The sequence below is a fragment of the Criibacterium bergeronii genome (genome assembly GCF_001693775.2).
Classification (GTDB): domain Bacteria; phylum Bacillota; class Clostridia; order Peptostreptococcales; family Filifactoraceae; genus Peptoanaerobacter; species Peptoanaerobacter bergeronii.
The window spans coordinates 1-115,343 of the sequence record NZ_MBEW02000006.1 but is presented as its reverse complement, the minus strand read 5'-3'; the positions used below and the strand labels follow the sequence as shown (position 1 = coordinate 115,343).

The 115,343-nt window shown below is 38.2% G+C and carries 112 protein-coding genes, 1 other RNA gene and 1 other annotated feature (1 of these 114 running past the window's edge); of the genes, 60 read left to right on the top strand and 53 right to left on the bottom strand.

The window, feature by feature from the left end; genetic code table 11:
- The 12 genes from BBG48_RS04435 to BBG48_RS04380 all read right to left on the bottom strand — a co-directional run.
- Nucleotides 1-783: the 5' portion of an Ig-like domain-containing protein gene (locus BBG48_RS04435; RefSeq protein ID WP_068912253.1), read on the bottom strand. The gene continues 4,599 nt to the left of window position 1, outside the view; the window shows 783 of its 5,382 coding nt (coding positions 1-783); the start codon lies at nt 781-783; its stop codon lies off the left edge, out of view.
- Nucleotides 756-1,397: a hypothetical protein gene (locus BBG48_RS04430; RefSeq protein WP_068912255.1), complete on the bottom strand. Its 642-nt coding sequence runs from the start codon at nt 1,395-1,397 to the stop codon at nt 756-758. Before BBG48_RS04430 ends, BBG48_RS04435 begins: the two co-directional genes overlap by 28 nt.
- A gap of 278 nt (nt 1,398-1,675) precedes the next feature.
- Nucleotides 1,676-2,332 carry a V-type ATP synthase subunit D gene (locus BBG48_RS04425; RefSeq protein WP_068912256.1) on the bottom strand — a complete coding sequence of 219 codons (657 nt, stop codon included), beginning with the start codon at nt 2,330-2,332 and terminating at the stop codon, nt 1,676-1,678.
- Nucleotides 2,333-2,396: 64 nt separating this feature from the next.
- Nucleotides 2,397-3,287 (bottom strand): DMT family transporter, encoded by an 891-nt coding sequence (locus tag BBG48_RS04420; protein ID WP_068912258.1) that lies wholly within the window; start codon nt 3,285-3,287, stop codon nt 2,397-2,399.
- 64 nt (nt 3,288-3,351) lie between these two features.
- Nucleotides 3,352-4,731 carry a V-type ATP synthase subunit B gene (locus BBG48_RS04415; RefSeq protein ID WP_068912259.1) on the bottom strand — a complete coding sequence of 460 codons (1,380 nt, stop codon included), beginning with the start codon at nt 4,729-4,731 and terminating at the stop codon, nt 3,352-3,354.
- Nucleotides 4,731-6,500 (bottom strand): V-type ATP synthase subunit A, encoded by a 1,770-nt coding sequence (locus BBG48_RS04410; protein ID WP_068912261.1) that lies wholly within the window; start codon nt 6,498-6,500, stop codon nt 4,731-4,733. Before BBG48_RS04410 ends, BBG48_RS04415 begins: the two co-directional genes overlap by 1 nt.
- 17 nt (nt 6,501-6,517) lie before the next feature.
- Nucleotides 6,518-6,838, bottom strand: coding sequence for a V-type ATP synthase subunit F (locus tag BBG48_RS04405; protein ID WP_068912262.1), 321 nt, complete (start codon nt 6,836-6,838; stop codon nt 6,518-6,520).
- Nucleotides 6,831-7,796: a V-type ATPase subunit gene (locus BBG48_RS04400; protein WP_068912264.1), complete on the bottom strand. Its 966-nt coding sequence runs from the start codon at nt 7,794-7,796 to the stop codon at nt 6,831-6,833. The genes BBG48_RS04405 and BBG48_RS04400 overlap by 8 nt, the downstream gene beginning before the upstream one ends.
- A gap of 9 nt (nt 7,797-7,805) precedes the next feature.
- A complete protein-coding gene (locus tag BBG48_RS04395; protein ID WP_068912266.1) occupies nt 7,806-8,402 on the bottom strand; it encodes a V-type ATP synthase subunit E in 597 nt (198 codons plus the stop codon).
- A gap of 42 nt (nt 8,403-8,444) precedes the next feature.
- Complete coding sequence (locus BBG48_RS04390) at nt 8,445-8,927, bottom strand: V-type ATP synthase subunit K (protein ID WP_068912268.1); 483 nt, start codon at nt 8,925-8,927, stop codon at nt 8,445-8,447.
- 3 nt (nt 8,928-8,930) lie between these two features.
- Nucleotides 8,931-10,973, bottom strand: coding sequence for a V-type ATP synthase subunit I (locus BBG48_RS04385; protein ID WP_068912270.1), 2,043 nt, complete (start codon nt 10,971-10,973; stop codon nt 8,931-8,933).
- Between the two features lie 34 nt (nt 10,974-11,007).
- Nucleotides 11,008-11,316: a hypothetical protein gene (locus BBG48_RS04380; RefSeq protein WP_068912271.1), complete on the bottom strand. Its 309-nt coding sequence runs from the start codon at nt 11,314-11,316 to the stop codon at nt 11,008-11,010.
- Nucleotides 11,317-11,687: 371 nt separating this feature from the next.
- Here BBG48_RS04380 and BBG48_RS04375 point away from each other — a divergent pair, with 371 nt between their 5' ends.
- The 5 genes from BBG48_RS04375 to BBG48_RS04355 all read left to right on the top strand — a co-directional run bounded on the left by BBG48_RS04375 (nt 11,688) and on the right by BBG48_RS04355 (nt 15,613).
- Entirely contained in the window at nt 11,688-12,713 is a 1,026-nt protein-coding gene (locus tag BBG48_RS04375) for a threonine aldolase family protein (protein ID WP_068912273.1), read from the top strand.
- A 422-nt stretch (nt 12,714-13,135) separates the two neighbouring features.
- Nucleotides 13,136-13,507 carry a GntR family transcriptional regulator gene (locus BBG48_RS04370; RefSeq protein WP_068912819.1) on the top strand — a complete coding sequence of 124 codons (372 nt, stop codon included), beginning with the start codon at nt 13,136-13,138 and terminating at the stop codon, nt 13,505-13,507.
- Between the two features lie 24 nt (nt 13,508-13,531).
- Nucleotides 13,532-14,392: an ABC transporter ATP-binding protein gene (locus tag BBG48_RS04365; RefSeq protein WP_068912275.1), complete on the top strand. Its 861-nt coding sequence runs from the start codon at nt 13,532-13,534 to the stop codon at nt 14,390-14,392.
- Nucleotides 14,389-14,979 carry an ABC-2 transporter permease gene (locus BBG48_RS04360; protein ID WP_068912276.1) on the top strand — a complete coding sequence of 197 codons (591 nt, stop codon included), beginning with the start codon at nt 14,389-14,391 and terminating at the stop codon, nt 14,977-14,979. Before BBG48_RS04365 ends, BBG48_RS04360 begins: the two co-directional genes overlap by 4 nt.
- Nucleotide 14,980: 1 nt before the next feature.
- Complete coding sequence (locus BBG48_RS04355) at nt 14,981-15,613, top strand: ABC-2 transporter permease (RefSeq protein ID WP_068912278.1); 633 nt, start codon at nt 14,981-14,983, stop codon at nt 15,611-15,613.
- A gap of 130 nt (nt 15,614-15,743) precedes the next feature.
- Here BBG48_RS04355 and BBG48_RS04350 read toward each other — a convergent pair whose 3' ends face one another.
- The 5 genes from BBG48_RS04350 to BBG48_RS04330 all read right to left on the bottom strand — a co-directional run bounded on the left by BBG48_RS04350 (nt 15,744) and on the right by BBG48_RS04330 (nt 20,278).
- Nucleotides 15,744-16,217, bottom strand: coding sequence for a GNAT family N-acetyltransferase (locus BBG48_RS04350; RefSeq protein ID WP_158527900.1), 474 nt, complete (start codon nt 16,215-16,217; stop codon nt 15,744-15,746).
- A gap of 268 nt (nt 16,218-16,485) precedes the next feature.
- The gene (locus BBG48_RS04345; RefSeq protein WP_068912282.1) at nt 16,486-17,622 is read right to left on the bottom strand and encodes an aminotransferase class V-fold PLP-dependent enzyme; all 1,137 of its coding nucleotides are present in this window, start codon (nt 17,620-17,622) and stop codon (nt 16,486-16,488) included.
- A 78-nt stretch (nt 17,623-17,700) separates the two neighbouring features.
- Nucleotides 17,701-18,465 carry a ParB/RepB/Spo0J family partition protein gene (locus tag BBG48_RS04340; protein ID WP_068912284.1) on the bottom strand — a complete coding sequence of 255 codons (765 nt, stop codon included), beginning with the start codon at nt 18,463-18,465 and terminating at the stop codon, nt 17,701-17,703.
- Nucleotides 18,466-18,479: 14 nt separating this feature from the next.
- Nucleotides 18,480-19,676, bottom strand: a complete 1,197-nt coding sequence (locus tag BBG48_RS04335) for an FprA family A-type flavoprotein (RefSeq protein WP_068912285.1) — start codon at nt 19,674-19,676, stop codon at nt 18,480-18,482.
- 74 nt (nt 19,677-19,750) lie between these two features.
- Nucleotides 19,751-20,278, bottom strand: a complete 528-nt coding sequence (locus tag BBG48_RS04330; RefSeq protein ID WP_068912287.1) for a hypothetical protein — start codon at nt 20,276-20,278, stop codon at nt 19,751-19,753.
- 234 nt (nt 20,279-20,512) lie between these two features.
- Between BBG48_RS04330 and BBG48_RS04325 the strand changes: the two genes are divergently transcribed.
- The 12 genes from BBG48_RS04325 to BBG48_RS11365 all read left to right on the top strand — a co-directional run bounded on the left by BBG48_RS04325 (nt 20,513) and on the right by BBG48_RS11365 (nt 32,096).
- Entirely contained in the window at nt 20,513-21,877 is a 1,365-nt protein-coding gene (locus BBG48_RS04325; RefSeq protein WP_068912288.1) for a DUF4825 domain-containing protein, read from the top strand.
- A gap of 61 nt (nt 21,878-21,938) precedes the next feature.
- On the top strand, nt 21,939-22,214 hold the full coding sequence (locus BBG48_RS04320; protein ID WP_068912290.1) for an Ig-like domain-containing protein: 276 nt from the start codon (nt 21,939-21,941) through the stop codon (nt 22,212-22,214).
- A 216-nt stretch (nt 22,215-22,430) separates the two neighbouring features.
- On the top strand, nt 22,431-23,540 hold the full coding sequence (locus tag BBG48_RS04315; RefSeq protein WP_068912292.1) for a TolC family protein: 1,110 nt from the start codon (nt 22,431-22,433) through the stop codon (nt 23,538-23,540).
- The gene (locus BBG48_RS04310) at nt 23,537-24,616 is read left to right on the top strand and encodes a hypothetical protein (RefSeq protein ID WP_068912293.1); all 1,080 of its coding nucleotides are present in this window, start codon (nt 23,537-23,539) and stop codon (nt 24,614-24,616) included. Before BBG48_RS04315 ends, BBG48_RS04310 begins: the two co-directional genes overlap by 4 nt.
- Nucleotides 24,617-24,626: 10 nt before the next feature.
- Nucleotides 24,627-24,818 (top strand): hypothetical protein, encoded by a 192-nt coding sequence (locus tag BBG48_RS04305; RefSeq protein ID WP_068912295.1) that lies wholly within the window; start codon nt 24,627-24,629, stop codon nt 24,816-24,818.
- A gap of 7 nt (nt 24,819-24,825) precedes the next feature.
- The gene (locus BBG48_RS04300; protein ID WP_068912297.1) at nt 24,826-25,026 is read left to right on the top strand and encodes a hypothetical protein; all 201 of its coding nucleotides are present in this window, start codon (nt 24,826-24,828) and stop codon (nt 25,024-25,026) included.
- Between the two features lie 61 nt (nt 25,027-25,087).
- Nucleotides 25,088-27,169 (top strand): beta-propeller domain-containing protein, encoded by a 2,082-nt coding sequence (locus BBG48_RS04295; protein WP_068912299.1) that lies wholly within the window; start codon nt 25,088-25,090, stop codon nt 27,167-27,169.
- Between the two features lie 356 nt (nt 27,170-27,525).
- The gene (locus BBG48_RS04290; RefSeq protein WP_068912301.1) at nt 27,526-28,320 is read left to right on the top strand and encodes an acyl-CoA dehydratase activase; all 795 of its coding nucleotides are present in this window, start codon (nt 27,526-27,528) and stop codon (nt 28,318-28,320) included.
- 189 nt (nt 28,321-28,509) lie between these two features.
- Nucleotides 28,510-29,835, top strand: coding sequence for a 2-hydroxyacyl-CoA dehydratase subunit D (locus BBG48_RS04285; protein ID WP_068912302.1), 1,326 nt, complete (start codon nt 28,510-28,512; stop codon nt 29,833-29,835).
- Between the two features lie 12 nt (nt 29,836-29,847).
- Nucleotides 29,848-30,996: a 2-hydroxyacyl-CoA dehydratase subunit D gene (locus tag BBG48_RS04280; protein WP_068912304.1), complete on the top strand. Its 1,149-nt coding sequence runs from the start codon at nt 29,848-29,850 to the stop codon at nt 30,994-30,996.
- A gap of 9 nt (nt 30,997-31,005) precedes the next feature.
- Nucleotides 31,006-31,593 carry a leucine-rich repeat domain-containing protein gene (locus BBG48_RS04275; RefSeq protein ID WP_243123023.1) on the top strand — a complete coding sequence of 196 codons (588 nt, stop codon included), beginning with the start codon at nt 31,006-31,008 and terminating at the stop codon, nt 31,591-31,593.
- A gap of 368 nt (nt 31,594-31,961) precedes the next feature.
- Complete coding sequence (locus tag BBG48_RS11365; protein ID WP_274541824.1) at nt 31,962-32,096, top strand: hypothetical protein; 135 nt, start codon at nt 31,962-31,964, stop codon at nt 32,094-32,096.
- Between the two features lie 442 nt (nt 32,097-32,538).
- Here the strand turns inward: BBG48_RS11365 and BBG48_RS04270 are convergent, their stop codons facing one another.
- From BBG48_RS04270 to BBG48_RS04230, 9 genes are all read right to left on the bottom strand, one after another.
- Nucleotides 32,539-33,786 carry an erythromycin esterase family protein gene (locus BBG48_RS04270; protein ID WP_068912307.1) on the bottom strand — a complete coding sequence of 416 codons (1,248 nt, stop codon included), beginning with the start codon at nt 33,784-33,786 and terminating at the stop codon, nt 32,539-32,541.
- A 189-nt stretch (nt 33,787-33,975) separates the two neighbouring features.
- A complete protein-coding gene (locus BBG48_RS04265; protein ID WP_068912308.1) occupies nt 33,976-34,176 on the bottom strand; it encodes a Txe/YoeB family addiction module toxin in 201 nt (66 codons plus the stop codon).
- A gap of 51 nt (nt 34,177-34,227) precedes the next feature.
- Nucleotides 34,228-34,491 carry a type II toxin-antitoxin system RelB/DinJ family antitoxin gene (locus tag BBG48_RS04260; protein WP_068912310.1) on the bottom strand — a complete coding sequence of 88 codons (264 nt, stop codon included), beginning with the start codon at nt 34,489-34,491 and terminating at the stop codon, nt 34,228-34,230.
- Between the two features lie 210 nt (nt 34,492-34,701).
- Nucleotides 34,702-35,058: a M20/M25/M40 family metallo-hydrolase gene (locus BBG48_RS04255; RefSeq protein ID WP_068912312.1), complete on the bottom strand. Its 357-nt coding sequence runs from the start codon at nt 35,056-35,058 to the stop codon at nt 34,702-34,704.
- A gap of 71 nt (nt 35,059-35,129) precedes the next feature.
- The gene (locus BBG48_RS04250) at nt 35,130-35,966 is read right to left on the bottom strand and encodes a MetQ/NlpA family ABC transporter substrate-binding protein (protein WP_068912314.1); all 837 of its coding nucleotides are present in this window, start codon (nt 35,964-35,966) and stop codon (nt 35,130-35,132) included.
- 20 nt (nt 35,967-35,986) lie between these two features.
- Nucleotides 35,987-36,646 (bottom strand): methionine ABC transporter permease, encoded by a 660-nt coding sequence (locus BBG48_RS04245; RefSeq protein ID WP_068912315.1) that lies wholly within the window; start codon nt 36,644-36,646, stop codon nt 35,987-35,989.
- Nucleotides 36,647-37,648 (bottom strand): methionine ABC transporter ATP-binding protein, encoded by a 1,002-nt coding sequence (locus tag BBG48_RS04240; protein ID WP_068912316.1) that lies wholly within the window; start codon nt 37,646-37,648, stop codon nt 36,647-36,649.
- A 109-nt stretch (nt 37,649-37,757) separates the two neighbouring features.
- Nucleotides 37,758-38,005, bottom strand: a binding site (T-box leader).
- Nucleotides 38,006-38,291: 286 nt separating this feature from the next.
- Nucleotides 38,292-38,756: a hypothetical protein gene (locus BBG48_RS04235; protein ID WP_068912317.1), complete on the bottom strand. Its 465-nt coding sequence runs from the start codon at nt 38,754-38,756 to the stop codon at nt 38,292-38,294.
- 48 nt (nt 38,757-38,804) lie between these two features.
- Nucleotides 38,805-39,191: a hypothetical protein gene (locus BBG48_RS04230; protein WP_068912318.1), complete on the bottom strand. Its 387-nt coding sequence runs from the start codon at nt 39,189-39,191 to the stop codon at nt 38,805-38,807.
- 639 nt (nt 39,192-39,830) lie between these two features.
- On the opposite strand from BBG48_RS04230, the gene BBG48_RS10890 reads away from it, so the two are divergent.
- Nucleotides 39,831-40,022 carry a hypothetical protein gene (locus BBG48_RS10890; RefSeq protein ID WP_144398537.1) on the top strand — a complete coding sequence of 64 codons (192 nt, stop codon included), beginning with the start codon at nt 39,831-39,833 and terminating at the stop codon, nt 40,020-40,022.
- Nucleotides 40,023-40,463: 441 nt separating this feature from the next.
- On the opposite strand, the gene jag is transcribed toward BBG48_RS10890, so the two are convergent.
- The 11 genes from jag to dnaA form a co-directional block, all read right to left on the bottom strand.
- Nucleotides 40,464-41,294 carry an RNA-binding cell elongation regulator Jag/EloR gene (gene jag / locus BBG48_RS04225; protein ID WP_068912319.1) on the bottom strand — a complete coding sequence of 277 codons (831 nt, stop codon included), beginning with the start codon at nt 41,292-41,294 and terminating at the stop codon, nt 40,464-40,466.
- Between the two features lie 10 nt (nt 41,295-41,304).
- Entirely contained in the window at nt 41,305-42,051 is a 747-nt protein-coding gene (locus BBG48_RS04220; protein ID WP_068912320.1) for a YidC/Oxa1 family membrane protein insertase, read from the bottom strand.
- A 21-nt stretch (nt 42,052-42,072) separates the two neighbouring features.
- Entirely contained in the window at nt 42,073-42,309 is a 237-nt protein-coding gene (gene yidD / locus BBG48_RS04215; RefSeq protein WP_094754375.1) for a membrane protein insertion efficiency factor YidD, read from the bottom strand.
- Nucleotides 42,302-42,649 carry a ribonuclease P protein component gene (rnpA, locus tag BBG48_RS04210; RefSeq protein ID WP_068912321.1) on the bottom strand — a complete coding sequence of 116 codons (348 nt, stop codon included), beginning with the start codon at nt 42,647-42,649 and terminating at the stop codon, nt 42,302-42,304. The genes yidD and rnpA overlap by 8 nt, the downstream gene beginning before the upstream one ends.
- Before the next feature lie 93 nt (nt 42,650-42,742).
- On the bottom strand, nt 42,743-42,880 hold the full coding sequence (rpmH, locus tag BBG48_RS04205) for a 50S ribosomal protein L34 (RefSeq protein ID WP_068912322.1): 138 nt from the start codon (nt 42,878-42,880) through the stop codon (nt 42,743-42,745).
- Nucleotides 42,881-43,032: 152 nt separating this feature from the next.
- Nucleotides 43,033-43,872 (bottom strand): bifunctional 5,10-methylenetetrahydrofolate dehydrogenase/5,10-methenyltetrahydrofolate cyclohydrolase, encoded by an 840-nt coding sequence (locus tag BBG48_RS04200; RefSeq protein ID WP_068912324.1) that lies wholly within the window; start codon nt 43,870-43,872, stop codon nt 43,033-43,035.
- 62 nt (nt 43,873-43,934) lie between these two features.
- Nucleotides 43,935-45,821, bottom strand: a complete 1,887-nt coding sequence (mnmG, locus tag BBG48_RS04195) for a tRNA uridine-5-carboxymethylaminomethyl(34) synthesis enzyme MnmG (RefSeq protein ID WP_068912326.1) — start codon at nt 45,819-45,821, stop codon at nt 43,935-43,937.
- 18 nt (nt 45,822-45,839) lie between these two features.
- Nucleotides 45,840-46,508 carry a DUF2225 domain-containing protein gene (locus BBG48_RS04190; RefSeq protein ID WP_068912328.1) on the bottom strand — a complete coding sequence of 223 codons (669 nt, stop codon included), beginning with the start codon at nt 46,506-46,508 and terminating at the stop codon, nt 45,840-45,842.
- A gap of 18 nt (nt 46,509-46,526) precedes the next feature.
- Nucleotides 46,527-47,054, bottom strand: a complete 528-nt coding sequence (locus BBG48_RS04185) for a YfcE family phosphodiesterase (protein WP_068912330.1) — start codon at nt 47,052-47,054, stop codon at nt 46,527-46,529.
- Nucleotides 47,055-48,161, bottom strand: coding sequence for a DNA polymerase III subunit beta (gene dnaN / locus BBG48_RS04180; RefSeq protein ID WP_068912332.1), 1,107 nt, complete (start codon nt 48,159-48,161; stop codon nt 47,055-47,057).
- A 163-nt stretch (nt 48,162-48,324) separates the two neighbouring features.
- On the bottom strand, nt 48,325-49,662 hold the full coding sequence (gene dnaA, locus BBG48_RS04175; protein ID WP_068912333.1) for a chromosomal replication initiator protein DnaA: 1,338 nt from the start codon (nt 49,660-49,662) through the stop codon (nt 48,325-48,327).
- Nucleotides 49,663-50,297: 635 nt separating this feature from the next.
- Between dnaA and gyrB the strand changes: the two genes are divergently transcribed.
- The 28 genes from gyrB (at nt 50,298) to BBG48_RS04035 (ending at nt 78,635) form a co-directional block, all read left to right on the top strand.
- Nucleotides 50,298-52,217 (top strand): DNA topoisomerase (ATP-hydrolyzing) subunit B, encoded by a 1,920-nt coding sequence (gene gyrB / locus BBG48_RS04170; protein ID WP_068912335.1) that lies wholly within the window; start codon nt 50,298-50,300, stop codon nt 52,215-52,217.
- Between the two features lie 58 nt (nt 52,218-52,275).
- Complete coding sequence (gene gyrA, locus BBG48_RS04165; RefSeq protein WP_068912336.1) at nt 52,276-54,717, top strand: DNA gyrase subunit A; 2,442 nt, start codon at nt 52,276-52,278, stop codon at nt 54,715-54,717.
- Nucleotides 54,718-54,783: 66 nt separating this feature from the next.
- Nucleotides 54,784-55,053, top strand: a complete 270-nt coding sequence (locus BBG48_RS04160; protein ID WP_068912338.1) for a YtxH domain-containing protein — start codon at nt 54,784-54,786, stop codon at nt 55,051-55,053.
- A gap of 30 nt (nt 55,054-55,083) precedes the next feature.
- Complete coding sequence (locus BBG48_RS04155; protein ID WP_094754377.1) at nt 55,084-55,374, top strand: hypothetical protein; 291 nt, start codon at nt 55,084-55,086, stop codon at nt 55,372-55,374.
- A 5-nt stretch (nt 55,375-55,379) separates the two neighbouring features.
- Nucleotides 55,380-55,697 (top strand): STAS domain-containing protein, encoded by a 318-nt coding sequence (locus BBG48_RS04150; RefSeq protein ID WP_068912340.1) that lies wholly within the window; start codon nt 55,380-55,382, stop codon nt 55,695-55,697.
- 49 nt (nt 55,698-55,746) lie between these two features.
- Nucleotides 55,747-56,130 (top strand): ATP-binding protein, encoded by a 384-nt coding sequence (locus BBG48_RS04145; protein ID WP_068912822.1) that lies wholly within the window; start codon nt 55,747-55,749, stop codon nt 56,128-56,130.
- A 24-nt stretch (nt 56,131-56,154) separates the two neighbouring features.
- Nucleotides 56,155-56,922, top strand: coding sequence for a SigB/SigF/SigG family RNA polymerase sigma factor (locus tag BBG48_RS04140; protein WP_068912341.1), 768 nt, complete (start codon nt 56,155-56,157; stop codon nt 56,920-56,922).
- 144 nt (nt 56,923-57,066) lie between these two features.
- A complete protein-coding gene (gene aroE / locus BBG48_RS04135; protein ID WP_094754378.1) occupies nt 57,067-57,933 on the top strand; it encodes a shikimate dehydrogenase in 867 nt (288 codons plus the stop codon).
- A 255-nt stretch (nt 57,934-58,188) separates the two neighbouring features.
- The gene (locus BBG48_RS04130) at nt 58,189-58,551 is read left to right on the top strand and encodes a hypothetical protein (protein ID WP_002584990.1); all 363 of its coding nucleotides are present in this window, start codon (nt 58,189-58,191) and stop codon (nt 58,549-58,551) included.
- A 210-nt stretch (nt 58,552-58,761) separates the two neighbouring features.
- The gene (locus tag BBG48_RS11635) at nt 58,762-59,739 is read left to right on the top strand and encodes a DUF6017 domain-containing protein (protein ID WP_068912345.1); all 978 of its coding nucleotides are present in this window, start codon (nt 58,762-58,764) and stop codon (nt 59,737-59,739) included.
- A gap of 20 nt (nt 59,740-59,759) precedes the next feature.
- On the top strand, nt 59,760-59,972 hold the full coding sequence (locus tag BBG48_RS04120; RefSeq protein WP_068912347.1) for a DUF5348 domain-containing protein: 213 nt from the start codon (nt 59,760-59,762) through the stop codon (nt 59,970-59,972).
- A gap of 82 nt (nt 59,973-60,054) precedes the next feature.
- Nucleotides 60,055-60,540 carry a PcfB family protein gene (locus BBG48_RS04115; protein ID WP_068912348.1) on the top strand — a complete coding sequence of 162 codons (486 nt, stop codon included), beginning with the start codon at nt 60,055-60,057 and terminating at the stop codon, nt 60,538-60,540.
- Complete coding sequence (locus BBG48_RS04110) at nt 60,537-62,384, top strand: VirD4-like conjugal transfer protein, CD1115 family (RefSeq protein ID WP_068912350.1); 1,848 nt, start codon at nt 60,537-60,539, stop codon at nt 62,382-62,384. Before BBG48_RS04115 ends, BBG48_RS04110 begins: the two co-directional genes overlap by 4 nt.
- A 170-nt stretch (nt 62,385-62,554) precedes the next feature.
- Nucleotides 62,555-62,767, top strand: coding sequence for a Maff2 family mobile element protein (locus BBG48_RS10960; protein WP_158527899.1), 213 nt, complete (start codon nt 62,555-62,557; stop codon nt 62,765-62,767).
- A 160-nt stretch (nt 62,768-62,927) separates the two neighbouring features.
- Nucleotides 62,928-63,143, top strand: a complete 216-nt coding sequence (locus BBG48_RS04100; protein WP_068912354.1) for a Maff2 family mobile element protein — start codon at nt 62,928-62,930, stop codon at nt 63,141-63,143.
- A 16-nt stretch (nt 63,144-63,159) separates the two neighbouring features.
- Entirely contained in the window at nt 63,160-64,029 is an 870-nt protein-coding gene (locus BBG48_RS04095; RefSeq protein ID WP_068912356.1) for a VirB6/TrbL-like conjugal transfer protein, CD1112 family, read from the top strand.
- 73 nt (nt 64,030-64,102) lie between these two features.
- A complete protein-coding gene (locus BBG48_RS04090) occupies nt 64,103-64,579 on the top strand; it encodes an MT-A70 family methyltransferase (RefSeq protein ID WP_456297787.1) in 477 nt (158 codons plus the stop codon).
- A gap of 17 nt (nt 64,580-64,596) precedes the next feature.
- On the top strand, nt 64,597-64,989 hold the full coding sequence (locus tag BBG48_RS04085) for a PrgI family protein (RefSeq protein ID WP_068912360.1): 393 nt from the start codon (nt 64,597-64,599) through the stop codon (nt 64,987-64,989).
- A complete protein-coding gene (locus tag BBG48_RS04080; protein WP_272159890.1) occupies nt 64,901-67,348 on the top strand; it encodes a VirB4-like conjugal transfer ATPase, CD1110 family in 2,448 nt (815 codons plus the stop codon). The genes BBG48_RS04085 and BBG48_RS04080 overlap by 89 nt, the downstream gene beginning before the upstream one ends.
- On the top strand, nt 67,345-68,295 hold the full coding sequence (locus tag BBG48_RS04075; RefSeq protein WP_068912363.1) for a DNA-methyltransferase: 951 nt from the start codon (nt 67,345-67,347) through the stop codon (nt 68,293-68,295). Before BBG48_RS04080 ends, BBG48_RS04075 begins: the two co-directional genes overlap by 4 nt.
- Nucleotides 68,292-70,409 carry a CD1108 family mobile element protein gene (locus tag BBG48_RS04070; RefSeq protein WP_456297786.1) on the top strand — a complete coding sequence of 706 codons (2,118 nt, stop codon included), beginning with the start codon at nt 68,292-68,294 and terminating at the stop codon, nt 70,407-70,409. Before BBG48_RS04075 ends, BBG48_RS04070 begins: the two co-directional genes overlap by 4 nt.
- A 23-nt stretch (nt 70,410-70,432) precedes the next feature.
- Complete coding sequence (locus tag BBG48_RS04065; protein ID WP_068912365.1) at nt 70,433-70,690, top strand: DUF4315 family protein; 258 nt, start codon at nt 70,433-70,435, stop codon at nt 70,688-70,690.
- The gene (locus tag BBG48_RS04060; RefSeq protein ID WP_068912367.1) at nt 70,680-71,378 is read left to right on the top strand and encodes a DUF4366 domain-containing protein; all 699 of its coding nucleotides are present in this window, start codon (nt 70,680-70,682) and stop codon (nt 71,376-71,378) included. Before BBG48_RS04065 ends, BBG48_RS04060 begins: the two co-directional genes overlap by 11 nt.
- Complete coding sequence (locus BBG48_RS04055; protein WP_068912369.1) at nt 71,375-73,486, top strand: DNA topoisomerase 3; 2,112 nt, start codon at nt 71,375-71,377, stop codon at nt 73,484-73,486. Before BBG48_RS04060 ends, BBG48_RS04055 begins: the two co-directional genes overlap by 4 nt.
- A 113-nt stretch (nt 73,487-73,599) precedes the next feature.
- Nucleotides 73,600-77,118, top strand: coding sequence for a YodL domain-containing protein (locus BBG48_RS04050; protein WP_243446737.1), 3,519 nt, complete (start codon nt 73,600-73,602; stop codon nt 77,116-77,118).
- 4 nt (nt 77,119-77,122) lie between these two features.
- A complete protein-coding gene (locus BBG48_RS04045) occupies nt 77,123-78,064 on the top strand; it encodes a hypothetical protein (RefSeq protein ID WP_068912370.1) in 942 nt (313 codons plus the stop codon).
- A gap of 2 nt (nt 78,065-78,066) precedes the next feature.
- Nucleotides 78,067-78,273, top strand: a complete 207-nt coding sequence (locus BBG48_RS04040) for a transposon-transfer assisting family protein (RefSeq protein ID WP_068912372.1) — start codon at nt 78,067-78,069, stop codon at nt 78,271-78,273.
- Entirely contained in the window at nt 78,270-78,635 is a 366-nt protein-coding gene (locus BBG48_RS04035; RefSeq protein ID WP_094754381.1) for a cysteine-rich VLP domain-containing protein, read from the top strand. Before BBG48_RS04040 ends, BBG48_RS04035 begins: the two co-directional genes overlap by 4 nt.
- 178 nt (nt 78,636-78,813) lie before the next feature.
- Here the strand turns inward: BBG48_RS04035 and BBG48_RS04030 are convergent, their stop codons facing one another.
- The 5 genes from BBG48_RS04030 to BBG48_RS04010 all read right to left on the bottom strand — a co-directional run bounded on the left by BBG48_RS04030 (nt 78,814) and on the right by BBG48_RS04010 (nt 82,568).
- Nucleotides 78,814-79,179 (bottom strand): DUF6050 family protein, encoded by a 366-nt coding sequence (locus tag BBG48_RS04030; protein ID WP_068912374.1) that lies wholly within the window; start codon nt 79,177-79,179, stop codon nt 78,814-78,816.
- 104 nt (nt 79,180-79,283) lie between these two features.
- Nucleotides 79,284-80,636 (bottom strand): relaxase/mobilization nuclease domain-containing protein, encoded by a 1,353-nt coding sequence (locus BBG48_RS04025; RefSeq protein WP_068912376.1) that lies wholly within the window; start codon nt 80,634-80,636, stop codon nt 79,284-79,286.
- The gene (locus BBG48_RS04020; RefSeq protein ID WP_068912378.1) at nt 80,597-80,926 is read right to left on the bottom strand and encodes a plasmid mobilization protein; all 330 of its coding nucleotides are present in this window, start codon (nt 80,924-80,926) and stop codon (nt 80,597-80,599) included. The genes BBG48_RS04025 and BBG48_RS04020 overlap by 40 nt, the downstream gene beginning before the upstream one ends.
- 232 nt (nt 80,927-81,158) lie before the next feature.
- Nucleotides 81,159-81,518, bottom strand: coding sequence for a helix-turn-helix transcriptional regulator (locus BBG48_RS04015; RefSeq protein WP_207747776.1), 360 nt, complete (start codon nt 81,516-81,518; stop codon nt 81,159-81,161).
- 102 nt (nt 81,519-81,620) lie between these two features.
- Nucleotides 81,621-82,568, bottom strand: a complete 948-nt coding sequence (locus tag BBG48_RS04010; RefSeq protein ID WP_068912379.1) for a helix-turn-helix transcriptional regulator — start codon at nt 82,566-82,568, stop codon at nt 81,621-81,623.
- Nucleotides 82,569-82,722: 154 nt separating this feature from the next.
- Here BBG48_RS04010 and BBG48_RS04005 point away from each other — a divergent pair, with 154 nt between their 5' ends.
- The 10 genes from BBG48_RS04005 to BBG48_RS03960 all read left to right on the top strand — a co-directional run bounded on the left by BBG48_RS04005 (nt 82,723) and on the right by BBG48_RS03960 (nt 92,658).
- Nucleotides 82,723-83,445: an energy-coupling factor transporter transmembrane component T gene (locus tag BBG48_RS04005; protein ID WP_094754383.1), complete on the top strand. Its 723-nt coding sequence runs from the start codon at nt 82,723-82,725 to the stop codon at nt 83,443-83,445.
- Nucleotides 83,446-83,460: 15 nt separating this feature from the next.
- The gene (locus tag BBG48_RS04000; RefSeq protein ID WP_068912381.1) at nt 83,461-84,927 is read left to right on the top strand and encodes an ABC transporter ATP-binding protein; all 1,467 of its coding nucleotides are present in this window, start codon (nt 83,461-83,463) and stop codon (nt 84,925-84,927) included.
- Nucleotides 84,928-84,939: 12 nt separating this feature from the next.
- Nucleotides 84,940-85,524: an MptD family putative ECF transporter S component gene (locus tag BBG48_RS03995; RefSeq protein ID WP_068912383.1), complete on the top strand. Its 585-nt coding sequence runs from the start codon at nt 84,940-84,942 to the stop codon at nt 85,522-85,524.
- Between the two features lie 28 nt (nt 85,525-85,552).
- Entirely contained in the window at nt 85,553-87,322 is a 1,770-nt protein-coding gene (locus BBG48_RS03990; RefSeq protein WP_243446736.1) for an ABC transporter ATP-binding protein, read from the top strand.
- Entirely contained in the window at nt 87,316-89,064 is a 1,749-nt protein-coding gene (locus tag BBG48_RS03985) for an ABC transporter ATP-binding protein (protein WP_068912387.1), read from the top strand. Before BBG48_RS03990 ends, BBG48_RS03985 begins: the two co-directional genes overlap by 7 nt.
- Nucleotides 89,065-89,094: 30 nt before the next feature.
- Nucleotides 89,095-89,523 (top strand): metal-dependent transcriptional regulator, encoded by a 429-nt coding sequence (locus BBG48_RS03980; RefSeq protein WP_006773701.1) that lies wholly within the window; start codon nt 89,095-89,097, stop codon nt 89,521-89,523.
- 495 nt (nt 89,524-90,018) lie between these two features.
- Nucleotides 90,019-90,465 (top strand): RNA polymerase sigma factor, encoded by a 447-nt coding sequence (locus BBG48_RS03975; protein ID WP_068912389.1) that lies wholly within the window; start codon nt 90,019-90,021, stop codon nt 90,463-90,465.
- The gene (locus tag BBG48_RS03970; RefSeq protein WP_068912391.1) at nt 90,446-90,700 is read left to right on the top strand and encodes a helix-turn-helix domain-containing protein; all 255 of its coding nucleotides are present in this window, start codon (nt 90,446-90,448) and stop codon (nt 90,698-90,700) included. The genes BBG48_RS03975 and BBG48_RS03970 overlap by 20 nt, the downstream gene beginning before the upstream one ends.
- Before the next feature lie 425 nt (nt 90,701-91,125).
- Nucleotides 91,126-91,362 (top strand): MerR family transcriptional regulator, encoded by a 237-nt coding sequence (locus BBG48_RS03965; protein WP_033120015.1) that lies wholly within the window; start codon nt 91,126-91,128, stop codon nt 91,360-91,362.
- Between the two features lie 3 nt (nt 91,363-91,365).
- A complete protein-coding gene (locus BBG48_RS03960) occupies nt 91,366-92,658 on the top strand; it encodes a tyrosine-type recombinase/integrase (RefSeq protein WP_068912393.1) in 1,293 nt (430 codons plus the stop codon).
- Between the two features lie 278 nt (nt 92,659-92,936).
- Here the strand turns inward: BBG48_RS03960 and BBG48_RS03955 are convergent, their stop codons facing one another.
- The 5 genes from BBG48_RS03955 to ffs form a co-directional block, all read right to left on the bottom strand.
- Entirely contained in the window at nt 92,937-94,886 is a 1,950-nt protein-coding gene (locus BBG48_RS03955) for an ABC transporter permease (RefSeq protein WP_068912395.1), read from the bottom strand.
- Nucleotide 94,887: 1 nt separating this feature from the next.
- Nucleotides 94,888-95,634: an ABC transporter ATP-binding protein gene (locus BBG48_RS03950; RefSeq protein ID WP_068912397.1), complete on the bottom strand. Its 747-nt coding sequence runs from the start codon at nt 95,632-95,634 to the stop codon at nt 94,888-94,890.
- Nucleotides 95,635-95,765: 131 nt separating this feature from the next.
- Nucleotides 95,766-96,656: a sensor histidine kinase gene (locus BBG48_RS03945; protein WP_068912399.1), complete on the bottom strand. Its 891-nt coding sequence runs from the start codon at nt 96,654-96,656 to the stop codon at nt 95,766-95,768.
- The gene (locus tag BBG48_RS03940) at nt 96,643-97,350 is read right to left on the bottom strand and encodes a response regulator transcription factor (protein ID WP_068912401.1); all 708 of its coding nucleotides are present in this window, start codon (nt 97,348-97,350) and stop codon (nt 96,643-96,645) included. Before BBG48_RS03940 ends, BBG48_RS03945 begins: the two co-directional genes overlap by 14 nt.
- A 31-nt stretch (nt 97,351-97,381) precedes the next feature.
- Nucleotides 97,382-97,647, bottom strand: an RNA gene (gene ffs / locus BBG48_RS03935) — signal recognition particle sRNA large type.
- 389 nt (nt 97,648-98,036) lie between these two features.
- On the opposite strand from ffs, the gene BBG48_RS03930 reads away from it, so the two are divergent.
- Both BBG48_RS03930 and BBG48_RS03925 read left to right on the top strand, forming a co-directional pair.
- Nucleotides 98,037-98,234 carry a cold shock domain-containing protein gene (locus BBG48_RS03930; RefSeq protein ID WP_068912403.1) on the top strand — a complete coding sequence of 66 codons (198 nt, stop codon included), beginning with the start codon at nt 98,037-98,039 and terminating at the stop codon, nt 98,232-98,234.
- A gap of 62 nt (nt 98,235-98,296) precedes the next feature.
- A complete protein-coding gene (locus BBG48_RS03925) occupies nt 98,297-99,811 on the top strand; it encodes a DEAD/DEAH box helicase (protein ID WP_068912405.1) in 1,515 nt (504 codons plus the stop codon).
- Nucleotides 99,812-99,878: 67 nt separating this feature from the next.
- Here the strand turns inward: BBG48_RS03925 and BBG48_RS03920 are convergent, their stop codons facing one another.
- The 6 genes from BBG48_RS03920 to BBG48_RS03895 form a co-directional block, all read right to left on the bottom strand.
- Nucleotides 99,879-101,471 (bottom strand): potassium/proton antiporter, encoded by a 1,593-nt coding sequence (locus BBG48_RS03920; RefSeq protein WP_068912407.1) that lies wholly within the window; start codon nt 101,469-101,471, stop codon nt 99,879-99,881.
- A 43-nt stretch (nt 101,472-101,514) separates the two neighbouring features.
- Complete coding sequence (locus BBG48_RS03915) at nt 101,515-105,678, bottom strand: PolC-type DNA polymerase III (protein WP_068912409.1); 4,164 nt, start codon at nt 105,676-105,678, stop codon at nt 101,515-101,517.
- Between the two features lie 26 nt (nt 105,679-105,704).
- Nucleotides 105,705-107,012: an MATE family efflux transporter gene (locus BBG48_RS03910; protein WP_068912411.1), complete on the bottom strand. Its 1,308-nt coding sequence runs from the start codon at nt 107,010-107,012 to the stop codon at nt 105,705-105,707.
- Nucleotides 107,013-107,015: 3 nt separating this feature from the next.
- The gene (locus BBG48_RS03905; RefSeq protein ID WP_068912413.1) at nt 107,016-109,337 is read right to left on the bottom strand and encodes a diguanylate cyclase domain-containing protein; all 2,322 of its coding nucleotides are present in this window, start codon (nt 109,335-109,337) and stop codon (nt 107,016-107,018) included.
- Between the two features lie 8 nt (nt 109,338-109,345).
- Nucleotides 109,346-111,673 (bottom strand): putative bifunctional diguanylate cyclase/phosphodiesterase, encoded by a 2,328-nt coding sequence (locus BBG48_RS03900; protein WP_158527898.1) that lies wholly within the window; start codon nt 111,671-111,673, stop codon nt 109,346-109,348.
- A 227-nt stretch (nt 111,674-111,900) separates the two neighbouring features.
- The gene (locus BBG48_RS03895) at nt 111,901-113,088 is read right to left on the bottom strand and encodes a pyridoxal phosphate-dependent aminotransferase (RefSeq protein ID WP_068912416.1); all 1,188 of its coding nucleotides are present in this window, start codon (nt 113,086-113,088) and stop codon (nt 111,901-111,903) included.
- Between the two features lie 529 nt (nt 113,089-113,617).
- Here BBG48_RS03895 and BBG48_RS03890 point away from each other — a divergent pair.
- On the top strand, nt 113,618-114,805 hold the full coding sequence (locus tag BBG48_RS03890) for an MBOAT family O-acyltransferase (protein WP_243446735.1): 1,188 nt from the start codon (nt 113,618-113,620) through the stop codon (nt 114,803-114,805).
- A 9-nt stretch (nt 114,806-114,814) separates the two neighbouring features.
- Nucleotides 114,815-115,343, top strand: a 529-nt coding sequence (locus BBG48_RS03885; protein ID WP_243446734.1) for a DHHW family protein, incomplete at its 3' end; no start/stop codon positions are given.

Sequence of the window (115,343 nt, the reverse complement as noted above, 5' to 3'; positions counted from 1 at the left end):
TACTACTTTTTCCTGTGGAGCATCTTTTTTTGCTAGGAATGAGTCAAGCTGCATTACTTTTCCTGTAGGTGATACCAGCTCTGCTCTATATATTGTGTCTTGTTCAAGCGTTGCAGGTACATACATAGGGAAGTCAGGTAATTCTCTGTTGTTATCAGGATATAATGGTTCGCTGGTAGAGATTATTTGTGTACCGGTTATTTCCCCTTTAGCATTTAAAACCGGTTTTACCCATCTAATAGTGTATGGTCCTGATTGCTCTGCTACCTTAGTTGTTGATGTTGAGACTTGATAGCCGGGATATGCTGTGGTATCAGCAGAGCCTGTGGTGTCATATTTTACTATGTTAAACTCAGGGTTTGCTTTGTATGCAAAGTCCAGTGAATATAATTTTTGTGTGATAAGTGAGCCTATAGCTCCCCCTACTTCAGGTGCACTGTAGTATTGTTGGGTTGCAAATGGAGTATAAAAGGTTGCATCTTGTATGCCTTCTACTGAAACATAAATTTGCTTGATATCTACTTTTTTATCCTTTAGGTCAATATCAAATATACCCTCTGCATTTGTAGTAGTAGTAAATGTCTGATATCCTCCGCCACTCTTGTTACCAACTGTGACGGTTACTTTTTTGCCTTTTATCGGTCTGTCGCCTTCTGTGTATGCCGGACTATAGGTGCAAAGCTCTGTGTATCCCCAATCGTAAAATACAATCCCTCTTACTCTGTTAAGCTCTGCAAAAGATTTGTAGTTAGTGCCTAATGGTGCTGTAGGTTGTGTTTGCACTGGTGTGCCAGAGTGTAATGTAAGATTTGGTTTTTTTGCACTAAAATATTAAAGTTTTTAACCTGTTGTTGCACCGACTCCCATGTAGTATAGCCTGACATGATGGAGTTTATACCGCCAAAATTTCCATACAAGGAGTTAAATGCTGACTGGTAATTTGCACCCACTCCACTTTTAAACCATTCAGGGTCTATAAACATTTGTATCTGCTGATAATTAGCAATTATCCCTGCAACAAAGTTGTGGGTTACTTCTTTGCCATTTATATTTGTCGTAAATAATGGCATCTTAATGAAATATGAGCCGTCACTGCCTGAGCTAGTCTTGTAATATGGACTGATTGAGCCGTCCTTATCCATCCATCTGTATATGATTGGTACATCTGGTAAAGGAATATCCGCCGGAGGGGCAGCATCGCAGGAAACAGGTGAGGCATTCATGGATACATATACTTTACCCCAAACTGTACCTTTTTGTGCTGCATTTAATCCGGCGACAGGTATAGCATCTGACGGACTGCCCCCAGGCTCTGCAAATGACTGTCTTAGCTGGAATACCGGTGTAGCGGCTAATATAGACGCTAATAAAACTGCACTAATTTTTTTTCGTTTCATACGCACCTCACGCTTTCATTTATAAAATACTTTTTAATTATACATCATTTTAAGATAAGTTTACAGATATCTATATAAAAAAATATACATAGGACTAGATTTTATACTAAAGCTACATTAAAATGTGGAATTAGGTTTATTATGTTCATCTTGGAGCTTTTTCGCCTTAGTAGGACGCCTACAATCTACTGCTCTTTCAATTAGGTTTTTATATATTTTAAATGCAAAAAATCCTGATACAAGCCATTTTTACTAATGGTATTATATCAGGATTTTTATTATTTTTCTTTGTAGTGGTGGGCGTCTTCTAAGACCATGTCTTTTACTTTCATCAGTCTTATTTGGGTACTTCTTTCATTTTCGTCCAGTTTCATTTGGATATATTTTATTTTTGTCTGCATATCAGGTATCAGAACATATTCCAGTGCGTTTACTCTTCTTCTGGTCTTTTCTATTTCACTTGCCATTAATTGAGTGGCTTTTTCCGCCTCTGCCAGCTCTAATAGAGCCGGTAATACTTCGGACAATTCTTTCACTGAGTCATCAAGCTGCATAGATGTGAAGGCATACCCATAGGCATAGATGTCATCAGTGTTTACACTTTTTGTTGTTGTGTTGAATTTTGGGATATCTACACTCATAACGTTTCTACTATCTACTTTTAGGTATACTTCTTGTTTTGGTGCCATTATTGCCGTTTTTAGTGCTTTATCTGACATGGTTGCCGCACTCACTGCAAATTTGGCGTTGGATTTTTTTATTTTTTCTTCTACGTTTTCTCTTAGTTCTTTATTTCTTCTAACCAAATCTAAAAATTCTTTCATAAGTCCGTCTCTTTTGTCCTTGAGCAGCTTATGTCCTCTTGTTGCGGTTTTCAGCTTGCCTTTTAGCTTGGTTAGCTCCATTCTGGTAGGATTGACTGTTTTACTCGCCATTATATCCCTCCCTTATTAAATAGTTAAAGAGTGATACTAAAATTTTAGAACTCTTTTTTAAATCTTATATTAGCAATGTAATCCCACTTAAAGCTAATATTGCTCCTATAATTTCTACAGGATATATCTTTTGTCTTGTGGTAATCCATGACGCCGGTAGGACTAATACCGGTGTAGTTGACATAAGTGCAGATGCTACTGCTGCCGGTGCAAATTTTATAGCTATCATGGATAATAGTCCAGCTAAAAATGTTGCAAACACACCAACGTATGCAATAGCTATGCAAGATGCTCTATCACCTCGAATTACATTTAGTTTATTCCATTTGTTTTGTATAGCAAATATTGCTGTTATGCCAAATAATCCGCCTATAAGGCGTATTTGCGTACCCGCCATTGTTGTCAAGGTTTCCAGTGCATATTTACTCGTCACTAAGCCCAGTGATTGCCCTAAAATAGCTATAGAAACAGGTAACAGTGTCTTTAGTGTGATTTTATAAGCAGAGTAATCGCCACTATCTTTCGGCTTTTTATTTACAACTAAAAGAATACCACTTATTACCAGCACTATTGCCAATATATTAAAGCTTGTCAGGGTTTCACCAAAAAGAAAAAAACTAATTAGTGCAACTACTACTGGATAAAAGTTATATATCAGCGTAGATAATCGTGCTCCTATGGTTTGAAATGACTTGAAAAGAAAGGTATCCCCCATAGTAAAGCCTAACACCCCTGACAGCAGCATCCAAAACCACTGTCTTGCTGTGATGTTTGGCTCTATTATAGAACCGTTATCAAATAGTGTTATTATAGTCACTAAAATTAATGCTATAGATAATCTTATAAAATTTAAGACTAGCGGAGGGATATTTTTCGTTTTCCGCTCAACTATTAAGCCGTTAAACGCCCAAATAAAAGCTGCACTTAATGCTGCAATTTCACCTGTATGGTTCAAAAAATACCCCTTACTGTCTAATATTTAAAAATATATTTATTATCATTTTGTCAACAATTTATATCTAGTTTTGTCTTGGTTTATAAAATTCTTCGATGTATTCGTCTTTTATTCTCTTTAGCTCACTCTTTGGTAATATTCCAAGTAAATCCCAGCCTAAGTCCAATGTTTCTTCTATGGTTCTATTGGTTTCGTAGCCTTGTGAAACGTATCTTTGTTCAAATTCGTCTGAGAATTTTGCATAAAGTAAGTCTATTTCTGTAAGGGCAGCCTCACCTAATACTACCATTAATTCTTTTGCCTCTTTTCCTCTAGCATAAGCTGCAAATAATTGGTTCATTGTATCTGCGTGGTCTTTTCTAGTTTTTCCCTTGCCTATGCCTTTATCTTTAAGTCTTGATAAGGATGGAAGTACATCTACCGGTGGTGTAATGCCTTGTCTATACAAATCATTAGACAGTATTATCTGTCCTTCTGTGATGTATCCGGTAAGGTCAGGGATTGGGTGAGTTTTATCATTTTCAGGCATTGTTAGGATTGGTATCATTGTGATGCTTCCTGTATGTCCTTTTTTTCTACCTGCTCTTTCATACATTGTAGCAAGGTCGGTATACATATATCCCGGATATCCTCTACGTCCAGGTACTTCTTTTCTTGCTGCTGATATTTCACGAAGTGAGTCTGCGTAGTTTGTGATATCTGTAAGTATTACAAGGACGTGCATATTTAGGTCAAATGCTAGGTATTCGGCAGCTGTCAGTGCCATACGCGGTGTAGATATTCTTTCTACTGCAGGGTCATTTGCAAGGTTGACAAACATTACTGTTCTGTCTATTGCTCCTGTTTGAGTAAAGCTTTCTGTGAAGAAATGTGCCTCTTCAAAAGTTATACCCATAGCTGCAAATACTACGGCGAACTGCTCGTTTGTACCTCTAACCTGTGCTTGTCTAGCGATTTGCGCGGCTAAGTTAGCGTGTGGAAGTCCACTGGCTGAAAATATTGGTAACTTTTGTCCTCTAACTAGTGTGTTTAGCCCATCTATGGCAGATACACCTGTCTGAATGAATTCTTGAGGATAGTCTCTTGCTGCCGGGTTCATAGGTACGCCGTTTATATCTAATCTTTTTTCAGGTAATATTTCAGGTCCGCCATCTTTTGGTCTGCCTAGTCCATCGAATACTCTACCTAGCATATCCTTTGATACGCCCAGCTCCATACTTCTACCTAAAAATCTTACTTTAGACTCAGCTAGATTTATGCCTGTGGAGCTTTCAAATAATTGTACTACTGCATTTGTACCATTTATTTCCAGTACCTTGCAACGCTTTTTGTCTCCGTTGGCAAGCTCTATTTCTCCAAGCTCATCATAGGCTACGTCTTCAACATCTTTTACAAACATTAGAGGTCCTGCTACTTCTTGTATGGTTCTATATTCTTTTGGCATTATTTATCCTCCTTGTTCGTAATTTCTTGCATTTCTTTTTTAAGCTTATCCATTATGTTGTCGTAAGCCTGCTGAATGTCTTTTTCTTCTGTGTATTTATATCTACCTATGTCCTCTCTAATAGGCATTTTTTCAATTTCAGATATTTTTGTACCTGATTTTAATGCTTTTAAGGACTCATCATAAAAGGCAAATATAAGTCTCATCAGTTTTGCCTGTTTCTTACCGGATGTAAAGGTGTCTATGTCATGGAAGGCATTTTGGTGTAGATAGTCTTCTCTGATTGAACGTGCTACCTCCATCTTTAGTCTATCTTCTGAAGAAAGTGCATCCATACCGACTAATTGAACTATTTCTTGTAGTCTTGATTCGTCATCAAGTAGTCCCATCATTTTGGCTCTAAGTTTCATCCAATCTTCGTCAACTTCTGTTTCAAACCATTTTCCTAATGTATCTGCATACAATGAATAGCTTGTTAGCCAGTTAATGGCTGGGAAATGTCTCCTATATGCTAGGTTTGCGTCTAGTCCCCAGAAAACTTTTACTATACGCAGTGTTGCCTGAGAAACCGGCTCAGAAATATCTCCTCCCGGAGGAGAAACTGCACCTATAACTGAAAGTGCACCACGTCTTGGCTCTTGACCAAGTGTGTCAACTAGTCCTGCTCTTTCATAGAATTGAGCAAGTCTTGAGCCTAGGTATGCTGGATAACCTTCTTCGCCCGGCATTTCTTCAAGACGACCTGACATTTCACGAAGTGCCTCTGCCCAACGTGAAGTGGAGTCTGCCATAAGTGCTACTGAATATCCCATATCTCTGAAATATTCTGCTATAGTGATACCTACATATATAGACGCCTCACGTGCAGCAACCGGCATATCTGAAGTGTTTGCTATTAAAACAGTTCTTTTCATCAAGGACTCTCCGGTCTTAGGGTCAACTAGTTCCGGAAATTCATTTAGAACGTCAGTCATTTCGTTACCACGTTCTCCGCAGCCTATGTAGACTACTATTTCTGCATCTGCCCATTTTGCTAATTGGTGCTGTACAACTGTCTTACCGCTACCAAATGGTCCAGGTACTGCTGCAACCCCACCTTTTGCAACTGGGAATAATGTATCTATAACTCTTTGTCCTGTGATAAGTGGTATGTTTGGTGAGAATTTTTGCTTGTATGGTCTTTGCACACGCACTGGCCATTTTTGTAGCATAGTAATTTCTTTTTCTTCGCCATTTTCTGTTCTTACTTTAGCGATTACTTCGTCTACTGAAAATTCTCCTGATTTTATATCAATAAGTTCACCACTAATGCCAACAGGTACCATTATTCTTTGTGTAACAACTTCTGTTTCTTCTACTGTACCAAGTACATCGCCTTGCTCTACATGATTGCCGACAGACTGTGTTGGTTCAAAATTCCATTTCTTTTCTCTGTCTAGTGATGGTACTTCTACACCTCTTTGCAGGTTTGTACCTACTTTTTCCATGATTTTTTCTAGCGGTCTTTGTATACCATCATATATACCACCAATAAGTCCAGGTCCTAGCTCTACACTAAGTGGCATTTGGGTTGATACTACTTCTTCTCCCGGTTTTAGACCTGAGGTTTCTTCGTAAACCTGTATGGACGCTTCATCACCGTGCATTTCTATAATTTCACCGATGAGGCGTCTTTCACTAACACGCACAACGTCGAACATATTTGCGTGTTTCATATTAGATGCAATTACGAGTGGTCCCGCAATTTTCTTGATAACACCTTTTTCCATATGTTAACCACCTTTTTTTAATCGTTGCCGAAAATAATATCTGAGCCTACTGCACGTTCTACAGATTTTTTAACATTTAGCATTCCTTTGCCGGTGTTGCCCTTTACTCCGGGTATTGGGATTATTGCCGGTAAATATGAGTCTGCATATTCATCAATTTCTTTTTGTAACATTTCTTGAAACTCTTCTGTTATATAGATTATACCATATTCTTGCTCAACAAGGTCATGCAGTATATCTTTAGCTTCCTCGTATCCGTTTGGAGAAAATACTGAAAGACCTATTGCCAAAAAGCCTTGTATGCTGTTTTTGTCACCTAAAACCGCTATTTTATACATAAGACTTTGTCACCATCTTTCTTATATCTTCTTCATTTATACCATTTTTCTTTGATGCTATTATAATGTTTACGTTCTTAATTTCATTTTGTCTTGCTAATATATAGGCAATTATTGGAGATATAGTGGTAAATACATATTTTTGTTTTTCTATGTCCTCCATAATTTTGTTGTCTGCCCATGTTTCAAAACGCAAAAAGTCATCCTTTAATAAATCCACTGTTTCTGTATAGCCTGAATTTTCTAAGAAGGAATATAGGCTATCTTCTCCCTGAGAGGCTATATTAGATAGCTGATTTAAATTAAATTCTGATACTCCGCTAAGAGCGTTATCAAAAAAACTTTGGTCTTTTTTTGTTTTCGCTCCCCTGACAGCAATTTTTATGTCTGCTATGGTAGCTTGAGTTTTTGCATAGTCGATAAGTACATCACTGCCATTATTTTGTGCAAACTCGTTCATAGCAAATAGCTGTCCTTTGTCTAAAATACTGTCAGAAAGCTGTGGGTCATTTGTTTTGAATATTATTTCATAAGCTTTTTCTACATAAGGTGCTATAAAAGCAGGCAAATTTGAAAAAGTTTTTGTTTTTACAGCAGTTTCTATCTCCTTATACGAGATTATACTATCTTGCTCGTATAAGTTTTCGTTGTCCTGTCCCATATATTCCGATTTAATGGCTACTTTTGCATTGTGAAAATCATTTTTTAATTTTATTGTTACAAATACACCCTTGTCCTGTGTCAACTCTGATATAAAGCTCCAAAGCTTATTATTTTGCACTTCCACAAAATTATTCATTTCTGTTTCGTTTTGTATCAAGCCTTTGTCAACAAGTATTCTTTGGACTGCATCCATGTTTGTAGCACTAATAAGCGAGTCGATATCTTGTTTTTTTAGTAGCTCATTTTCCATAGCTTTTACCCTTGCTACCGCGAATATATATTCGTCTTTTGCCATGGCATCCTCCTATCCGAACAAGTACTCGTTCAACTTATCTTGTAAAAGCTCCTGATTGTTATCCATTACAGCATCAAGAGTACAATTTTCTTCTACGTCTCCATATATCATTACAAAACCGGTATCCGACTTGATTGTATCATCAGATAGAGTAAGTTTTCCCTTGGAATTTTGCTCTAAAGCCTTGTTCAAGCTATCTACAAACGCCGCTTTATCCTGGTCTTGTATTTTGCTATTTAATTTTATTATTCCGTCCTCTTTGTGAGCGTATTTAGCAGCTATTTTGCCCCAAAACTCATTTGATTTATCCTTGTCCAAATTTGAGATATATTTTTTCGCATCTTCAATAACTTCAACTATAAGTTCCTGTTTGCTCTTTAATATCTCCTTATTTTTTTGAGATAAGGCACTGGATAATCCTTTTTCCAGCTCAAGCTTTTCAAATTTTTCGTTTTGTTTAGCAAATTCTTCCTTTTGCTGAGCAAGAGCAAGCTCTGCTTTTTGCAATATTTCAGAAGATAATTTTTGAGCCTCTTCGTCAATTTTCTTAGCTTTTTGCTGCCCTTTTAGCTTTATTTCATCGAGGATTTTATCAAGTCCCGTCATATCTATCCCCCTATTATTAATTTTATCGGTTTTATAGACTAACTATATTTGTAATCCGCCAACCGCATTAACTGAAAGTATAGATACTAGTAATGCTAAAACGGCATATGTTTCAACCATCGCTGGGAATATCATAGCTTTACCAAATTGGTCAGGCTGTTTTGCTACTAACATGATAGATGCTATTGAACATTCACCCTGATATTTACCTGACATAAGCCCTACAAATGCTATTGGTAAACAAGCAGCAAGATATAACGCACCCTTAGCAACAGATATGTTAGGGTCTCCGCCTAGGATACCTATCTGAGTTAGTGTGATAAATGCAACAAGTAGACCATATATACCCTGTGTACCTGGAAGTAACTGTAGCACTAAAACTTTACCAAACATGGTTTGGTCTTGAGCTACAACGCCTGCTGCCGCCTGACCTGCCTTACCAACACCAATTGATGAACCTATACCTGCAAATAACGCTGCAAATGCAGCACCAAATAATGCTAAAACAACACCCAAATTTTCCATATCTTACCTCTCCTTAAATTTGTAATATTTAGTATTCATTTTTAGAGGGGAGAATTTTCTGCCTCCGCCATCATAAAACTTGCCAAATAACTCTACATATTGTAGACGGTTTGTATGAACATACGCTCCTAATGCGTTTATAGCAAAATTAGCCAAATGTCCGAATATCATTATCGCAATGAAAACTATAGCACCAATAAAGCCGCCTATGCCTGTCGCAACCATAGAACCCATCATATTTATAACAGATGCTATAACTCCAGTAGCTAGACCTAATGCCAATAGTCTTGAGTAAGAAAGTACATCACTTAAATAGCTTGAAATGCCATACAACGCATATAAGCCCTGCCCAATTTTAGCACCTATATTTGGTGATGAACCATTGGTAAGGACGATTGATATAGCTGATGCTATTGCTAGGTATTTACCAAAAGTCAATATCCCAGCAGGCATTGACGGTGTGTAACCGAAAATATTTCCTAACATCTCAGTAGAAAGTAATACTATAAGCGAACCTATAAGTATTCCAAACCATGAAATTACATCAGCAAATAAAGCTTTGTAGTCTTTTTGCTGTACTAATTGGATACCTTTTATAAATAAGCCTGTGAACAGATGTACTACACCTATTATCAGTGCAAATGTCAAAAGTCTCATCGGCTGACTTACCGGGTCAAACCACATCGGTCCAAATTTAAAATCTGAGCCAAAGAAGGTTTTTGATACTACGCCTATCAGGTCGCCAAAGAATGAACCGAACATTATACCCCAAAAAATGGTGAATACTCCGCAAAACCAGTACATAGCAAGCATATTTTTCATGCGTGTCTCTAGCTTGTCTTTATATGCAACCAAGCCTATAGACGTTGCTAAAAACATCAGCAAGCCATAACCTGCATCAGATAACATCATGCCAAACATGAAATAATAAAATATAGATATTATCCCTGTAGGGTCTATATCTGTTGCACCCGGCAAGCTATAAGCCTCTACCACGCCTTCCAGCGGTGCTGAATAACCGTTGTTTTTTAGTAATACCGGTACTTCCTCGTCATTAGGGTCGGTATCTTGTAGCTCAACATATGCGTTGAAATTTTGCTCAACTAAATTTTTTAATTCTTCTGATTTAACCTTTGGCACATATCCGGCTAATACGAAAGCCTCTTTAGAGACATATAAGTTGGATAGCTCGTCCACTTGGTCATTTCTCATTTTTTCATAATCATTTAATAGTCTTAATCTGTCTATTTCTGATGATTTAGAAATTATCTGAGAGTTTATAATGTCATCGTTTTGCTGTTTTAATTGCTGTATGCTTGCTAGAGAATTCTCGATTAATTTGGAGGAGGTCACGTCCTCTGTAAATATTACTCTGACAAAGCCGGACGCCCTTAAAGCCGATAAAAACTTTTCCTCATCTTGTTTTAAACAGGTAGCTGTAATGTAAGTAAGTACATCTAAGCTGGATACTACTGTGGTTTCAAAGTAGATTGTTTCATTTTCTTCGTCTAATTTAGCTTGTATAATCTTATCTACTTCTTGCTTAGTTTTTTGTCCTTGTATGTTTGCCAAGTAAAAAGATGTGGTCTGTGTGCCTGAAAAATCTAGTGGCACATTTAATTTTTCCCAAGGCTTAACAGCTTCTACTTTCGCATACAGTTGAGAGATTTTGTTGATATTTTCTTTTACTTTTTTTTCTGCCTCAATTAGCTCGACGGCTAATGACAAATCCTGCTGCAAATTTTCTTTTTCGTAATTTTCATAGCTCTGCTTTGTCATGGTTTGCCTGCCGACAAGAACAAATGGCTCTGATATGGTAGCATGACTTTTTAATATTTCTAGGGCGTCATTGCTGATATCAAGGTCTTTTTTTATGCTCTCTTTTTCTTGAAGTATCTCAGATGATAGTTTTTTACTTTTTTCGTCTTCTTGAGAGTCAAGCTGTTTTATGTCCATTACTTCAAGCCTTTGCAAAGTTTCAATTATTTTCTTTTGATCTTGTTTCATACCTGCTATATTGACGCTTTGCATTTTTAATTTAGCCAAATATCATACACCTCCTTGCACATGATTTTTCTGTTTAACTGATTAGTGACATTACTAAGGTGATAGCTGAGTTTTTGTCGTCGGATACCTTTTGCTTTAGGTTGTTTATTTCTGATTGTGATTCTGCTAGGTACTGCTCTAAGACAGCCTTATTTTTTTGACTGGTGGATTCGTCCAATCTTTCTTTTAAGGTTTTCTTTTCAGCTTCGAATTGTAGCCTATTTTTTTCAGCAATATCCTCAGCATCTGCTATGGTATGCTCCTTATTTTTTTTAGCCTCCTCTTCAAAATCTTTCGCTTCCCGTTCTGCCTGCACTATCTTGTCAATCATTTCATTTTCCATACACTTTAACCTCCTAACAGGGCTGTATCTTATGTGATACGAAAAATTAATATATTATTAAGATTATAACACATATTTACTAGGATTTAAACTAATTCTAACAAATTTTAAATGTATTTCTTAGAATTCTTTCATACCCCCGCTTTCATTATTATATTACTTTTCATTTGAAATGGTTCTATTTTTTATTAAAAATTTATTTTTTGATTTTAAAGGTGTTTTATAAATGAAATTTTATAAAATTAATCCATCACTATTTAATAACGATTTTTATGGAATTTTTGTATATAATATGTCATAATATGTTTAGATAAATTCTAGTAAAGCTATCAAAATTTAGTTACATACTTATATATTTTTTAGGGGGAATAATGTATTATTTTATCAATGATTACAATGAAATTATGCACGAAAAAATTTTAGACGCTATTACAAAAAATAACATGGTGCAGACAAAAGGCTATGGTGATGATAAATTTTGCGATGAGGCAAAGGAACTGATAAAAAAGAGTTTTTACTGCCCAAATTCTGATGTATATTTTTTCATGGCAGGCACTCAAACAAATTTGACTATAATAGACGCAATGTTAACTAGGAGTTTTGAGGCTGTAATAGCTGTTGATACCGCTCATATAAACGTGCACGAAGGTGGAGCAATAGAGGCGTCCGGTCATAAAATAATGAATTGCCCAAATGAAAACGGCAAGCTCAACCCAAAATATATAGAAAAAATTATGGAAGTAAATTTAAAAGACGACCACATGAGCCTGCCAAAAGCTGTGTATATATCCAACTCAACTGAGCTTGGCTCAATATACAAGCTGGACGAACTAAAGGCTATATGGGAAATGTGCAAGAAATACGATTTGTATTTATTTTTAGATGGTGCAAGGCTAGGCTCTGCCCTTTGCTCTGACAAAAATGACATAAAAAAAGAAGTGCTAGCCAAATACACTGACGTATTTTACATCGGTGGCACAAAAAATGGTGCTCCTATGGGTGAGGCAGTAGTCATAAATAATGACGCTCTAAAAAAAGAATTTACCCGTCAAATGAAATGTCGTGGCTCAATATCTGCTAAATCAAAGATAATTGGCATAAGCTTTGCAGAGCTGTTCAGAGATAATTTATATTTTGAGTTGGCAAAATATGCTAACGATTTAGCAATAAAAATCTATGACAAATTAAAATCTAAATACAAATTTTACAGCGAGGTGGAAAGCAACCAAATATTTATGCAAATATCTAATGCACAAATAGAAAAGCTAAAACAAAGTTTTGCTGTGGAAGTGCCTTATGTGTTAGACGAAAAAACATCCGTTATAAGAATAGTTACCTCTTGGGCAACGGACGCTAAAAAAGTTGATGAATTGATAGAATTATTATTAAATATGTAATTCAAATTTAGAAACCTAAATTTTTTACCTTAGGAGAATTCCATGATATAAAAAAAGAAATCCCAAACGAAGAAACCCTAGAGGCAATGAGAGAAACAGAAGATATAATAGCACCCCCTGAAAAATATAAAAGCTATAATAGTTTCCAAGAGTGAGTTGACGATATAGAAAAAGAGCTGGAAGAAGATGAATAGACAGATAGAAAATAAATCAAAATATACATTGTGCCAAGACAATAAATTTATAAAAGATTTTAAAAGTGATTTATTTTGATAACTAATATATTTTAAAAACCTCCTTATGCAATAAAAGTGCTGGGAGGTTTTTTGTTTGAATTAAAAATTTTAAAATTTCTATTGACATCAAAGTCTATTTTGTATATATTGTGTATAGTATATATATACATTTTATTAGGTGATACTATGAAAATTATTTTAACAAATACTGATAAGACATCTATTTATGAGCAGATTGCCACTCAGATAAAAGATGCAATCATATCAGGAGAATTGCCAGCAGGTTATATGCTCCCATCAATCAGGACGCTTGCAAAAGATTTGGGAGTCTCAGTCATCACTACCAAAAGAGCCTATGAAGAGCTTGAAAATGAAAATTTTATCGAAAGCTTTCAAGGTAGAGGCTCATTCGTAAGTGCTCAAGACACCAACCTTATGAGAGAAAAAAGAATAAGCGTTGTTGAACAAAAATTTTCAGACGCACTAAATGACGCAAAGGCAATCGGAATGTCAAAAAAAGAAATTAAAAACATGATAAATTTGCTAATGGAAGAATAAATTAATTTTTCCCTAGGAGGAAATATGGATAAGACATTGGAGCTAATTAATGTCAAAAAAAGCTATGAAAAATTTGATTTGGACGTGTCATTTGATATAGAGCCCGGATATATAATGGGTTTTATCGGTCCAAATGGTGCAGGCAAAACTACAACCATCAAATTGATAATGAACTTGGCAAAAAAGAATTCCGGTAAAATAAATATTTTTGGTAAGGATAATGTCGACTTTGAGGAAGAAGTCAAGCAAGACATAGGCTTTGTCTATGATGAGCCTGTATTTTACGATAGACTTCCAATCAAAAAAATGACTAAAATTTACAAACCCTTTTATAAAAATTGGGACGAAGAAAAGTATCAAAAATTTTTGCAAATATTTGAATTAGACGAAGAAAAAAAGATAAGCACCTTATCAAAAGGCACAAAAATGAAATATGCCCTAGCTCTTGCTCTAGCTCATAATCCAAAGTTAGTAATAATGGATGAGCCAACCGCCGGGCTTGACCCAGTAATTAGAAGAGAAATCCTCCAAATACTGCAAGAAATTGTGGCAAAATATGAGACTACTATATTTTTTTCCACACATCTTACCTCTGATTTGGATAAAATCGCTGACTATATCACCTTTATAAATGATGGTAGCATTGTCTTTTCCAAAGAAAAAGATATGATTTTAGACGAATACCATCTTGTAAAAGGTGGAAATGACTATCTTAATGACGAAGTGATAAAAAGCTTTATCGGCTACAAAAAAACGGATTTCGGATTTGAGGCTCTAAGTAAAAATACCGGCTATGGCAAAAGTGTAATAATTGAACGACCAACCCTAGAGGATATAATGTACTATCATAATAAAAAAGCCTTAATGGGAGGAGAATTGTTATGATACCTTTAATTAGAAAAAATCTGATTTTATCCTCAGATTTATCTACAATATTATCTCTTTTATCATTGCTAATATTTTTCTATTTTATTATAGATAATTCATTGGCAATCATGCCTGACATTGCAACCTTCATAATATTGCAGGCTTTCTTACATTCCGATGTGGACACACAAAATAATAAAAACAGCACTTTTTACAATTTGCCTATCAGTAGAGACACCTTTGTAAATGCACAAATGATATATGATTTAATCTCCATAGGCATTTCAATTGTAACCGGTTTGGTATTTGCACTAGGTATGAGCTTTGTTGGATATGACTACAAATTATACTATCTTCTTGTACCTATATTTTTCAACTTCCTTTTTGCAGGTATTTTTAATTTCGCCTGCACCTTTAGTCCAAAAACCGCCTCAATAATAACAACCTTAGCCTTCGTTATAATGATACAGGCTGTTTTTAATAAATTTTTAAGACCTGAAGAGGGCTTTAATTTAAACGTAAGTATTTTTGGTATTTTAGCAATCTTACTTTTTATTTTATCAAAATTTATCATGATAGATTTATTGAATTCTAAGGAGTTTTGATATGTTTACCATAAAAAAGAACCTTGAGCTTAGAAAAATTGACGAAATTATTTTTACGATTGTACTTTTATTATTTTGTTTTGTATCTGTTGATGCTCACGAATTTTTATTTACAGTGTCTTGTGCTTTTATGGTAAGCTATATTTTTTCAAGATTTAAGCTACACTTATATTACAACACACAAGAAAATATACTGCTCTCGTCTTTAGGAATGTCTAGAAAAAAAATAATAGACGACCGATATACCGCCTATCTTAGCTATGCTATTTTTATTACATTTACAGCATTTTTAGGTAATTTATTTTTTAGCAAGGTTTCAAATTATTCCTTTGAATTTTCACTATTTAATTATTCCTTTGTATTTTTTGTCAGTAGCACGATGTTTGCCATAAATTTGGTGCTGGAGATGTTTGACCAAAAGTGTTCCAGTTATATAAGCCTAGCCATATACTTAGCCATTTTTACAGCACCTGCTATATTGAATAAACTTAATATCGGCAGATATGTAATCGATTTTATTAGATTTTTATCAAAAAATGCAGGTGCAGGATTAACTTTACTTGCTTTATCATTGATAATATATTTTATTTCTTATATGACTTCACGCATAATATTTGAAAGAAAAGATTTTTAAAAAAAGAGTATCAAAGAAAGCTTGTCTTTGATACTCTTTTTTATACTAAAAGCTAATAAAATCCTTTAAAATGTTAAATCTTCAAAAGTTATAGGCGAACAGCTAGCCCCTGCTATTATTACAAAATAGATTAGACGTATTTTACAATATTATAGCAAAGACCTACTTCATCAAAGGTTTTTGTACCATCTTTATAGCCATAGCCCATTTTTTCATAAAAATCGACTGCTGTAATTGAAGATGTTCCTGTAATTTTTTTAGAGTTTAAAGCGTATTCATCTTTTTCTAATACACAAAGTATATTTTTCCCAATGCCTCTGCCTTGGTATTCAGGGTCAATAAACAGCTTGTGTAACTCGCTTACTTCAGTATTTTGTGTATTAAGACCAATCCCTGCGCAACCTACTATCTTACCATCTTCTACTGCCACATAAAAATGCGTGTCCCTATCACATTCCAAAACTTTTTCCACTGTCATGTTTTCACAATACTCTTGCATGTATTCTCTGCCATAATCCACTGCATTTGTAATCAGTAATGTTTTCATAATCAAGTCTGATACCGCTTTGGCATCTTCCTTTTTAAAGCGCCTAATACTAAGCATTTCCCCTCCGTTCATATGAAAATATATTTTTATTTCTTATATGGTACTATATTTTCTTATGTAAGCCAGTATGAATAAACTTAGCAGCTAATGCGGGCGAACAAAGTTCGCCCCTACTTTTTATCTGTGCTAATACTAAACTACTTTGAAAATTGTAGCATACATATTAAAAAGAAATTTATGCTACTTCCTTATGCAAAAAATTTTATAATGAAAAATAATACTACATTTTCTTATGTAAGTTAGTATTATTTTTAAAATATTTTATTTAATTTGCTATTTCATAAACAGCTTTTATAAAATTATCCGCATCGTCTAAGGTATTAAAGTACGATAACGATGCTCTTACCGCTCCTCTATCAATAGTACCTAGATACTTATGTCCGTATGGATTGCAGTGCAGTCCACTTCTGACTGCTATATCGTATTTTTCATTTAAAATTGCTGCTACCTCTGAGCAGTCCTTATTTGCAATATTAAATAAAACTATCCCCGCAAGTGAGGTATTTTTTGGAGTGTATAATTTTACATTTTCAATTTTAGCAAATTCTTCTAAAATATATTTAGTCAAATTATTTTCTCTATTTTCGATTTTTTCTATAGTGGTCTCATTTATAAAGTCTATGCCCTCTTTTACACTTTTTATCCCGACAAAGTTCACTGTACCTGACTCTATCATATCAGGCATAAGGGTTGGCTGAATTGTTTCGTTTGAAAAGCTTCCAGTACCGCCTCTAAACATCGGCTCTTTGTTGGCGTTTTTTGAATAGTAGATAAAGCCTGTACCGCTCAGTCCAAACAAGCTTTTATGCCCGGGTGCACATAGTAAATCTATGTGCATTTTTTGCACATCAATTTGTTTTTTGCCTATGCTTTGGGCAGCATCCACTAAAAAAAGTATCCCTTTTTCACTTGCTAATTTGCCAATGGACTGTATATCGTTGTATGTGCCGATTAAATTATTTGCATGATTTAGAGCTATTAGGCTTGTGTCTTTTTTTATAAACGGTAATACATCGTCTGCATTCAACACGCCATCATTTTCGGGTTCTAAATAAGTAACTGTAATGTTTCTTGTCTTTTTATAATGCTCCAGCACTCTTATAATTGAATTGTGTTCAAAAACAGAAGAAATTACATGAAAACCTTCTTTTACATTGGCAAATAACCCAAGGTTTAAAGCCTCTGTGCAATTTTTTGTAAAGGCGATATCCATTTCATCCTTTGCATTTATAAGTCCTGCTATATTTTCTCTTGCTCCATAGACCTCTTTTGCTGTAGCAACTGACATTTTGTGAGCAGCTCTGCCCGGATTTGCTCCAAGATTTTTTGCAAAATCAAAGGTGTTATTTATCACCTGCTCAGGCTTGGGAAAAGTGGTTGCCGCATTATCTAAATAAATCATAATTACTCCTGAAATCTAATAGAACTGTTTAATCAATATGAAAGGGAGAACATGGTCCGCTCCTAACGCTACATATGCTTATATTATTGGATAATTTTCACTTCCGATTATTTTTTCAACTATACTTCTTAATTCTTCATCAGAAAAATATTCTATTGTAATTTTCCCACCATTTGAGCTGCTTTGTATGTCTACCTTGGTTGCTAGATTATCTTCCAAAATATTTTTTATTTCCTCCAAATCCGCTTTGCAGTCTGAGGGTTTTTGTTTTTTTGCTGACTTTTCTGCATCTCTTACGCTAAGATTGCCAAACAGGATTTTTTCTAATAATTTTTCTCTTTTAGCCAAATTCTTTTGGGAAAGTAGTGCTTTTGCGTGTCCCTCTGTAATTTTACCATCTAGTAGATATTTTTTTGATACATCGTCAAGATTAAGCAGTCTTAGCTTATTTGCGATATAGGTTCTAGTTTTGCCAAGTAGCTTTGCCAACTGCTCTTGGGTAAAATTATTGTTCACTTTTATATCATTTATGGCAATAGCCTCTTCAAGGGCGGATAAGTTCTCCCTTTGGATATTTTCTATCAGAGCAACTATTTGATAATTTTCTTCTTGCTTTATAATAGCTGGAATTTTTTTCATGCCTAGCTTTTTGCAAGCTCTAAGCCTTCTTTCTCCTGCAATAAGAGCAAATGAATGCCCCGTATTTTTAACAATAACGGGGCTAAGCAGTCCATGAACAGAAATAGAGCTTGCAAGTTCGTCTATCTTTTGCTCATCAAAATATTTTCTTGGTTGGTCTTTGTCTGTAATTATTTTATCTATTTCAATTTCAACAATCTGCATAGTCTAAATTACACCTATTTCATTCTTTTTACTACTTCCTTGGCAAGCTGGATACATCTGTCAATATCCTCCTCGCCCGGAGCACACCTTACATCAATTGTCTCTTCTATAAAGTCAAATCCAGGATTATTCTTTGGCAAGTTTACTAGAGTTTTTACTCCACCACCACTCCAGCCATATGTACCAAATATACCCACGACATGATTTTTCAGCTTGTTGATTTCCAATATATGATACAGCTCTTGCATCGGAGGATATAAAGCGTTGTTGTATGAACAACTACCTAAGACTAGACCTTTATATTTCCATATTTCTGCAAGTATATGTGATGGATGTGTCTTTGACACGTCAAATACTTTTACCTCTTCAACGCCTTCTTTTGCCAATGTGTTTGCTATAGTATCAGCCATTTTTTCTGTATTGCCATACATTGAACCATAGGCTATCACTACACCATTTTTCGTCTCATGGTTAGAAAGAGATTTGTAATAATTTATTATTTTTGCCGGTTCTTTTCTCCATACAATGCCATGGTCAGGGCATATAGTTTGTATATCTAGCTTAGCAAGCTTATCTATAGCTCTTAATATTTGTGTGGAAAATTTGCCAACTATATTTGTAAAATATCTTCTTGTTTCGTATTCTGCGTCTTCCCAATCTTGTTCATCATCAAATATACTTCCGTCCAGTGCGCCAAATCCGCCAAAGGCATCTTGAGAAAATAAAGTCTTAGTATTGTTGTGATAGGTCACCATAGACTCAGGCCAGTGAACCATAGGAGTAGTGTAAAATGTAAATTCATTGTCTCCTAGAGTTAGTGTCTGCCCATCCTTTACTTCTACGAATACATCAGTTGTATCTATTTTGTAAAAAGCCTCCAAAAATTCTTTTGTTTTAGCATTACCGATAAGTTTCATTTCAGGAAACTGTTTCATAAGTAATGTAACAGAGCTAGAATGGTCAGGCTCCATGTGATTTACCACTAGATAGTCAACTTTACCGTCACCTAATGTAGCTTTTATATTCGCTAGATATCCTGAGAAAAAATTTCCATGTGCAGGGTCAAGTATTACATTTTTTTCTCCTGTAACTAGGTAAGAGTTATAGCTGACACCTTTTTCAAGAGGCCACATATTTTCAAATAGACTAGTCTTTCTATCGTTGACACCAATGTAGTGTACGTTATCTTTTACTATTATTTTAGTGAACATTTAATCCTCCTATAAAAATAATTAAAATTTACTTGGACGGTTCAAAGCTGTCATATTATTTTGCTACAGTTTTTTCAGCAAATTCCTTTTTTCGTCTGTTTTGCTACCATTTTCATTCTTTTCTTTAGCTGAGAAATAAACTCCTTTTCATCAACTATTTTTCTCATATAAACTGCATCACCAAATCTTTTTTTCTTTAAAACCACTTGCACTCCGTCTTTACCAATCCTTCTCACATCTTTCATATCTGAGAAAAATGTAAATTTACCACCGAAGGATACCCCATTTTCGTAAAAATAAATATCCCTTATAGTTATAAACGCCATCATTGCTATAAAAAGTGCAAATAAAACAAAGGTAAATGTCGTGCTAAAGCTCTTTTTACTCTGCATAAAAAATATTACCATGTAAAACACGCCTATGAATATCATTACCTTTCCGAAAGTCTTACTTGATGAATTGTGCTTGTATACCTTAATTAATTTACCGCCCTTAGATTTTTCCCTATATAAATGAAATAGCACATAGCCTCCATATGCTAAGAAAAAAATCAGCATAACTGCATTTTCTTTTATTGCGTCTAATAATATAGTATTATTCAATTTAGTCCTCCTTAAAATTTCATTAAAATAGTATAACATATTTTTATAATAATTTCATTATAATAAATTATTTTATTGAAATTATAAGCAATTAAACAAAACAAACAATTTACAAAAAATTAACAGTTTAATCGTTTTCTTTGTTTTTATCTTTTTTTAATGTATAATGTTTTATATTTGTAAACCTTATAAAAAATTTTACCTTATCAATATAAGGCGACAGAGGTGTATATAATGCGATTAAATAAAAAAGGATATGCAGCTATAACAATAATAATACTTGGTATAATTACCGCATTGGTAATAATGTTTGTCAAAATAAGTACAGGCTCAAGCAATTCCCTGCCTACCACTAGCCATGACGCCCCACATAAAACGGATTTGTTCAGCTATAAAAATCCATACATCGGCGACAGCTCAAACGACGGTAACCTAGTAAATTCCTTGACATTTCCAAACGGACTTAAATACGCCGGTATAGAGCTTAAAACCGCAGAAAACGACATAAAAACTATGAAAATAATCTTCAACAAAGTGGATAATGTAAACCCGCAGGAATTTGATTACAAAAGAAGCTTCAGCTATAACGCAATGATAATATTCTCACTAATAGAAAACTGCGAACAGGTTACCTATGCCGTAAATGAAAACGGACAAACAAATGAATTGTCCTCAAGACAAAGACCATGGGCGATAGAAATCGCCAAAGGTAACCCATACAAAATAGCAGATACAAAAGAACACTTCCAAGAGTACTTAGACACAATTAAAAAAATAGACTTCGGAAAATTTAAAGTCTACACATCAAATTTGGAGCAGAGCATAGCAGACGCACTTTTAACAGAAAACGAAGGTCAGTTTTACCAAGGTGAGCTTGCCGCACAAGGACATATCACATTATTAACACAAGAAGACAGTCCATATACAATCGCCTCAGTTTATGCAAAATATGTGCAAATGCAATTCCAAAACGGAATATTTGAGCTATGTGCCACATCCAGTATGCCATATAAGCTAACTTTTTCTAAAGACAAGTATGGTAACTATACACTAACTAAAAGCGAAAAACCACAAGACGGTGCTTTATATGTGCAAGACCTATACAAATTATTCCCTGAAGAAATAGTAAATAAAATCCAGCTCATACCTAATAATACAGATACAGTGCAAAACATAGATAACCAAATAATCCAATATTCCAAAGGCTACCTTGACAGCATCAGCAGGAGCGATGCAAAAATCTCCCTTTCCTATCAAGAAAAAGCCTATCCGCCACTATCAGAGGAAAACGCCATGGAATTTGACGCCCTATATAGAGCCTACACCGACTACCCGTATTTTGTAGGTACTTTAGAAAAATTAGAGGATAATATAAGATTTATCTATGAAACAAAATACCAAAAACAAGACACCTCAGATACATTCGGCTTTACAAAAACCAGATATGACACAAATGAAGTAATAGAAAACGTAAAAGTAAAACTGGATAACGGAAATCTAAGCGTAATTGAAGGAGAGCTAAGAAAATCCTACGACGAAATAAAAGCCCAACCTCAAGAACAGCCTCCAGCTCCCGACAACCCTCAAACTGATAAATAATCTTAGAAAATTAAGCTTAACACTGATAATTACCGGGTAATATTAAGTTAACTTTAGAGTAGTGGCTAAAGAGCAAAGCTCAGCGCCTTCAATAAATCCTGTAAATACTCAAAGCAGTACCATAAATGGAACTGGTACTCCCGGCTCTACCATCACAGTAACATTCCCAAATGGCTCTAAGCTTACAACTACAGCCGACAATAACGGTAACTGGTTGGTAAATGTTCCAGCAGATACTAATCTAAAAGAAAATGACACCATTGGTGTAACCGAAAAAACAAGCGATACATTAGAAAGCAACCCAACTAATACAACAGTTACTACTAAATATAATTAAATAAACTTTTTAAAGAGCTGCTCTATAACTAGGGCAGCTCTTTTTGTAAAAAATTTTAATAATTAGCATATACAAATTTAAGCAGATTTTAATACTCACATTATAGTATTATGCTACAAGTATTATACATTTGTATTACGTTTTAATTTCAACTAGATAAAAGGTATTTCAAATATGTTATAATCAAGTAACCAAAATTTAAATTGAGGAGAAAAAATGAAAAAAAATGCAGTTTCTATAGTGCTTGCTCTAGCACTTATGTTTGGAATACAAAACAGTACCCATGCAGCAGAAAAATTAACATATGATGCAGCGTTAAAAATGGCTTACGCCAACAACCTTACTCTAGAGCGTACAAAGGATAGTGCAGATAAAATAGATGATACTTTAACTACCGGCATAAGTGGTATGTTCCCTGAGGTTGACCCGCAGATGGCATCAGAATATATGGCAGCTAGCATCGTAAACTCAAAGTCCACAGCCTACAATGACCTAATAAACAATCAACAGCTTACAAAGCAAAGCATAGATGTACAAAAAGAGGCAATAGGTTTAGGCTTAAAAAATTCATTTATAACTATAGAAAACCTTGAAAAAAATGCTACACTACTAGATAAAAAAATTGCCAACATGAGAAATACTCTTAACGTTAATATAATAAAATACAAAATCGGAATGATTAGCAAGATGGATTTTGACAAAGCCAATTTAGACTACGAAGAATTACTTTCTGAAAAAAATGAAAATGTTTTAAAACTAAAAATGGCATATAGCGACCTAGAAAACCTACTTGGTACAAAAAATGAAAAAAAAATAAGCTACATAGATTTAGCATACACTCCTGTTTCTAAATTAAACCTGTCACTAAACTCACAAATAGGACAAGCAGTAGCTGAAGCTCCAAGTATAATAGCTCAAAACAATCAAATCTACTTATTGGAACAAAAAATAAAATACAATTTGTTAGATCAACTCCAAACCTCTTTACCTTCTAAAGAGTCAAAAATAGACGTAAAGATTAAAAATACAGAGCTGCGACTTAGCAAGAATGACGTAAAGACAGCCGTTATAAGCACAGAAAACCGCCTACAAAATATGGAAGCTCAAATAGAAAATTTGGAAGTGCAAAAGAAAAATCTTGAGCAGTCTGTCAAACAACTTGACGCAACCGTAAACTTAGGCTTAAAGACTAAAATGGAATTAGATACAGTGAACCTTTCTTTAGACGAAATTACACAGACCTTAGAAAATCTTAAAGAAACTCATCAAATTTTGCTTGAAAGATATCAAAAACCATATCTATTGACACTTGGAGGACAAGCATGAAATTAAATAAAATTATAGTCCTTTCCCTCTCAGCCATATTTTTATCTACCAATCTCTCATTTGCACAAAAGCCAATGACACTAGATTTTGAGCAGGCAAGGCAAATGGCTGTAAATAACTCTGAAAAATTAAAATTGCAAGACGAAATGATAGACAGTTTAGCCAAAAAAAATGCCCTTCAACAGTCAGACCCTCACCAAAACAAACCTGACTACGAATACAACGGCATAACCAAAACTGAGGTATACAACAACACTTATAAGACCTATGATTACGAAAAAATACTAAAAAATATCACAAGAGAAAAAGAAAGCGAAATTTTTGCAAGCGAAAATAAAACCTTCAATTTTTATAAGACTATATATGATTTAGAAAAACAAATCCAAGACAAAAATCTTGCCATTACAAATCAGCAAAAAATAGTCTATCAAAATGAAGTAAAGCTTAAAAATAAGATAATAACTCAATTAACCCTAGACATGGAAAAAAATAAGCTGGATTTATTAAAGCTCCAGCTGGCTGATTTACAAAGGCAAATAGCTTTACAAAAAAGTCAGTTTAAAAAGCATCTAGGCATTGATGAAAAAACTGACATCGTCCTTACAATTACTGAGCCGGATATATCTACTGTACTAAATCCGAAAGACGCCTTAGCTCAAGCAATGCTAAAAAATAATTCCTTTGTAGATTTAAAAGACGATATGGACGAGCTTTTAAAGGATATGAAGTGGATTGACCTACTTAATCAAAAAGGCACTGTTGAGCAGCAGCAAGAGCTGATAGACAAGAAAAAAGAAGATATCAACGAAAAAACAAGGACTTCATTATATAGCTATGATAAGACAGTCAATCAGATTTTAGTTTTGACAGAAAATTTAAGAAAAGACAAAATTGAAAATGAACAGCTAAATATTGAGAAACAAAAAAATGCCCTGCTAAATAAATCAGGCTTGACCACACTCAACACCTATGACGCTACTGATTATCAAATCAGTCAAAACCTACTTTCTCAAGTAGATAAAGTGATAAAAATAAGACAGCTAATGCTGGATTACTACACTGATATCAACCTATAAGGAGGATTTTATGAGCTATCCATATTACCAGTACAAAAAAAGTAGCTTATTAAAAAATAAGCTTGCCCTAAAAATCGATGAGAGTGCAAAATACAAAAGCTTTTTTAAAAGCCAAAGAGCAGAAAAAATAAGTCAAGAAGATATGATAGACCTAGTAGAAGAGGCAAATAAAATGATATTTTCTAAAATGATGGGAATATGATTATAATATGAGCACAACAAAAGAAATTGAAATCATAGGCTGCATAAACGTGCCTGAAGAAGTTAGCTCTGATGAAGTCATAGACACATTTATAGAATATGTAGAGTCTCATGGCTGGTTTTTTGGAGGCGGATTTAGGACAATACAAGACGGATATTATATCAATGCTGACGGCACAAAAGCAGAACCAGTGCTTGGTGATTATTGATATCCTCATTAAATAAAGCATATTATTTAAAATTTAATTTTAATTAAGGAGAGCAACGACAATGAAGAAAAAAATAGCAATTTTAGCTTGTATTACTGCAATACTATTTGTGTTTACTTCCTACGCTGTAACTGAAAACAGCACTAAAAGTGGAGGATATTTTAACTTTGACAGCCCTAAAAAAATCCAGTTTGGAAATGCCGATGCAAAAAAAATGGCAAAAGAATTAGTGTTGGTAGACGAAAGCGGCAAAGAGTATTATGCAGTAACCAATGTACTTGATAGCTCCAGCTTAGCCATCTCCCCTATAAACGGCTCAAAATCAAAGCTAAAGGTTAAATGTACTGATAACTACAGTGTATCAGATTATAACGGTATAATTTACCTGCAAAATCAAACAAATTTGGATAACATAGCAAAAAGCATTCCGCTATTTTATCCTGTTTGCTATGAAAATTCCATGCTGAGAACCACTGAAACAAAAGACGAAATATCAGAAAATGCTAAGACCGCAAATGATAGCGACCATTCAAACACTAACGTACAAACCAAAGGTGTTGACGAGGCAGACATAGTAAAAACAGATGGAAAAAATATCTATTATTTAAAAAATGATGGAGTTACCATAGTATCAGCCAACCCTAGCAATATGCAGATACTATCTAAAATTCAGTTGAACTTTATCAACGATATGTATCTTGACAATGGCAAGCTTACCTTAATATATGATAACAGCTCTAGCAACAACAGCAATGCTAAGGTTAAATATGATGCTAGCTACTCCGAAAAAAGAACAATAGGAGTAAATATATATAACATTTCTGACGCTAAAAATCCAAAATTAATTTCTACTAAGACACTTGACGGATTTTATAACCAATCAAGAAAAAAAGCAAACAAATTATATATATCAAGCTATGTAGACTTTGACGTCAAATATCCTGAACCACCATATCCAAATGACGATATGCTAAGAACAAAATCTTCAAACTATATGCCAAAAGCTTCTAAAGTAACTACAACTTTACCATTAAATGAAATAATCTATCTGCCATTTACTACTTCATTTGGAGTTACTAAAATATCAGCACTTAATGAAAATACTTCCAGCAATGGCTCAGCTATAATGTATATGGGTAACTCAGATAACCTGTATATGTCCTTAGACAATATTTATATATCTTCCTACAGCAACGATAATCAGGACAATATATATTTTTCACAAAAAACTACTATAAGCAAATTCGCACTAAAAAATAACGGCAAAAAAGATTTTGAATACAAGGGTTCTGCTCTGATAGAAGGAAGTCCACTAAATCAATTCTCATTCAACGAAAAAGATGGCAAGCTTTTTGTAGCATACACAATAAATGACTTGGAGCAAGAAAATAAAACAGAAAACAGACTAGCGTCCTTTGACGAAAATATGAAAAAATTGTCTGAAGTACAAAACCTTGCCCTTGGTGAAAGAATTTATTCAGTACGTTATATGAAGGACAAGGCATATATAGTAACCTTCAAGCAGGTTGACCCACTTTTTGTAATAGATATAAAAAATCCTCAAAAAATGCAAATATTAGGATACCTTAAAGTACCCGGTTACAGTGATTACCTACACCCATTCAAGGACAATTACCTAATAGGCTTTGGCTATGACACAAATCAAAAAAATAACGGGGCAGTAGTAAATAGCGGCTACAAGGTTTCATTGTTTGATATAAGCGACTTTAAAAATCCAAAACAAATAGATACTAAAGTAATAGGAAAACAAGGCACATACAGCCCACTATCCTCAGACCATAAAGCACTTATGTTTGATTACAACAGAAATATATTTGCCTTCCCTGTACAAGTTACTGATTTAGTTAAAAAGACTTATAATGGCGATACCTATGAAGAAGAAATCCCAGTATTTAATGGAGCTTATGTATTTTCCGTATCAGAAAAAGGCTTTAACCTAAAAGGAAAAATAACTCATTTAAATGCTAAACAGCAAAAAGAAAGTCAAAACCATATATATGATTACGATGCCCAAATACAAAGAGCCGTACAAATAGGCAATACCATTTACACTATTTCCGATGGAGGCATAAAATCTACCAATATGACAAGCTTCAAGGAAGTATCATATATAAAGCTGTAAAAATGAATTTTTAAATTCTTTTTAATCTGAAATATTATAAATAAGGACTGTTGAATAAGAAGTATAAAGCTTATTCGACAGTCTTTTTTTTAAATTATTCATTATTTTCAGATATACTATTAATTTATTTTATTTAAACTTAACTTTTTTACTTTACCTTGAACTATAAAATTTAATAAGCCTTTTTTACATTTTTCATACTTAATTTAATCTAATACTAAAATAAATGTTTTTGTACTACATTTCCTTGAATTCGTTTTTCTAATGTGATATAATAAATGCAAGATTTATTGCAAATCTTTTTTGCAGTAAACCTTTTCAAGATTTTTATCTTTCCTTATCTATATGGAGGTTTTATGCAAGATACAATATTTACTATGGGAGTAGATATAGGCTCAACTGCTACAAAAGCATTGATACTTAAAGACGGCAAAGAAATCTTCGCCTCTACTATAGTCGATGTTGGAGCTGGTACTTCAGGTCCAGCTAGAGCAGTACAAGAGGTTTCAGAAAAATCAGGACTAAAAAGAGAAGATATCTCTTATATAGTAGCCACAGGCTACGGCAGAAATAGTTTTGAACAAGCAGATATGCAGATGTCTGAATTATCTTGCCATGCAAAGGGAGCATATTTCTTATTTCCAAATGTACGCTCTATCATTGATATAGGTGGTCAGGACTCCAAGGCACTTAAAATCGGCGATGGCGGTATGCTGGAGAATTTTGTCATGAATGACAAATGTGCAGCCGGTACAGGCAGATTTCTTGATGTCATAGCTAAAGTCCTTGAAATAGATGTAGGACAATTAGAAGAATATGACAAAAAAGCAACTAAAGACGTGACAATCAGCTCAACCTGTACAGTATTTGCAGAATCAGAAGTAATTTCCCAGCTAGCTAGAGGCACTAAAATAGAGGACATAATAAAAGGTATACACGAATCTATAGCAAGTCGTGTAGGCTCTCTTGCAAAAAGAATAGGTATACAAGATGACGTGGTTATGACTGGAGGCGTTGCCTTGAACAAGGGTATGGTTAGAGCCTTATCCGAAAATTTAGGTCATGAAATCAAAACAAGCCCTTATTGTCAGCTAAATGGAGCACTTGGAGCATCAATATTTGCTTATCAAAAAGCTATAGCTAAAAAATAATTTCATAAACTAAATATTTTTGCATATAAATTGAATTTTCAATTTAAATATAATTTTAAATATAAAACTTTACAAATAAGTATTTATATTTAAATTATTTTAGTTATAATATTATATAGCACAAGCTTATAAAATTATGACTAAACCTTACTTAATTTTTATTAATTATTTCTTTATTAAGGAGGAAATATGGCAGTTACAAAGATTGAAAAATTACCTAATAAGAAACCTAGACCGATTGAAGGGCATAAGCCTGCTGCTGCAGTTCTTAGAGGCGTTGTTGACATGGTATATAACAATGCTTGGGAGGCAAAAAAAAGAGGCGAACTAGTAGGTTGGAGTTCATCTAAATTTCCAATCGAACTTGCAAAAGCATTCGATTTAAATGTATGTTATCCTGAAAACCATGCAGCAACTACCGCAGCTAAAAAAGATGGTCTTAGACTTTGCCAAGCAGCAGAAGACATGGGTTATGACAATGATATCTGCGGATATGCTAGAATAAGCTTAGCTTATGCAGCAGGTGAACCAACTGATGCAAGAAGAATGCCTCAACCTGACTTTTTACTATGCTGCAACAACATCTGCAACATGATGACAAAATGGTACGAAAACATAGCAAGAATTCACAACATCCCACTAATTTATATAGACATACCTTTCTCAAATACAGTAGAAGTACCTGAGGAAAAGGTTGATTACTTAATGGGTCAGTTCAAATACGCTATTAAGCAACTAGAAGAATTGACCGGCAAAAAATTCCAAGAAGAAAAATTCAACGAAGCTTGCAAAATAGCAAACAGAACAGCAGCTGCATGGTTAAAATCATGCAATTACATGGGTAAAGAGCCATCTCCACTAAGCGGATTTGACCTATTCAACCACATGGCTGATATAGTTGCGGCAAGATGCGAAGTAAAAGCAGCTGAAGGATTTGAATTACTAGCTGAAGAATTTGAACAATCCGTAGCAGAAAACACATCTACTTGGGAATATCCGGAGGAACATAGAATATTATTCGAAGGAATCCCATGCTGGCCAGCACTTAAACCATTGTTCGAACCACTTAAAAATAATGGCGTAAACGTAACAGCAGTTGTATACGCACCTGCATTTGGATTTAGATACGAAACAGTAAGAGAAATGGCAGCTGCATACTGCAAAGCCCCATGCTCAGTATGTATAGAAACAGGCGTTGAATGGAGAGAAACAATGGCTAAGGAAAACGGAATTTCCGGTGCCCTTGTAAACTACAACAGGTCATGCAAGCCTTGGTCTGGAGCAATGCCTGAAATAGAAAGACGTTGGAAAGAAGACCTAGACATACCAGTAATACACTTTGACGGCGACCAAGCAGACGAAAGAAACTTCTCAGCAGAACAGTACAACACAAGAGTACAAGGACTTGTTGAAATCATGAACGAAAGAAAAGCAGAACGTGAAGCAAAAGGCGAAGATGTTTACACTAATTTTGAAAATACCAAGGAAACTGATTGGTCTAAGCCAACTATGTAACAAGGGGGAACAATGAGCGATATAAAATCATTACTAGGACAATTTGCAGACATTGCAGATAACCAAAGAAAATATATAGATAAAGCATTAAACGATGGTAAAAAAGTAGTAGGAATATTCCCATACTACGCACCTGAAGAAATAGTCTATGCCGGAGGAATGCTACCACTAGGCGTTTGGGGTGGACAAGGTCCTATCGAACAGGCTAAAAACTACTTCCCAACATTCTACTATTCATTAGCATTAAGATGCCTAGAAATGGCTCTTGATGGTTCATTAGATGGACTTACAGCATCAATGCTAACTACACTTGATGACACATTAAGACCACTATCACAAAACTATAAAGTAAGTGCCGGCAGAAAAATACCAATGATATTCTTAAACCATGGACAACATAGAAAAGAAGATTTTGGTAAAATTTACAACGCAAAAATATTTAAAAATGCTAAAGAAGAACTAGAAAAAATATCCGGAATTCAAATTTCAAATGAAAATCTTAAAAAAGCATTTGTTGTATACAACGAAAATAGAGCAGAAAAAAGAAAATTCATAAAATTAGCTGCAACTCATCCACAAACAATAAAAGCATCAGACAGATGCAAAGTGCTTAAAGCAGGCTACCACATCTTCAAAGACGAACACACAAAAATGCTTAAAGAATTAAATGCAATACTAGAAGCTATGCCAGAAGAAAGCTGGAACGGCATAAAAGTAGTAACAAGCGGTATTATCACTGACAACCCAGGACTACTTGAAGTATTTGACGAATACAAAGTTTGCATAGTAGCAGACGATGTAGCAAGTGAATCAAGAGGCTTAAAAATAGATATAGATACTACAATAGAAGACCCATTTATGGCTCTTGCTGACCAATTTGCTCGTATGGATGAAGACCCAATCCTATGGGACCCTGAACTTAACAAACGTCAAACATATGTAGTAAATCTAGTAAAAGAAAATAATGCAGACGGATGCCTACTATTTATGATGAACTTCAACGACACCGAAGAAATGGAATACCCTTCACTTAAAAAGGCATTTGATAAAGCTGGCATCCCACTAATTAAAATGGGTTATGACCAACAAATGGTTGACTTCGCTCAAGTTAAGACTCAGCTAGAAACCTTTAGCGATATGGTACAAATGAATAGAGCATAGGAGGATATAATGGAAAACGTGTGGGAATACGATGATTTTAATATAAAAGGTTCAGAGCTTAAAGGCATGACACAAAAAGGTAAAGACAAAGTAAAACTACAAGGGCTTACTGATATGATAATACCTGAAAAAGCTCAAGATGGTACACCTATCACAAAAATAGGGGACAATGCTTTTTACAGAAGAAAATTAACATCTGTAGTAATACCTGATACAGTAGAGTCTATAGGCTATGACGCATTTGGTGTATGTGCACTTAAAGAAGTAAAATTACCATCAGCACTAAAAGACATAGAAGGCTTTGCATTCTATAACAATAAACTTGAAAAAGTTGAATTTAATGACAAACTAGAAATAATAGAACCAAGTGCATTTGCTATGAATAACCTAGAACACATTGATTTACCTGAGTCTATGAAATTAATAGACACCTCCAGCTTCTACAACAACAAATTGACAGAAGTAAAAATCCCAGCAGGTGTTAAAAAAATCAATATGTACGCATTCAGAAAAAATAACATTAAAACTGTAGAAGTACCAGCAGGAGCAGATTTACATGAATATGCTTTCCCTGAAGATGCAAAAGTAAATAGATAAGATATAATAACCTTTATTTTATACTAAAATTTGAGTATAATATAAGTAGCTAAAAAAGATAAAAGTTTCTTGCATAGAGACACGAAAAAGCCTACCAGTTGCAGCTGGTAGGCTTTTAAACTAGGCTAATTGTCGCTACTGTTTCCATCTAACCATTTGCAAATATATTAGCTAATTACATTTGCCATGACAGAAACTAAGAATGAGATTAATATATCAGACATCAACACACACCCTTTCTGTTGCCAGATTGGGTGCGACAACTCAAGATTACATACATATAATTTAGTAAGAAAAGAAATAAAACACTTATGCATAGTTTTATTATGATTAGAATATCATCGTAAACAAAGGATGGCACTGATAAATTGATAGCTTTAGCTGATGCTAAAGTTGGTGCAATATATCTAGGTAGTGCTGACGCAGATTTTGCTTTGAGAGACAATTCTTATGATAATTTAGGACAAATTCGCAAAACTGGCATATTTTTGAAAGAAAACTGACAAGCCGGTACAATACAGCACGTTGACGTGGCTTTAGCATAAAAATCTAATATAAAAATAGTAAAAACTGCTCACAACATTCGTTTTGAAGCAGTTTTTATATTTCAGCAATTAGTTTTTATTATATAGTACCAATACTAGACTGTAATTAAATTGTTGAATAAAGGCTAGGTATCTTCATCGAATTGTATTACCGGAGCTAGTGAAACAAAAATATAATTCTTTCTTTAATAATTTTAATTTCGTAAGAGTATTTGAGCCAAAAAATTAGTCACTCTCTTAACCTAATAACCTTGGTTTAGGTATGAATTTCATTGTATACTTTTTATTTATCATAAATTTTAGTTTATCCAATTTATAAGTTAATAATAAACTATTAACCCGTAAACTTAATTAAAATTACCGGTTTTTCCAAAATATAATTAATTTTTATTTTTTATCTTTAATTATCTATAAATTTATATGGCTCGTCTTGCTCAAAAACATAAACCACATCGTAGGCTAAAACTGGATTTACAGATATATAATGCCCCATATAAAAAATCTTTTGGATTATTCCAAATGTAGCTCCAACGCTTAGCATTGCATGGTCTTGATTGTAAAAATCTAAAACTTCTTTTGGCAAGTTATCAAAGGAAATTACACTGTCTCCTTTAACTTTACCAAATGCTTTTATAAATTCTGATTTATCTTTAAGTGAAAATTGCTCGATGTTATGTGATTTCTTAGAAGTAAAATCCATTTGTGTATCTCTTGCCATAAATGAGGTCACTTTTGCCTGCGTACCTATGCTATAGTAAGCATTTCCAAGTTTTTCTTTTATAAAGCCGCCCATGGTCTTTTGCATTTTGCTTTCCCTTGATATATGAGCATTATGTCCTAAAAGTAAGATTGTCTTACCTTCCTCATTTTGGATATACATTGCGTTTTCTGCCATGGCTTTATCTCTAAAATTTGCTGAATCTGTAGTATAATTCACATTAGATGTCTGCTCTAATGTAGGCTCATAATTTATTTCTTGCTCAAGTACTTTTAGATTTAGCATTATACTTGTTTTTTCTTCTCCTAAAGCTTTTTGAGCTAATAAATTTCTTATTTCTTTTATAACATTTATGTCTTTTACATCAATTTTTTTATTTACGATTAGTTTTGCTAGTGTTTTATTTAATTCGTCCTTTGGTCTGTCCCATTGTTGTATATCTATTCCATAAAAGCTGATATTTGCTCCACTGTCATTTATCTGTTTAAGCCATAAAAATAAATCTTTCATTTCTTGAGTTTGATATAAGAAATAGGTAAAATCCTGCATAATTTCGTCTATAGTTTTATCAGATTTTCCATGTATATACTCATTGACTCTTTTTCCATCTACATATGGTATCTCCAATACTATTGAACTTAGTTCGCCTTTTTCATATAACTTTTGGGCAATTTCTTTTCTTAATTTTTGTGTCTTACTATTGCCATGTGAATACTCCCCTAAGCCTACTATTTTGTAGGTTTTTTCTATTTTAAAGTCTTTTGTTTTTTTTGCTATGCTTGCGACTTTATTTTGTATATCTTGATTAACTTCCAACTTAGTTTTTAAAATGCTCTGATTTTGCTTATTTATGTAAAACAAAGCTATGCAAATTAATGATACTATTAAAATTAACGTTACAATAAATATTCTTTTAATCCATTTTAACATTTTTTTCCCTTTTATTGCTCTATATAATTTTTAATGATTTTATTATATTTCAGATTTTTATTTTATGCCTTTATTTAACCTTACAAACATGGAAATTTAGCTTACAATTTTGTAAGTTTATGCTAATTATTTAAAAAGCCTACTAGCTAGGCTAGTAGACTTTTGAATTTATTTAGTATAGTGTCCTTTTCATGCAAATATCAATATACTATCTTTTTCTATAAGATATACCAGTCTATGCTCATCATTTATTCTTCTGCTCCATAGTCCTGCAAGATTTTCCTTTAGTGGCTCAGGTTTTCCTATTCCCTCAAACGGATGCCTAGATATATCTTTTATCAAACTATTTATTTTTTTTAAAATTTTTTTATCTTGAGCTTGCCAATACAAATAATCTTCTCACGCATCAAAATCTCATTTTATTATTTTAGCTTCCATATACTAGTCCTGTATTATATCATGAGTTGAAAAATTTAATTTCCCGGACTTATAGTCAGAATATTTCTTTTCTAGATAAGATATATTTCCTTCAGAATAAAATGGGTCTACACTAATTTCGAATGGAATTCTTTTTTCTCTACCTACTTTTTTTGCAAAGATTGTAAATGCTGCACTCATTGATAGTCCAAGTTCATCACAAGCTTGTTCCATCATTTTTTTGACATCTTCATTTAATTTAAAATTCACATTAACTGTTTTAGACATAAAATCACCCCTTTTTTTCTTATTATAAAATAAAAGTAAGAAAATGTAAAGAAATATACTTGGCATTTTCTTACTTTTAATCTTTGCTAAAAAGCTACTAATGTCTATCATATTTAATTATTTTAGATATTCCAATGCCACGTTTATGTGAAATTGGCAGGCTATTTTTAGTGCTTCTTCGTCTATGTCGAACTTTTCGCTATGTGCCGGTTAAATAGCTAATATTTTTGTGGCTCCTAGAAGTGCTGCTGTGTGTGCATCATGTCCGCAGGCATGATTTAGTCCTTGATTTTTTGACTTATAATCTGCGTCTTTGGCATCATTCATTTCAAGTGCGTCCATATCGGCTCTTAAAAATATTGTTTTTCCTGCATTTTTGCCTTTTATTTCTGCTAATACTCCCGTCTCACCGACTGTTACATAATCAATATTTATCCTATCAAGTTCTTGTTTGATAAATTTTGAGGTTTCATATTCTTTTAGTGAGCTTTCCGGATGCTCATGCAAATATTTTCTAGTCGACACTAGGAATGGATATATTTTTTCTACTTCTTCACTTATATTCAATTTTTCAGCCCCTTACTAATAAAATATCAAAATATTATCTATACGGGCGAACTTTGTCCGCCCAATTTGTCTTATTTCCAAGCAGGAATTGATGAACCTTTTGTTGTTTCATCAATAGCTTTGGCTGTTTCATCAGTCTGATATGCTTGGGCTATTTTTTTTAAAACTTCATTGTCTTTATTTTCTTCTTTTGTTGCAATGATGTTGATATATGGTTTTGAGTTGTCGTCTACCGGTTCTAAGAAAAATGAGTCTTTTGTAGGTATATAGCCTGCATCTATTGCCATTCCGTTATTTATTGCTGCTGCTGTCACGTCATCAAGACTTCTTGCTGTTTGTGATGCGTCTAAGGCAATAATTTCTAGGTTTAGTGGATTTTCTGTGATATCGTCCTTTGTAAGGTCGTCTCCTGCTTGCCCATTTACTTTTATTAGTCCTGCTGTTTGTAGTAATATTAATGCTCTTGAGCCATTTGATACGTCATCTGGTATTGCTATGCGGTCGCCATTTTTTATTTCTGATACATCTTTAATTTTTGATGAATATAATCCCAATGGTGCAAGCACTGTATCTCCTATAGAAACTATATTTGAACCTTTTTCTTTATTAAAATTATCTAAAAATCTTTGATGTTGAAATGAATTTAGCTGTAAGTCTCCTGACAATAATGCCTCATTTGGCTGATTATAATCTGTAAATGTCACTAGCTCAGCATATATGTCTTGTTCTTGAAGTCTTGCTATTACTCCATCCCAAACCTCCGTGTCTTCGCCTACTACTCCTATTTTTACCGGATTGTCTTTAGTACCAAGATTTTCCGGTAGTCCGGCAGTCTTTTTTTCTCCTGTGCAAGCTGCAAGCAGTGATATTGTCAGTACGATTGTTAATAGTTTAAATAATTTTTTCATTTTTTTCTCCTTATTTTTTATTAATGATTTACTTTCTTTATCAAAATATTTGAAACTCCTTGAATTGCATATACTATTGCCAAAATAATTAGTGTAGCAACTATAGTAATGTCGTCTTTATACCTATTATATCCTTGTGATATAGCTACCTTACCAAGTCCGCCTGCTCCTATAGCTCCAGCCATAGCAGTAAGTCCGACTAAAGATATCAATGTTATAGCTGATACCCTTATCAGTGATGGTAAACCCTCTTTTAGGTAAACTCCTGTTATAATCTCAAATGGTGAGTCGCCCATACTTTCAGATGCCTCAACTATGCCTTTGTCTACTTGTATTAGTGCATTTTCCACTTGCTTGGCAAAAAATGGAAATGTACCAAAAACCAGTGGCACTATTGCCGCCCTTTCTCCTATGCGTGTGCCGACAATTTCTTTTGTAAGTGGGGCAATAATTGCAAGTAACACTATAAATGGTATGCTCCTCATAAAATTAATCAATTTATCCAAAATTGAATTTGCAAGTTTATTTTCTAAAATGCCCCCATCAGTTGTTACTACAAGTATTATTCCTATTACAAGTCCAATTATTCCTGCTATTATTGCTGTGAAAAATGTCATATAAAGTGTGTTTACAGTTTCTACTAACCATTCATTACCTAAAGATATAGCATTTTTAAACATCTAAACCACCTCCGTTCTTATTTTATTATTATTTAGATAATCAATAGCACTGTCTATTTGTTCCCCGTCAAACCTTACAATGAGACTGCCAAGCGGTACACCTTGTATATAATTTATGTCTGCTATCAAAATATTTGTCTCTACTCCAAATTTTTTGTATATTTCTATCATAAAAGGCTTGTAAGTAACTTCTCCCACAAACTGTAATAGATAAAGCAGTTTGTCCGGCATAGCGGATTTTAGTTTTACTACACTTTCCAATTTATGAAGTGCCGCATCTATAAATTCTTTTGTAATGTCATTTTTTGGATTTGTAAAAATATCTATAGTGTCTCCTGTTTCCACTATATTTCCCTCTTGCATAAGTGAGCATTTGTTGCATATTGCCTTTACAACCTGCATTTCGTGAGTAATTATCACTATTGTTATGCCTAAACTTTCATTTACTTTTTTTAGTAGGTCTAAAATTGATTTTGTAGTTTTTGGGTCTAAAGCTGAGGTAGCCTCATCACAAAGCAGTACATCAGGTTGTGTAGCTAAGGCTCTAGCTATAGCTACTCTTTGCTTTTGTCCACCACTAAGCTCCTTTGGGTAGGCAGTTGCCTTGCTTGAAATTTCTACCATTTCTAGTAGATTGTTTACTCTTTTTATTTTTTCTTCTTTTGGTATGTCTAGCTTTCTTAAAGGGTAATAGACATTTTCAAAAACTGTCCTTGCATTCATCAGATTAAAATGCTGAAATATCATACCTATTTTTTTTCTTATAGTTCTAATTTTTTTGTCGTCCATAGCAGTTAGCTCATCTTCTCCAACAAAAACTTTTCCTGTGGTAGGTCTTTGCAGAAGGTTTATACATCTTACCAGCGTAGACTTTCCAGCTCCTGAGTAGCCAACTATGCCGTAGATATCTCCCTTTTCTACTTTTAGGCTAACCTTCTTGAGTGCCTTTGTAATTTTTTTATTTCTTTCAAATTCTACTGTTATGTTTTCTAAACTTATCATTTAATCACCTCAATTTTTTAAATTTTTCTAATAAATTGGAAATATAGATTTTTTTGCTTGTTGCGTCTTAAATTTAAGTATAAAAAAAGTCCTTATGTGTAATTAAACACATAAGGACGTATTATCATACGTGGTACCACCTTAGTTTAGGATATTATGGTGCAAATATCCCCTCATTGTAACTGCCATCACAGTCCTCTCTTGATAACGGAAAGACTCCCGATAGGAGCTAACAAACCTATGCTCACTCCTATAAACTCAAAGACCATATTCACAAAAACATCGCCTTGACCCTCTCACCTACCGGTCTTCTCTGTAAAAACTATTTTTTGCTACTCATCTTATCCTAGTATTTTATTAAGTTTTTCATCAATTTAAAAATTATTGAAACTTATTATACAGCATTAATTTATTTTGTCAAGCACCTTTTTTCAAAAAAACTTCTTAGTCGCCATAACATTTGTTATTTCGAATACAGACAACCATTTAAATATGTTTATTGGAGACAAGAATTTTTGCTAAATACCTTTTCTTAACTAATATCAAACAAGCTAAAAGCCCCCATAAAATTTGGAGGCTTTTAGCTTGTATTATTATATTTAGAGGATGTATGACAAAAATATAAATCTGCTCCTACATAAACCTAATTCAAATTTGTTGACCCTGCCATACTCAAAAGCCATTTATCGTTATCTTTTTTAAATCCCAAAAGTAGTTGTGCTGTATCATCATCAGATGCTAACCATAGGTAATTTCTACGTTCAGCCATATCATCATAAAAATAAGTATTTGCGTCTTTACCTATCTTAGCTACACAATCTTCATATGTCAAATTTCCTCCGGGTTCTTTTCCCGGCAGAAATAATGTGTTTCCTTCAAGTGTTTCATTTATAAATTTTGATAACGAAGCTTTTTCAACCTTTTCTTCTGACATTTTTTGCTCTTCTGTTGACTCATATTTAAGCTCATACTTAGGCTTATCTGCTTCACTTTTTGCTTTATCTGCTTGTGCTTTTCCTTCATCTTTTCCACCACAAGCCACTAATCCCAAGCACAAAGTAAATACAGCTACACCTGTCCCTATACTTTTTATCAAACTATTTTTCATTTCTTATCACACCCTTTTAAAACATAATACTAAAATTAAACTGAAGTGTTATTTACTTTCTTTTTGTTTTTCAAGAACAATTGACATTGTGTCCTCACTCAACGTAATCGTATTGTCTTTAAGTATGTATTTTATTTCTGTTGTTTCTCCACTTGATTTGTCAATAATCTTGCCGTCCTTCCATTCTACAGGACCTTCTTCACCACCAAAGTTCATAGTGCCTGTACCATCTTCTTTAAGCTCTAATGTAACGTCCATACCAAGTGACTCAAGAGTCTCTCCCTCTATCTTTGTTCCACCTTCTTCTACACTGATTGCCTTGTACTTGCCTACTTCAGGTGCTACTTTTTTGCCACCGCAAGCTGTGATACTGAACACTAAGAAAAATACTGTAAGCATAGCTGTGATTTTTTTGATATTGTTTGTTTTTAACATAACTGCCTCCTAAAAATAATGTTTTTAATTATTTTATTTCAACTTTTTTTCATTATACGTCAACAAAATAATAATTACATCCACCAAATGGCTGATATTTAATAAATAAATATGTAAAATAAATTCTGTTTCTGCAAATAATAAATAAAGACAAAAAAGTTATTATTACAACAACTTTTTTGTCTTTAATCTAAGATGTATGTTATTTGACAAAGTAAATGCACATAGGTTTAGGATTGATGTTGCATTTAGTTTTGAAACTTATCATTTTTTAATAAGGTAATAAAATACAAAATTTATAAGTTCTTTATTTATTGAGTAGTTTTACAGTTCCTCTAAAATTTTTTTTAGTTTTTTTATATTCATACATTATTTTGTCAGTCTCTTCCAGTAAATCCTCCGCTATTAAATCTTGTATGCCCTCTACATATTTAGTCCCAAGCGATAATAATAATTTTTATAATCTTTTTCAACCTTGTTATAGAGCAAAAAGCCAATAAAATAAAAGAGACTATTTTATTTGATGCTATTGCAAGCTATAGCCGTGACACCGGTGACACTGTAGATTTAGCAGAATATAGTGTATATGTTGATAAATTTGGATGTTATGGATTATCTCCCTATGACAAAGATAAAAATGTGGATTTTTACTATCGTGCCGACCTAAAAATATTATATCAGTCAAAGCGAATAAATGGAGTTTGGGATGAACTAGACAATGATTATATCTACGACCCTAAAGAATATATCGACAGTCATAACTTGAGAAGTTTTGTCGACTTTTACAATTATTTTAATTTCGTTGCTTATATGAAAGATGTGGATATATAATTTATTTAATAATATCCTAAAATGTATTACTAATTTTACATTGTAGACCTGACCTATGTTTAATCATTATAATTTTTATTTTTTAGCCAATATCTTAAAATAGAATAAATGGCATAAATAAACTAAATATATTATATTGCTAAATTTCAACCTTATAATTTTTTATTTTTATTATCCTTTTTAAAATTCTTAAATGTAGAATAAGTAAGAAAACAAAACGAACCTGACGCACATAATAATAGGTATTGGTCATTATTTGTAAATTTCCAAAGTGCTATAGTTATAGCTTGGAAAATTAATAGAGAAAATAAATACATAAACATATCACCTACATTTTCAAATAAAAAAACTTTATTTCATATTACTGCAAAAAAAACTGCTAAAGGCTTATCCTCCAGCAGTTTTTTTATTTATTTCGTTGGCTTTATTAAATTTTATAGTCTAAAGTTCTTCTGTTTCGTCCTTATATTCGCCGTAATCATATTTAGGACGGGGTTGCTGTTCTTCGTTTTCTACTCTTGATGGTGTTATTCTATCATATTTTTTGTAGCCTTTATATGATATTACTACATATCTATCGGGGTCTTCACCCTGAGAGTAGGTTTCTATTTTTTTATCACCTTGCAGAGCAAAATGTACTATACGTCTTTCGTATGGGTTCATCGGCTCAAGGCGTACGTTTCTTTTTTCTCTGACAGCTTTTCTTGCCATTGATTTTGCATATTGTTCAAGGCTGGCTTGTCTTTTATCTCTGTAGTTTTCTATATCTATTAATACTCTTTTGTAATCTGCATCTTTATTAGCTACTATGCCTGTTATAAACTGAAGTGCATCCAAGCCTTGTCCACGTCTACCTATTAAAGCTGAGGCTCCTTCTCCACTAATAACTACGTTGATATTTTCACCATCATAATCAGTTTTTATTTCAGGCTCTATATCAATTGAGTTATATATTTCTTTAATAAATTTTTGTATGTGGTTCATTTTTGCTTGTATATCTTCTTCACTGGAAACTGAGGCTGCAGCTGTAGTTGATATAGCGTCATTTTGATTGGCATTTTCAATTTGTTCACTGCGAAACTCATTTATATTTTTTTCTAAAGAATTAGGCAGCTGTTCAACCTTTATAACATAATCTTTAGCACCTAGTCCTAAAAATCCTTTGCTTCCTTCTGCCATTACTTTTATGTCAAGGCTGTCATCACTTGATACTTCATAATAATCTTTTGCTTTTTGCAAAGCTTCTTCATATGTCTTACCCGTGAATTCCATTATCTCTCCTCTAATTCTTTACACTCTTTGTTTTGTTTTCATTGAAGTGTTTTTCTTCATACTTTCCTATAAAGTATTGTTGTATTATCTGCACTATTGTTCCGACTACCCAATATAATACCAAGCCTGATGGCAGTGTGATACCAAAAAATAACATCATCATTGGCATCATAACCTGCATTGAGCTGTTCATAGATTTCATCATTTCATTTTGGTTTTCTGATGAATTTGACGACTTTGCTGTAGTCATTCTTATTGAATAATAGGTAGCTATTGCAGAAAGTATAGGTAATATACCCGGAAGTCCTATTGTTTTTCCACCTAATGCTATTGGTATTGCATCAACATTTGAAAGTGAGTTTATCCAAAAAAATCCTTTTTGTATAGCATCGTAAACTTCCTGAGATTTAAATACAAATTTTACTGGGTCTCTAACAACGTTATACATTGCCATGATAACTGGGAACTGCACCAATAATGGCAAGCATCCGGCTAATGGGTTTACATTATTTTCTTTGTATAGTCTTTGCAATAATTCATTTTGCTTTTGTGGATTGCCTTTATATTTTTTATTAATTGCGTCAATTTTTGGCTGTACCCTTTTCATTGCAGCTTGCGATTTCATCTGCGAAAATGTAAAAGGCAGGAGTATAAGCTTTGTCACTATTGTGAAAAAGATTATCGCCAAATAATATTCTCCGGAAATATCATAAAAAAACTTTAGGATAGTTCCAAAGAAGTTTGATATTTGCTCCAAATCATCCTCCTTGAAAGGAAATTACTTTTTCTTGGGAACTGGGTCATATCCACCCTTAAAAAGTGGATTGCATCTAAGTAGTCTTGTTATAGTCAGAAATGTTGCCTTAAAAAAATTATACTCTCTATAGCACTGTAGTGCATAGGCTGAGCAAGTGGGTATAAACCTACAATGTGGTCCTATGGCTGGAGATATTGCCGATTGATAAAATCGTATCATTAATATTGCAAGCTTTGATAAGATTTTTATATTATTCATCACCTTTATTATTAACTGTTAATTTACACTTGTTAAAAAGATGAGACAGAGATTTGCCCATAGACCTGTAGTCTAAGTCGTCTGCTCCCACTCTCACAATAATTATCATGTTTATATTTTTTTTAAGGTCTTGCCTATTTCTTAGGTTTTCTTTTATGATGCGTCTCAAGTAGTTTCGTGTAATGGCTTTTCCTACTTTTTTTGATACGCTAATACCTATTTTAGGGACATCGCTTTTTGTATAGGTATAATACATTACCAACTTTTTATTAGCAAAGGATTTACCCCTTGAATATAAGTATTTAAATTCTTTATCCTTTTTTAGCATTTCAAAATCCATATATGCCATCCATTTATACTACCAAAAAAATTTTAATAATTTTAAATACGAATAAAAAGCCACTTAAATTCATAAGTGGCTAACTAAAACGTATTAAGCTGACAGTTTCTTTCTACCTTTTGCTCTTCTTCTTCTCAAAACGTTTCTTCCGCCAACTGTTCTCATTCTTTGCCTAAAGCCGTGTACTTTACTTCTTTGTCTCTTCTTTGGTTGATAAGTTCCTTTATTCATTATATCACTCCCTTTACTTGCTTATTTACTTGTATCCATTAAATACGCATCATATCGTTTAATTATAAGGTATAAGAATTGATTTGTCAATTTAATTTTAACACCAATCAATAAAATTTACCATATATACTATTTTATATATTTTATAAAGTTTATTTATTTTTTAATGCCTTTTTAATCATGCTTTCCAGCAAAAATAAATTTGTCAGCTTGCCTACTCCGCCTTTTACCGGGCTGTAGGCTTTTATTTTGCCGTTTACTTCCTCTTCATCAAGGTCACCTTTCATCTCGCCTTTTTTGTTGCGAGATATTCCAATATCAATTACAGTAGTATTTTCACTAAAATAACTGCTGTCAAACATCTCCGGTACTCCAGTGGCTACAAATACTATATCTGCATTTTTTGTATAGGCTTTTAAATCCTGCGTATAAATATGGCAAATAGATACTGTAGCCATTTTTTTTAGCAATATCATAGCAAGTGGCTTGCCTACTATTTGAGAGTCATTGACTATTACGCATTTTTTCCCTTTTAAATCATAGTCGTAATATTCCAATAATTTTACAGCAGCTTTAGGCGAAAGTGGTATAAATCCATCTATGTCACCTGAATATACCTTGGCTTTATTTACCGGATTTATGCAGTCCAAATCCTTATCTACAGATATTTTATGATTTATTTTTTCTTCATCCAAGCTTTTGGGCATTGGTTTTAATATTAATATACCGCCAATGTCATCGTCATTGTTAAGTCTTTCTAAAAGTGAAACAATAGTATCAGTATCAATATTTATATCAAATTCATATACATCATCTGTTATGCCAAGACTAGAAGAAGTAGCAACAATTCCTTTTTGGTATGCTAAATCAGCAGGAGAATTTCCAAATCTAATGATAGCAATTTTTGGTATTTTTTTTAATTTTGATATTTTGAATTTTAAATCTTCTTTTACTTTATCGTATAGATTATCAGATTTTAATATATTACTCAACATATACCCCTAGTTTTATATACTAAATTATGTTTATTTAAATATTAATTTAAATTATAAACCTATCCATTTATTTTATTGTAAGCATTTAAGTACACCATCAATACTGATATATCAGATGGAGATACTCCTGATATCCTTGATGCCTGACCAATACTATGAGGTTTTATTTTCGTAAGCTTTTGTCTAGCCTCTATTCTTATGCCCTTTACATCTTCATAATCTATTTCATCAGGGATAAGTCTGTTTTCAAGTTTTTTAAACTTTTCAACCTGCTGCTTTTGCTTTACTATATAGCCTTCATATTTTGCCTCAGTCTCTACTTTACTTTGAACATATTTTGGTAGTTGTTCATCGCCAATACCAAGCTCTATTAGTGTATTATAATTTACCTCAGGTCTTTTTAGAAGATTGTATGCGTTTACATTTGAGGAAAGTGGAGTTATACCGTTATTTTCAAAATAAACATTTATTTTATTAAAATCTGCACTGGTATTTTTTAATCTTTCTAATTCTTTGTCAAGGCTATCGTACTTTTGCTTAAATTTTTCATATCTTTGTTCATCAACCAGTCCATATTTATAACCTATTTCAGTCAGTCTTTCATCAGCATTATCCTGTCTTAGTAATAGTCTATACTCAGCTCTTGAGGTCATTATTCTATATGGCTCATTTGTACCTTTTGTAACTAAATCATCTATGAGTACACCTATATAACTGTTGTCACGAGTTAATATCATTTCTTCCATGCCTTTTAGTTTTGCAGCTGCATTTATGCCTGCAACTATGCCTTGAGCAGCAGCCTCTTCATATCCGCTGGTTGAGTTCATTTGTCCTGCAAAATAAAGTCCTGATATATCTATGGTTTCTAATGTCGGTTTTAAGAATAATGGGTCTATGCAATCATATTCTATAGCATAGGCAGGTCTAATCATTTTGCAATTTTCCAATCCTGGTACTGTCTTATACATTTCTAATTGTATATCATAAGCCAATGATGAAGAAAATCCTTGAATATAGTACTCTTTGTTATCTATTCCTTCAGGCTCTACAAAAAACTGATGAGAGTCTTTATCTCTAAATCTTGTTACTTTATCTTCTATTGATGGACAATATCTAGCTCCAGCTATAGCTGTCATATCACCTCTTATAAATGAGGAACGGTTTATATTATCCAATATTATTTTATGAGTATTTTCATTGGTCTTTGTAAGGTAACATGATACCTGATTATCACCAATATCAACTCCTTCATTCAAAAATGACATTGGTTCTATTTGTTTATCTCCAAATTGCTCTATCATTTTGCTAAAATCTATAGAGTCCTTGTGTACTCTAGCCGGTGTTCCGGTTTTAAATTTGCGTATCGGTATATTTAGATTTTTTAGGTTATCTGACAAGCCATAGGCTCCTCTAAGTCCAAGCGGTCCTGACTCATAATTGACTTCTCCTATATATACCTTGGAGTCAAGGTATACACCTGTTGCAACTATGACAGCCTTAGCATAGTATCTAGCATTTAGCTTTGTAGTTACAGACTTTACCTTTTGTCCTTCTACCTCTATGCTCATTACTTCGTCCATAACTATATCTAAATTTTTTTGCTCTTCAACAACTTTTTTCATATATAAATGATATTGCTGTTTATCAACCTGTACTCTAAGTGACCTTACAGCTACACCTTTAGAGGTATTTAGCATTTTTGACTGCAAAAATGTCTTGTCTGATGAAATACCCATCTGTCCACCCAAAGCGTCAAGCTCTCTAACAAGATGTCCTTTACCTGTACCGCCTACAGATGGATTACATGGCATATATCCTATTGTTTCCATTGATAAGGTTACAAGCAATGTGCTAAGACCAATTCTTGCCGGTGCAAGTGCTGCTTCTATACCTGCGTGTCCTGCACCTATTACTATTACATCATATGTTCCTGCGTTAAAAACCATATTTCTCCTATACTTTTGTTAAAATCTTCCATTGTATTCCAGCCAATTATTTTGAGCTCTCTGCTTCATATATATTGGTGCTGTCGTACTTTTAAAAAGTTTTTCATAAAACTTTGCTGCACTGCTGTAATCGTCAAGTGTCCTAGACGTCTCAGCTAATATATTGTATAAAACATGGGCACTTAATCCAAAATATTCAAAATCTTCACTTTCAAATGCCTCTGTCAAATGCTCCTTTACTAGTCTTAAATTTGCAAGCTCGTTTTTCTCATCTCCAATTTCTCTATATAGCCATGCTGTTTTAAGAAATTGTGCACCTACAAGAGTATGAGGTTCTTCCATCAATTTTGCAATTATAAGAGCCAATTTTGATATCCTTATAGCATCTTGTATAGTTCTTTCACCAGTATAATTGCTAAAGTTCTTTACATTTTTAAAATATTCCAATAGCTTAGGTACATCCTCTTCATAAACCGGATTATTTAATCTATTTGTAAAGGCAAAGCCACAAAATGGACAAACTGATACTTCATAATAATAAGGTGAACAATCTTTGTATATCTTATGCCCATCAGATTTATATTCTAATACTCTTAATCTACTAGTAAAAGGAGATTTTGTTTCAAATTCATTATGACAATTTGGACAAACCATTTTTTTATCAAATAGTTTTCGTGGATTTTTCATCTACAATTTCCTTTATATTTACTTGACCTCTATTTGTGCTATTACGCTAAAATCTTCTAAATTATATAATTTTAATATTCCGTTTTGCATATATGCAAATGACTTTATTCCATCTCTTGGTCTAGATGTAGAACCGGGGTTTAATAAAATTAAACCTTCTTGTGTCTTTTGCAATTGTTTTACGTGAGTATGACCATAGGTAAGAATTTTACAGTCATTTTTTATAGCCTCACTAATATAGCTACTCATAGGCTTCATATGTGAATGTGTTGCAAATATTTTTATCCCATCTGCATTAAATATTTTACTTTCAAAGTCATTTTCAACGCCAAGCAGTTTTTTCCCATCAAAATAATCCCCATTTCCCCTTACAAAGTAAATATTACTTAGTGTTGATATATACTCGCTTATAAAGGTTGGGTATGTCTCACCGTATGATTGCACATCTCCGGTATGTATAATCATATCATATTCACACATAAATTCCACTGCTTTTTTAAAAAAATATTCGTCTCCATGGGTATCACTGACAAATCCTACGTTCATTTATCTCATCCTTACTGGTAATACAACATTTTGATAATTTTTATTATTTTCAGGTGTAATTACACATGGGCTCAAGCTGTCGACTATATTTATATTGATGTATTCTTCATCAATGTATCTTATAGCATCTAAGATAAAGTCTCCATTAAATGCTATTTCAAAATCTGAGCCTTCAAGATTTATATCTACAATTTCCTTGGCATCTCCTACTGCATCATTTCTTGACTCTATATTCATCAAAAAGTCTTTTGTGCTGAATTTTATAAGCTTGTTGGATGACATTAGTGCTACTCTTTCAACTGCTGATTTAAAATCACTAAGCTTAATTTTAGCTATTGATTTAAAATCTGACTCCTTTGGTAAAAAGTCGCTTGTTTCTAGGAATTTTCCTGTTACAAGATTTGTTGTTATTATTGTATTTTCAGTCATAAAGCATATATGTCTGTCATCGTATCCAAATTTGATAAATTCATCCTTATCTTCTATAATTTTTGATATTTCAATCATACTTTGACCTTGAAGGATAAATCTTTTATCATCATAAGACATATCATCGTAGTCTTGATTCATTATAACTATTCTAAATCCATCTATGGAAAACATATTTATTTTACCATAATCTATTTTCATAAAATGGGATTGGTAAATTGGATTTGGATTGTTGCCTGAAATTGCATAGCCTGTTTTTAATATTTGATTTTTTAATTTTTGAGCATCTATTTTTACAAAAGAATTTTCATCTATATAAGACGGCATTGGAAAATCTTCATATTTGACGTATTTGATGTTAAATTTTGAGTTTTTACATCTTACTTCTATTAAATCTGTTGTTTCTACTATAGAAAAATGTATGGTATCCTCTTCCAATTTTCTTACTATATCATTTATCATTTTAGCATCGATTATAAATTTTCCTGTTTCATATATTTGACAAGGAAGTGTGGTTTGTATGCTCATTTGTAAATTATTTGTAGTAAGAGTTAGGGTATTATTATCTAATTCAAATAAAATCCCTTTTAATATTTCCATAGATGTTTTAGTTGATACAGCTCTAACAACCATGTTGATGGCTCTGATTAATTCGTTTCTTTGAATATTGAATTTCATGATGGCTCCAAGTTTATCAAAATAAAAAATAATAATTAAAATGTAGTAGTATTAGTAGTAGGTCTTGTGGATAAGTGGATAAGTATGTGGATACATTTAAATTTGTGACATCTAGTATTTAATAATTATGTGGATAACATATTAATTTTGTGTAGATAAGTTATCAATTATCCACATTTTGTTTTAAAGTTCTAATCATATTATTAATCTTAATATCAACGCCGTCTTTTTGCTGCATGATATCTTTTTTGATTTTTTTGTGAGCGTGCATTACAGTAGTGTGGTCTCTATCGCCAAACTCTCTACCTATGCTTGGTAGTGACATATCAGTAAGCTCTCTAGCCATATACATAGCTATTTGTCTAGGATAGGCAATATCCTTGGTTCTTCTTTCTGAGGCAAAATCCTCAATACTGATATTAAAATTTTGAGCAACTATATTTTTAATAGCATTTATATCCAATCTTGTAACTGCTGTTGCATCAAAAAAATCTTTTAGGGCATCTATAGCCAAATCATAGGTTATAGGCTCTTTCATCATGGAAGATATTGCCCATACCTTATTTAGTGCACCCTCTAGTTCTCTTATATTGGACTTAATATTTTTTGCAATCAAAACTAGTATATCATCGCTTACATATTTTTCGTCCAGCTCACTTTTTTTTCTAAGTATTGCCATTCTAGTTTCAAAATCGGGTGGCTGTATGTCAACTGTTAGTCCTGATTGAAATCTTGAGGACAGTCGACTTTCTAAAGTAGCTATTTCCTTTGGTGGCTTATCGCTGGAAATTATAATTTGTTTGTTAGCCTTGTGAAGTGCCTCAAAGGTATAAAATATTTCTTCTTGAGTAGACTCTTTTCTTGCTATAAATTGTATATCATCTATCAAAAGGCAGTCAAGATTTCTATATTTATCTCTAAATTCTTCGTTCTTTTTTTCTTTAAGAGCAGTAATAAGCTCATTTGTAAAGGTTTCTGAAGAAAGATATAATATTTTGTAGCCTTTATTTTTATTTTTAATTTCATTACCTATGGCGTGCATAAGGTGAGTTTTGCCAAGACCTGCTCCTCCATATAAAAATAATGGGTTGTACGCATTTTTTGGAGACTCAAAGCTAGGCATCTCTGCAACAGATACACAGGCAGCGTAGGCAAATTTATTAGATGGTCCTGTTACAAAGCTATCAAAAGTAAATTTGTCTATAATCCCATCTTGAGAATTTTCTAATTTTTTGTAGCTTGTGACAATCTCTTGGTCACTTCTGATAGGTTTGATTTTTAAATCATTGAAATCTAATCTTTTTGCTACTGCGTATAATTTTTCTAAGTTTTTTTCAACATTATCTCTTACAAAATCATTTTCGCACATTAAATATATTGTGCCGTGTATGTAATCATAATATTTTAATACTTCATCTCCAAACATGGTGCGGTAGTAATCTTTCCCGACATTTTCTTTGAAGAGATTAAGTATATTTTTCCAAATGGTAAGTCCGTCCATTAATATTCCTCTAAATCTAAAAATTATGAATTGTTTGTTGATAATATATTAATAACTACTCTATATAAAAAGTTATCAACAGGATAAATAAAAAACAATCCACATTATAAACAGCAAAACTCTGCTTTTTTGTGGATATTTTTTAAAATAATCACAAGTTATCCACAAAGAATTCACAATTTGTTAATAACTTTAACAAATTTATTCACATTGTGGATAAATATAGTTTAGCAAATATCATTTTAACTTTCAACTAAAAATTAGAAATAAAAAATATTTTTTATCTCTTAATCTATTGAAAAAAAATTTGTACTTTATCTAAAAGACAAAAAAAACACATTTTGTGAAAAAATTTTTTTTCAATACAACATATTGAAAATTTAAAAAATCTGATTTTTATCTAGTTTTTTATTTAACAAAGTCTAATTATTTTTAAAGCTTAAATAAAATTAATTTAGATATAAATTTTTTACCCATAGTCAAGCTTTTTGCATCAGATAAAAATTTATATCATATATTTAGTATTATGCTATGCTTTAATTTTTTGTAGCTTTATGGTATAATTTGTATAAACTTGCAAGGAAAAGCAAAGTATTTTTTGCTTTTTTTAATTTTGTTAAGTGAAAGGATTTTAGATGGAAAACGAAAAATTAAATACCGAATACTCCGTTGAGCAAATACAGGTTCTAGAAGGTCTTGAGCCAGTAAGAAAAAGACCGGGAATGTACATAGGCTCAACAGGTACAAAGGGTTTACACCACTTGGTATATGAAGTAGTGGACAACTCTATAGATGAAGCATTAGCTGGATTTTGTGATGAAATCTATGTATCTATTAATACTGATGGAGGAATAACGGTAGTCGACGATGGTAGAGGTATACCTACAGGCATTCATCCTAAAACTGGAAAGTCATCATTGGAGACCGTCCTTACAGTGCTCCATGCAGGAGGAAAATTTGGCACAGGTGGCTATAAAGTTTCAGGAGGCTTACACGGGGTTGGTATATCAGTAGTAAATGCCTTATCCAAATCTTTGATTGCTACAGTTAAAAGAGAAGGTAAAATTTTTAAGCAAGAATTTTCTTATGGAAAAGCATTATCAGAGATACAAGTAATAGGAGAAAGTCAAAAGACCGGTACTACAATTACATTTATACCGGATGATACTATTTTCGATGAAACAGTATATAGCTTTGAAACTTTAGAGCACAGATTAAGGGAGCTTGCATACTTAAACAAAGGCTTAAAAATAACTCTAGAGGATTTAAGAGTAGAACCTCATATAAAGAAAACTTATCACTATGAGGGCGGTATAAAGCAGTATGTAAAAGCTATGAACGCCGGTAAAAATCCACTTTTTGAAGATATAATCTACTTTGATAAAATGGATGGAGATTATGACATAGAAATTGCAATGCAATATACAGATGCCTATAGTGAAAGCATCTATTCATTTGCAAATAACATCAACACCATAGAAGGTGGTATGCACCTAGTAGGATTTAAATCCTCACTTACTAGAGTAATAAATGATTATGCTAGAAAATCCGGAGCTCTAAAAGAAAAAGAAGAAAATTTTTCAGGTGAAGACGTAAGAGAAGGTCTTACAGCTATTATCTCTGTAAAGTTACCCGAACCTCAATTTGAAGGACAAACAAAGACAAAACTTGGCAATCCACAGATTAGGTCCTCTGTAGACCAAACAACCTCTGATATTCTATCAGAAATATTAGAAGAAAATCCTTCTATTGCCAAGGCGATAATGGATAAATGTCTTACAGCTCAAAGAGCGAGATTAGCTGCAAAAAGAGCAAGAGATATTACAAGAAGAAAAGGTGTGCTAGATAGCACATCTCTACCGGGTAAACTTGCAGATTGCAGAGAAAAAGACCCAGCAAAATCTGAAATATTCATAGTCGAAGGAGACTCTGCGGGTGGTTCTGCTAAAGAAGGACGTAACTCACAAAATCAGGCTATTTTGCCGCTAAGAGGTAAAATACTTAACGTAGAAAAAGCTAGACTAGAAAAAGCACTTCAATCAGATACTATAAAAAATATGATTACAGCTTTTGGTTGTGGCATAGGTGATGAATTTGATGAGTCAAAGCTTAGATATCACAAAATAATCATAATGTCAGATGCCGACGTTGATGGGGCTCATATAAGGACACTTATATTGACATTTTTCTTTAGATTTATGAGACCTTTAATAGAACAAGGTTATGTATATATAGCTCAACCTCCACTATTTTCTATTCAAAAGGGTAAAAAAATTTATTATGCTTACTCACCTGAGGAGCTTGACAAAAAGCTGAGTGAAATAGGTAGAGATAACAGAGTAGTCGTATCAAGAAACAAAGGTCTTGGAGAAATGAATGCCGAGGAACTTGGAGATACTACTATGGACCCTGCAAACAGAATACTTTTAAGAGTAGGTGTTGATGATATAGCTAGTTCGGATGAAATATTTAGCACTCTTATGGGTGATAAAGTTGAACCAAGAAGAGATTTTATAAGAGAAAACGCAAAATATGTTGAAAACCTTGATATTTAAAAATAGGTATATACAATATCTAAAAATTTAATATAATAGGTTTAAACAAGGAGAATAAATGAGTGAAGATATAAAAGATATCCATGGTAAAATAAAAGAAGTAGACTTAAACCAGCAGATGAAAAGATGCTATATAGACTACTCTATGAGCGTTATAATAGGAAGAGCATTGCCTGACATAAGAGACGGACTAAAGCCGGTTCATAGAAGGATACTTTATGCCATGGCAGAATTAGGACTTACAGCAGATAAACCCTTTCATAAATCAGCAAATGTGGTTGGTCATACCATGGCTTATTATCATCCACATGGAGACTCATCCATATATGACGCTATGGTAAGATTAGCTCAAAGCTTTTCTATGAGATACCCTCTTGTAGAAGGTAAGGGTAACTTTGGTACACTTGACGGTGACCCACCTGCAGCATACAGGTATACAGAAGCCCGTATGGACAAAATGGCTCAGTATATGCTACAGGACCTTAATAAAAATACTGTAGATTTTAGACCAAACTTTGATGAAAAAAAGCAAGAACCTGTAGTTTTACCATCAAGATTTCCGAACTTACTTGTAAATGGTGCAAATGGTATTGCAGTTGGTATGGCTACATCTATACCACCTCACAACCTAAAAGAGGTTGTAGATGCACTAATAGCCTTGATAGATAATCCTGACGCAACACTGGATGACTTGATGCAGCACATCAAAGGACCTGATTTTCCAACTGGTGGAGTAATCATGGGCAAAGAAAACATCAAGCATGCCTATGAAACAGGACGTGGCAAAGTAGTGCTTAGAGCCAAAACCAAGATAGAAGAATTGCCAAATGGTAAGAGTGAAATAATAGTTACAGAAATACCATATCAGCTAAATAAAGCAATGCTAGTTGAAAAAATAGGTCAATTGGTAAGGGATAAAAAAATCGAAGGAATTACTGATTTAAGAGACGAGTCAAGCAAAAAGACCGGCATTAAAATAGTAATTGAAACAAGGAGAGATATAAATCCTACAGTTTTATTAAATCAGTTATTCAAGCATTCTCAATTGCAGACAGTATTTTCAATAATACTTTTGTCGATTGTAGATGGAGAGCCTAAGGTTTTAGGTCTAAAGAGTATTTTAAATTATTACTTAAATTTCCAAAAAGAAGTTGTAACTAGAAGAACACAGTTTGACTTGACAAAGGCTGAAGAAAGGCTGCATATAGTAGAAGGTTTATTAATAGCCATCGACTATATAGATGAAGTAATAAGAATAATTCGTACAGCCTATGATGATGCCTTACAAAAATTGATGGATAGATTTAACCTTAGCGAAATCCAAGCTACAGCAATCTTGGACATGAGACTAAGAAGACTTCAAGGACTAGAAAAAGAAAAGCTTGAGGACGAAAAAAATGAATTAATTGCAAAAATTAAAGAATATAACGAAATATTATCCAGTGAAGAAAAATTGTTGTCTATTATCAAACAAGAGCTTACAGAAATATCTGATAAATACAATGATAAGAGAAAAACTCAGATAATAGCAAAAGAAAAAGAAATTGACATTCTAGACACAATACCTAATGAAGAAGTGGCAATAACACTGACTCATCAAGGATATATAAAAAGAGCTCCAATAGATACATTTAAGTCTCAAAAACGTGGAGGCAAGGGAATTGCCTGCATGACCACAAAAGAAGAAGACTTTGTAGAAAACTTTGTGATTACAAAGAACCATGAAATGCTATTATTCCTAACAGCAAAGGGTAAAATCTATAATCTTGACGTATATAAAGTACCTCAGGTTTCACGTACAGCAAAAGGTACAAATATAGTAAATCTAATACCATTAGAAAAAGACGACAAGGTTACAAGCTTTATATCCACAGACGCCGCTACAGAAGAAAATTACCTTACAATGTTTACAAGAAAAGGCATAATAAAGAAAACAAAGGTAACAGAGTATACAAAAAGCAAAATTCAAGGTAAAATAGCTATTAACCTTGATGATGGAGATGGATTAGTAAATGTAATCTTAACACCAAAAAATATTGAATTTTTACTAGTAACAAAAAATGGACTTGCAATACAAATAGCAGAAAATACAGTCAGACCTCTTGGAAGAGCAACAAGAGGAGTTACTGCAATGAAACTTAAAAATGATGATGAGGTTATATCAGTTGATGTTACTGCACAAGGCAGTGATTTACTAGTCATCTCTGAAAATGGATATGGAAAGAGAACAGAATTATCCAACTTTAAGGTTCAAAACAGAGGTGGTGTGGGTATAATAGCATACAAGGTAACAGTTAAATCCGGTAAGGTTGCGGGAGCTGTTATAGTAAATCCACAAGATGAAATAATGATAATCAACTCTGACGGTACATTGATAAGAACCTGCGTACAAGACATATCACTTTTGGGACGTTCAACTAGCGGTGTTAAGCTTATGAGGGTTGAGGGTAATTCATCTATTTCTTCTATCGCTAAAATAGCAGCTGAGGATGTAGACTAAGAAATTATTTTATACTATTAAGTTTAAATAAATTAATTTTAAAAATTTCAAAATAATGGAGGAATGATGAGAAAAAACACCTTTGAGGCATTAGTAATAGGATTATGCGTGGGATATATAGCCGGCCTGCTCACAGCTCCAAGAAGTGGCAAGGAGACTTTGCAATATGTAAAAGACCAAGCAGACATCGCAAAAAAAAGTTTAGACGATAAGACACAAAATCTTAAATATGACATTGACTCTATAAAAGAAACTGTTACTGATACAGTAGGACTCTATACAGGAAAAGACATAAGACCAATAGATGGACAAAGTGTGTTCGTAAAAGAATTTTAATAATTTTAATTTAGAGAAAAAGGAGATAGAATGTCAGGTATTTGGGAAATAGGTATACTACTAATGGGCATTGGAGTATTATTTTTTAGCGTATATCTAGGCTTACTGTTTAAAAGTCTAAGTGAAACAGTTAAAGACGCAAGAAGAATAATATATAATAATGAAAGAGAAATAGAGGATATAATTTTATCCATAGCGAATTTGTCTATAAGAGCTGACAACATGACTAATGGCATAGCAAATTTAGGCATATTTAAAGGAGTAGGACGCTCAGCACTAAGCATTGCACAAAAAAGAAGAAAAAGAATGTCTAGGAGGTAATTGATTTGTCACTTAGTATTATTTCAAATTATGATGAAAGCAGAGACTGCCAAAAAATCAGCCTAAAGGGTGAAATAGATTTAGATACAGCAGAACAGTTTAGGAGCGAGCTAAAAAAAGTTACAGAGCAAAAAATAATGGATATAGTAATAGATATGTCCCAGCTAGATTATATAGATAGTAGCGGACTTGGAATTTTGATAGGTACACTAAAGAGATTAAAAACTCAAAATAAGGATATATATCTAAATAGCCTAAAAGACAATGTAAAGAAGGTTTTTACAATTACTGGCTTAGATAAAATATTTTTAATGGAGGTATAATATCGTGCCTATCAATGACGTCGCTTATGATAATATAGACAAAGTCAATATGTCTTTGCCATGTAAATCAGAGTATATCGGGGTAGTGAGACTAACTGTTTCTGCAATAGCAAACAGAATGGGTTTTAATATAGAAGAAATAGAAGATATTAAGGTGGCAGTATCAGAAGGCTGTGCAAATGCAGTAAAACACGCACTAGATACCTATTTTGATATAGCAGTGGAAGTATTTTCTAATAAAATAAAAATAGAAATAAAAGACTGTGGTGTAGGATATGATGTAAACACTATCCAAGTACCGGATATGGATAGTCCTAAAGAAGGCGGATTGGGAATATTTATCATAAAAACACTAATGGATGAGGTTCAATTAGAGTCTAAAGTAGGTAAAGGTAGCAAGGTTACCATGGTAAAATTCCTTGAAAACATATAAAGCTTTTAAGAAGGGAGTAGCCATATGAGCACTAATCAGTACGATGGCTTCACCGACAAGGAGTTATTTGCTAAATACAGAAGTTCTGAAGATTTAGATATAAGAAATGAACTTATCAATAGGAATATGTATATAGCTGAAATTCTTTCTAAGAAATACATCGGTAAAGGTATTGATTACGAAGATATTTTTCAGGTAGCATCAATGGGTTTAATTTATGCAATACAGAGATTTGATTTAAGTAGAGGATTTGAATTTTCATCATTTGCCACACCAACAATAATAGGAGAAATCAAAAAATATTTTAGGGATAAGGGTTGGTCTATTAGAGTTCCTAGACGAATTCAGGAATTATCCAAAAAAGTAAATATGGCAAAAGTTAAAATTAGTCAAGAACAAAAAAAGATACCAACAGTTGAAGACATAGCAAATGAGCTTGGCATAACTCAAGAGGAAGTGCTGGAAACCATGGATGCCTCTCAAGCTTATTCTCCGATTTCATTAGATATAAAGTATGATAATGATGGAGAGGATAAGGATATGTCATTAGGTGAGCTGATTGGAGAAGAAGATAAAAATTACACAGAAATAGAAAATATTGATATGTTGTCAGCGCTTATGCAGGGCTTATCTGACATTGAAAAAAAGATAGTATATGATAGATATTTCCAAGGCAAAACTCAGATGGAGCTTGCAAGTGAGCTTGATGTGTCTCAAATGACAGTATCAAGGATGGAAAAGAAAATCTTATCAAAGTTAAAAAATGAATATCAAAAACAAAATGCAAATTAGGTGGAGCTTTTTTTCCGCCTTTTTTTCTTTACAAGTAAAATAAAAATTGTGGAAATGACTTCCACCTTTTTGTAAAATGTTCCACGTGGAACATTTTATTTTAGAGTATATATTAAATTAAAATATTTTATTGGGTATAAGATTATGAATTATATAGATGCAACTACAAGATTAATAACACTGCTTGGCAGTCCGGTTTCACATAGCAAATCTCCAAAATTGCAAAATTTTTTATTTGAACTGCTTGGAGAAAATTATTGTTATTTGGCTGTTGATACAAAAAAAGAAGATTTAGAAGATATAATATTATCCTTAAAAAATTTAAATGCAAGAGGTATGAATATAACATTTCCATTAAAGGTTGAAATATTAAAGTATTTAGATGAAATAGATAGTGAGACAAAATTATCCGGAGCTGTAAACACTGTTGTAATAGGTGATGATGGAAAACTTATTGGTTACAACACCGATGGTATTGGTTTTATAACCTCGCTAGAATACTTAAATTTAGACATAAGGAATAAAAAAATTTTAGTAGTAGGAGCGGGTGGAGCGGGTAGAGCTATAGGTATAATGCTTGCAAAGAGCTTTGCCTCAGAGATAGTGATAGTAGAAAAAGAAAAAAATAGAGACAAGTCTCAAGGACTGCTTGATATTATATCAAATAAAATGCAATCTAAAACAAAAGTCAGAATAATAGAGTCAAATGACATAAATATAAAAAATGAGCTTTCTGATGCGTATATGCTTATAAATGCCACTTCTCTTGGACTAAAAGATAAAAATCAGTGCATAGTATCAAGTAAGGAGGTGTTATCTAAGACCTCAGCGTTTATATATGATTTAGTGTATAGTGACAAAAAAACAAAGCTAATCGAATATGCTGAGCAAAATAATCTACAAAATACAAATGGAGTACCTATGTTGTTATGTCAGGGGATTGAGTCTTGCAAGCTTTGGACTGGAAAATCAGCAAGTGTAGAAGAAATAATAAATAGTTTAAAACTGTAGCTTAATACGAAACTGGATTAAGTGAAAATAAAAAAACAATAAAAAATACTTTTGTAAAAAACTACAAAGGTATTTTTTATTGATTTGATAGACGGAAATCTTCTTATAAGCCCGCGCAAGTGTTTATAAAACCTTGCGAAAATGGCTTAAAATCAAGGTTTTCCGCATATCGTCATTTATCTTGCCGTATCTCCGTATAAGATGATTTTGTAAGACCGGGCACCATTTTGGCACCACAGATTATAGGAGGACGACATGAAAAACGTACTTTTAGACAAGGGTATTATACTCCCGTCCGGCGAAATCAGCAAGGATAAGGTAAACCTTGTAACCGGAGCAATCACGCAGCCATTCGCAGAAATGGTATGGGTAACAACAGGCGGTGACATGGAAACCGTAAACCGCTTGACCGACGTACTTGTTACCATGAACACCCCCGCCGACCGGGGAAAGCTGTTCAAAATCATAAAAATGCTCTACGGGCTTATGGGCTTGCCCTTTTCCGAAGAAGCCGAGCCTATGGACGCAGACCCCGCCGTTTTGGAATACTTCATTTTTTCCTTTACGGCAGACTTTGGCGAAGTCATACAAGACCTCATAGCCGAAGAAGCAGAATAACGCACCGCACAAGCGGCGTTTCTCATTTCCCACAAGGAAGAACAGGAACGCCGCTTTTTTCATGCCCTCATGTTACGCAGTAGAGCAGGAAAAAGCCTTGCAGCAAGCGACTTTTGGGGCGCGGTTTTGGCAAGGCAAGGTGTTTATACCTTTTCCCTTAAAAACGTGCTTCTACTGCATAACAAAACCACAGCAAAGGAGTGATGAACAATGGCAGTTTTCAGAGTGGAGCGCAACAAGGGCTATACGGTTATGAGCAACCACCATCTACGCAACAGAGGCTTGACCTTGAAAGCAAAGGGGCTGCTTTCGCAAATGCTGTCCTTGCCGGAGGATTGGGACTACACCCTTGCGGGGCTGTCCTTTATCAACCGGGAGAAAATCGACGCTATCCGGGAAGCCATTAAGGAACTGGAACGCGCCGGGTATATCGTGCGTTCAAGGGAGCGCGACGAGAAAGGACGCTTGCGCGGCACAGACTATGTAATCTTTGAGCAGCCGCAGACCCCGCCTGTATCGGATTTACCTACATTGGAAAATCCAACATTGGATAATCCAACGTTGGAAAAACCTATGTTGGAAAACCCTACGTTGGAAAATCCAACGCAATTAAATAAAGATATATCAAGAACTGATTTATCAAAAAAAGAGAAATCAAATACGGATATATCAAATACCCATTCCATTCCTATCCTTTCCCCTTACCCCTCACCTTTCACAGAGGACGCGGCAGAGCCGGAACGGAAAGGAACGGAGGCGAAAACGCAGAGCGCAATAGAGATTTACAGGGACATCATCAAGGACAATATCGAGTATGACATTCTCACACAGGACCCGCACATGGATAAAGACCGACTGGACGAAATCGTTGACCTCATACTGGAAACGGTATGCACAGCGAGAAAGACACTCCGCATCGCCGGGGATGACTATCCGGCAGAGCTTGTCAAAAGCAAGTTTTTGAAGCTGACGAGCAGCCATATTGAATTTGTCCTTGACTGTATGCGGGAGAACACCACGAAGATCCGCAATATCAAGCAGTATCTGCGGGCGGTGCTGTTCAACGCCCCGTCCACCATCGACAGCTACTATACCTCTCTTGTCGCCCACGACATGGCAGGCGGCGCATGGGCGAAGCCGAAAGGCGGCATACCCGATTACACCTGTAACGAGGGCGAAAGCCTGTAAAACCAAAGGAGGACAAGACTATGAAGCAGGGCGCATTGTTTTTTGACGAAACCGCTGACCGTTACGACATCCGCTTTGACCTTGCCGATTACTACGGCGGGCTGCATTGCGGCGAGTGCTTGGAGGTATTCACAGGCGGCAAGTGGAAGCCGACCCGCATGGAGTACGGCGACAACTGGTATCTTGCGGGTGTCCGCGCCGAGGACTTGAACGGCTTACTGGTGCGGATTTAAGCGGGGCGGCGCAGATAGCGGACGCCCATTTTTTGCGCCTAAAAGCGGCGCAGCACATATCACCGCGAAAGGAGGACGGTAAATGCAAGATGACATCAACGAAAAAGTCATTGCCTTATCCATAAGGACGACCAAGCTCACCGCCGAAATGCTGCAAAAATCCATTCGCTTCATGCTTTCACAAATCAAAAAGCAGTTGGATAAGCCGGTGCAGCACCACGGCAAGCAGACCCTAAAACAGCTTATGAAGCAGAACGCAGGCGTAAGCAGCATCGAAATCACTGACAGCAATATCAAAGCCTTTGAGAGTACGGCAAAGAAATACGGCGTTGACTTTGCGCTGAAAAAGGACGCGACGGAAAGCCCGCCCCGCTACCTTGTGTTTTTCAAAGGGCGCGACGCGGACGTTTTGACCGCAGCCTTTCAGGAGTTTTCCGCAAAGAAGCTGACACAGAAACAAAAACCCTCAATCCGAAAAGCTCTGTCGGCGTTTAAGGAAGCCGCAAAGCAGCTTAACGCCGACCGTCAAAAGGTGAAAAATCAGACAAGAGGGGGCATTGAGCGATGAAAAGCATAAATCTGAAAAAGCTGATACTTCCCAATCTGCCTTATCTGCTCTTTGTGTATCTCTTTGATAAAGTGGGACAGGCGGTGCGGCTTGCGCCGGGGGCTGACCTCTCCGGCAAGCTGCTTACCATTGGTGACGGCTTTGCCGCCGCCTTTTCCTCATTCGCGCCGAGCCTGCACCCCGCAGATTTACTTGTGGGCATTTTGGGCGCGGCACTGATCCGCCTTATAGTTTACGTCAAAGGCAAAAATGCGAAGAAATATCGCCGTGGCGTAGAGTACGGTAGCGCAAGATGGGGCAGCGCCGACGATATACGCCCGTACATCGACCCGGTGTTTGAAAACAATGTGCTGCTCACACAGACGGAACGGCTGATGATGAACAGCCGCCCGAAGCAGCCGAAGTACGCACGGAACAAAAACGTGCTGGTGGTGGGCGGCAGCGGAAGTGGCAAAACCCGCTTTTTCGTCAAACCCAACCTGATGCAGATGCACAGCAGCTATCTCGTGTCTGACCCGAAAGGTACTCTCCTGCTCGAATGCGGCAAGCTCTTGGAGCGCGGCAGTCCGAAGCTGGGCGAGGACGGAAAGCCCGTTAGAAAAAACGGAAAGCTCGTCTATGAGCCGTACCGTATTAAGGTGCTGAATACCATTAACTTCAAAAAGAGCATGAAATACAATCCTTTCGCCTATCTCCGCGACGAAAAGGATATTTTAAAGCTGGTAAACACACTGATTGCCAACACCAAGGGCAGCGGCGAAAAGTCCGGCGAGGATTTTTGGGTGAAAGCCGAGCGGCTGCTGTACTGTGCGTTAATCGGCTACATTCACTACGAAGCCCCGGACGCAGAGCGAAACTTTACGACGCTGCTTGAAATGATCAACGCAAGCGAAGCCCGCGAGGATGACAGCGAGTTTCAAAGCCCCGTTGACCTCATGTTTGAACGCTTGGAGGAAAAAGACCCGGAGCATTTTGCGGTCAAGCAGTACAAAAAGTTTCTCCTGTCTGCGGGCAAGACCCGTTCCTCGATCCTCATTTCCTGCGGTGCGAGGCTTGCACCCTTTGACATTAAGGAGCTGCGGGAGCTGATGGAGAGCGACGAATTGGAGCTTGACACGCTGGGCGACCGAAAAACGGCGCTCTTTATCATCACCAGCGACACCGACCCCACCTTTGACTTTGTAACGGCGATGATCGTATCGCAGCTTTTCAATCTGCTCTGCACCAAAGCCGACGACGAATACGGCGGGCGGCTGCCCGTTCATGTGCGCTGTCTGCTGGACGAGGTAGCAAACATCACGATCCCCAATCTGGAACGGCTGATCAGCGTCCTGCGAAGCCGGGAAATCTCCGCTTGCCTTGTGGTGCAGGCGCAGAGCCAGCTAAAAGCCATCTACAAGGAACACGCCGACACCATCATCGGGAATTGCGATACAACCCTTTTCCTCGGCGGCAAGGAGAAAACGACGCTGAAAGAAATCTCCGAGGTTTTGGGGAAAGAAACGATTGACAGCTTCAACACTTCCGAAAACCGGGGGCGGGACGTTTCTCATGGGCTGAACTATCAAAAGCTCGGAAAGGAGCTTATGAGCCAGGACGAAATTGCCGTGATGGACGGCGGGAAATGTATCTTGCAGCTACGGGGCGTTCGCCCGTTCTTCTCCGACAAGTACGACATCACGAGGCACCCGAAATACAAATACCTTTCGGACTATGACAAGAAAAACACCTTTGACATCGAGAAGTTTTTGAAGCGGCAGCGTCGCCCGGTAATCATCAAGCCGGATACCATCTTTGACTATTACGAAATTGACGCAGCGGATTTACAGGAGGTTACGGAATGAACAGACGCATCAGAAAGAAGCGGGGAAAAACAGCAGCTTGCGCGGGCGATCCGGGAGCTTGTCGCCCTTGCGGAGAAACGGCAGCAAAAGCGGCAGGAAGCCATCGACCGCTTTCTGACCGCATACAGTGCCTACCTTGCCAAGCAGGGCGGCGCGGAAAGGAGGATGCCGTGACGAACGCCTGCACAACGCCGGAAGCAGTCATGCAGACGCTTATCACCGCTCTTGCCGCAGGGCTTGCGGTATGGGGTGCCGTGCAGCTTTTGGAGAGCTTTCAAAGCGGCGGCGAACGCCAGCGGGCGCAAGCTCTTGATCTCATTAAAGCGGGCGGCGAACTTGTCCGCACCGCCACTTGGGAGGTGATACCGCCATCAAGACCGTAAGCATCGGCTACATGGTACGCGCTCCTACCTTTGCACTTCCTATTCCCTTGCGGGCATTGCCCGCGCAGCCGCCTTTTTGATGAAGGCGGCTTTTTTCATGCACAAAAACACAAACACAAAAATTCAAGAGCCGCAAAGCGGCAGAAAGTGAGGTCAATCTATGACATTTTTCAATTCGGCAGTAGACGTATTGCAGACCCTTGTGATTGCACTGGGCGCAGGTCTTGGCATCTGGGGTGTTATCAACCTCTTGGAGGGCTATGGTAATGACAATCCGGGGGCAAAATCGCAGGGCATGAAGCAGCTTATGGCGGGCGGCGGCGTTGCCTTGATTGGCGGCGTTCTCGTTCCCCTGCTCAAAGGGCTGTTCGGTTAAGCGGCGGTAATGTCCTATGCAGAGCATACTTGACGCGATTAACGAATGGATCAAGGAAATCCTGATCGGAGCGATCAACGGAAATCTGTCAACTATGTTCGGGGACGTAAACGAAAAGGTCGGTACGATTGCCGCCGAGGTAGGCAAGACCCCGCAGGGGTGGAACGCAAGCATATTTTCCATGATACAGACGCTATCGGAAAATGTGATCGTCCCCATTGCGGGGCTTGTCATTACCTACGTTCTATGCGTGGAGCTTATCAGCATGGTAACGGAAAAGAACAATATGCACGACATCGACACGTTCATGTTCTTTAAGTGGTTTTTCAAAGCGTTCGTTGCGGTGTTTATCGTCACGCATACCTTTGACATCACTATGGCGGTATTCGACATGGCACAGCACATTGTTTCCGGCGCGGCGGGCGTGATCGGCGGCAGCACCAGCATTGATGTTGCCGCCGCGCTCTCGTCCATGCAAGCCGGGCTTGACGCAATGGAAATCCCCGAACTGCTCTTGCTTATGCTCGAAACAAGCCTTGTCAGCCTTTGCATGAAAATCATGTCGGTGCTGATAACGGTTGTTTTGTACGGGCGTATGATTGAGATTTACCTATACTGCTCCGTATCGCCTATCCCATTCGCCACCATGACAAACCGGGAATGGGGGCAAATCGGAAACAACTACTTAAAAGGCCTGTTTGCCCTCGGCTTTCAAGGCTTCCTCATTATGATATGCGTCGGCATTTACGCGGTTTTGGTAAACAACATGGTTATAGCGGACAATCTGCACACCGCGATATTCTCCATCGCAGCCTATACGGTGCTGCTTTGCTTTAACCTTTTGAAATCCGGCGCACTGGCAAAATCATTATTCCATTCACATTAAAAGGAGGTTTTCCATCACCAAGAAATACAGCGTTATTTACGCAGATCCCCCGTGGCGGTATGAACGGAGCAAGGTGCAGGGCGCGGCGGAAAAGCACTATCCCACCATGAGCATTGACGAGCTGTGCGCCCTGCCCGTGCCGGAGCTGGCGGCGAAGGATTGCGCCCTGTTTTTGTGGGCGACCTTTCCGCAGCTTCCCGAAGCTCTGCGGCTGATCCGCGCATGGGGCTTTCGGTATCGGACTGTGGCGTTCGTTTGGCTCAAACGTAACCGCAAAAGCCCGTCCTGGTTTTACGGTATGGGCTATTGGACGCGCAGTAACGCGGAAATCTGTCTGCTGGCGACCAAGGGCAAACCCAAGCGGCAGTCGGCGGGCGTACATCAGTTTCTTATCAGCCCCATAGAGCAGCACAGCAAAAAGCCGGATGCAGCGCGGGAAAAAATCGTTGCCCTTATGGGGGATTTGCCCCGTATTGAGCTGTTTGCCAGACAGAAAACGCCGGGGTGGGATATATGGGGCAACGAACTCCCAAACAGTATTGAAATGTAACGAAAGGAGATTTTTCTATGGCGTATGTACCCGTTCCAAAAGACCTGTCCCGCATAAAGACAAAGGTTGCCTTTAACCTTACCAAAAGGCAGCTCATATTCTTCGCGGCGGCGCTCCTTGTTGGACTGCCGCTTTTCTTTTTGCTCAAAGGCAGCACTGGCACAAGCCTTGCGGCGTTCGTAATGATCCTCGTTATGCTGCCCTGCTTTCTGTTTGCCATGTACGAAAAGCACGGGCAGCCCCTTGAAACGCTGATTAAGAACATCATACAGACAAAATTTATCCGTCCGAAAGAAAGACCCTATCAGACGGAAAACTTCTATGCCGTCCTCGAACGGCAAAGACAACTTGAAAAGGAGGTATCGGCTATTGTCAACGGCAAACGCAAAACACGCAGGAAACAGGCGTAAGCTCACCCGCGCCGAGAAAAAGGAAATCGCCGCCCTGATCCGAGCGGCAAAGGGCGACGGAAAGGCGCACACCGCGCAGCAGACCATACCGTATCTTGCCATGTACCCGGACGGTATCTGCAAGGTTACGGAAAAGAAATACTCCAAGAGCATCGCCTACGACGACATCAACTATCAGCTTGCGCAGGCAGACGATAAGACCGCCATTTTTGAAAATTGGTGCGACTTTCTCAACTATTTTGACGCGACCGTTAGTGTGCAGCTTTCCTTTATAAACCGGGGAACGCGCAGCGGCGGCGCGGAGGAGGTCGTTGCGATCCCCGCGCAAAATGACGCTTTCAATTCCATCCGCACCGAATATGCGGATATGCTGAAACATCAGCTTGCAAAGGGCAACAACGGCTTTGTAAAGTCAAAGTACATTACCTTTTCCGTGGAAGCGGACAATCTGAACGCGGCAAAGGCGCGGCTTGCCCGTATTGAAACCGACATACTGAATAATTTTAAGGTGCTGGGCGCAGCCGCCCGCCCCATGACGGGCTATGAACGGCTGGAAGCCCTGCACAGCGTATTCCACCCGGAGGGAGAACCGTTCCGTTTCTCTTGGGACTGGCTCACCCCGTCGGGGCTTACCACAAAGGACTTTATCGCCCCGTCCTCGTTCCGTTTCGGCGAGGGCAGATATTTCCGCATGGGACGCAAAATCGGCGCGGTCAGCTTCCTTGAAATCCTTGCGCCGGAGCTGAATGACCGTATGCTTGCGGATATTCTCGACCTTGAAACGGGGATCGTCGTCAATCTCCATATCAAGAGCATCGACCAGACCGAAGCTATCAAGACCATCAAGCGCAAGATAACCGACCTTGACAAAATGAAAATCGAGGAACAAAAGAAAGCGGTACGCAGCGGCTACGATATGGACATCATCCCCTCTGACCTTGCCATGTTCGGCGGTGAAGCGAAAAATCTCTTGCAGGACTTACAGAGCCGCAATGAGCGAATGTTTCTCCTGACTTTCCTTGTAGTCAATATGGCGGACACGAAGCGAAAGCTGGAAAATGACATATTCGCAGCGGCAGGCATTGCGCAGAAATACAACTGCGCTCTTACCCGCCTTGACTACCAGCAGGAGGCGGGGCTGATGTCCTCTGTTCCGCTGGGCGAGAACCTGATCCCCATCCAGCGAGGGCTTACCACATCAAGCACCGCAATTTTCATTCCCTTTATCACGCAGGAACTTTTCCAAACGGGTGCAGCTTTGTATTACGGCTTAAACGCCCTTTCAAACAACATGATACTTTGCGACCGCAAGCGGCTGAAAAACCCCAACGGTCTGATCCTCGGCACCCCCGGAAGCGGCAAGAGCTTTGCGGCGAAGCGGGAAATCACAAACGCTTTTCTCATTACCGACGACGACATCATCATCTGCGACCCGGAAGCGGAGTATTACCCCCTTGTGCGCCGCCTGCACGGACAGGTGATCCGCATTTCCCCCACAAGCACCCAGTATGTCAACCCTATGGATATTAACCTCAATTACAGTGAGGACGACAACCCCCTTGCGCTGAAAAGCGATTTTCTCCTTTCCCTCTGTGAGCTTGTCATCGGCGGCAAGGAGGGGCTGATGCCCGTGGAAAAGACCGTCATTGACCGCAGCGTAAGAAACGTGTACCGCCCGTTTTTAGCCGCCCCCGACCCGGCGAAAATGCCGATCCTCGGCGATCTTTACGACGAGCTTTTAAGACAGCCGGAGCCGGAAGCGGCGCGGGTGGCGGCGGCATTGGAGCTTTACGTTTCGGGCAGTCTGAATGTCTTTAACCACCGTACCAATGTGGAGCTTTCAAACCGCCTTGTCTGCTTTGACATCAAGCAGCTTGGGAAGCAGCTTAAAAAGCTGGGGATGCTCATTGTGCAGGATCAGGTGTGGAACAGAGTAACCATAAACCGGGCTGAAAAGAAATCCACCCGCTACTACATGGACGAGTTTCATTTGCTCCTCAAAGAGGAACAAACCGCCGCCTATTCCGTGGAGATTTGGAAGCGTTTTCGTAAATGGGGCGGGATCCCAACCGCCATCACGCAGAATGTCAAAGACCTTTTGAGCAGCCGCGAAGTTGAGAATATCTTTGAGAACAGCGATTTTGTCCTCATGCTCAATCAGGCGCAGGGCGACCGGGAAATCCTTGCAAGGCAGCTCAATATCTCCCCGCAGCAGATGAAATACGTTACCCATACCGAAGCGGGCGAGGGGCTGATCTTCTACGGAAACGTGGTGCTGCCTTTCCTTGACCGTTTTCCACAAAATACCGAGCTATACCGGGTAATGACGACCCGCCCGGAGGAAGTGGGCGGCACATGAGATTAGACACCATCATCAACCGCGACGCGCTGTGCGCCCTGCGGGAGCTGCCCGCCGAGAGCGTCCATTGCTGCGTCACAAGCCCGCCCTACTACGCCCTGCGGGATTACGGCATGGACGCGCAGATCGGGCGGGAGGACACGCCGGAGCAGTATATCGCAAGGCTTGTCGAGGTTTTCCGTGAGCTGAAACGGGTGCTGCGCCCGGACGGTACGTTTTGGCTGAATATTGCCGATACCTACTGCGGCACAGGCAGCAAGGGCAGCTACACCGACCCGAAAAACCCGAAAGGCAGAAACGGGCAGAGCCTGTCCCTTGCAAGACGGGCGGCAGGCTGCAAGCAAAAGGACTTAATCGGTATTCCGTGGCTTTTAGCCTTTGCCCTGCGCTCTGACGGGTGGTATCTGCGCAGCGCGATTATTTGGCAGAAGGACAACCCCATGCCCGAAAGCGTGCGGGACAGACCGAGCCGCTGCTATGAGAACGTCTTTTTGCTTACGAAGTCCAAGAGCTATTACTATGACGCCGCCGCCATTGCGGAACCCATTGCCCCAACAACGGCGGCGCGATACCGGGGCGGGCGCAGCGCGGGACACAAATACGACGGCGAGGTACCCGGACAGGGTAAGGTGCAGGGCATCAACCGGGCGCGGACGGGCGGCTACTACGATGAAGCCCTCATGCCGACCACGCGGAATAAGCGGGACGTATGGCATATCAACACCGTACCCTACAAGGGCGGGCATTTCGCCGCGTTCCCGCCGAAGCTGGCGGAAACCTGCATTTTGGCGGGCTGTCCCAAGGGCGGCGTTGTCCTTGACCCGTTTTTCGGCAGCGGCACGACGGGGCTTGCGGCAAAAAGCCTTGACCGCCATTACATCGGCATTGAGCTGAACTATGACTATTGCACCCTTGCAAGGGCGCGGATCGGAGGTGAAACAAATTGAGCAAAAAGCTGAAACCCCGCGATAAAATTACGCAGAAAATGAGCCGGGACGGGCTTATCGAGGTCAACGAAACCGCAGGCACCGCCGAGCTGGTCAGCGGGCGCGAACAGGACGCGGATTTTTCCAAGCAGCCCGAACAGGCGGCGCAGGAAGCCGCGCAGCAGCTTCCGCATCCCTCCGGCAGCGCGGCAGCTCGTCCCCATCCCCCGGAGCTTTCCCCGAAGCGGGACGACGCCGCAGCCGAGCGTGTTTTGGAGCATATCGACGCTGCCCATACCCGCGCAGCATCCAAAAAGGCGATAAAGCGAGTGCAGCGGGAAGCGGTGGCAAAAACAAAGACCTCACGCCTGCAATTCACCGAGGAAGAACGGGCGACGCCGGAGCTTCAAAAGGCGATCCGCAAATCGGAAAGAGCCGCCGACCGCCTGGACGAAGCACGGGCGGCTATTCCGAAGAAGAAAGTCTTGACAAAAGAGCGCACCTTTGACGAAGCCGCAGGCAAGGGCAAAACCCGCCTGCGCTTTGAGGAAAAGGAAAAACCCATACCGGGCAGCAGACAGCAGCACAACCCCCTCTCCCGCCCCGTGCAGGAGGTCGGCGTTTTCGTCCACAATAAGATACATTCCGTTGAAAAGGACAACTCCGGCGTGGAGGGAGCGCACAAGAGCGAGGAATTAGCCGAGCGCGGCATCCGGGCGGGGGCGCGGCAGGTGCGAAAGAGCCGCCGCAGCCGCAAGCTGAAACCCTACCGGGCGGCGGCAAAAGCGGAAAAAGCCGCGTTCAAGGCAAACGCCGATTTTCAGTATCAAAAGGCGCTGCACGACAACCCGCAGCTTGCCGCGTCTAACCCCGTTTCCCGCTTTTGGCAGAAGCAGCAGATCAAGCGGCAGTATGCAAAGGCGGTACGAACGGGCGGCGCAAAATCCGCAAGGAAAGCCGCAGAAAGCACCCGCAAGGCAGCGAAGAAAACCGCCGAAGCGACGAAAAAGACCGCCGCCTTTGTAGGGCGGCATTGGAAAGCCTTTCTGATTGCCGGGTGTGCGCTGCTCCTGCTTATCATGCTGATGTCCGCCATTTCCTCCGGCTCTGCTCTCTTTTCGGGGCTTGTCAACGGCGTAATCGGAACCTCTTACACATCGGAGGACAGCGACCTTGTAGCGGTGGAAAACAATTATGCGGCAAAGGAAAACGATCTGCAAAGCAGGATAGACAATATCGAGCGCGATTATCCGGGCTATGACGAATACCGCTACGACCTTGCGTACATCGGGCATAATCCCCATGAATTAGCATCCTACCTGACTGCCCTGTTGCAGACATACACCCCGCAAAGCGCACAGGCAGAGCTTGACCGCATTTTCAATCTGCAATACAAGCTGACCGTCACGGAAGAAATCGAGGTGCGCTACCGCACGGAACGGCGCACAGGCAGCTACACGGATGCGGAGGGCAACACCCATACCTATACCTACACCGTTGAAGTCCCCTATAACTATTACATTCTCAATGTAACGCTGACGAACAAATCTATATCCTCTTTTGTATCGGAGCTTCTAACGCCGGAGCAGCTTGAAATGTACCGTGTCTATTTGCAAACAAGCGGCAACAAACCCCTCGTTTTTGGCGGCGGCTCTGCGGATACTTCCGCGTCCGAGAATTTAAGTGGCGTTACCTTTGTCAACGGCACCCGCCCCGGCAACACCGCCCTTGTGGATATAGCGAAATCGCAAGTCGGCAATGTAGGCGGTGCGCCTTACTGGAGCTGGTACGGCTTTGACAGCCGCGTGGCTTGGTGCGCCTGCTTTGTGTCCTGGTGCTACGGACAGGCTGGCCTTTCCGAGCCGCGCTTTGCGGGCTGTCAGTCGCAGGGCGTTCCGTGGTTTACCTCTCACGGGCAATGGGGCGCGAGGGGTTATGAGAATATCGCTCCCGGCGACGCCATCTTTTTTGATTGGGATTTAGACGGCAGCGCAGACCATGTAGGTATCGTAATCGGCACAGACGGAAGCCGCGTTTACACCGTGGAGGGTAATTCCGGCGACGCCTGCAAAATCAGAAGCTATCCTCTTGATTACGCCTGTATCAAGGGCTATGGGCTGATGAATTGGAATTAAAATTTGAAAGGAGTTTTGACAGTATGACAAACAGCAAAATTGACCGCATTGAAAAGGAAATGCAGAAAACGCGGGAGAAGATCAGCGAGTATCAGAACAGGCTGAAAGAGCTTGCGGCGCAGAAAACCGAAGCGGAAAACCTGCAAATCATCGCTCTTGTGCGCTCCATGCGCCTGACCCCCGCAGAGCTTACCGCCCTGCTTTCCGGCGAACCGATCCCCGGCATTGCCGCCGCAGGTACAGACTACATGGAACAGGAGGAAATCGAAGATGAAGAATAACGGCTTTTTCAAAACAGCCGCCGTCCTGCTTGCCGCCCTTGTCCTCTTGGGCGGCTTTTCTGTTACCGCCTATGCGGGCGGCGGTGAGGACATTCCCACCAATGACAGCGGCGTGATCGTAGAAACCGAGCCGCAGCCCCTTACGCCGGACGGTAATCTGTCGCTGATTGACGACATTGAGGGAGAAGCCGCCGAGGACAAGCAGTTTATCGTTGTGCAGAGCAAAAACGGCAACTACTTTTACATCATCGTTGACCGCGCCGCCGAGGGCGAAAACACCGTACATTTTCTCAATCAGGTGGACGAAGCCGACCTGATGGCGCTCATGGAGGACGGCAGCGGCAAGGCGCAGGCTCCCGCCGTTTGCACCTGTAAAGACAAATGCAAGGCGGGCGCAGTCAATACCGCCTGCCCGGTATGCTCTGTCAATATGACCGAATGTGTAGGCAAGGAAGCCGTGCCGGAGCCGGACGATGCGCCGCCGGAGAAAGAAAAAAGCAAAGCGGGCGGGCTTGTGATCTTCCTTGTTGTTACCCTGCTTGCCGGTGGCGGCGCGTTCTACTACTTTAAGATTATGAAGCCGAAGCAGGGTATCAAGGGCGACACCGACCTTGACGATTTCGATTTTGACGATTACGACGAGGACGAGCCGGAAGCAGGCAGCGAGGAACAGGAGGACGAGGAATGAGGTTAGTCGTTGCAGAGAAGCCGAGTGTGGCGGCGGCACTTGCCGCCGCCCTTGGCGTAAAGAACAAAAAGGACGGATATATGGAGGGCGGCGGCTACCTCATTTCATGGTGCGTGGGGCATTTGGTGGAGCTTGCAGAAGCCGCCGCCTATGGGGAGCAGTACAAAAAGTGGAGCTATGACAGCCTGCCGATTCTGCCGCAGCCGTGGCAATATACCGTATTCAAAGACAGGCAAAAGCAGTTCAAAATCCTAAAAGACCTCATGCGCCGCAGCGACGTTTCCGAGGTTGTCAATGCCTGCGACGCAGGGCGCGAGGGCGAGCTGATTTTTCGCCTTGTCTACCATGCGGCGGGGTGCGATAAGCCCTTTTCCCGCCTTTGGATTTCCTCTATGGAGAAAAGCGCAATTAAAAGGGGCTTTGCAGAGCTGAAACCCGGCGAAGCGTATGACGCGCTCTATGCGTCGGCTCTGTGCCGCGCAAAAGCGGACTGGATCATCGGCATCAACGCCACCCGCCTTTTCTCCGTCCTTCACGGCAAAACTCTAAACGTAGGGCGCGTTCAGACGCCGACCTTAAAAATGCTTGCAGACCGGGATGCGGCGATCACCTCTTTCAAGAAAGAAACCTACCATATCGTCCGTCTTGATGTGGGCGGCGCGGAAGCGGCAAGCGCAAGAATCTCCAACGCCGCAAAAGCGGAAGCGGTAAAAACGGCTTGCGAAGCGTCGCAGGCCGTGTGCGTTTCGGTGAGGCGTGAGAGGAAAACCGAGCAGCCGCCCCGCCTGTTCGACCTTACGGGCTTGCAGCGGGAAGCCAACCGCATTTACGGTTACACCGCAAAACAGACCCTTGACCTTGCACAAGCCCTTTACGAAAAGCGGCTGCTTACCTACCCGCGAACGGACAGCAATTATCTGACCGACGACATGGGCGATACGGCGGCGCATATCGCCGCGCTGCTTGTCGGCAAGCTGCCCTTTATGAAAGGCGCGGCGTTTACGCCGGACATAGCCCGGACGCTTGACAGCAAAAAGGTGTCCGACCACCACGCCATCATTCCGACAATGGAGCTTGCGAAAGCAGACCTTACCGCGCTGCCGGAAAGCGAAAGAAATATCCTCACCCTTGCCGGGGCGCGTCTGCTGTTCGCCGCCGCCGAGCCACACGTTTTTGATGCGGTAACGGCGGTGTTTTCCTGTGCCGATACCGAGTTTACGGCAAAGGGAAAGACGGTTCTTTGCGACGGGTGGAAAGAGCTTGAACGACGCTACCGGGCGACGCTGAAAGGAAAGCCCGACGCAGAGGGCGACGAGGAAATCGAGCGTATTTTAGATGTACCGACCTTTGCCGAGGGACAGAGCTTTGACAGCCCAGCCGCAAGAGTTACGGCGCACGACACGCAGCCCCCGAAGCCGCACACGGAAGCAAGCCTGCTTTCGGCTATGGAACGCGCCGGAAGCGCGGACACCGACCCGGACGCAGAACGCCGGGGGCTTGGTACTCCCGCTACCCGCGCCGCCGTGATTGAAAAGCTGGTCAAATCCGGCTTTGTGCAGCGCAAGGGAAAACAGCTTATTCCAACCAAAAACGGCAACCACCTTGTTTGCGTTCTGCCCGATACGCTGACCTCTCCGCAGCTTACCGCCGAATGGGAAAACGCTCTGACGCAGATTGCAAAGGGCGCAGCCGACCCGGAGGACTTTATGCGGGGCATTGAAGAAATGGCGCGGGAGCTGGTGAAAGCCTATCCGTTTCTTTCCGAAAATCAGAAAGACCTGTTCAAAGAGGAACGGACGGTGATCGGCAAATGCCCCCGCTGCGGCGGGAACGTCTGCGAGGGCAGGAAAAACTACTACTGCGAAAAGAAGGGCTGCGCCTTTGTCATGTGGAAAAACGACCGCTTTTTTGAGGAACGCAAAACCGCCTTTAGCCCGAAAATCGCCGCCGCGCTGCTTGCGGGCGGCAGGGCGAAGGTCAAAAAGCTGTATTCCCCGAAAACGGGTAAAACCTATGACGGAAGCATTGTATTAGCCGATACGGGCGGGAAATATGTCAACTACCGTATCGAGCTTGCGAGGGACAAAGAACTTACGCAGCAAGCATAGGAAAGGGGTACCCTTTCCGTAAAATCCCCGTTCTGACGCTATGCGCAGAATGGGGATTTTGCTTGTTGGGAAGTTTCCCAAACCCTCTGTAACGATGAAAGGAGGCGTAAGCCATGCAGAACAAGCCGAAAGCAGAGCTGACCGCCGCCCTGATGCTTCTTGATACCCGCAGTATGTCCTTTGATATGCGGGAAATCGACAACCGCCGCTTTATGTTCTCCCCGCAGGCGAGAGAGCTGATTTTAGGCAGACAGTACAGGGGCGGGCAGCTATACAAAAGCCATGCCGAGGAACACTTTGACAGCGGGGCGAAAGCCCCTTTCGACAGCTTTATCCGGGGCTGGATCGGCACAGGCAGGGACTACCCGGACGGTGTTATCCACTTCGCCCCGAATATTGGCACAGACAATATCACTGCCTTTGACAATGCGTTTTCCACCCTGCAAATGTTCAGCGAAAACGGCGCGGCGGGAGATACCGTCGTGCGCGGCTTTGGGCGCAAGTGGGAGCAGCCGCTAAAAGACATTATCACACCAACAAAAGAAAGGAGCAAAACCGTGAGCGAACAGGAAAAGAACTATTCCAGCTATGATTTTGACAGGCTGGAAGTAGCAAAAAAGCTGGTAATTGAGCGAAGCATCTATTTTGAAAGTGAGAAAGCGGATATTTCCGCGCTGACCGGGCTTTCTCTTGCGGAGCTGACACGGCTGCGGCAGGAGAGCGCGGCGGCGGAGCAGGCTGTATTTGACAGGCTGAAAACGGAGGCAGCTGCATGGGAGCAGCAGGCGGGCAACACCCGCTTTCTTGAAAAAGCCATCGAGTATGTGCAGACGCCGCCCGTCAAGCACACATCCAACAAATGGGAGAAAACAGATTATGAATGGCAGCTCCGCAGCAACGCAGTCTATCAGATGCGCTACCACGTTTATGAAAATACCCGCTATGACAGGCAGGCGCAAAAATCCGTGCCGTATTCATGGAGCCTGACATGGAGTGTCCGCACCAACGGACCGAACCATGAGCGAAACGTAAAAATCGCCGGACAGGAGCGCAAGACCTTTTCAGACAAGGCGGCAATGGAAAAATACCTTGCCGGACGCATCAAGGCATACGACCGCCTGTTTATCGAGACTGTGCCGCCCGTTCCGAAAGAATACGCGGAGCCGTTCAAGGTGAATGGGCTGCTGCTTCCGGGTTATGTCATTGAGGGCGAGCCGCCGCAGCACACCGCGTCCCAGCAGGCAGCGCAGCCGACGCGCCCTGACCCGGAAAAGGTGGAGATGGATGCCGCCGCGATGCAGGCAGCGCCCCTTACTGTCGAGCCGCCGCCGCCCGTTATCCCTATCAACCTTACCGCAGAGAAGCCAGCCGAAAAGCTCAAGGAGATTACCGACCGTTTGGAGCAAGGCATTACGGAGCTGTTCGACAGCGAACGCTACAAGGAGTATCTGCGCGTCATGTCAAAGTTTCATAATTACAGCTTCAACAACACCCTCTTGATTGCCATGCAGAAGCCCGACGCTTCCCTGATCGCGGGCTTTACCGCTTGGAAAAACCAGTTTCAGCGCAATGTCAAAAAAGGCGAAAAAGGCATTAAGATTATCGCCCCGTCGCCGTTCAAAATCAAGCAGGAAATGGAGAAAATCGACCCGCAGACCCAAAAGCCCGTGATCGGCAGGGACGGAAAGCCCGTCACCGAGGAAAAGGAGATCACTATACCCGCCTACAAGGTGGTGTCCGTCTTTGACGTGTCCCAAACCGAGGGAAAGGAATTGCCGGATATTGCCGTGGACGCGCTGACGGGCGATGTGGAGCAATACAGTGATTTTTTCGCAGCCCTTGAAAAGACCTCTCCCGTCCCCATCGGCTTTGAGAAAATCGAGGGCGGCGCACACGGCTATTATCACTTGGAGGACAAGCGTATTGCGCTTGACGAGGGTATGAGCGAGCTGCAAACGCTCAAAACCGCCATTCACGAAATCGCCCACGCAAAGCTGCACGATATTGACCTGAACGCTCCCAAAGACGAGCAGCAGCCCCGCGTAGATCGCCGCACCCGCGAGGTGGAAGCGGAAAGCGTCGCCTACACCGTTTGCCAGCATTACGGGCTTGATACGTCGGACTACTCTTTCGGCTATGTAGCCGGGTGGAGCAGCGGGCGGGAGCTTGCGGAGCTGAAAAGCTCCCTTGAAACGATCCGCTCTGCCGCCGCAGACATCATCAACAGCATTGACGGACATATCGCAGAGCTGCAAAAGCAGCACGAAGCCGAGAAAGCCGCGCCCGATCTTGCCGCCGCGCAGGAGCAGCAGACCGAAAAACCCCTTACGGACTTGCAGAAAAAAGCCGCCGCAATCGCAGAAAAATACGAGACACTTTCCACACAGGAAAAAATCGGAGTGATTGCGCAGGCGTTTGGCGGTACTGCGGGCAGGATTGAAACGTCGCCCTGTACGGGAAAATGGCGCGACACAAGCGATATATCCATCCGCTTTGATAACGGCGCGTCCCTGTTTCTCGGCAACCGCCTTACGCCGAAAGCAAAGACCGCAGCGGTACAGCGGGAGCTTGTCAACGATACCCTGCTGCGGTACAACCCGGAGATCGTCAGCGTGACAAAGGAAACCGCCCTCACTTCCCTCATGGAGCGTGAAGCAAAGGACAATGCCATTGCCGCGCAGAAGGGCTTGAAGCCCTACACCCTGCTCAACGTCGAGTTCAACGACGGCGCAGACAGTCAAAGCAGCGGATATATGGGCTGGTACTATGTGACACTGGCGGTAGACGGAAAAATCTGTTCTCATATCGAAACCGGGCTGAATTACGACATCGCGGATGGCAAGGTGAGTGCAGAACCCACGCGGGAGAAATATTTTGCGGCAGGCGCGTTGAAAGATAGTGAAGTGGACTATGTTTTCAACAACGTCGGCTTTTCCTCTGCTTCCGGGCTGTATGCGCTCCCCGTCAGCGCTGCCGTTTTGCAACGTGCCGAAAAGACGCTTGCGGAGCGCACACAGGCGCAGGAGCCGGACAGGGACAGCTTTTCCATTTACCAGCTCAAACGCGGCGACGAAACGCGGGATTTGCGCTTTGAGCCTTATGACCGTCTGACCGCAGCGGGACACGCGGTTGATCCGGCGAACTATGACCTGATCTATTCCGCGCCCCTTGCACCGGGTACGAACCTTGAAGATATTTTTACCCGCTTTAATATCGACCACCCGAAAGACTTTAAGGGACACAGCCTTTCCGTTTCCGATGTGGTGGTGCTGCATCAGAACGGGCAAGACACGGCGCATTACGTTGACAGCATCGGCTATCGACAGACGCCGGAGTTTTTGCAGCCGCAGAATTATCTAAAGCACGTTGAGGATATTGTTGAGCAGAACGACAACAATTTTGACGGTATCATCAACAACACGCCGCAGACGCCCACCGTCGGGGAATTGGAGCAGAAAGTAAAGGCGAGTGAGCCGATTTCCCTGATTGACCTTGCGAACGCCATCCATGCCGATAAGGAGCGCGGAAAAGAGGAAAAGCCCTCGATCCGTGCGCAGCTTCGGGCGGCAAAGGAGCAGACCGCCCAGAGAAAGGCGCAAAGGAGCAAAACGCAGGATTTGGAAAGGATCTGATCGTATGCGGAAGTTTGAAAACGTGGATATACTGGCTTGCCTTGATGCGGTGATGAAACAAAACACCGGCTTTTACCAAAGCGATTTTGAGATTGACAAGGAGATCATTCACAAAGCTGCTGCAAGCCCCGACCGTGAGGACAGGACGCTTTTGTGGCTTTCCCGTCCGTCCGGGACGCATTGCTTCCGGGAGCGCGACGTTTTCTTGAAAGACACCCGCCCATACAACACATGGAAGTTCCACGGGGAGCAGACACGCGACCGCATTCTTGCCTACGCCGTAGAGCTGACGGGCAGGGAGCGCGGCAAAATCCGGGGAAACCTCTATGAGCTGGACTATGCCGCCCATTTCCGGCACGTTCGGGAGCAAGCGCTTCCCGCAGACACAAACGCCCTTATCTATGAATACGGGCGCGTCGAGCAGCCCGTAAAGCAATGGTTTAACGGCAACGACCACCCGCAGTACGGCAAGTTTGAACGCTTTGAGGCGCAGCCAAACGCCCCCGAAGCCTTGCGCGACATTCTGCAAGAGGAACGGCGCAGCCGTGAGCAGCTTTCGCCGGGGGACTTCAAGGCGCATATCGCCGCCTTGCGCGACGGGCTGATTGAAGCCGAAGCGCGGCGCATTGTTGCCGAAATGAAACGTCAGTACAGCCCCAACAGCCCGAACAAAACCCACTACATGACAGAGCTTGCCCCGGCGTTTATGATGCTTGTGTCGAGCCGGGATGTTGACCGCCTTTTCTCGCTGCTTCCCTACAAGACGCTGACCTTTTCCAAAATCGAGGGCAGGCACGGCATCTATGCGCTGATCGACAAGAACGAAAACCGCAACCGGGATATTCGCAAGCCCCGCCCCTCTATCCGGGCGCAGCTTGCCGCCGACAAGAAAAAAGCCGCTCCGAAGCGGGCGGCAAAAACAAAACATCACGAAATGGAGGTATGAGCATGAACCGATTTACCGTTGAGGAAACAAATCTTATCAGCATCTACATCGCCGATACGCGCGGGGAGCTTATCGGGGAAATGACGGGTGCGCTGCCCTATATGGACGGTGAAATGCGCGAGCTTGCCTTGCGTACCCTTGCAAAGCTCCGCGCCATGAGCGACGCCGACTTTGCCGCTCTCGCCGTATCTGCCGCCGACGAAGTATGAGCGGGCTGAAACGGCTGACGCCGCAGCAGAGCCGCAAAGCGAACGCCCTTATTAAGAAAACCTGCTGCAACTGTATGGGCGGGAACTGCATTTTGCTGGACGATGGGGACGAGTGCGTTTGTCCGCAGCTCATTTCCTATTCGCTTCTTTGCAGGTGGTTTCAAAACGCCGTACTTCCCGCTGACAAGCTGCTTTACGCGGAGCTTTACCAAGCCGAGGACAGGCGGCGGTGCGCCGAGTGCGGCGCGGCGTTTGCGTCCACCTCAAACAGCGTCAAATACTGCCCGGACTGCCGCAAGCGGATCACCCGCAGGCAAGCCGCCGAGCGGATGCGGAAACGACGCGCCCGCGTTACGCAGTAGACGTGAAAAAGCCCTTACGCCATGCCGCTTTTCAGATGTGATTTGAGCATGACAGGGGAATTATACCTAAACCCGCAAAAACAGTGTTCTACTGCGTAACAGACACTTAAAGCAGCACCCATGAAAAGACGGGGCGCGGTGGCCATCATCGGCTGCCGCGCCCCGTTCTCTTTTTTGCTTATTCCTCGCCGATTTCTGCTACGCCGACCCTGCCGACGTTTAGAAGCCGATATATCGTCAGAGGGATATACCATGCCGCGACCGCAAGCCGCCATATCAGAATGACGCCGCCGATCAAGCCGCCCACAATGAAGTTGAGCGCAACGACGCCCACCGTGCCGGAAAGGTCGAAGCCGCGGGGGATAAGCCACACGAACATACGGCGTATGCCAAAGGGGATGCCGCAGCACAGCCACACATAAAAGTAGTTCGTTACCCCGTCCTTTGTGAATACCAGTGCAGCCCAATAAAACAGCACCCCGGCAATCAGAACGGTCAAAACCGTTTTCTTAAAAAAGTCTTTCCATATCTCACCTCGCGTCATAACCTCACCTCTGTTTCGTAAAAATATGGATAGCGTTCAGCAGTCCTACATTGGGATAGTTTCATCATACCATGCTTTTTCGGGGATTTCCACACAATCCGCATTTATCCGCGCACATTTTCCTTACCCCGCTCCGGCTCACTTTCACGCCGCAAAATACTGTCGATGTTCCGCTTGATAACGTCGTATTCCTTGACCTGCTTTTTCAGCCTGCCATAGTCGGCGTAGAGCGTTTCTTTTTGTTCTTGGAGCTTTGCATACTCCGCTTGCAGCGCGGCGACATTGGGGAGCTTGCCACCGACCAACGCGGGCTTGACCGCTTTTGCGGCGGCTTCAAACAATATGATACTGCTCTCATGGGCGGCGCGGTATGCCGCCTTATCCTTTGCTGCCCGGTACGCTTCATAGACGGGCTTTGTCTTTTGGTACGTCGTAACATTCTTGATTAAGACCGCCATATCCGCAAGCCGCCGTTCGACGCCCTTTAATGCGTCTGCCGCCTGTTCGCTTGCCGCGTTCACCTCCGCGATTTTTGCGGAAAGCTCTGCATAACTGCCAATCCTGTTTTCCGTGAGGAAGTTCAGCGTCCTTGCCGCCTGTTTGAGATTATGGATTTTCGCCCAATGCTCATAGCCCCGGCTTTCCTGTGCCTTGATGCTGTTCTGAATGTCGATAACAAGGGAGATACCGCCGCGCTCCTGCTTCGGGGCTTTGGCGGCGCGGGTGCGCCTGCCCTTGATGCGCTCCGTTATGGCTTCCTCTGTATAATCCGCGCCGAGCGTTTTCAGACGGGTAAAGCGTTCCTGCCCCGGTGCGCGGCAAGATATGTATTTACCGGGCTTTATCTCATAGCCCGCAGCTTGCAGCAGCCGCAGAAAATCGGCAAAGTCTGACGCTTGCGGGATAAGCGCGTCAACGGCAATTTTCAGCTTGCCTTTCCAGCTTGTACCCGCCTTTTCCGCTTGGTACTCCGCATAGCTCTTTCCCTTACTGCCCCTGCCGGGGGCAACGACGGACAAGCCGTTTTCCCGGCACAGCCTGTCGCTGATGTTGCGTATGCCGTAATAGCTCCGCTTGTTGGAATTGTATTTGCGGTGGTCGATGAAATTGACCGCACAAAAAATCACATGGTTATGGATATGCCCCTTGTCTATGTGGGTAGTCAAAACATATTCGTATTGCCCCTTTGTTACCGCGTCGGCAAGCTGCCGACCTATCTCATGCGCCTTTTCATAGCTGACTTCCCCCGGCTCAAAGGATTGCATGAGGTGGTGGGCTAAATTGTTGCCTTTCTCCAACGCTTGCGACAGGGTATATGCAAACTCAATATCTGCCGTTTCATAGGAGCAGCCGAACGAGGACACAAGCATTTTTTCTTCTGTCTTGGCGGGATTTTGGATATAGGCGAGGGCTTTGCTCAACGTGCTTTTAATAGGCTTAATCTTTGTAACCGCCATATCTCATTCAGCACCCCCTTTATCTCGTCTATGTCCTCTTGATAGACGCTGCCCGTACTGTTCACGCGCCGCGCGATCTGATTGACGTTGACCCCGATCTTCTGTATCTCGGCGGTCATTGCCTTTATGTCGCTATGGTCTATCTGAATGATATATCCGTCGATTGCGATTTTCCGCAGATACGCCGCCATGTTGCGGGTAGGTATTAACTTCATTTTTTCCAGTATTAAATCGCGCTCGGCTTCCGTCACGCGAAACTTTAGCTGCACCGTCCTTTTCCGTCCGTCCATGCTCTAACGCTCCTTTCCGTTCATAGAGGGTTTGGGACACTTCCCAAGGGTCTGCCCCAACAGGCGATAGCCTGTGAGGGTACAAGCAATTTTCAACCGACGCGCCGCAGCGCGGGAGGGCGAAAATACGGAAGTGGGTACCCGCTTCCTATGCTTGCTATGAAAGTTTTATCCTCTATCCCTTACTACAACGGAAAGTTGAATTTGCCAAAAGAACGGAGAACAAAATTGCTTATTTCAAGGAGTTTTTCTGTTCGGTATCTGCGATTTCTTTAGCAACGGCGGTGATGATCCGCAGGCCGTTTTCGCTGATGTTGTCAAGGAGCGCGTCGAGTTGCCGCCGCTGGGTGGTCTTTGCGATGACCTTCTCCGGGAAAAAGAATTGATCGACGGACATATCTAAACAAGTGATGAGACGATAGAAAACTTGCAGGCTGGGGGTTTGCCCGCTGTTTTGAATAGAGGCTATGTAGCGGGGAGAAATGCGTATCTGCGCCGCAAGTTCTTTTCGCGTTAAACCTTTCTTTTCCCTTGTGGATTTGATGGCCTGCCCGAAAGGTTTGAAGTCGTATCTTTGATGGTTACAATTCAAGCTAATCACCTCCCGTATAACGCTATGGAATGGCAAGGACGTGGCCAGCACTATCTACAGTCCGGCAAAGTGAATCAAGCGCAATTCTTTTCGGTATTCCGTTTACCTGACCTTTGTCGCTCGATATTCAGATGGAAGAATCCCTGCGTAACGCTTAAATTGCGTGGAAAAACTCCCAACATTCTTATATCCTACGCTTTGTGCTATAGCTGTAATGTATTCATTGCTATTCAAAAGCAAATCACAAGCCTTTGCCATTCGCAGCAAGAAGAAATGTTCTGAAAAAGAATGTCCCATCACACTCTGGAATGTATATTTGAATTTTGCAGGGCTCATATAAGCGCACTCCGCCATTTCGCCTAGCGAGAGCGCAATATCTACATTTTGCGCCATATACTCTACAATGTTTATAATTGACCTGTAATCTGTTTTAGATATAGCAGCTCCACTCTTTGCCCTTTTCGCATTTTGAAAAAGCAAAGAAACCGCTTCATCTATTTTTGCCCTGTAAAAAATTGTGGAGCTTATGTCATCACCTCTAAACCCTAATATCTGATGAAAGACCGCAGACAATGAGGGGATACACATTTCTCTTGTATTGCAATGCAACATTTCTTCAAATACGGAATAGCCGATGTTAAATTCCTTCTTTAAGTAATAATCGTAATACTCTGGCATGAGTTGAATCCCGATTGTTTTCGCCGGTGTTCCCTTTTTTATTATATATCGCTGCACCTCATTTTCTGCGGTACGCTCAATATATTGCATCCCTGTATGAACTTGCCCGATACGGAAACGGTTATCTGTAAGGATAGAATCGTACTGATGTATCACAACAGAATCCTCAGACAGCACAGCATATTCAAAATCGTTATAATACAGATGATCCGAGAATGAGATCGTTGCGCGCGATCCAAGTTCAAAAATAGATGTTTTCCCATAACCGTTCGAGGAACGAAATTGATATGTCTTAAATCCGCAAATCTCGGCCTCTTTTTCTAAAAGAGTACTGCCGTTTTGCTGCAAAAAACTTTGATGGCTTCTATTCATAATAAGCATACCTCATTTCAATTTATGCTGTGAGCTAAAAAAAGCGGCTCGCGGCTAAGAGTCACCAACATAGTTAGACATCTCTAACCACGTCTGCTATTATAGCATAAAAGGTAGCCTCGCGGAAGTCCAAAAGTAAGAGAGGAGTGATTATGTGACAGACAAAAAAATGATTGTGAACCTTGATTTCAGAACGCTCCTTTTTCTGGATGTTTTAATTATGCTCTTTATGTTGCTTTCTGGCAAAGCAGAGGTAACATTGATCGCTTTTGTTATCGCAGGAACGGCGTTAATGGTTTTCGGGCTTTATGCAACTGTGATTCGATGCACAATTGTATTTGCCGTTCTCTTTTTGTACTATTTTGCAATTACACATTCAAATGGCTCCATCTTTCAAGGCTCCCTTCTTTCCGTTATTGGAATCATCGCTTTCATTATCCAGAGGATCATTCCGTTTCTCATGCTGGCAATCGCAATAAAAGAGCGAAAGAATATCTCTGAAATCACTACGGCACTCGGACGATGCCGGTTGCCAAAAGGAGTTATCATCAGTATGACGGTGATGCTTCGCTATTTCCCGTCAATGAAAAACGATTTCTTGACGATTATTGAGGCAATGAAACTAAAAGGGATTGATACGTCATGGCGTGGAATTCTATTTCATCCGCTTCGGATGCTTGAATATGTCATTGTGCCAATGCTGTTTCGCAGTTTGCGAACATCAGAGGAGCTTTCTTGTGCGGCGCTTGTAAAAGGAATTGAAAATCAAGGACAAAGAAGCTCTTATTTTGATGTCAAAGTAAAAGGGATAGATGTTATCTTTTCGTCATCAGCTTTCGTTATGTTGCTTATGAGTGTAAAACTTCATTTGTTTTGACAAGGTGGTGTATTCATGGTTCGATTAAACGATTTAAGTTATCGGTATAAAGATAACGCTGCACCGACAATACAAAATATTTCCTTTTTCATAAAAAAAGGTGAGGTAGTGGTTCTGACAGGACGAAGCGGTTGCGGAAAATCAACGCTCTTTCGGTGCATTAACGGCCTCTGCCCACACTTTTTTGAAGGGGAAAAGAAAGGCAATATTTACTTGAACGGCAAAGAGAGTACACCTTTGCGGATCTGTGATATTTCAAGGCTTGTTGCTTCTGTTTTTCAAAATCCTGAAAGTCAGTTTTTTACGGCAGATGTTCTTTCCGATCTTGTCTATGCTTGTGAAAATTACGGAGTTCCTAAAGGCGAAATAGAAATGCGGCTAAACCGCATCGCTTCTATGCTTTCACTGTCTCCGCTGATTGGAAAAAAAATATCTGAGCTGTCCGGTGGCGAAAAGCAAAAAGTGGCAATCGCTTCCACTTTGATGCTGAATGCAGATGTCCTTTTGCTGGATGAGCCGTCCTCTAATTTAGACTATCAGTCCATAGCTTTGCTAAAAGCCACACTTGCGGAATTAAAATCAAAAGGATATACGATTATCGTCATTGAGCACCGCCTCTACTATCTCGCGGACGTTTGCGACAGGTTAATCGTGTTTGAGTGCGGCAAGATGTCCCGTATCTATGAGGGCGCGACATTGAAAGCTGCAAGTAATGACGAATTACACCTTCAAGGGTTACGCGGGCTGCACCTTTTTCAAAATTCTATAAGTAACCCGTCCACAGAAAAAGGTAGTAACCCTCTTTTGGTACTTGATAACCTTTTCTTTGGGTATGAAAAGCTCACCAACATTCTTAAAGGAATCAGTTTTTCTGTGTACCCAGGCGACAGGATCGCTTTGATTGGGAAAAATGGCTGTGGAAAGACTACGCTTGGGAAAATCCTGTGCGGTTTAATAAAAGAGCAACAAGGGTGTATTCGCTTTATGGAACGTCCGCTTTCCTCGCGCGACAGAAACCGATTTGCAAGTTATGTGATGCAAAACGTAGATTTTCAGTTGTTTGGGTGCAGCGTTTATGATGACTTGCTTCTTGGAAGCGAGAGATCACCTAACATTGAAAACCGTATCCATAGCATTTTGTCATTACTTGGGCTATCCTCTTTGGAATCTCAGCATCCAACCACCTTGTCAATGGGGCAGAAACAGCGATTAGTCATTGCCGCATCCTATTTGCTGAACAAGAGGATCAATGTATTCGATGAACCTACCAGCGGTTTGGACTATGGCAACATGAAAAATGTCTGTGATTTGATTGAGTCCATCACTGGAAATGAGAATGCGTCTATTGTCATTACACATGATTATGAGTTCATACTATCCGTTTGCAATCGCGTAATCCTTTTGGAGAATGGGAAAATAACAAGAGACTTCCCCTTAAAAGATACAACAGTGCTGGAGAATATTTTTAAAGAAAAATTATAGGAGGTTCATGCAATGAAAAAGTGGAAAATCAGTGATTTTGTTCTGATCGGCTTGCTGGCTGCCATTGATGCTGCTGTGATTTATGGCGTAGGTATGTTGACCGCTGCAATGGTGCCGGTTATGCACGTGTTTACTTCGAGTATTACTGCGCTCATCATGGGAACGGTTGTTTTATTTGTTGTTAAGAAGATTCAGCGTTTTGGGGCAATGACGCTTCTTGTCAGCTTGGGGGTGGCAATCTTTACGCTTACAGGGATGGGGAGCATTACCTGTTTGCCTTTCGTTATTGTTACAAGCCTGATTGCTGATGTAATAATTGCCAAGACAAATTTCAAAACCATATCCATTGGAATTGGCTATGGCTTTACGCAAGCTGCGTACTTCTTTGGCGGCTGTTTTCCGTTCATTTTCTTTTTAGATAGAGAAATAAATAAATGGGTAGAAATGGGCGTTACGGAAGAAGAAATGTATGGCTACATAAGATATTTAACCGGCGGATTTGCTGTGATTGGTGTCGTATCAGCTATTCTCTGTGGTATTGTTGGCGTTTATGTTGGGAAACTCATTCTGAAAAGACATTTCAAAAACATGGACTGATAAGAATAGCTGCAAGGGGGTGTTCATTGTGAAAACGAAAAACGTGATACAATTCCGAGATTTTCTAAAGCCATACAAAAAAGCATACATCAGCTCTATTGCGCTGGCGGTGATCGGTGTGTTTTTCGGACTCGTCCCTTACTACATCGCCTATCGCTTGTTAGTCAATATACAGACGCCCTTTTCTTATCGGGAAGTTTTCCTTGCCGCGTTCTTTATGCTTATGGCATTTATTTTGCAGTTAGCGATGCACAACGCTTCAACGGCAATATCCCACAAGACAGCTTTTCGCATATTGGAGCAGATGCGGATTGCGATAACAGATAAAATGCTGCGAATGCCTATGGGCTATATGCAGATACAGGGGGCCGGACACTTTCATCATATACTGATTGATGGAACGGAACGGCTGGAATATCCTCTGGCACACGCAATCCCGGAGATAAGTTCCAATGTCCTGATTCCGGCTGGAATTATCGGCCTCCTGTTTGTGGTTGATTGGCGTATGGCATTGTCCGTTTTAGTTCCTGCCACGTTGACGCTGCTGTTCTATCTCCCGATGTATATTGGGATTATGAATGAGTTTGCAAATACTTACTATGCTGCGCTGGAGAATATGAACGGGCGGATTATTGAATACATCCGCGGAAACAAGGAAATCAAAATCTTTGGTCAGGAAAAAGAAGCCTACACAAAGTATGAGGAATCCATCCAAAAATACAAAAGTTCGACATTGAAGCTATATCGCAGAATGTATGCCGCGGCCGCACCGTCACTTGTGCTCTTGTCCTCAATTATAGTAAGCGTTCTTTGCGTTGGGGGTTATTTGTACGCACAGGCTCATTTGTCAGGAAACGTATTTCTGTTTTCGGTATTACTATCTTTGGGAACCGGTACATCTCTGCTTAAGTTTACTGACTTTATGGATAATTTTTATCATATCCGAAACGGAAAACGCTTGATTAACGAGGTTTTATCCGCGCCAGAATTACCAGAATTAAATGAGGATAACAAAGGCCAAGTGCCTTCCGGCAATCAAATAGAGCTTCGCAATGTTTCCTTTGCGTATGAAAAAGAGACAGTATTGCAGAACATTTCATTGGTGTTTCAGGAAAAGGAAAAAGTTGCCATCGTTGGGCCGTCTGGCGCCGGAAAAACAACGATAGCGAATCTGCTTGCGAGATTTTGGGATGTGTCAGAAGGGAGTATTCTGATCGGCGGTGTCGATTACAGAAATCTCCCCTTGTCATCGTTAATGTCAAGGATCAGCTATGTTACACAGGATACCTTTCTATTCAATTTATCCATTTTAGAGAATATCAGGCTGGGTAATCCATCTGCAACGGATGAACAGGTAATCGCTGCGGCAACACAGGCACAATGCGCGGAGTTTATTGATGCTTTACAAGAGGGCTATCATACCATTGTTGGCAACGATGGCATAAAACTATCTGGCGGACAACGCCAAAGAATCATTATTGCTCGTGCCATATTGAAAAACGCACCGATTCTGATTCTGGATGAAGCGACCGCTTACACAGACATGGAAAATCAGCATAAAATTCAGGTATCTTTACAGGAGTTATGCAGAGAAAAAACCCTCATCGTTATTGCACATAGATTAACGACGATTAAGAATTGTGACAAGATCGTTGTCTTAAATGGTGGGCGCGTCGCTGCTGTTGGCTCCCATGAAGAATTATTGAAAACCTGTGCAGTCTATCAAAAAATGTGGTCTATCTATTTTGAGGAGGATTCCACGCAGTTAGCAGGGAAAGCGGAGGTGGAAGTATGCTGAAAACTATAAAAGAATTTGTGCGCTTGATACAAAGTCAGCGATATCAGCTTTATGTTTCCCTGCTTTTTAGTTTCTGTGACGGTGTACTACTTATGATCCCGCTCATTATCTCATATCTCATGGTATCCGAAATGCCGGAATTTAATCCGACCGCAACAACGAGGTTAAGTAAAGAAACAGTCTTTTTATATATGGGTGTAATGATGGCTGTCGTTCTGATCCGCATTTTCCTGCGTTATTTTACAATGCGACTGCGATCAGGGGCGGGATATAAGGCAATGTGTGAGGAGCGCATTCGGCTGGGAGAACATCTAAAACGTGTTTCACTTGGTTTCTTCACAGGAAGAAATTTAGGCGATTTGGTTTCAACCATCACTTCCGACGCGGCCTTTCTGGAAATTGAAGGTTTGGGGGTGATCGAAAAGGCCGCCATGGGGATTCCTGCCCTACTGATTGGTTTATTTTTCCTTTTTCATGTAGATTACAGGATTTTTGTTTTAACGGTTGTTCTTTTGATTCCCGCGTGGTTTTCCTATCGCTACTTTGCCACGACACAAGATCGTCTAAATATAAATCGACAGAATCTAATCGGAGAAGTAACCGAGGAAACCGTTGAATTTATCCGGGGTATTCATATATTAAAATCTTGTTGTCTGGAAAATGAACAGGCGTCAAGAATCAGGCTCATATTTACAAGGCTTCGCAAAGATTCTATTTTGAATGAACTTGCGCATTTGTTCCCGATGGCTTCTTTTCAGTTTTGGTTTCGTCTTATTACCTCTGGAACCGTCCTTCTATCGGGAATACTCTATCTCCGAGGCGAAGCTGATTTTTTGAGATTGTTTCTGTTAGTTGTAGCTTCTTTCAGCCTTTTTCAAGGGGTTGAGGCTATGGGGATATTTAGTATCTTTTCAAAAATGACACAGCAGTCCATCGACCGCATGAAAGCAATTAAAGAAATACCCGCTATGGAGAATATTTCAGGGAAAGAGCAGCCGCGAAACTTTGATATTTCTTATCAGGATGTCACATTTGCTTATGATCGCACACCTGTTTTACAACAGGTATCATTTTGTGTGCCGGAAAAAACGACGACCGCATTGGTGGGCTTGTCAGGAAGCGGAAAGACAACAATCATCAACTTACTGGCACGATTTTGGGATGTGCAGCAAGGAGCAATAAAGGTTGGTGGAAAAAGCATTCGGACAGTATCCTATGAATATCTGCTACATAATTTGAGCTTTGTATTTCAGGATGTGATGTTATTTCAAGATACCGTTTTTAATAATATTCGGCTTGGGAATCCTTGCGCAAGCATGGATGAAGTTGTCGCAGCAGCCAAACGTGCTCGCTGCCATGAATTTATTATGCAACTCGAAAATGGATATGATACCGTGTTGGGGGAAGGTGGAACAAAACTATCCGGCGGTGAAAAGCAGCGGCTATCCATTGCGCGAGCAATTATAAAGGATGCTCCTATTGTATTGCTCGATGAGGTAACAGCGAACATGGATGTGGAAAATGAGCTTATGATTCAGATGGCCTTACAGGAACTGTTGCAAGATAAGACCGTCATTATGATAGCACACAAACTTTCCACAATAAAAAATGTCGATCAAATTCTTGTATTAGAAAACGGGAAAATAACGCAGCGCGGAACACACGATCAGCTTGTCTCACAGGACGGATTGTACCAAAAGCTGTGGAATATTCAGTATGAAGCCTCGTCCTGGAGTATTTGACGAGAGCAAGCATAAAAGGAGGTGTGCCTTATGGTTCTACATTCCTCCGGGGAAGATTACCTAAAAGCAATCCTGATTCTGCAAAAGAATAACGGTAAAGTGCGCTCCGTTGATGTCGCGGCTTACATGGGCGTTTCCAAACCCAGCGTCAGTCATGCAGTAAAGCTGTTACGCGAAGGAGGTTTTCTCACGAAAGACAGCGACCACTTTCTGCACCTTACCGCTTTGGGTCAAGAAACGGCGGAAAAACTTTATGAACGCTATCAGTTTTTTGCAAAGCACCTTGCCGGTGCCGGTGTTGATACTGCGATTGCGGAGGAAGAAGCCTGCCGTATGGAACACACAATCAGCCATGAATCGTTCCATGTCTTAAAGGAGCAGAAGCAAAACACCTGCCCGTTTGCGGATTCCTGTCAGCTTGTGACTGAAAGTAAGAACAGTACAAAGGAAGATAATTAAATGTGCAATCTTTTTCCATTATTGCAACCCTAAAACCGTTGTCAGAATTGCGGGATGTCCTTAAAAGATAATATGATCTGATCTGACGGCGGTTTTGAAACGAACACAATTTCAAACCGCCGTTTTCCTGTTTTGAAAAGGGATACGGAGGCTGTATAGCGTCACTCTATTCTCGGAACACGGCGGCTGCAAGGAGGTGTCGTCGTGTTCATTTTATGTCCGTCTGATCTTCATATCCTTAACCTGCAAAAAAAAGCAATCGCAACTCCGTACCCCTTTGCGTCCGTGTAAAGAAACAACATAATCATCCCCCTGCTGTTGTAGGTTCCTATTTTGCCTCGGCTGCTTCATGCAGTCGGGGCTTTTTCTGTTTTTTTCAAAGTTTTTTTCAGAAAGTTTCCCCGATTCTTTGGCATTTCAAAAAATCGGTTGTAGTCATACGCGAAAAGGGGATATACCAGCGAGCCGCCTTTCGGCCAGAAAGGAGGTGAGACGATGCAACCTAATCGCTTGGAGTTTCAAAAGCAATGCGCCTTTCAAAGTTTCTGCAAGCGGGCTTTGCGGAACGAAGCCGCCAACGCCCACAAAGAAATCAAGAGGCGCAGAGCAAAGGAAGTGAGCTTTTCCGATTTGACCCCGCAGGAGCAAGACCAGCTTTGCACCTATGACAGCTATTTTTACGGCGGCCATGAGGATACAGAGCCGGGCTACTACGCAGCGGGAAAGAAGATCACGGCGAAGCTCATAGCCGAAGCCCTCCGCACATTGCCGGAGGAAAAGCGCAAGGCGGTACTTCTGTACTACTTTGCCGGAATGACTGATACAGAGATCGGTAAGCTCTTTGACGCACCGCGCAGCACGATCCAGTATCGGCGGACAAGCTCTTTCGAGCTGCTGAAAAAGTATTTGGAGGAACACGCTGATGAATGGGATGAATGGTAAGTATGAAAGCCCGGAAGTCGCTCTTGTTCCTTATCCAATCATTTTGGCGGCAACAAAGGGTGATCCGGAGGCTATGAAATTGGTGGTGCAGCATTTCAGCGGATATATCGCAAGCCTTTCCATGCGAAAGCTCTATGACGAGAGAGGCAACGCCTATTACGGCGTGGACGAGGACATCCGCGAAAGGCTGCAAGCCAAACTGATGAGGACAGTCCTCAGATTTAAGGCTGATTAAACGACACACGCAGCGAAACGCCTTAATCCCCCTTTTCCGTTTCGCAGGTGTCAGCAAAAAGCCTGTTTGCACTTTGACAAAGAAAGCCCGCAAGATAACGGCGACGCAGTATAGGGCAAATCGGATACGTTCCTTTTGTGCCGAGCCATACGGCGGGTGCGCCATGACTTCCCTTTTGGGAACGAGCGAACAACACCACACCGCAAAGCAATTTAGCAGCTTGCGGGCGACGACACACAAAAGGGATAATGATACTCCCTTACAGCCACAGTCCGAGCGTTAGAAGCGTCGAAGGCAATGGGTAGGGCTGCGTGAGAACCACGCAGGAGTGAAATTCTCGTGGAGCTATGCTAATAGCCGTCCGATTAAAGCCCCTTTTATTCAAAAACAGACCTTTGAGCCATTTTGAAAGGGGGTATTTTCCTATGGCAAAAAAGGAAACAGCAAGCCCCGCTATCCCCGTATTCCCTATGTTAAAGACTGTTGAGCAAATGAGCAAGATTAGCGGTATCGGGGAAAATAAGCTGCGTGAGCTTATGGATAGCGGCGAGCTTGAATATATACAGAATGGAAACCGCCGTTTGATAGCTGACGCTGCAATCTGGGACTGGTATCATAGGGCAAAGACGACAGCGAAGCCCCCGGCGCGACAGGGAGGTTAAGCTATGGCTATATCAACAAGGCAGGTTAAGAATAAGCGCGACAGCAACGGCGTACTGACCGGGCGGCCGGGTACAGTTTACGACGTGAATATAAAGTACACCGCCCCGAATGGGGAAAAGAAAACCTATTCAAAAAAGGGCTTTCCAACAAAAAAGGAAGCGACACAGCATGAAGCAGAGATGAAAGCAAAGCTCCATAATCCGGGACAGATTGCGTCTATCGCTTCACAGCGGAAACAGACCGTTGCAAGCTATCTGAATGAATGGGTAGAAAGCTATGCAAGAGTGAACTTGCGCCCCTCTACTTACGACGGGTACAAAAAGACGATTGCAAACTATATCAATCCCTATATCGGCGGCGTTGCCCTTAATCAGCTTACCCCCGCTATGGTAGATAAAATGTTTCAGCAGATTATCGACAAAGGCTTGAAACCGTCCACCGCAGCCGGGGCAAAGCGTGTTTTGAGCGTGGCGTTGAGCCATGCCCGGAAATACCGCTATATCGAAACCAACGCGGCAAAGGACACGCTTACGAAGTTTGGAAAGAGCGACAAGACCCCCGACCCGTACACGCCGGAACAGGTAAAAGCCCTTATGCAGCGCGTCGAGGGTACGGTTTGGGAAATGCCCGTTATCTTAGGCGGGCTTTACGGTATGCGCCGTTCTGAAATTCTGGGCTTACGCTGGCGCAATGTGGATTTGGAAAACAACACCTTTGACGTTTCCGAGCAGCTACCCTTTAAGGTACCGCCGAAAACAAAAGTCATTGAGGAAATGGCACCGCCGAAATCCAACGGGCGAAAGCTGCCTATCACAGAGCTTGCCCGCCCGTTCTTTCTCAAACAGTTTGCTATGCAGGAAGCGCAGCGCGAACAGGCAGAAAAGAACGGAAAGCCTTACTATGACAATGACCTTGTTGTAGCGAAGCCGGACGGTTCCCCTATCTCTGCGTCGTGGGTATCTTCCCAGTTTGGAAAGCTACTTGAAGATTTGGATATGCCGCATATCCGCTTTCACGATTTACGCCATACGGCGGCTACGAATATGCACCAACTGACGGGCGACTTCTACACCGTAGGCGAAGTGTTGGGACATACGCTTGCGGGTATCGGCGTATCACTTGGGCTGTCTATGAACTTTGAAGCTGTTACTGCCCGTTATGTGGACGTGCGGCTTGAACGAAAAAAGGAAGTCTTAGACGCTTATCATGGGACGGTCAAACAGGCTGACCCGGCAAAGGCAGAGAAAGCCGAGCCGAAGAAAGCAAAGAAAAAGAGCAGCGATTTAGAGCTTTAACCGCTGTATCTCTTTACCGCTTCTTATATCGTTTTATAGCCACGCGTGGGATTTTGGCACCATTTGGGCACCATTTACCGAAAAAGCACCACTAACACAGGCGATAAAAGAAACGCCGAGAACACGCAAAAGCATAGAGTTTATGCGGGTTTCCGGCGTTTTCTAATCCCTCAACCGACCTAAAATCATCTTGCGGCAGAGAGAAAAATTCTACTATTTTTTATTGCCATTTATTTAATTAATAGGAATGTTCAATAAAATTTTAAACTATAATTGAATTACCAAATTATATCTTTATATGATTTTTGAGCCAACATATATGATATAAAATAAATTATCCCATATATAGACGATATTAATATCAAATTATTAAAATAGGAAGAATAATTTAATAATCCAAATAATCTCAAAATATTATACATAATTTTGCTGGCTATAATATTATGAACTACTGCCACAACTATAGGCATTAAAAATACAATTTTCATTTGTGATTTTATTATAAATTGTGCCATTTTTTCTGATATGCCAAGTTTTTTGAGAATATCATATCTTTTTTTATCTTCATTGCCTTCAGCTGTTTGCTTATAATAAAGCACAAGAGATGTGATTATAGTAAATACGATAGATATGAGCACACCTAGGAATAAAAAACCACCGGAAAATTCTTGTAAAAAGTCAATTTGCCCCTTTTTATCATAAAGCTCAAGAGAGTTTTGCTCAGAAAAAGTTTTTAAGTAATTGTAAATGTCAGTATCACCTTGATTGATGAAAATATTATAGGACAATAAATTATATATTTGAGAGGGCTTATTTTCTATTTTTGAAAATGAATTTACCAAATATTTAAATGTATCAAAGTTATCTACTATTAAAAAGGTTTTATCTGTTACCATTCTTTTATCACATTTTTCTTGAGTAGGTATGGTTTGGTAGATTTTGTCGAATAGGGTTATTTGCTTTAGATTTCCAGTTTTCTTACTATTAGTACCAAAAAATATTTGCTCAGAGTTTATGTTTTGTAGTTTTTCGTTGAAAGCTTTTTCGTAAAAATCTTTTGTGGTAATAGTAAGCATTGTATATTTGCTGTAATCTTGTGAGTTACTGCTATCTAATGGCTTAATTACACCGCTTTCGTCTATAGTGCAAGTGATTGAGTAGGAGATAAAATAAGATTTGTCCATGCTCAAAGAGGGAGCAAATTTATTGTCAATTTCTGATATTTTATTATCTATGGCTTGTAGGGTTAATTTATTTTTATCAAGTATACCGGTCATGACGTAATCGTTATCGATTATCATATTTTTAGTGGTCTGCCCTATAGTCAAAACTGTAGATGTGGATATTATTACCGCTGAGCAAAGTATGGTGATTGTTGCAAGGCTTATTGCGTTAGATTTTATCCTATAAATAAGTGTTGATATAGTTAAAAAGTTTTTTACCTTGTAATAATGAGCTTTATTTTTTCTTTCAAGCTTTAGTATAAAGATTGATATAGAGGTAAATAATAAATATGTGCCAATTATTACAAGCAGTATTGCGACAAGTAATAGAAATATTGCATTAAAGGGGTTGTTTGTAAATAAGGAGATTGCATATCCTAAGATTAATGCAACAAATCCAAGTATAGTGCTTATGGTTTTTGTTTTAGGTTCTTTTTCAGGTTCATTTTGGTAATTTTTAAGCTCAGTAGGTGTTTTTTTAGCTATATGGAAAATATTAATAGCAAGATTGAGCAAAAATGAACCAACCATTATAAAAATAGTAAAGGCAAGGGAGGTGACTTCAAAATTAAATATATTAAAAGCATCTAGGGTAATATTCAATAATTTTCGCAAGAATAAAAATGAAAATATACCAAGAACATATCCTGTAACTACAGCTAATATAGCAGTAAATACAAATATAAAAGCAGACTCTATAAAAAGCATTTTTATTATATGCTTTTTTTCTAGTCCTAGAACTTCGTATAAAAATAATTCTTGAAATCTTTTTTTGATGATAAATCTTTGGGAGTATACAGTAAAAATAACATCTACTATTGAGACTATAAATACTCCAAATTGCATCATATCTATAAGTAGAGGGTGTCTTGTAAGTACATATTGATTTTTTGTAAGACTGGTCATTACAAAAAGTACAGCATACATCATAGCATTAGACAGTATGAAAGATACAATGTCATTAGAGTTGGATTTTAGATTTTTTATCGCCAGTTTATTAATCATGCTATTCACCTCTTCTGTTTAAAAGAGTGAGGGAGTCGGCTATTTTTTCAGCAAAATCTATGTTAGTTTGTGCTCCTTTGTAGATTTCGTGAAAAATGATACCATCTTTTATAAATAGCACCCTTTTTGCATAGGACGCAGACTTGATTGAGTGGGTAACCATCAAGATTGTATTGCCATCGTCATTAATTGAGCTAAAAATTTGCATTACATTTTCAGCAGATTTGCTGTCTAGCTGTCCGGTAGGTTCATCAGCAAGTATGAGCTTTGGAAATGTGATTAAAGACCTTGCTATAGCTACCCTTTGCTTTTGACCACCGGATAGCTCAGTGATATTTTTTGACAAAATATCTTTGATGTCAAGTTTTTCTGATACATAATCAAGCTTGCTATCAAAGGTGTAAATATCAACACCTGATAAGACAAGAGGTAGTAAAATATTATCCTTAACTGAAAAAGTTTCTATTAAATTAAAATCTTGAAATACAAATCCAAGCTTTTCTCTACGAAATGTGGCTATTTGAGATGGACTTAATTTTTCTATATTTTGATTAGCTATTACAACAGTGCCTTCAGTTGGCTTATCCAAGGTTGCAATTATATTTAATAAGGTGCTTTTACCTGAGCCACTTTCTCCCATTATTGCTACGAATTCTTTTTCTTGTACTTCAAAGCTTACATTTTTAAGTGCTAATGTGTTGGAGCTTTTGTATAGCTTTTTAAGATTTTCTACTGTTAGTAAATTCATTTATCCTCCGAATTAAAGTATAAAAAATAATAAGTTATATTTAATTTATATAACTTATTATAAAATAAAAAAGAGAATGTAGCTTTTATCTAACATTACAAAGTGAAAGTTAAACTTACAATTTTGTAAGTTTAATCAAAATATATTCTAAATTCTGTATATATATTTACCTCAGAATAAACTGCAACCTTGTGACCAAGTTTGTTAGATATTTGCTTTACCAAATAGAGACCTATGCCTGTAGATTTATTTTCATTCACACCATAAGACGCACTATAACCCCTATCAAAAATTTTTTCTATTTTGTGTTTGTCTATTCCAATACCAAGGTCTTTTATCATTAGATAATTCTCACAAAAATTATATTTTATAATTATTTTTTTACCATTGGCGAATTTCAGTGCATTGTTTAAAATCTGTTCAAGCATCAATGACAAATACTTTTTGTCAGATATAGTGATTTTCTTAAAATCTTCAAAATCTAAAGGGGTTTTAGTGGAAATAAAGTTTAATTTGTATTTTCTAATCAAGGCTTTTACTACTTCGGAGATATCGACTTCTTTAATATCCATATCCGCTGAAAAGTCACCCAGCTTTAAGTATGACAGAGCCATTTGTGTGTAGTTTTCTATGGATAAGGCAATAATTTTAATGGTGTTTTTATCCTCCAAGGAAAAATTATTAGCAATCAAGTTTAAGGAGGTAATAGGCGTCTTTATCTGATGTATCCAAGTTAAAAAATAATCGTCTAATTTATTTTTGTATCTAAGGTTTTGCTCTTTTTCTTCTCTCAAAGCTTGCTCTAATTCGTGAAGGAGTTTATCTTTATCCTGAACCTTTTTATATGAGGTAAAGGCAATTATCATATAATATAAAAAAACTAAAAATTGAGAAATTAATAAGGTGATTAAAAATTGAATTTGGATATCAAATAAAATTGTTAAAATTATACTGACGCTAAGTAGTGATAAAAACAATATAAATTCTTTAGATTTAGAAATTAAAAAATTATAGATTTGCATTTTCTATCCTATATCCAACATTTTTTTTGGTAGTAATAAAATTATCTAATCCTATAGACGAAAGTTTTTTTCTAAGTCTACTTATATTTACAAAAAGAGTATTTTCATCAATATAATCATCGCCTTGCCAGCACTCTTGTATAAGAGAGTCTCTTGTGACATAATTTCCAATATTATTTACAAGTTTTTTAAAAATAGTATTTTCTGTCTTAGTGAGCTCAACAGTCCTTTCATCAAATGAAAGAGTGTATTTAAATTCATCATAACGTAGCTCTTTTAAACCATTGATATGTATAATTAAAACTAAAGCATCTTTTTTATCTGAACTGTCGTAAGTATAAGCTCTTCTTAGGCTGGATTTAATTTTTGTAATCAAAAAATCCATGTCGAAGGGTTTTGATATAAAATCGTCTGCACCCATTTCAAGAGCCATAATTTGGTCCATATTATCTGACCTAGAGGATATAAATATTATAGGCACTGATGAGATGCTGCGGATACGTTTTGTAAAATGATATCCATCATATATGGGCAGCTTTATATCCATCAATACCAAGTCAGGCTCAGAGTCCTCAAAAATAGAGAGGGTTTTGGAAAAATCCTCTACATCAATTATGGTGTACTCCCATTGCTCTAATTCCTTTTTTAGTTGATTGCGTATAAGCAGGTCGTCTTCAACAATCATTATTTTCATAAATAGACCTCAAAAGAAAGAAAATAAAAAACTGTGAACTCGCTTTCGCATATATTCCACAGACGTTTCCCAAAATAATTAACTCAACCGCAGCACCCTCACAGCACATAATGAAATTCGCTTACCGCTGCTTCATTCCTGACCTGACGGGGTTCACGACACACTATTGTATGAGACTACAATCTCAACGAAAATTATATTAGGACGGCTCTGCAAAATATACACTCAAAACGAGCATCGACCCTGCTAAAGCGGATTGCAGGTTACAAGGCTCCGCTACTTCCCCATCTATCACAGTAAAAATAATTATAACATAAAAATACTTATATATCAAGCATAGACAATTTAGCGAAAAAAATTTTTGTAAAAATGTAAGCTTATATTAAGATGTATATACTAAGGCAATTCACATAAATTTAACATAAGAATATTAAAAACAACACAACTATTAGAAAAACGATTAAATGTGTGCCTTTTTAGCAAACTTGAACATTAAAATCAAAATAAGGCTTGATTTAATTACATTTTTGTGGTATTTTTATAAATGTAATTAAAGAAGAAAAGGCAAGTAAAAATGATTTTGTTTTCCCTTGGTAGTATACTGAAGGACCAAACAATAGCTATGTTTTGAAAGCGACAGTTCTTTAAGTACTACAAAATATTTCTTTTTTAAGGGGGAAACAAACATGACAGGAAAAGTTAAGTGGTTTAATGCAGAAAAAGGATTTGGATTTATCGAAAGAGAAGGCGGAGACGATGTATTCGTACATTTCTCAGCTATCCAATCTGATGGTTTCAAAACTCTTGATGAAGGTCAAGAAGTAGAATTTGAAATAACTGAAGGTACTAGAGGACCTCAAGCTGCAAACGTTATAAAACTTTAATAAGGTTAATTGAAGAGCTTAACCGAGTCTCGGTTAAGTTCTTTTTTTAAGTAAGGAATAAGATGGAATTTAATCAATTAGAAGTAGATAAAAGAATACTTAAAGCCATAGAGGATATGGGCTTTACACAAATGACAAAGGTACAAGAGCAGGCAATACCGGAGGCTCTTAGCCATAGAGATGTTATAGGACAGTCACAAACAGGTACAGGCAAGACAGTAGCCTTTGGGATACCTATAATACAAAATATAGACGAAGGCGATGAAAAGGTACAAGCAATAATAATTACGCCTACAAGAGAGCTATGTACCCAAGTAGACAGCCAAATAAATGCACTGTTAAAATACTATGATTTTGACAGCTCAGCAATTTATGGCGGAGAAGATATTGGCAAACAAATTAAAAGGATAAAAAAACGCCCAAGAGTCTTAGTTGCTACACCCGGTAGACTTATGGATATGATTGACAGAAGATTAGTCAAGACTGAAAATATTACAACAGTAGTTATAGATGAGGCAGACGAGCTGCTATCAATGGGATTTATTGAGGATATAGAAAAAATATTATCTCTAATACCAAACAGAAAATTCACAATGCTTTTTTCTGCTACAATGCCGGATAGGGTTAAAAATATAACTACAAGGTTCATGAAACAGCCAAAGCATATAAAAATCAATCCTAAGACAGTAACAGTAGATACAGTAGACCAAAAATATATAGAATTATCAGAAAATCAAAAATTTGATGCCCTATGCAGATTAATAGATATATATCAAATGCCCCTTTGTATGATATTTGGTAGGACAAAAAGAAGAGTCGATGAGCTGATAAATGCCCTAAAAACTAGAGGATACGATGTAGAGGGTATCCATGGTGATATGAAACAAGAAAAAAGGGAAAAAGTAATAGAAAGATTTAAAAACAAACAAATAAAAATCCTAGTGGCTACGGACGTAGCAGCTAGAGGGCTGGATATTTCGGGAGTTACCCATGTAATTAACTTTGACCTGCCACAGGAAATAGAAAGCTATGTTCACCGTATAGGAAGAACAGGCAGAGCAGGAAAAACTGGCACATCTATTACCTTTGTGCATCCAAAGGAAATGGAATTTTTGGAAGAAATCCAAAAATATACAAAAAGTAGAGTAGAAAAAATCAGTGCACCTACAAAATATCAAGCCCAAAGTGCAGTAATGGAAAGAGCCAAGGATAAGATTAAAGACGGCATAGAAACAGAAAGACAAGAAGAACTTGGCAAAATAGCAAAAAATCTACTAGAAGAATATGATGCAGTGGATATTATAATATCTGCGTTAAAATTATTGACCAAAAATGATAAAAAGACTGCAAAGGTACACCTGACCTTTGAAACTCCGCTTAGACTTGCAAAGAGATATAAAAAAGCCTCTGCTGGATATAGAAGAAAAAATGAAAAAGAAGGTAGTTATAAGAAAAATTACCACAAGGACTTATCAGAAAGAAGATACAAAAAAGATAGACCATACAATGGTGATAAAAAATCAAGAAATAATAATTTTAGAAAAAATGAACATACACAAAAAAGTTCAGAGAAATGATTAATATAAAACCCCTATGATTTAGAGCAATCTAAGTCATAGGGGTTTTTATATTTATAGAAATATATTAGCTGTTTTCATCATTTAAAGAATATAAAACCAGTTTATCACCGCTTTTTAAGACGGTCTGTCCGGTAGGAATTACGACATTATTTTTATTATCAAGCAACATTACTATCAGAGTTCTATGATGCAAATCTATGTCAATGACCTTTTTATTTGTCCAAGGGTGATTGTCATACAAAGTAATTTCAAGCAAATCTTTTCCTGAAGAGTCAAAGTATTCCTTGCCACCTATTATAATTCTATCGCCTGGTTGTACCACTGTATCGCCTTTTGGCACAATTTGTTTACCATTTCTAATAAGCTTAGCTACAATGATATCAAAAATAGGAGATATTTCGGCTAAAGTTTTGCCGTTCAAATTACAATTATATTTTATAGAAGTCTCTATGAAAGCAATCTCAGATTTATCCTGATAAGAGTTAAAGGTTTTAAGTACGGAGTCATTTGGGTCTATCATGTCGACTTTTTTAGAGACACTTGCCATAAGACTACCTTGTATTAATGTTGAAAGAATACATATTCCAAATACTATATGAAAAATATCTATTTCAAAAGGAATATTTTGGTTTACAGCCATAATTGCAAAAGCAATTGCAGCAGCTCCCCTTATACCGGAGATAGTTACAGTAATTACTTGGTTTAATTTCATTTTATAGAAAAATGAAACTAAAAGGATTACAATAGGTCTTGCAATTAAAGTCATAAAGAGCATTATGAAAAATGCAGGAGCTAAATTAGAAATTATTTTGCTAGGCTCTGATAACAGACCTAGCATAAAAAATAGAGCAATTTGCATTATATTGGAAATACCATCGAAGAAGAAAACAGTCTGTCTTTTGCCTTTATATTCCTTATTTCCTATATAAATGCCGAATAAGTAGACGGCTAAAAATCCATTGCCACCAAGCATAGCACTTATTTGATAGATTAATAGTATAGCTGCAATCATAAAAACTGATAGCATTCCGTCTTCACTAAAGTCGATTTTTTCAAGTAGGATAAAAAATATTCTGCCACCTATATAACTAATCAAAATCCCAACAGTTATTTGGAGTATAACTAACATTGCAATATTTACTTTTGAGCCACTTAAAATAGCAAGAAAAATCATTGTCATAGTATATGCAAACGGGTCATTTGAGCCCGACTCCATTTCAAGCAGTGGAGCAGTGGAATATTTTAAATTTAATTTTTTTGATTTCAAGACAGACGATACTGTTGCAAAGTCAGTTGAGCCAACTATTGAACCAAGCAGCATTGCCTGAATTAGGTCAAAACCAAGTACAAAATGGCAAAAAACTCCGGTAATTAGAGCGGTTAAAACAACCCCTCCACTAGCTAAAATAACAGAGGGAAGTGCTACAGGCTTTGCCATTTGCCATTTTGTACCATAGCCACCATAGAACATGATAAACATTAAGGCAAGAGATGCAAATTTTTCAGAAAATGGGTAATCATTAAAGTCAACACCAATCAGGGTAAAACTAATTCCAAGGAGAATAAAAAGTACCAAGGACGGTATTCCATACTGATTGGAAATTTTTATAGCTAAAAGTGCTAGTATTAAAACAATTCCAGTCACAAGGATAGTCATCTGTGCTCCTTTTCATATATAAAAGATTTATTTTTTATTCACATTAAAAATTAAAGCTCAACTGATTTGTTTCAGATAATCCATCTAAGCAGCCACTTTCTTGTAGTTGCTCCACAACTGTTTTAGATGCACCGGTACGCTGCTTTAAATCTTGCAGTGAGACAAAAGGTCTTAATCTTGCCTCAGCAAATATTTTATCAGCCACTACCCTACCAAGTCCGGGTATTGCCAAAAATGGAGGTATAAGAGATTTATCCTCATCCAATAAAAATTGAGATGCGTCTGATTTATATAAATCGACCTTACCTATTTTTACTTTGCGTTTATACATTTCATAGGCTACTTCTAAAACTTGAGCCATGCCCTTTTCTTTTGTAGTAGCATCATTACCAAGCATATTTATCTGATTTAATTTTGTAAGTACAGCGTCCTCACCTTTAGATATTATATTTATATCAAAATCTTCAGCCTTGGTCGTGAAATGTGTAGCATAAAATGCCTCTTTATAATGCACCTTGTAGTATGCAATCCTTATCGACAGCATTACATAAGCTACAGCGTGAGCCTTTGGGAACATATATTGGATTTTTTTACAAGAGTCTATATACCAGTCAGGTACGCTGTTTTCTCTCATGGCTTTTTCGTGGTCTTCGGACAATCCTTTACCTTTTCTGACCTTTTCCATAATATCAAAGGAGGTCTTTTTTTCTACACCCTTTTGAATTAGATATAGCATGATGTCGTCTCTAGTGCATATTACTTCATTAAGACTTAAACCGCTATTTTTAATCAATTCCTGAGCATTTCCAAGCCAAACATCCGTTCCATGTGAAAGTCCTGCAATCCTGATGAGTTCACTCATAGCTTTTGGTTTTGTATCTTCAAGCATCTGACGTACAAATACTGTACCAAACTCAGGTATACCAAGTGTGCCGGTGTTACAATTTATTGCAGACAAATCTGCTTGTAAGACATCTGTACCTAAAAATATAGCTAAAGTTTTTTCATCTTTTAATGGTAAATTTGTGGCTGTAGTACCGGTCAAAAATTCCAACTGTTTAATCATAGATGGACCATCGTGACCAAGTATGTCAAGCTTTAAAATACGTCCGCTTATGGAATGGTAATCGAAGTGAGTAGTTAAAGTCTCAGACTTTTTCATATTTGCAGGGTATGAAATTGGTGTAAAGTCATATATGTCTTTATATTTCGGACAAACCATAATACCGCCCGGATGCTGACCAGAAGTCCTTTTTATGCCGGTAATACCCTCTTGTAATATAATCTCTTGTTTGTTTGAAAATTTTAAACCGGAAACCTCTTCATATTTTTTTACATAACCAAAGGCTGTTTTAGACGCAATTGTACTAATTGTACCTGCTCTATATACATAGTCTTTTCCAAACAAGTCCATGATAAACTGGTGGGCATTTGGCTGATATTCGCCGGCAAAGTTAAGGTCTATATCGGGTTCTTTATCTCCATTAAAGCCTAGAAATGTTTCAAACGGTATATCATAGCCATCTTTTCTCATAGTCTGACCACATTTAGGGCAAACTTTATCAGGCATATCTACACCTGCACCAAATGAGCCATCTAATATAAATTCACTGTGCTTGCAATGGTCACAAATGTAGTGAGGAGGGAGTGAATTTACTTCGGTGATATCACTCATATAAGCTGCCAGTGATGAGCCGACTGAACCTCTTGAGCCTACCAAGTATCCATCAGAATTTGATTTAGCGACTAATTTTTTTGCAATTATATAAAGTACAGAGTAGCCATTTTCTATAATGGAATTTAATTCCTTATCTAGCCTTGTCTTTATAAGCTCAGGTAAGTCCTCACCATAAATATTTTTTGCTTTTTCATAGCAGCTATTTCTTAGCTCATCCTCAGCACCATCTATTACAGGTGGGAATGTACCATCAGGTACAGGCTGAGCATCTTCTATAATGTCTTTTATGGCATTGGTGTTGGTAATTACAATCTCTTTTGCTACTTCCTCACCTAAATATGAAAATTCCTCCAGCATTTGTGTGGTTGTCCTATAGTAATAAACATTATCCGGACTTTCGTCTTTTCTTTTTATTGATGCTTTTAAAATTTTTCTATAAATAATGTCCTTTTCGTCTAAATAGTGGACATTGTTGCTGGCAATTACAGGTTTATTAATTTCTTTCGCATTAAAATATAATTTGGAATTGATATTTTCAAGCTCACTTTTACCACTTACCCTACCCTCGTTTATAAGGCTTGTCATAGAGTCTGTTGGGTTAAGCTCTATATAGTCGTAAAAGCTCATCAAGGTTTGTATTTCCTCATCGGTTTTGGCATTTAATGCAAAGTTGAACACATCTGTGTCAAGATATCCTGCTCCAATCAAAATGTTTTGTCTTAAATTTTTCAGCTCTGATTTTGGTATGACAGGCGTAGCTCCTTGAAGATATGTGGTGTGAGCCATGGTTACAAGTATATATAAATCTTTTATGCCTGCCTGATTTTTAGCCAGTACACTAACATGGGTAGGTCTGATTTTACTGATATTAGTCAATTTTATTTTGTCATTTATATCATTAAAATTAATCATTTCTCTTTGCTTGAGAATTTCTATAAATTTTAAAAATATATGTGCTGTTGCAGTAGCATCATCAATTGCTCTGTGATGAGTTTCCAAAACTACGTCAAGCTCTTTAGCTATAGTATCAAGCTTGTGGTTTTTAAGATTAGTAAGTAGTAATCTTGATAGCACCAGTGTATCTATGGCATCGAAATTATAATCCAAATTTTGATTTTTTGAATTTTGTCTGATAAAGCCTGTGTCAAATTCAGAATTATGAGCAACTAAAATTGAACCCTTGCAAAACTCTAAAAAAGTAGGCAAAACTTCTTCGATAGATGGTTTATCAGCTACAAGTACGTCTGATATTCCGGTTAGTTCAACTATTTTTTCCGGTATTGGTATACCGGGATTTATTAGCTGAGAGTAGGTGTCTATTATTTTACCATCAGAGATTTTTACAGCACCAATTTCTGTGATTTTGTCATTTATATTGGAAAATCCTGTGGTTTCTATATCAAATACTACATAAGTATCATAAAATTCTGCAATTTTTGAAGTCTTGATGTGCTGCTCTGCGTCATCAACCATGTTAAATTCGCAGCCATAAATTGGCTTTATGCCCATAGCCTTTGACTTTTCCATTACTTCGGGAAAGGCTTGCACGACTTCGTGGTCAAGAATGGCTATAGCGTCTTGCTCATAGGCTTTAACTCTGTCAAAAAGTGCTCCTACACTTTCTATACCATCTGACTGTGACATATAGGTATGGGCATGGAGCTCTACCATTTTATCCTTAGCTGTATCTTTTTTTATGACTTTTGGGATTTTTTGGATTTTTTTAGCTCTGAGTAATAAATCGTGGGAAAAATTATCCAGCTCAACAGCACCACTTATTTTTACAAAATCTCCTGCATTTGGAATATATTCGTTGTCATTAACGAATTTCATGACAGAAATAGCACCTTTTTCGTCTCCGACTATAAAGTTTAATATCTGTTTGCCATTTTTTGTAGTCCTAATCTCCGGAGCAAAGACTGAACCGGACACAATAGAGCTTTGAGTTGGAGAGGTGATTTGAGAAATGTCCTCAGACTCTCCTCTGATTTCAACTTGTTTTATTTCCTTTGGCTTATCCTTTACAGTTTTTGCTATAGGGATTTCTTCGCTTGCAATTTTTGATAAATCATCAAGATAGTCAAAGTTTACTTCACAAACTCCAGGAGTTAAAATGTAGGTAATTTTTTTATTTATTTCTTCTTGAGTTTTTTTTGTAAAAAGCTCAGGAATATTTTTAGACTCAAGTAAATTGAGCATAGCAGTGTTTTCTATAGTAAGAGTGCAAATATTATCCTTGTAATTAAAACTCAGCAGCTCACCTCTTGCCTTAGTGGAGGGACACAAAGCCCCTAGGCGGTCAATTAATGATGAGATATATAGGTCAACAATTTTTAAATCCTTGCTGTCTACATCATAAGTAAGCTCTAGGTCAATATAATCAGTACCTGAGATATCAGCTAATTCATTTTTTAGAGTTTCAATTTGCTGAGAATTTAATATTTTTTTGGATAAGATTTTAAAAATTGTTTTTGAAGATTTTTTATTATATTTTATTCCTGTAATGTCACAAAAATCATTGTATTTCATTGATAAATCCCTTTATACAGTTATACTTAGTTTATAAATTCATTTTCCATAATATTTGATAATGAAAAAAGTGAAAAAATAGCTACAACCAGCTCAGTTACTACATAAGATGCCCACATTCCTCTCACCTGCCAAAAATATGAAAAGACAAGTGCAAAAATAACAATTAATATTATACCCCGTAGCATGGAAATAATAAAGGCAGGTCTAGGCTTTGCTATAGCTTGGGAAACTACCGAAACTATTAGATTTATGCTGGCAAAAAAACTACCAATAAAATAAATCAGCATACCATCAATAGCGATTTTTTCGAATTTTAAATCCCTAGTAGGATTAAATAAATTGGTGACAGTAGTTGGGAAAAGTGTGAAGTATAAATATGTTAAACTCATCAATATAAGGGCAAGAGCGATTGCCAATTTTATTATAAACCAAATATTTTTATAGTCATGCTTAACATAGCATTCGCTTACAAGAGGCTGTATACCATCGCTTATACCTCTAAATACTGCAATAATGACCAAGGATATATTAGCAATCACTCCGTAAGCCGCCACGCCAATATCACCAACATATTTGAGCAATATAAAATTATATATAATTATTACAATACTTGATGAAACCTCACTTATAAGCGAAGAAATGCCAAGTGCTGATTGATAAAAGAAATCTGTAAATTTTATTAATTTAAGGGACGATAATTTGAATTTAAAAGTATTTTTATGCTGTAAAAAGTGGACAGATAGTAGCATCATGGATAAGATTGGAGAAATCCCAGTTGCAACGACTGCTCCAAACATTCCCCATTTAAAAATATACATAAAAATATAATCTAAAAATACATTTGCAAAGGAACTTAGCATTACTGCCGATGAGACAAGCCCTGGGTTTGAGTCATTTCTAATAAAGGACAACAAAATATCGTTAAAAATAAATGCAGGTGTAAAAATCAGCATATACTTAAAATATGGAAAGGCAAAGGGCATGACCGCATCACTTGCACCCAATAACCTTAAAATCGGCTCAGAAAAAAATAAACCAATTATCATAAACAAAATAGAAATTATACTAGCAAAAAAGAGCGCCTTTGTAAAAAAAGCGCACTTTTTATCATAATCATTATAAAAAATCCTAAATCTAGTAGCCGAACCTACCCCAAGCATAAGACCTAAGCCATATATGAACCCATAGCCGGGTAGTGAAATATTTAAAGCGGCTACACCACTAGAACCACACACGTTTGCAATAAAAAGAGTGTCAATAATAATGTAAAATGACAACGCCAGCATACTTATTATATTTAAGAATACATAATGTACGAATTTTTTTAACATAGCCTATCTCCAATTTAGCTCATCATAATAACCTGATGAAAATCTTTTTTCAAAAAATTCAGCAGGAGCAAAATCATTAAGCACTAAGCCCTCAAATTCGTCTACACCAAAGCCAAGTGCAAGATGTGCTTGCAAATTTGTATTTATACCTGTTGATATAACATTTTGAGAAAATGTCTTAGCAATTTGAACTATTGCTGAGTAGATTTTACTATCTTTGTTATCATAATCAATATTGTTAGCAAAATTTTTATTAATTTTTATATAATCAAATTTGTATTTTTTCAAGTTATAAAATGCAGTATAGCCAGTACCAAAATTTGTAAGGCATACAGGAATGTTTAAGTCGGATAATTTTAATAAAATATTATTATTGTTTTCAAATAAATTTTCTACGGATTTTTCGTCCAAATCAATTATAATAGAGCCGTTTGAAAGGTTATTCTCTTTTAAAGATTGATAAAGCTTACTTTCTATATCAGTAAAGCTAAATGTCTGTAGCGGAGGGCAAATGTGGCAACAAAAGCTTAAAGAATAGGTCTTTCTCCATAAAAACAATTGCTTTTCTACCTCATCTACTAGCCAAATGATAATATCGTATAATTTTTGGGATTTTTCCAATATAGATAAAATATCAGCCTCATCACTATAGTCAGTCAGCTTACCCCAGTCGATTTTTGCGTCAAAGCCAACTATTCTTTTCTTATCAATACTGTATATAGGTCTATATAGTACAGCTAACTGTTCATCGGGCAAGCAATTATTTATGATAAATTCCAACATATTTATTTTTTGTGAATAATTATCGTTGACCTCATCATAAAAAGTAATTCTGCCGCCGATTTTGTCAGATTTTGATGAATACATTGCCTGCTCTGCATTTTTAAGTATGGCTTTTACATTACCGGCATCATCAGGATATGAAGATATACCTATGCTTGCAGACAAAGCAAAAGTGTGCTTTCCAATTTTAAGAGGTTCTTTGATTTCATAAATTAAAAGTTGACTTAAATCCATGATTTTATTCCTGCTTGAATTTGAAGTAGCTATTACAAATTCATCCCCGCCAACTCTGAAGCATAGAGTATCAGGAGGACATATTTTTTGAATTCTTGATGCACAACTTTTTATAACCTCATCACCTATAGTATGACCATAGGTGTCATTGATGGGTTTAAATTTGTCTATGTCTAGATATACTAAATAAATATTTTCTAAATCTGCCGGTGGATTATCAAGAAATGAATTTAAGTAATTACGATTTTTTAATGAAGTTAGACTGTCCGTTGTTACCTGTATTGTTAACTTTTCGTGAATATCATTGAGATTGCTTAACCTATTACTTATTTCCCAGTCAAGCTCAGCTTGAATTCTTTTTTGTTCATGGGCAAGCTGCTTAGTGAGTACCGATTTTGAAATAAAAAAACTCAAAAGCTGGTAAGCTACAGACATTATAGATATTACTATTACATAGGCGATTTCTATTATCTCAAAATAGTATAATGAAAATGGAATTATTAGAATTAAAAAAGATATGACAAATATAATCTCAAGTTGCATTTTTGAGTAATATATCTGATAATACCTAGTAGATTTGTTATTATATATATTGTATGCCGCAGCAAAAAAAAGACAAAAAGCTAAAACAGTTAAAAATGTACCTATTGCACCATATAAAGTGTTGTCAGCAGTGATAAAATTTATTATATAAAATAAATCGCCCACACTAAATAAAGTGTATCCCATTAATAAAGCAGATGTTTCAATATTATTATTGACGCCCGAAGATAAAAATAAAGTAAGGCACATAGCTACAGATAAACCGGCAACACATGAAAATAAAATACCATGAATGAATTGAGTATTTGTATAAACTCTACTGGAGTACACATTAAATCCAAGCAGTAAAATTATACTGGAAACCAAAAGAAAAGAGTAAAGTTCGTTAATCTTTAACTGCAAGCCATTTTCTTTTTTTGTCATATCAAAATACAAAAAAAACAATGATACACAAAGCCCAACAGAGCTAAGTGTATAGCTTATTTGAGATATAGGGTCATAAGCAAGCTGTATATGAAAGACATAGTATCTCAAATCATTTATTGCATACGCAATAATACACCAAATAAGACTTACCCCTAATAGAGTAAAAATAAGCTTACGGGTTCTTTGAAATCGTCTTGCTTTAATAGAAAATACTGCCGAAGCTAAACAAGTCGTGCAATATATTGTAAATTGTAACGGCTCTTTCCCGCTTAATTTTCCATAAGCACTTAATGTGGCTAATGCTATTGATAAAATAAGAAATAATACGTATTTTTTCATTTTCGCTCCTAGCCTATGTTGTATAAATTATCCGGTTGCAAATATCTTTCAACCAAAGCATCAAAAGATACAGGTCTTTCATAATAGTAACCTTGATATAAATCACACCCTAGAGATTCTAATATTTCTAGCTGACCCTTGTGCTCTACACCCTCAGCGATTACTTCAAGATTTAAAGCCTTTGACAAGCTGATTATAGAGGCAATCAATGAATAATCCTGTTTCATTTCTTCAATATTGTCGACTAATTCCTTTGCAATTTTAAGAGTATCAATCTTTAAATCCTTTATATATTCTAAAGACGAATATCCCGTACCAAAATCGTCTATTGAAATAGTAAAATTATTTTGGTCAAGTACATGAATTTTTTCTTTTATATAATCTATCAAATAAACTGAGAAGTTTTCAGTTAATTCCAGCTCAATTTGCGAATTATCAAGCCCATAGTAAGAAGATTTAAGTAAAAGATTGTATATTAACGGATTTTGCGTCAAAGTCTTTGGTGAAATATTTATAGCTATAGAAAAATCTGCATGATATTCCTTTTTTAACCTTGATAAATCAGAAAAAGACTTATCAATCACCCATTGAGTTATTGGGAAGATTATATTTGTCTGCTCAGCTAGCGGGATAAATTCAGCAGGAGATACATAGCCGAATTCTTCATCGTGCCAACGAAGAAGAGCCTCTACCTTTTTAATCTTTTTTCCGCCGGGATAAAATATAGGCTGATAATTTAGATGTAAAATTTCATTGAAATCAGAATTCTCAAGTTTTTTAATCAATCTATTTTTACGCTCTATCTCCAAGTAGTAATCTTGAGTGAAAAACTCAATTTTATTTTGAACATAAGATTTTTTGATGCGATACATCGCAAAATCAGCATATTTTATAAGAGTATCCACATCGCAGGAGTCCTTAGGAAACTCAGATATGCCTATGCTCAAGCCTATATAATAGCTTGTGTTATTGTGCAAATATGGCACTTGGACAATGTTTATTAGCTCAAGAGAAAACTGAGTGAGCTTTTCCCTATCTACAATCCTACTAAGGACTGTAAATTCATCACCGCCCACACGATAAATTGATGTGATATCATTGGAAAATCTTTTGAGCCTTTGGGCAGTCTCCTTTAGGATTACATCTCCTGTATCATGACCATAGGTGTCGTTTATTACCTTAAATCTGTCAAGGTCTAAGTAAATAAGTGTAAATGGAGTATGGCTATCTATAAGCTTACTAGCATCTAAATAAAATTTTTCCCTATTCCATGTACCTGTTAAGTAATCAGTATGATATTGATTTATTAGTATTTCGTTGCTTTTTAAAATTTCATTTTTCTTTTGCTCCAGCTCAGCCTGCTTGATAGCATTTAAGTTAATATGGTATTGCAATAGATTTTTCTTTACAGTGAAAGATAGATAAAATAAAGATAAAATATAGTATAAAGAAGAAATTATAATGCTTATTATTACTCTGTTTATGGAAATTTCTTTAAAAGCAAACAGAAGTATAGGTATTAAAATGATAAATAAAAAACCTGCACTAAGGCTCAAGGTGTCAAAATATACTTTAGAGTCCGCATATTTATTTTCAGACTCTTCAATAGTAATCTCAAGCTTAAAATCCTCAGGTGAAAGCATAGAAAAGTCCAAATTTAACAAAGTGATTATTGTTATAATCACACTTGCGATATCAATGTAAATTAATTTGCCTGAAAAAATATTGAGCAAGTAGAAAAAGAAAAATGCAAAGGTTAAAAATATAGTGGAAATAAGAGTTACTATACCCCTAGGAGGCTTTACAGTTTCCAAGCACAAAGTAAGAGATAGAGTAAAAATCTCAGAAACTATACTGATAAAGAGCAAATAGTATAGATAGCCATTATTTACAGTGACATATGTGTTGAAAAAGTGGGTAAGAGCCTCTCCACCACTCCAAAAAACTACAGCATAAAAAGAAAATAGGTTGAGTACAAGCTGTAGTATATCAATTTTTATATCTAGCTGTCTTAGAAATCCATATAGACCAATATGTGTGCATATTATGAAGATGGTAAATAGCAAGCTTAGAAATATTTTATAAAAAGATAAATGCTCAATATCCTTGATGAAAATAATCATGAGCAAACAAGTCAAAAAAAATACGAAAGATATCAAAAATGGTTTAACATTTTTTCTAACGCATTTATTTTGAGATTTATATTTTATTAAAAATAATATTAATGAACCAATGCCAGAAAGCAAAAATACTACCTTAGCTTGGAACAACCTAGCTATGGATAGAACCAAAGTAGCAATAAGTATTATTTTGTATAATTTAGAAAATTTATTCACAAATTTATCCATACGCATACTTTCTGATAAATTATTATAATATAAATGATATTATTACTTTATTATAATTATTATAACAAATTTTATTAAAAATTGATACAAAATTTGTTAGATTTTTAAATAAACTTACTACAATTCTAATTGTATCATACAAATAAAGAAAATGTTAGCAAAGAATAAACAAATAAATACCGGCTCAAATTATAAGCCGGTATTTTTGGTTAATTTTATTTATTAAATTCTTCTAAAGCTTTTTTTAGTATCCTAATACCTAGTTTTATTTGCTCTTCATTTAAGCAATATGAAAGCCTTATTTTATTTTTACCCTCCTGAGGATTTTGATAAAAGCCTGAGCCCGGTGTCATAAGTAGTGTATTTCCATCAATATTTATATTTTGTAGAGTCCATATTGCAAATTCCTGAGCGTCTTTTACAGGCAGGTCGATAATTGTGTAAAATGCACCCTCAGGCTTGTTAAATACTATGCCATCTATTTGAGATAGCTCCTTTACCAAGGTATCACGTCTACTGTTGTAGTCATCAAGTATTTCAGCAAAATAATTTTCAGGTACAGTTTTTAAATTGGCAGCACCAATTTGGTCTAGTGTGGACGCAGATAGTCTTACCTGAGCAAGCTTAACCATTTTGTCCATTATTTCTTTGTTTTTAGATGCTATGTTACCTATTCTTGAACCACAACAGCTATATCTTTTAGAAATTGAGTCTATAATTACTATCTTATCTTCAACCTCTTTGTAATTGGTTACTGATACATATTCTCTACCGTCATAGATAAATTCTCTATACACTTCATCGCTGATAATGAATAAATCTTTTTCCTTTGCAATTCTTACTATGGTTTCCACTTCTTCTTTTGTATATACTCTACCTGATGGATTGCATGGGTTTGTAAACATTATTGCCTTTGTTTTTTCGTCTACAAGAGGTAATATTTCTTCGTAAGCCGGTAGAGCAAAGTTATCTTCTGTTTTTCTTTTTATTGGAGTAAAATTTACATTTGCAAGGTGAGCGATATTTTCGTAGTTTGCATAAAAAGGCTCAGGCATTAAAACTTTTTCGCCTTCGTCTAATAATGTGGTAAATACGAAATTTATACCTTCACTTCCTCCTTGTGTGATTATCATGTCGTCTTTTGTGAAGTTGTAGCCTATTTTTGTGTAATACTCTTCAAGTGATGATAGTAAATCCTCTCTACCCTCTGATGGGCTGTAGCTAAGCACGTCTATATCAGACTTATTTATTGCACTAAAAAATTCCTTTGGTGTTTTTATGTCAGGCTGACCTATATTCATTTTTATAACGTTAAGTCCCTTTTTTGTAGCAGCTTTTTCGTAGGGAGCTAAATTTCTTATCGGTGATACTTTTAGAGTATTAATCCTATTTGATAGTTGCATATTAAATCTCCAATTTTGTTTTTACAAATTTTTAAATGATTAAATGTTAAGATAGTTTAAATATTTTAAGCTAAATATGTTTTATTTTTGTAACAAAGTTTTAATTCAAAGAGTTTATACTAAATATAATTTAACAATTAAACGAAATTAAATTTCATTATATTATTCTTATCAAATCTTGTCAATATAATTTGTGGTTTGAGCCGGTTGACATGGATTGTCATTGATGAGATAATGTAAAAATTATGAAATGAAATTAAAACATTATTCATATAATCTTTAGTGAAAGAGAGTAAATATGGTTTTTTCCAGTTTGTTTTTTGTCTATGTATTTTTGCCCCTAAATTTGTTTTTTTATCATTTTTCTAAGGATATTGAGAAAAAAAATATTGTAATGCTTACATTTTCTCTTGTATTTTATTCTTGGAACGGACCGAAATATTTATTTTTGTTGTTATTTATGACGCTTGTTTCTTATATTGGAGCAATTTTAATAGAAAATAGTTATCATAAAAAAAAGAGGTATCTTGTGTTGACGATTGCTATATCTCTTTTGATTTTGGGATATTTTAAGTATTTAGGATTTTTTGCCGGTATTGCCCAAACCTTTGTAAAAGCTGTACCAATTCCTAATATCATTCTTCCAATTGGTATTTCATTTTATACTTTTCAGCTTATATCATATGTAGTGGACGTTTATAGAGGTGAAGTTGAGGCTCAAAAAAGTTACCTACTTTTACTTTTATATGTGAGTATGTTTCATCAGTGTATAGCAGGACCGATAGTCAGATATAGCGACATCAGGCATGATATTTTATACAGAAAAAAGGATTATGATGAAATAAGAGAAGGTGTAAGAAGATTTTGCTATGGTCTTGCAAAAAAAGCAATACTTGCAAATGGTATAGCGGTAGTGGCAGACAGCCTGTTACTCACAAATGATGTCACTGCTTTAAAGGCTGTGCCGGTAGCAGGACTTTGGCTTGGAGCGTTGGCATTTACCTTTCAGATTTATTTTGATTTTTCTGCTTATTCTGATATGGCTATAGGTATGGGACTTATGACAGGCTTTCATTATAAAGAAAACTTTAATTTGCCTTATACATCAGCCTCTGTAACCGAATTTTGGAGGAGATGGCATATTTCACTTAGCTCGTTTTTTAGAGACTATGTTTATATTCCTCTAGGAGGTAACAGGAGTGGAAATGTGCTTATAAATCTGTTTGTAGTGTGGTTTTTGACAGGTATGTGGCATGGAGCTAGCTTTAACTATATATTTTGGGGACTGTATTATTTTATATTTATAGTCATAGAAAGATTGTTTTTAAATAAAATTTTGAAAAATACGCCAAGATTTTTTGGTGTTATGTATACATTTTTAGTAGTGGTGATTGGCTGGGTTTTATTTAAATTTGAAGATTTAAATGCTTTATCTATTGCATTTAAAGGGCTATTTGGCTTAAATGGCAATGAGCTTTTTTCAGCACAAACCGGAATTTTGATAAAAAATAATATTTTTCTAATCATAATTTGTATATTTGCAGCATCAAGCTTGCCAAGTAAAATCAGAGCATTTTTTGACAGCTCAAGAAATTTTGTTTTAAAAGATTTTTTAATACCTCTGTATAGTAATTTATTCCCTTGGGTGCTGTTGTTAGTTTCAAGTCTTGCACTTATAGGCAATAGCTACAATCCGTTTTTATATTTTCAATTTTAGGAAGTATCTATGAATAAAGATAATAAAAAAATAAATGAAGAAGAAAGAGAATACTTAAATAGAGTAATGCGAAGAAAAAGAAAGTCCAATTATTTCAGTGCAAAATTGTTTTTTGCTACCTTGGCAGTGGTTTTTGTAATAGGTCTGCTTATACCCCTTAGACCTGAAAAATCTGATGAGGAAAAAAGGACTTTGACCAAATTTCCAAAATTTACCATTGAAAGCTTTATGAATGGTGAATACCTCAACGGGATATCCACTTGGTACGCAGACACATTTCCGTTTAGAGATACACTTATAGGAATGAATGCGGGTATTAAAAGTCTATATGGGACAGGTGACACAAAAATAGTAAAAAACAGCGTTCAAACGGCTGACGAAATACCGGTAAATGGTGAGAATACAGCTGAGCAGGAAAAAATGGAGCAAGAGGTAAAAGCGGAGGCTCAAAAAAAATTGGAAGAAAAATTACCTGACGGCACAATCTATGATGTACCACAAAAAGCAGGTAATGTGTATGTAGTAGGAGACAGAGGGT

Excerpts from the sequence above, each read along its gene's own strand:
- BBG48_RS03910 (WP_068912411.1), bottom strand. The coding sequence starts at position 107,012 with ATGTTAAAAAAATTCGTACATTATGTATTCTTAAATATAATAAGTATG.
- BBG48_RS04100 (WP_068912354.1), top strand. The coding sequence starts at position 62,928 with ATGACATTTTTCAATTCGGCAGTAGACGTATTGCAGACCCTTGTGATT.
- rnpA (WP_068912321.1), bottom strand. The coding sequence starts at position 42,649 with ATGGATTTTGAAATGCTAAAAAAGGATAAAGAATTTAAATACTTATAT.
- BBG48_RS04360 (WP_068912276.1), top strand. The coding sequence starts at position 14,389 with ATGATACCTTTAATTAGAAAAAATCTGATTTTATCCTCAGATTTATCT.
- BBG48_RS04140 (WP_068912341.1), top strand. The coding sequence starts at position 56,155 with ATGAGCACTAATCAGTACGATGGCTTCACCGACAAGGAGTTATTTGCT.
- BBG48_RS04045 (WP_068912370.1), top strand. The coding sequence starts at position 77,123 with ATGCGGAAGTTTGAAAACGTGGATATACTGGCTTGCCTTGATGCGGTG.
- BBG48_RS03985 (WP_068912387.1), top strand. The coding sequence starts at position 87,316 with ATGCTGAAAACTATAAAAGAATTTGTGCGCTTGATACAAAGTCAGCGA.
- BBG48_RS04020 (WP_068912378.1), bottom strand. The coding sequence starts at position 80,926 with ATGGACGGACGGAAAAGGACGGTGCAGCTAAAGTTTCGCGTGACGGAA.
- BBG48_RS04275 (WP_243123023.1), top strand. The coding sequence starts at position 31,006 with ATGGAAAACGTGTGGGAATACGATGATTTTAATATAAAAGGTTCAGAG.
- BBG48_RS04065 (WP_068912365.1), top strand. The coding sequence starts at position 70,433 with ATGACAAACAGCAAAATTGACCGCATTGAAAAGGAAATGCAGAAAACG.
- BBG48_RS03950 (WP_068912397.1), bottom strand. The coding sequence starts at position 95,634 with ATGAATTTACTAACAGTAGAAAATCTTAAAAAGCTATACAAAAGCTCC.
- BBG48_RS04050 (WP_243446737.1), top strand. The coding sequence starts at position 73,600 with ATGCAGAACAAGCCGAAAGCAGAGCTGACCGCCGCCCTGATGCTTCTT.
- BBG48_RS03930 (WP_068912403.1), top strand. The coding sequence starts at position 98,037 with ATGACAGGAAAAGTTAAGTGGTTTAATGCAGAAAAAGGATTTGGATTT.
- BBG48_RS04160 (WP_068912338.1), top strand. The coding sequence starts at position 54,784 with ATGAGAAAAAACACCTTTGAGGCATTAGTAATAGGATTATGCGTGGGA.
- BBG48_RS11635 (WP_068912345.1), top strand. The coding sequence starts at position 58,762 with ATGGCAGTTTTCAGAGTGGAGCGCAACAAGGGCTATACGGTTATGAGC.
- BBG48_RS03945 (WP_068912399.1), bottom strand. The coding sequence starts at position 96,656 with ATGCAAATCTATAATTTTTTAATTTCTAAATCTAAAGAATTTATATTG.
- BBG48_RS04025 (WP_068912376.1), bottom strand. The coding sequence starts at position 80,636 with ATGGCGGTTACAAAGATTAAGCCTATTAAAAGCACGTTGAGCAAAGCC.
- mnmG (WP_068912326.1), bottom strand. The coding sequence starts at position 45,821 with ATGGTTTTTAACGCAGGAACATATGATGTAATAGTAATAGGTGCAGGA.
- BBG48_RS04270 (WP_068912307.1), bottom strand. The coding sequence starts at position 33,786 with ATGTTAAAATGGATTAAAAGAATATTTATTGTAACGTTAATTTTAATA.
- BBG48_RS04410 (WP_068912261.1), bottom strand. The coding sequence starts at position 6,500 with ATGGAAAAAGGTGTTATCAAGAAAATTGCGGGACCACTCGTAATTGCA.
- BBG48_RS04075 (WP_068912363.1), top strand. The coding sequence starts at position 67,345 with ATGAGATTAGACACCATCATCAACCGCGACGCGCTGTGCGCCCTGCGG.
- BBG48_RS03955 (WP_068912395.1), bottom strand. The coding sequence starts at position 94,886 with ATGATTAATAAACTGGCGATAAAAAATCTAAAATCCAACTCTAATGAC.
- BBG48_RS04010 (WP_068912379.1), bottom strand. The coding sequence starts at position 82,568 with ATGAATAGAAGCCATCAAAGTTTTTTGCAGCAAAACGGCAGTACTCTT.
- BBG48_RS04115 (WP_068912348.1), top strand. The coding sequence starts at position 60,055 with ATGCAAGATGACATCAACGAAAAAGTCATTGCCTTATCCATAAGGACG.
- BBG48_RS04185 (WP_068912330.1), bottom strand. The coding sequence starts at position 47,054 with ATGAACGTAGGATTTGTCAGTGATACCCATGGAGACGAATATTTTTTT.
- BBG48_RS03920 (WP_068912407.1), bottom strand. The coding sequence starts at position 101,471 with ATGACTATCCTTGTGACTGGAATTGTTTTAATACTAGCACTTTTAGCT.
- BBG48_RS04110 (WP_068912350.1), top strand. The coding sequence starts at position 60,537 with ATGAAAAGCATAAATCTGAAAAAGCTGATACTTCCCAATCTGCCTTAT.
- yidD (WP_094754375.1), bottom strand. The coding sequence starts at position 42,309 with ATGAATAATATAAAAATCTTATCAAAGCTTGCAATATTAATGATACGA.
- BBG48_RS04035 (WP_094754381.1), top strand. The coding sequence starts at position 78,270 with ATGAGCGGGCTGAAACGGCTGACGCCGCAGCAGAGCCGCAAAGCGAAC.
- BBG48_RS04145 (WP_068912822.1), top strand. The coding sequence starts at position 55,747 with ATGTCTTTGCCATGTAAATCAGAGTATATCGGGGTAGTGAGACTAACT.
- BBG48_RS04155 (WP_094754377.1), top strand. The coding sequence starts at position 55,084 with ATGTCAGGTATTTGGGAAATAGGTATACTACTAATGGGCATTGGAGTA.
- BBG48_RS04080 (WP_272159890.1), top strand. The coding sequence starts at position 64,901 with ATGCCGTCCTCGAACGGCAAAGACAACTTGAAAAGGAGGTATCGGCTA.
- BBG48_RS03940 (WP_068912401.1), bottom strand. The coding sequence starts at position 97,350 with ATGAAAATAATGATTGTTGAAGACGACCTGCTTATACGCAATCAACTA.
- BBG48_RS03965 (WP_033120015.1), top strand. The coding sequence starts at position 91,126 with ATGGCAAAAAAGGAAACAGCAAGCCCCGCTATCCCCGTATTCCCTATG.
- BBG48_RS04325 (WP_068912288.1), top strand. The coding sequence starts at position 20,513 with ATGCGATTAAATAAAAAAGGATATGCAGCTATAACAATAATAATACTT.
- BBG48_RS04085 (WP_068912360.1), top strand. The coding sequence starts at position 64,597 with ATGGCGTATGTACCCGTTCCAAAAGACCTGTCCCGCATAAAGACAAAG.
- BBG48_RS04285 (WP_068912302.1), top strand. The coding sequence starts at position 28,510 with ATGGCAGTTACAAAGATTGAAAAATTACCTAATAAGAAACCTAGACCG.
- BBG48_RS04295 (WP_068912299.1), top strand. The coding sequence starts at position 25,088 with ATGAAGAAAAAAATAGCAATTTTAGCTTGTATTACTGCAATACTATTT.
- dnaA (WP_068912333.1), bottom strand. The coding sequence starts at position 49,662 with ATGGACGGACTTACCATTTGGAAAAATATACTTAATCTCTTCAAAGAA.
- aroE (WP_094754378.1), top strand. The coding sequence starts at position 57,067 with ATGAATTATATAGATGCAACTACAAGATTAATAACACTGCTTGGCAGT.
- BBG48_RS04120 (WP_068912347.1), top strand. The coding sequence starts at position 59,760 with ATGAAGCAGGGCGCATTGTTTTTTGACGAAACCGCTGACCGTTACGAC.
- BBG48_RS04055 (WP_068912369.1), top strand. The coding sequence starts at position 71,375 with ATGAGGTTAGTCGTTGCAGAGAAGCCGAGTGTGGCGGCGGCACTTGCC.
- BBG48_RS04350 (WP_158527900.1), bottom strand. The coding sequence starts at position 16,217 with ATGCTTAGTATTAGGCGCTTTAAAAAGGAAGATGCCAAAGCGGTATCA.
- BBG48_RS04235 (WP_068912317.1), bottom strand. The coding sequence starts at position 38,756 with ATGAAAAATAGTTTGATAAAAAGTATAGGGACAGGTGTAGCTGTATTT.
- BBG48_RS04340 (WP_068912284.1), bottom strand. The coding sequence starts at position 18,465 with ATGCAGATTGTTGAAATTGAAATAGATAAAATAATTACAGACAAAGAC.
- BBG48_RS04000 (WP_068912381.1), top strand. The coding sequence starts at position 83,461 with ATGGTTCGATTAAACGATTTAAGTTATCGGTATAAAGATAACGCTGCA.
- BBG48_RS04130 (WP_002584990.1), top strand. The coding sequence starts at position 58,189 with ATGAAAAACGTACTTTTAGACAAGGGTATTATACTCCCGTCCGGCGAA.
- BBG48_RS04095 (WP_068912356.1), top strand. The coding sequence starts at position 63,160 with ATGCAGAGCATACTTGACGCGATTAACGAATGGATCAAGGAAATCCTG.
- BBG48_RS04425 (WP_068912256.1), bottom strand. The coding sequence starts at position 2,332 with ATGGCGAGTAAAACAGTCAATCCTACCAGAATGGAGCTAACCAAGCTA.
- BBG48_RS03895 (WP_068912416.1), bottom strand. The coding sequence starts at position 113,088 with ATGCAACTATCAAATAGGATTAATACTCTAAAAGTATCACCGATAAGA.
- jag (WP_068912319.1), bottom strand. The coding sequence starts at position 41,294 with ATGGAATTCACGGGTAAGACATATGAAGAAGCTTTGCAAAAAGCAAAA.
- BBG48_RS03925 (WP_068912405.1), top strand. The coding sequence starts at position 98,297 with ATGGAATTTAATCAATTAGAAGTAGATAAAAGAATACTTAAAGCCATA.
- BBG48_RS03970 (WP_068912391.1), top strand. The coding sequence starts at position 90,446 with ATGAATGGGATGAATGGTAAGTATGAAAGCCCGGAAGTCGCTCTTGTT.
- BBG48_RS04190 (WP_068912328.1), bottom strand. The coding sequence starts at position 46,508 with ATGAAAAATCCACGAAAACTATTTGATAAAAAAATGGTTTGTCCAAAT.
- BBG48_RS04230 (WP_068912318.1), bottom strand. The coding sequence starts at position 39,191 with ATGTTAAAAACAAACAATATCAAAAAAATCACAGCTATGCTTACAGTA.
- BBG48_RS03975 (WP_068912389.1), top strand. The coding sequence starts at position 90,019 with ATGCAACCTAATCGCTTGGAGTTTCAAAAGCAATGCGCCTTTCAAAGT.
- rpmH (WP_068912322.1), bottom strand. The coding sequence starts at position 42,880 with ATGAATAAAGGAACTTATCAACCAAAGAAGAGACAAAGAAGTAAAGTA.
- BBG48_RS03980 (WP_006773701.1), top strand. The coding sequence starts at position 89,095 with ATGGTTCTACATTCCTCCGGGGAAGATTACCTAAAAGCAATCCTGATT.
- BBG48_RS03915 (WP_068912409.1), bottom strand. The coding sequence starts at position 105,678 with ATGAAATACAATGATTTTTGTGACATTACAGGAATAAAATATAATAAA.
- BBG48_RS04345 (WP_068912282.1), bottom strand. The coding sequence starts at position 17,622 with ATGATTTATTTAGATAATGCGGCAACCACTTTTCCCAAGCCTGAGCAG.
- BBG48_RS04280 (WP_068912304.1), top strand. The coding sequence starts at position 29,848 with ATGAGCGATATAAAATCATTACTAGGACAATTTGCAGACATTGCAGAT.
- dnaN (WP_068912332.1), bottom strand. The coding sequence starts at position 48,161 with ATGAAATTCAATATTCAAAGAAACGAATTAATCAGAGCCATCAACATG.
- BBG48_RS04370 (WP_068912819.1), top strand. The coding sequence starts at position 13,136 with ATGAAAATTATTTTAACAAATACTGATAAGACATCTATTTATGAGCAG.
- BBG48_RS03960 (WP_068912393.1), top strand. The coding sequence starts at position 91,366 with ATGGCTATATCAACAAGGCAGGTTAAGAATAAGCGCGACAGCAACGGC.
- BBG48_RS04430 (WP_068912255.1), bottom strand. The coding sequence starts at position 1,397 with ATGAAACGAAAAAAAATTAGTGCAGTTTTATTAGCGTCTATATTAGCC.
- BBG48_RS04040 (WP_068912372.1), top strand. The coding sequence starts at position 78,067 with ATGAACCGATTTACCGTTGAGGAAACAAATCTTATCAGCATCTACATC.
- BBG48_RS04390 (WP_068912268.1), bottom strand. The coding sequence starts at position 8,927 with ATGGAAAATTTGGGTGTTGTTTTAGCATTATTTGGTGCTGCATTTGCA.
- gyrA (WP_068912336.1), top strand. The coding sequence starts at position 52,276 with ATGAGTGAAGATATAAAAGATATCCATGGTAAAATAAAAGAAGTAGAC.
- gyrB (WP_068912335.1), top strand. The coding sequence starts at position 50,298 with ATGGAAAACGAAAAATTAAATACCGAATACTCCGTTGAGCAAATACAG.
- BBG48_RS03905 (WP_068912413.1), bottom strand. The coding sequence starts at position 109,337 with ATGAAAAAATACGTATTATTTCTTATTTTATCAATAGCATTAGCCACA.
- BBG48_RS04305 (WP_068912295.1), top strand. The coding sequence starts at position 24,627 with ATGAGCTATCCATATTACCAGTACAAAAAAAGTAGCTTATTAAAAAAT.
- BBG48_RS04240 (WP_068912316.1), bottom strand. The coding sequence starts at position 37,648 with ATGATAAGTTTAGAAAACATAACAGTAGAATTTGAAAGAAATAAAAAA.
- BBG48_RS04405 (WP_068912262.1), bottom strand. The coding sequence starts at position 6,838 with ATGTATAAAATAGCGGTTTTAGGTGACAAAAACAGCATACAAGGCTTT.
- BBG48_RS04355 (WP_068912278.1), top strand. The coding sequence starts at position 14,981 with ATGTTTACCATAAAAAAGAACCTTGAGCTTAGAAAAATTGACGAAATT.
- BBG48_RS04380 (WP_068912271.1), bottom strand. The coding sequence starts at position 11,316 with ATGGAAAATGAAATGATTGACAAGATAGTGCAGGCAGAACGGGAAGCG.
- BBG48_RS04315 (WP_068912292.1), top strand. The coding sequence starts at position 22,431 with ATGAAAAAAAATGCAGTTTCTATAGTGCTTGCTCTAGCACTTATGTTT.
- BBG48_RS04335 (WP_068912285.1), bottom strand. The coding sequence starts at position 19,676 with ATGTTCACTAAAATAATAGTAAAAGATAACGTACACTACATTGGTGTC.
- BBG48_RS04250 (WP_068912314.1), bottom strand. The coding sequence starts at position 35,966 with ATGAAAAAATTATTTAAACTATTAACAATCGTACTGACAATATCACTG.
- BBG48_RS04400 (WP_068912264.1), bottom strand. The coding sequence starts at position 7,796 with ATGGCAAAAGACGAATATATATTCGCGGTAGCAAGGGTAAAAGCTATG.
- BBG48_RS04245 (WP_068912315.1), bottom strand. The coding sequence starts at position 36,646 with ATGTTTAAAAATGCTATATCTTTAGGTAATGAATGGTTAGTAGAAACT.
- BBG48_RS04300 (WP_068912297.1), top strand. The coding sequence starts at position 24,826 with ATGAGCACAACAAAAGAAATTGAAATCATAGGCTGCATAAACGTGCCT.
- BBG48_RS04310 (WP_068912293.1), top strand. The coding sequence starts at position 23,537 with ATGAAATTAAATAAAATTATAGTCCTTTCCCTCTCAGCCATATTTTTA.
- BBG48_RS03995 (WP_068912383.1), top strand. The coding sequence starts at position 84,940 with ATGAAAAAGTGGAAAATCAGTGATTTTGTTCTGATCGGCTTGCTGGCT.
- BBG48_RS04290 (WP_068912301.1), top strand. The coding sequence starts at position 27,526 with ATGCAAGATACAATATTTACTATGGGAGTAGATATAGGCTCAACTGCT.
- BBG48_RS04375 (WP_068912273.1), top strand. The coding sequence starts at position 11,688 with ATGTATTATTTTATCAATGATTACAATGAAATTATGCACGAAAAAATT.
- BBG48_RS04415 (WP_068912259.1), bottom strand. The coding sequence starts at position 4,731 with ATGCCAAAAGAATATAGAACCATACAAGAAGTAGCAGGACCTCTAATG.
- BBG48_RS04395 (WP_068912266.1), bottom strand. The coding sequence starts at position 8,402 with ATGACGGGACTTGATAAAATCCTCGATGAAATAAAGCTAAAAGGGCAG.
- BBG48_RS04060 (WP_068912367.1), top strand. The coding sequence starts at position 70,680 with ATGAAGAATAACGGCTTTTTCAAAACAGCCGCCGTCCTGCTTGCCGCC.
- BBG48_RS04260 (WP_068912310.1), bottom strand. The coding sequence starts at position 34,491 with ATGTCTAAAACAGTTAATGTGAATTTTAAATTAAATGAAGATGTCAAA.
- BBG48_RS04365 (WP_068912275.1), top strand. The coding sequence starts at position 13,532 with ATGGATAAGACATTGGAGCTAATTAATGTCAAAAAAAGCTATGAAAAA.
- BBG48_RS04030 (WP_068912374.1), bottom strand. The coding sequence starts at position 79,179 with ATGACGCGAGGTGAGATATGGAAAGACTTTTTTAAGAAAACGGTTTTG.